Source organism: Albibacillus kandeliae, assembly GCF_003116585.1.
GTDB classification, from domain to species: Bacteria; Pseudomonadota; Alphaproteobacteria; order Rhodobacterales; family Rhodobacteraceae; genus Albibacillus; species Albibacillus kandeliae.
In genome coordinates this window covers 1-111083 of sequence record NZ_QEHM01000003.1, presented here as the reverse complement: position 1 = coordinate 111083, position 111083 = coordinate 1, and the positions used below count along the sequence as shown (strand labels likewise).

General features: G+C 65.8%; 113 protein-coding genes, 1 tRNA gene and 1 riboswitch (1 of these 115 running past the window's edge). Of the genes, 59 read left to right on the top strand and 55 right to left on the bottom strand.

Annotation, left to right across the window (positions count from 1 at the left end):
* Window positions 1-483, top strand: partial view of a glycerol kinase GlpK gene (gene glpK, locus DDT93_RS06505; protein WP_109465008.1) — the end only. Its footprint begins 1011 nt before the window's first position; the window shows 483 of its 1494 coding nt (coding positions 1012-1494); its start codon lies off the left edge, out of view; its stop codon occupies window positions 481-483.
* Window positions 484-498: 15 nt separating this feature from the next.
* On the opposite strand, the gene DDT93_RS06500 is transcribed toward glpK, so the two are convergent.
* The 7 genes from DDT93_RS06500 to DDT93_RS06470 all read right to left on the bottom strand — a co-directional run bounded on the left by DDT93_RS06500 (window position 499) and on the right by DDT93_RS06470 (window position 6889).
* Window positions 499-1311 (bottom strand): metallophosphoesterase family protein, encoded by an 813-nt coding sequence (locus DDT93_RS06500; protein WP_109465007.1) that lies wholly within the window; start codon window positions 1309-1311, stop codon window positions 499-501.
* Between the two features lies 1 nt (window position 1312).
* A complete protein-coding gene (locus tag DDT93_RS06495) occupies window positions 1313-2089 on the bottom strand; it encodes an ATP-binding cassette domain-containing protein (RefSeq protein WP_109465006.1) in 777 nt (258 codons plus the stop codon).
* The gene (locus DDT93_RS06490) at window positions 2086-3060 is read right to left on the bottom strand and encodes an ABC transporter ATP-binding protein (protein ID WP_109465005.1); all 975 of its coding nucleotides are present in this window, start codon (window positions 3058-3060) and stop codon (window positions 2086-2088) included. Before DDT93_RS06490 ends, DDT93_RS06495 begins: the two co-directional genes overlap by 4 nt.
* Window position 3061: 1 nt before the next feature.
* Entirely contained in the window at window positions 3062-3883 is an 822-nt protein-coding gene (locus DDT93_RS06485; protein ID WP_109465004.1) for an ABC transporter permease, read from the bottom strand.
* Window positions 3880-4824, bottom strand: a complete 945-nt coding sequence (locus DDT93_RS06480; protein WP_109465003.1) for an ABC transporter permease — start codon at window positions 4822-4824, stop codon at window positions 3880-3882. The genes DDT93_RS06485 and DDT93_RS06480 overlap by 4 nt, the downstream gene beginning before the upstream one ends.
* An 81-nt stretch (window positions 4825-4905) precedes the next feature.
* Entirely contained in the window at window positions 4906-6399 is a 1494-nt protein-coding gene (locus DDT93_RS06475) for an ABC transporter substrate-binding protein (protein WP_109465002.1), read from the bottom strand.
* 274 nt (window positions 6400-6673) lie between these two features.
* Window positions 6674-6889 carry a hypothetical protein gene (locus DDT93_RS06470; protein WP_109465001.1) on the bottom strand — a complete coding sequence of 72 codons (216 nt, stop codon included), beginning with the start codon at window positions 6887-6889 and terminating at the stop codon, window positions 6674-6676.
* Between the two features lie 381 nt (window positions 6890-7270).
* On the opposite strand from DDT93_RS06470, the gene DDT93_RS06465 reads away from it, so the two are divergent.
* Together DDT93_RS06465 and DDT93_RS06460 are read left to right on the top strand one after the other, a co-directional pair.
* Window positions 7271-7861: a polysaccharide biosynthesis/export family protein gene (locus tag DDT93_RS06465; protein WP_232825387.1), complete on the top strand. Its 591-nt coding sequence runs from the start codon at window positions 7271-7273 to the stop codon at window positions 7859-7861.
* A gap of 78 nt (window positions 7862-7939) precedes the next feature.
* Complete coding sequence (locus DDT93_RS06460; RefSeq protein ID WP_157960116.1) at window positions 7940-9295, top strand: hypothetical protein; 1356 nt, start codon at window positions 7940-7942, stop codon at window positions 9293-9295.
* A gap of 22 nt (window positions 9296-9317) precedes the next feature.
* On the opposite strand, the gene DDT93_RS06455 is transcribed toward DDT93_RS06460, so the two are convergent.
* Window positions 9318-9707: a DUF3307 domain-containing protein gene (locus DDT93_RS06455; RefSeq protein ID WP_109464998.1), complete on the bottom strand. Its 390-nt coding sequence runs from the start codon at window positions 9705-9707 to the stop codon at window positions 9318-9320.
* Between the two features lie 237 nt (window positions 9708-9944).
* On the opposite strand from DDT93_RS06455, the gene DDT93_RS06450 reads away from it, so the two are divergent.
* Entirely contained in the window at window positions 9945-12893 is a 2949-nt protein-coding gene (locus DDT93_RS06450; RefSeq protein WP_232825418.1) for an ABC transporter transmembrane domain-containing protein, read from the top strand.
* 3 nt (window positions 12894-12896) lie between these two features.
* On the opposite strand, the gene DDT93_RS06445 is transcribed toward DDT93_RS06450, so the two are convergent.
* The 12 genes from DDT93_RS06445 to miaB all read right to left on the bottom strand — a co-directional run bounded on the left by DDT93_RS06445 (window position 12897) and on the right by miaB (window position 24636).
* A complete protein-coding gene (locus DDT93_RS06445; protein WP_109464996.1) occupies window positions 12897-14345 on the bottom strand; it encodes an amidase in 1449 nt (482 codons plus the stop codon).
* Window positions 14345-14629, bottom strand: a complete 285-nt coding sequence (locus DDT93_RS06440; protein ID WP_109464995.1) for an ArsR/SmtB family transcription factor — start codon at window positions 14627-14629, stop codon at window positions 14345-14347. The genes DDT93_RS06445 and DDT93_RS06440 overlap by 1 nt, the downstream gene beginning before the upstream one ends.
* A 104-nt stretch (window positions 14630-14733) precedes the next feature.
* Window positions 14734-15966 carry a mandelate racemase/muconate lactonizing enzyme family protein gene (locus tag DDT93_RS06435; protein ID WP_109464994.1) on the bottom strand — a complete coding sequence of 411 codons (1233 nt, stop codon included), beginning with the start codon at window positions 15964-15966 and terminating at the stop codon, window positions 14734-14736.
* Between the two features lie 99 nt (window positions 15967-16065).
* The gene (locus DDT93_RS06430) at window positions 16066-16710 is read right to left on the bottom strand and encodes a COG3904 family protein (RefSeq protein ID WP_232825386.1); all 645 of its coding nucleotides are present in this window, start codon (window positions 16708-16710) and stop codon (window positions 16066-16068) included.
* A 60-nt stretch (window positions 16711-16770) separates the two neighbouring features.
* Window positions 16771-17952 (bottom strand): methionine adenosyltransferase, encoded by a 1182-nt coding sequence (gene metK / locus DDT93_RS06425; protein ID WP_109464993.1) that lies wholly within the window; start codon window positions 17950-17952, stop codon window positions 16771-16773.
* A gap of 5 nt (window positions 17953-17957) precedes the next feature.
* Window positions 17958-18007: riboswitch (SAM-SAH riboswitch) on the bottom strand.
* A gap of 31 nt (window positions 18008-18038) precedes the next feature.
* Complete coding sequence (gene lnt / locus DDT93_RS06420; protein ID WP_109464992.1) at window positions 18039-19541, bottom strand: apolipoprotein N-acyltransferase; 1503 nt, start codon at window positions 19539-19541, stop codon at window positions 18039-18041.
* Window positions 19538-20440, bottom strand: coding sequence for a hemolysin family protein (locus DDT93_RS06415; protein WP_109464991.1), 903 nt, complete (start codon window positions 20438-20440; stop codon window positions 19538-19540). The genes lnt and DDT93_RS06415 overlap by 4 nt, the downstream gene beginning before the upstream one ends.
* A gap of 23 nt (window positions 20441-20463) precedes the next feature.
* Window positions 20464-20976 (bottom strand): rRNA maturation RNase YbeY, encoded by a 513-nt coding sequence (ybeY, locus tag DDT93_RS06410; RefSeq protein WP_109464990.1) that lies wholly within the window; start codon window positions 20974-20976, stop codon window positions 20464-20466.
* Between the two features lie 24 nt (window positions 20977-21000).
* The gene (locus DDT93_RS06405; RefSeq protein ID WP_109464989.1) at window positions 21001-22008 is read right to left on the bottom strand and encodes a PhoH family protein; all 1008 of its coding nucleotides are present in this window, start codon (window positions 22006-22008) and stop codon (window positions 21001-21003) included.
* 158 nt (window positions 22009-22166) lie between these two features.
* Window positions 22167-22466 carry a hypothetical protein gene (locus DDT93_RS06400; RefSeq protein WP_109464988.1) on the bottom strand — a complete coding sequence of 100 codons (300 nt, stop codon included), beginning with the start codon at window positions 22464-22466 and terminating at the stop codon, window positions 22167-22169.
* Between the two features lie 10 nt (window positions 22467-22476).
* Window positions 22477-23043 (bottom strand): OmpA family protein, encoded by a 567-nt coding sequence (locus DDT93_RS06395; RefSeq protein ID WP_109465759.1) that lies wholly within the window; start codon window positions 23041-23043, stop codon window positions 22477-22479.
* Window positions 23044-23313: 270 nt separating this feature from the next.
* Window positions 23314-24636, bottom strand: a complete 1323-nt coding sequence (gene miaB / locus DDT93_RS06390) for a tRNA (N6-isopentenyl adenosine(37)-C2)-methylthiotransferase MiaB (RefSeq protein ID WP_109464987.1) — start codon at window positions 24634-24636, stop codon at window positions 23314-23316.
* 140 nt (window positions 24637-24776) lie between these two features.
* Here miaB and DDT93_RS06385 point away from each other — a divergent pair, with 140 nt between their 5' ends.
* Entirely contained in the window at window positions 24777-25652 is an 876-nt protein-coding gene (locus tag DDT93_RS06385; protein ID WP_109464986.1) for a hypothetical protein, read from the top strand.
* Window positions 25653-25670: 18 nt separating this feature from the next.
* Here DDT93_RS06385 and DDT93_RS06380 read toward each other — a convergent pair whose 3' ends face one another.
* The 3 genes from DDT93_RS06380 to irrA all read right to left on the bottom strand — a co-directional run bounded on the left by DDT93_RS06380 (window position 25671) and on the right by irrA (window position 27693).
* A complete protein-coding gene (locus tag DDT93_RS06380; RefSeq protein WP_109464985.1) occupies window positions 25671-26345 on the bottom strand; it encodes an FAD-binding oxidoreductase in 675 nt (224 codons plus the stop codon).
* Between the two features lie 69 nt (window positions 26346-26414).
* The gene (locus DDT93_RS06375) at window positions 26415-27212 is read right to left on the bottom strand and encodes a phytanoyl-CoA dioxygenase family protein (RefSeq protein ID WP_109464984.1); all 798 of its coding nucleotides are present in this window, start codon (window positions 27210-27212) and stop codon (window positions 26415-26417) included.
* 61 nt (window positions 27213-27273) lie between these two features.
* The gene (gene irrA, locus DDT93_RS06370; RefSeq protein WP_109464983.1) at window positions 27274-27693 is read right to left on the bottom strand and encodes an iron response transcriptional regulator IrrA; all 420 of its coding nucleotides are present in this window, start codon (window positions 27691-27693) and stop codon (window positions 27274-27276) included.
* 177 nt (window positions 27694-27870) lie between these two features.
* Between irrA and fabA the strand changes: the two genes are divergently transcribed.
* The 4 genes from fabA to DDT93_RS26440 all read left to right on the top strand — a co-directional run bounded on the left by fabA (window position 27871) and on the right by DDT93_RS26440 (window position 30707).
* Window positions 27871-28383: a bifunctional 3-hydroxydecanoyl-ACP dehydratase/trans-2-decenoyl-ACP isomerase gene (gene fabA, locus DDT93_RS06365; protein ID WP_109464982.1), complete on the top strand. Its 513-nt coding sequence runs from the start codon at window positions 27871-27873 to the stop codon at window positions 28381-28383.
* Between the two features lie 38 nt (window positions 28384-28421).
* A complete protein-coding gene (gene fabB, locus DDT93_RS06360) occupies window positions 28422-29651 on the top strand; it encodes a beta-ketoacyl-ACP synthase I (RefSeq protein WP_109464981.1) in 1230 nt (409 codons plus the stop codon).
* Between the two features lie 9 nt (window positions 29652-29660).
* Entirely contained in the window at window positions 29661-30452 is a 792-nt protein-coding gene (locus DDT93_RS06355; RefSeq protein ID WP_109464980.1) for an enoyl-ACP reductase FabI, read from the top strand.
* A 102-nt stretch (window positions 30453-30554) separates the two neighbouring features.
* On the top strand, window positions 30555-30707 hold the full coding sequence (locus DDT93_RS26440; RefSeq protein ID WP_157960115.1) for a hypothetical protein: 153 nt from the start codon (window positions 30555-30557) through the stop codon (window positions 30705-30707).
* 68 nt (window positions 30708-30775) lie between these two features.
* Here DDT93_RS26440 and DDT93_RS06350 read toward each other — a convergent pair whose 3' ends face one another.
* From DDT93_RS06350 to DDT93_RS06310, 9 genes are all read right to left on the bottom strand, one after another.
* Entirely contained in the window at window positions 30776-33181 is a 2406-nt protein-coding gene (locus DDT93_RS06350; RefSeq protein WP_109464979.1) for a heavy metal translocating P-type ATPase, read from the bottom strand.
* A gap of 204 nt (window positions 33182-33385) precedes the next feature.
* Complete coding sequence (recR, locus tag DDT93_RS06345; RefSeq protein ID WP_109464978.1) at window positions 33386-33979, bottom strand: recombination mediator RecR; 594 nt, start codon at window positions 33977-33979, stop codon at window positions 33386-33388.
* Between the two features lie 16 nt (window positions 33980-33995).
* The gene (locus DDT93_RS06340; protein WP_109464977.1) at window positions 33996-34340 is read right to left on the bottom strand and encodes a YbaB/EbfC family nucleoid-associated protein; all 345 of its coding nucleotides are present in this window, start codon (window positions 34338-34340) and stop codon (window positions 33996-33998) included.
* A gap of 30 nt (window positions 34341-34370) precedes the next feature.
* A complete protein-coding gene (locus tag DDT93_RS06335; RefSeq protein ID WP_109464976.1) occupies window positions 34371-34763 on the bottom strand; it encodes a RidA family protein in 393 nt (130 codons plus the stop codon).
* Entirely contained in the window at window positions 34763-35356 is a 594-nt protein-coding gene (locus tag DDT93_RS06330) for a glutathione S-transferase family protein (RefSeq protein ID WP_109464975.1), read from the bottom strand. The genes DDT93_RS06335 and DDT93_RS06330 overlap by 1 nt, the downstream gene beginning before the upstream one ends.
* Before the next feature lie 17 nt (window positions 35357-35373).
* Entirely contained in the window at window positions 35374-36402 is a 1029-nt protein-coding gene (gene holA, locus DDT93_RS06325) for a DNA polymerase III subunit delta (RefSeq protein ID WP_109464974.1), read from the bottom strand.
* Window positions 36399-36890 carry an LPS assembly lipoprotein LptE gene (gene lptE, locus DDT93_RS06320; protein WP_109464973.1) on the bottom strand — a complete coding sequence of 164 codons (492 nt, stop codon included), beginning with the start codon at window positions 36888-36890 and terminating at the stop codon, window positions 36399-36401. The genes holA and lptE overlap by 4 nt, the downstream gene beginning before the upstream one ends.
* Complete coding sequence (gene leuS / locus DDT93_RS06315) at window positions 36877-39495, bottom strand: leucine--tRNA ligase (protein WP_109464972.1); 2619 nt, start codon at window positions 39493-39495, stop codon at window positions 36877-36879. Before leuS ends, lptE begins: the two co-directional genes overlap by 14 nt.
* A 109-nt stretch (window positions 39496-39604) precedes the next feature.
* The gene (locus DDT93_RS06310; protein WP_109464971.1) at window positions 39605-40096 is read right to left on the bottom strand and encodes a DUF3576 domain-containing protein; all 492 of its coding nucleotides are present in this window, start codon (window positions 40094-40096) and stop codon (window positions 39605-39607) included.
* A gap of 339 nt (window positions 40097-40435) precedes the next feature.
* Between DDT93_RS06310 and DDT93_RS06305 the strand changes: the two genes are divergently transcribed.
* Together DDT93_RS06305 and DDT93_RS06300 are read left to right on the top strand one after the other, a co-directional pair.
* A complete protein-coding gene (locus DDT93_RS06305) occupies window positions 40436-41401 on the top strand; it encodes a porin (RefSeq protein WP_109464970.1) in 966 nt (321 codons plus the stop codon).
* Between the two features lie 109 nt (window positions 41402-41510).
* Entirely contained in the window at window positions 41511-42164 is a 654-nt protein-coding gene (locus DDT93_RS06300; protein ID WP_109464969.1) for a YggS family pyridoxal phosphate-dependent enzyme, read from the top strand.
* Here DDT93_RS06300 and DDT93_RS06295 read toward each other — a convergent pair.
* Window positions 42155-42655: a L,D-transpeptidase family protein gene (locus DDT93_RS06295; RefSeq protein ID WP_109464968.1), complete on the bottom strand. Its 501-nt coding sequence runs from the start codon at window positions 42653-42655 to the stop codon at window positions 42155-42157. The two genes, DDT93_RS06300 and DDT93_RS06295, sit on opposite strands and share 10 nt — an antisense overlap.
* Window positions 42652-43743 carry a GTP cyclohydrolase II gene (gene ribA / locus DDT93_RS06290; protein WP_109464967.1) on the bottom strand — a complete coding sequence of 364 codons (1092 nt, stop codon included), beginning with the start codon at window positions 43741-43743 and terminating at the stop codon, window positions 42652-42654. Before ribA ends, DDT93_RS06295 begins: the two co-directional genes overlap by 4 nt.
* Before the next feature lie 160 nt (window positions 43744-43903).
* Here ribA and DDT93_RS06285 point away from each other — a divergent pair, with 160 nt between their 5' ends.
* Window positions 43904-44590: a response regulator transcription factor gene (locus DDT93_RS06285; protein ID WP_109464966.1), complete on the top strand. Its 687-nt coding sequence runs from the start codon at window positions 43904-43906 to the stop codon at window positions 44588-44590.
* 173 nt (window positions 44591-44763) lie between these two features.
* Here DDT93_RS06285 and DDT93_RS06280 read toward each other — a convergent pair whose 3' ends face one another.
* Window positions 44764-45489 carry an alpha/beta fold hydrolase gene (locus DDT93_RS06280; RefSeq protein ID WP_109464965.1) on the bottom strand — a complete coding sequence of 242 codons (726 nt, stop codon included), beginning with the start codon at window positions 45487-45489 and terminating at the stop codon, window positions 44764-44766.
* Between the two features lie 62 nt (window positions 45490-45551).
* Here DDT93_RS06280 and DDT93_RS06275 point away from each other — a divergent pair, with 62 nt between their 5' ends.
* From DDT93_RS06275 to DDT93_RS06250, 6 genes are all read left to right on the top strand, one after another.
* Entirely contained in the window at window positions 45552-46547 is a 996-nt protein-coding gene (locus DDT93_RS06275) for an AraC-like ligand-binding domain-containing protein (protein WP_109464964.1), read from the top strand.
* A 52-nt stretch (window positions 46548-46599) separates the two neighbouring features.
* On the top strand, window positions 46600-47463 hold the full coding sequence (locus tag DDT93_RS06270) for a DMT family transporter (RefSeq protein WP_109464963.1): 864 nt from the start codon (window positions 46600-46602) through the stop codon (window positions 47461-47463).
* 68 nt (window positions 47464-47531) lie between these two features.
* The gene (locus tag DDT93_RS06265) at window positions 47532-48320 is read left to right on the top strand and encodes an exodeoxyribonuclease III (RefSeq protein WP_109464962.1); all 789 of its coding nucleotides are present in this window, start codon (window positions 47532-47534) and stop codon (window positions 48318-48320) included.
* A 69-nt stretch (window positions 48321-48389) separates the two neighbouring features.
* The gene (gene trxA / locus DDT93_RS06260) at window positions 48390-49304 is read left to right on the top strand and encodes a thioredoxin (RefSeq protein WP_109464961.1); all 915 of its coding nucleotides are present in this window, start codon (window positions 48390-48392) and stop codon (window positions 49302-49304) included.
* 27 nt (window positions 49305-49331) lie between these two features.
* Window positions 49332-49973 (top strand): LON peptidase substrate-binding domain-containing protein, encoded by a 642-nt coding sequence (locus DDT93_RS06255; RefSeq protein WP_109464960.1) that lies wholly within the window; start codon window positions 49332-49334, stop codon window positions 49971-49973.
* A complete protein-coding gene (locus DDT93_RS06250) occupies window positions 49970-50155 on the top strand; it encodes a Trm112 family protein (RefSeq protein ID WP_109464959.1) in 186 nt (61 codons plus the stop codon). Before DDT93_RS06255 ends, DDT93_RS06250 begins: the two co-directional genes overlap by 4 nt.
* 109 nt (window positions 50156-50264) lie before the next feature.
* On the opposite strand, the gene DDT93_RS06245 is transcribed toward DDT93_RS06250, so the two are convergent.
* Window positions 50265-51491 carry an FAD-dependent monooxygenase gene (locus DDT93_RS06245; protein ID WP_109464958.1) on the bottom strand — a complete coding sequence of 409 codons (1227 nt, stop codon included), beginning with the start codon at window positions 51489-51491 and terminating at the stop codon, window positions 50265-50267.
* 86 nt (window positions 51492-51577) lie between these two features.
* Between DDT93_RS06245 and DDT93_RS06240 the strand changes: the two genes are divergently transcribed.
* The 5 genes from DDT93_RS06240 to DDT93_RS06220 all read left to right on the top strand — a co-directional run bounded on the left by DDT93_RS06240 (window position 51578) and on the right by DDT93_RS06220 (window position 59240).
* A complete protein-coding gene (locus DDT93_RS06240) occupies window positions 51578-52906 on the top strand; it encodes an amidase (protein WP_109464957.1) in 1329 nt (442 codons plus the stop codon).
* 107 nt (window positions 52907-53013) lie between these two features.
* Entirely contained in the window at window positions 53014-54195 is a 1182-nt protein-coding gene (locus tag DDT93_RS06235) for an aminotransferase class I/II-fold pyridoxal phosphate-dependent enzyme (protein WP_109464956.1), read from the top strand.
* 16 nt (window positions 54196-54211) lie between these two features.
* Window positions 54212-57136, top strand: a complete 2925-nt coding sequence (locus tag DDT93_RS06230) for a DNA translocase FtsK (protein ID WP_109464955.1) — start codon at window positions 54212-54214, stop codon at window positions 57134-57136.
* A 110-nt stretch (window positions 57137-57246) separates the two neighbouring features.
* Window positions 57247-58536, top strand: coding sequence for a hypothetical protein (locus DDT93_RS06225; RefSeq protein WP_109464954.1), 1290 nt, complete (start codon window positions 57247-57249; stop codon window positions 58534-58536).
* 104 nt (window positions 58537-58640) lie between these two features.
* Entirely contained in the window at window positions 58641-59240 is a 600-nt protein-coding gene (locus tag DDT93_RS06220; protein WP_109465758.1) for a LolA family protein, read from the top strand.
* Here DDT93_RS06220 and DDT93_RS06215 read toward each other — a convergent pair whose 3' ends face one another.
* Window positions 59241-59825: a transglycosylase SLT domain-containing protein gene (locus DDT93_RS06215; protein WP_109464953.1), complete on the bottom strand. Its 585-nt coding sequence runs from the start codon at window positions 59823-59825 to the stop codon at window positions 59241-59243.
* A 206-nt stretch (window positions 59826-60031) separates the two neighbouring features.
* Between DDT93_RS06215 and hspQ the strand changes: the two genes are divergently transcribed.
* Window positions 60032-60358 carry a heat shock protein HspQ gene (gene hspQ, locus DDT93_RS06210; RefSeq protein ID WP_109464952.1) on the top strand — a complete coding sequence of 109 codons (327 nt, stop codon included), beginning with the start codon at window positions 60032-60034 and terminating at the stop codon, window positions 60356-60358.
* Window positions 60359-60404: 46 nt separating this feature from the next.
* On the opposite strand, the gene DDT93_RS06205 is transcribed toward hspQ, so the two are convergent.
* The 3 genes from DDT93_RS06205 to DDT93_RS06195 all read right to left on the bottom strand — a co-directional run bounded on the left by DDT93_RS06205 (window position 60405) and on the right by DDT93_RS06195 (window position 63082).
* The gene (locus DDT93_RS06205) at window positions 60405-61979 is read right to left on the bottom strand and encodes a gamma-glutamyltransferase family protein (protein ID WP_109464951.1); all 1575 of its coding nucleotides are present in this window, start codon (window positions 61977-61979) and stop codon (window positions 60405-60407) included.
* Between the two features lie 308 nt (window positions 61980-62287).
* Window positions 62288-62713, bottom strand: a complete 426-nt coding sequence (locus DDT93_RS06200; protein ID WP_109464950.1) for an ATP-binding protein — start codon at window positions 62711-62713, stop codon at window positions 62288-62290.
* A gap of 30 nt (window positions 62714-62743) precedes the next feature.
* Window positions 62744-63082: an STAS domain-containing protein gene (locus tag DDT93_RS06195; RefSeq protein ID WP_109464949.1), complete on the bottom strand. Its 339-nt coding sequence runs from the start codon at window positions 63080-63082 to the stop codon at window positions 62744-62746.
* Between the two features lie 91 nt (window positions 63083-63173).
* On the opposite strand from DDT93_RS06195, the gene DDT93_RS06190 reads away from it, so the two are divergent.
* The gene (locus tag DDT93_RS06190) at window positions 63174-64202 is read left to right on the top strand and encodes an alpha/beta hydrolase (protein ID WP_109464948.1); all 1029 of its coding nucleotides are present in this window, start codon (window positions 63174-63176) and stop codon (window positions 64200-64202) included.
* 77 nt (window positions 64203-64279) lie between these two features.
* Complete coding sequence (locus DDT93_RS06185; protein ID WP_109464947.1) at window positions 64280-64735, top strand: GAF domain-containing protein; 456 nt, start codon at window positions 64280-64282, stop codon at window positions 64733-64735.
* Between the two features lie 9 nt (window positions 64736-64744).
* Here DDT93_RS06185 and DDT93_RS06180 read toward each other — a convergent pair whose 3' ends face one another.
* Window positions 64745-64933 (bottom strand): hypothetical protein, encoded by a 189-nt coding sequence (locus tag DDT93_RS06180; RefSeq protein ID WP_109464946.1) that lies wholly within the window; start codon window positions 64931-64933, stop codon window positions 64745-64747.
* A 344-nt stretch (window positions 64934-65277) separates the two neighbouring features.
* Here DDT93_RS06180 and DDT93_RS06175 point away from each other — a divergent pair, with 344 nt between their 5' ends.
* Both DDT93_RS06175 and DDT93_RS06170 read left to right on the top strand, forming a co-directional pair.
* Window positions 65278-65901 (top strand): LysE family translocator, encoded by a 624-nt coding sequence (locus tag DDT93_RS06175; protein ID WP_109464945.1) that lies wholly within the window; start codon window positions 65278-65280, stop codon window positions 65899-65901.
* 2 nt (window positions 65902-65903) lie between these two features.
* Window positions 65904-66284, top strand: a complete 381-nt coding sequence (locus tag DDT93_RS06170) for a GFA family protein (RefSeq protein WP_198654797.1) — start codon at window positions 65904-65906, stop codon at window positions 66282-66284.
* A 90-nt stretch (window positions 66285-66374) separates the two neighbouring features.
* On the opposite strand, the gene DDT93_RS06165 is transcribed toward DDT93_RS06170, so the two are convergent.
* The gene (locus DDT93_RS06165; RefSeq protein ID WP_109464944.1) at window positions 66375-67604 is read right to left on the bottom strand and encodes an aminotransferase-like domain-containing protein; all 1230 of its coding nucleotides are present in this window, start codon (window positions 67602-67604) and stop codon (window positions 66375-66377) included.
* Window positions 67605-67703: 99 nt separating this feature from the next.
* Complete coding sequence (locus tag DDT93_RS06160) at window positions 67704-68114, bottom strand: nuclear transport factor 2 family protein (protein ID WP_109464943.1); 411 nt, start codon at window positions 68112-68114, stop codon at window positions 67704-67706.
* Between the two features lie 120 nt (window positions 68115-68234).
* On the opposite strand from DDT93_RS06160, the gene DDT93_RS06155 reads away from it, so the two are divergent.
* The gene (locus DDT93_RS06155; protein WP_109464942.1) at window positions 68235-68888 is read left to right on the top strand and encodes an RluA family pseudouridine synthase; all 654 of its coding nucleotides are present in this window, start codon (window positions 68235-68237) and stop codon (window positions 68886-68888) included.
* A gap of 197 nt (window positions 68889-69085) precedes the next feature.
* Window positions 69086-69538 (top strand): glyoxalase superfamily protein, encoded by a 453-nt coding sequence (locus tag DDT93_RS06150; RefSeq protein WP_109464941.1) that lies wholly within the window; start codon window positions 69086-69088, stop codon window positions 69536-69538.
* Between the two features lie 18 nt (window positions 69539-69556).
* Here the strand turns inward: DDT93_RS06150 and DDT93_RS06145 are convergent, their stop codons facing one another.
* From DDT93_RS06145 to DDT93_RS06135, 3 genes are all read right to left on the bottom strand, one after another.
* On the bottom strand, window positions 69557-71350 hold the full coding sequence (locus tag DDT93_RS06145; protein WP_109464940.1) for a patatin-like phospholipase family protein: 1794 nt from the start codon (window positions 71348-71350) through the stop codon (window positions 69557-69559).
* Window positions 71351-71684: 334 nt separating this feature from the next.
* Entirely contained in the window at window positions 71685-72095 is a 411-nt protein-coding gene (locus DDT93_RS06140) for a hypothetical protein (protein WP_109464939.1), read from the bottom strand.
* A 268-nt stretch (window positions 72096-72363) separates the two neighbouring features.
* A complete protein-coding gene (locus DDT93_RS06135) occupies window positions 72364-73803 on the bottom strand; it encodes an aldehyde dehydrogenase family protein (protein ID WP_109464938.1) in 1440 nt (479 codons plus the stop codon).
* A gap of 188 nt (window positions 73804-73991) precedes the next feature.
* Here DDT93_RS06135 and DDT93_RS06130 point away from each other — a divergent pair, with 188 nt between their 5' ends.
* Together DDT93_RS06130 and DDT93_RS06125 are read left to right on the top strand one after the other, a co-directional pair.
* Window positions 73992-74645, top strand: a complete 654-nt coding sequence (locus tag DDT93_RS06130) for a peroxiredoxin (protein ID WP_109464937.1) — start codon at window positions 73992-73994, stop codon at window positions 74643-74645.
* A 95-nt stretch (window positions 74646-74740) separates the two neighbouring features.
* On the top strand, window positions 74741-75472 hold the full coding sequence (locus DDT93_RS06125) for a hypothetical protein (RefSeq protein WP_232825385.1): 732 nt from the start codon (window positions 74741-74743) through the stop codon (window positions 75470-75472).
* 6 nt (window positions 75473-75478) lie between these two features.
* On the opposite strand, the gene DDT93_RS06120 is transcribed toward DDT93_RS06125, so the two are convergent.
* Entirely contained in the window at window positions 75479-76255 is a 777-nt protein-coding gene (locus DDT93_RS06120) for a glycosyltransferase family 25 protein (RefSeq protein WP_109464936.1), read from the bottom strand.
* An 89-nt stretch (window positions 76256-76344) separates the two neighbouring features.
* A complete protein-coding gene (pnp, locus tag DDT93_RS06115; protein ID WP_109465755.1) occupies window positions 76345-78477 on the bottom strand; it encodes a polyribonucleotide nucleotidyltransferase in 2133 nt (710 codons plus the stop codon).
* 337 nt (window positions 78478-78814) lie between these two features.
* Between pnp and DDT93_RS06110 the strand changes: the two genes are divergently transcribed.
* On the top strand, window positions 78815-79507 hold the full coding sequence (locus DDT93_RS06110) for an SGNH/GDSL hydrolase family protein (protein WP_232825384.1): 693 nt from the start codon (window positions 78815-78817) through the stop codon (window positions 79505-79507).
* Window positions 79508-79801: 294 nt separating this feature from the next.
* Here DDT93_RS06110 and dapB read toward each other — a convergent pair whose 3' ends face one another.
* Complete coding sequence (gene dapB, locus DDT93_RS06105) at window positions 79802-80611, bottom strand: 4-hydroxy-tetrahydrodipicolinate reductase (protein ID WP_109464935.1); 810 nt, start codon at window positions 80609-80611, stop codon at window positions 79802-79804.
* Window positions 80612-80696: 85 nt separating this feature from the next.
* Here dapB and rbfA point away from each other — a divergent pair, with 85 nt between their 5' ends.
* From rbfA to DDT93_RS06020, 17 genes are all read left to right on the top strand, one after another.
* Entirely contained in the window at window positions 80697-81092 is a 396-nt protein-coding gene (rbfA, locus tag DDT93_RS06100) for a 30S ribosome-binding factor RbfA (RefSeq protein ID WP_109464934.1), read from the top strand.
* Complete coding sequence (locus tag DDT93_RS06095; RefSeq protein ID WP_109464933.1) at window positions 81089-81826, top strand: phosphodiester glycosidase family protein; 738 nt, start codon at window positions 81089-81091, stop codon at window positions 81824-81826. Before rbfA ends, DDT93_RS06095 begins: the two co-directional genes overlap by 4 nt.
* A 78-nt stretch (window positions 81827-81904) precedes the next feature.
* Entirely contained in the window at window positions 81905-82918 is a 1014-nt protein-coding gene (locus tag DDT93_RS06090; RefSeq protein ID WP_109464932.1) for a Hint domain-containing protein, read from the top strand.
* A gap of 61 nt (window positions 82919-82979) precedes the next feature.
* Entirely contained in the window at window positions 82980-83879 is a 900-nt protein-coding gene (gene truB, locus DDT93_RS06085) for a tRNA pseudouridine(55) synthase TruB (RefSeq protein WP_109464931.1), read from the top strand.
* 4 nt (window positions 83880-83883) lie between these two features.
* Window positions 83884-84390, top strand: a complete 507-nt coding sequence (locus tag DDT93_RS06080) for a DUF1643 domain-containing protein (RefSeq protein ID WP_109464930.1) — start codon at window positions 83884-83886, stop codon at window positions 84388-84390.
* Between the two features lie 150 nt (window positions 84391-84540).
* The gene (rpsO, locus tag DDT93_RS06075) at window positions 84541-84810 is read left to right on the top strand and encodes a 30S ribosomal protein S15 (protein WP_109464929.1); all 270 of its coding nucleotides are present in this window, start codon (window positions 84541-84543) and stop codon (window positions 84808-84810) included.
* 84 nt (window positions 84811-84894) lie between these two features.
* The gene (locus tag DDT93_RS06070; protein ID WP_109464928.1) at window positions 84895-86019 is read left to right on the top strand and encodes a THUMP domain-containing class I SAM-dependent RNA methyltransferase; all 1125 of its coding nucleotides are present in this window, start codon (window positions 84895-84897) and stop codon (window positions 86017-86019) included.
* Between the two features lie 229 nt (window positions 86020-86248).
* Window positions 86249-88219, top strand: a complete 1971-nt coding sequence (locus tag DDT93_RS06065; protein WP_109464927.1) for an AMP-binding protein — start codon at window positions 86249-86251, stop codon at window positions 88217-88219.
* A gap of 43 nt (window positions 88220-88262) precedes the next feature.
* Window positions 88263-89081 carry an ABC transporter ATP-binding protein gene (locus DDT93_RS06060; RefSeq protein WP_109464926.1) on the top strand — a complete coding sequence of 273 codons (819 nt, stop codon included), beginning with the start codon at window positions 88263-88265 and terminating at the stop codon, window positions 89079-89081.
* A gap of 74 nt (window positions 89082-89155) precedes the next feature.
* Window positions 89156-90142, top strand: coding sequence for a branched-chain amino acid ABC transporter permease (locus DDT93_RS06055; protein WP_109464925.1), 987 nt, complete (start codon window positions 89156-89158; stop codon window positions 90140-90142).
* 3 nt (window positions 90143-90145) lie between these two features.
* Window positions 90146-90388: a hypothetical protein gene (locus DDT93_RS06050; protein ID WP_109464924.1), complete on the top strand. Its 243-nt coding sequence runs from the start codon at window positions 90146-90148 to the stop codon at window positions 90386-90388.
* Window positions 90389-90392: 4 nt separating this feature from the next.
* A complete protein-coding gene (locus DDT93_RS06045; RefSeq protein ID WP_109464923.1) occupies window positions 90393-91469 on the top strand; it encodes a branched-chain amino acid ABC transporter permease in 1077 nt (358 codons plus the stop codon).
* Window positions 91470-91592: 123 nt separating this feature from the next.
* A complete protein-coding gene (locus DDT93_RS06040) occupies window positions 91593-92876 on the top strand; it encodes an ABC transporter substrate-binding protein (RefSeq protein WP_109464922.1) in 1284 nt (427 codons plus the stop codon).
* 92 nt (window positions 92877-92968) lie between these two features.
* The gene (locus DDT93_RS06035; protein ID WP_109464921.1) at window positions 92969-93805 is read left to right on the top strand and encodes an ABC transporter ATP-binding protein; all 837 of its coding nucleotides are present in this window, start codon (window positions 92969-92971) and stop codon (window positions 93803-93805) included.
* A gap of 45 nt (window positions 93806-93850) precedes the next feature.
* Window positions 93851-95071 (top strand): phenylacetate--CoA ligase family protein, encoded by a 1221-nt coding sequence (locus tag DDT93_RS06030; protein WP_109464920.1) that lies wholly within the window; start codon window positions 93851-93853, stop codon window positions 95069-95071.
* A gap of 307 nt (window positions 95072-95378) precedes the next feature.
* A complete protein-coding gene (locus DDT93_RS06025) occupies window positions 95379-95681 on the top strand; it encodes a hypothetical protein (protein WP_109464919.1) in 303 nt (100 codons plus the stop codon).
* Between the two features lie 76 nt (window positions 95682-95757).
* On the top strand, window positions 95758-96366 hold the full coding sequence (locus DDT93_RS06020) for a hypothetical protein (RefSeq protein ID WP_109464918.1): 609 nt from the start codon (window positions 95758-95760) through the stop codon (window positions 96364-96366).
* Between the two features lie 9 nt (window positions 96367-96375).
* On the opposite strand, the gene DDT93_RS06015 is transcribed toward DDT93_RS06020, so the two are convergent.
* Window positions 96376-97236, bottom strand: a complete 861-nt coding sequence (locus DDT93_RS06015; protein WP_109464917.1) for an N-formylglutamate amidohydrolase — start codon at window positions 97234-97236, stop codon at window positions 96376-96378.
* Window positions 97237-97387: 151 nt separating this feature from the next.
* Between DDT93_RS06015 and DDT93_RS06010 the strand changes: the two genes are divergently transcribed.
* From DDT93_RS06010 to DDT93_RS05995, 4 genes are all read left to right on the top strand, one after another.
* Window positions 97388-97462: transfer RNA gene (locus tag DDT93_RS06010), tRNA-Val, on the top strand.
* A gap of 81 nt (window positions 97463-97543) precedes the next feature.
* Window positions 97544-97669: a type B 50S ribosomal protein L36 gene (gene ykgO / locus DDT93_RS06005; protein WP_109464916.1), complete on the top strand. Its 126-nt coding sequence runs from the start codon at window positions 97544-97546 to the stop codon at window positions 97667-97669.
* A 197-nt stretch (window positions 97670-97866) separates the two neighbouring features.
* Window positions 97867-98883, top strand: a complete 1017-nt coding sequence (locus tag DDT93_RS06000; protein WP_109464915.1) for a Fe(3+) ABC transporter substrate-binding protein — start codon at window positions 97867-97869, stop codon at window positions 98881-98883.
* A gap of 229 nt (window positions 98884-99112) precedes the next feature.
* Window positions 99113-100015, top strand: a complete 903-nt coding sequence (locus tag DDT93_RS05995) for an adenylate/guanylate cyclase domain-containing protein (protein ID WP_109464914.1) — start codon at window positions 99113-99115, stop codon at window positions 100013-100015.
* A gap of 79 nt (window positions 100016-100094) precedes the next feature.
* Here the strand turns inward: DDT93_RS05995 and DDT93_RS05990 are convergent, their stop codons facing one another.
* Together DDT93_RS05990 and DDT93_RS05985 are read right to left on the bottom strand one after the other, a co-directional pair.
* A complete protein-coding gene (locus tag DDT93_RS05990; RefSeq protein WP_198654796.1) occupies window positions 100095-101765 on the bottom strand; it encodes an ABC transporter permease in 1671 nt (556 codons plus the stop codon).
* A 91-nt stretch (window positions 101766-101856) separates the two neighbouring features.
* A complete protein-coding gene (locus tag DDT93_RS05985) occupies window positions 101857-103110 on the bottom strand; it encodes a DNA polymerase IV (protein ID WP_109464913.1) in 1254 nt (417 codons plus the stop codon).
* A 110-nt stretch (window positions 103111-103220) separates the two neighbouring features.
* Here DDT93_RS05985 and DDT93_RS05980 point away from each other — a divergent pair, with 110 nt between their 5' ends.
* Window positions 103221-103628 (top strand): NUDIX hydrolase, encoded by a 408-nt coding sequence (locus tag DDT93_RS05980; RefSeq protein ID WP_109464912.1) that lies wholly within the window; start codon window positions 103221-103223, stop codon window positions 103626-103628.
* A gap of 349 nt (window positions 103629-103977) precedes the next feature.
* Here DDT93_RS05980 and pyrF read toward each other — a convergent pair whose 3' ends face one another.
* Entirely contained in the window at window positions 103978-104688 is a 711-nt protein-coding gene (pyrF, locus tag DDT93_RS05975; protein WP_109464911.1) for an orotidine-5'-phosphate decarboxylase, read from the bottom strand.
* A gap of 237 nt (window positions 104689-104925) precedes the next feature.
* On the opposite strand from pyrF, the gene clpB reads away from it, so the two are divergent.
* On the top strand, window positions 104926-107544 hold the full coding sequence (gene clpB, locus DDT93_RS05970; RefSeq protein ID WP_109464910.1) for an ATP-dependent chaperone ClpB: 2619 nt from the start codon (window positions 104926-104928) through the stop codon (window positions 107542-107544).
* A gap of 76 nt (window positions 107545-107620) precedes the next feature.
* Here the strand turns inward: clpB and DDT93_RS05965 are convergent, their stop codons facing one another.
* Window positions 107621-107959, bottom strand: coding sequence for a hypothetical protein (locus DDT93_RS05965; protein WP_109464909.1), 339 nt, complete (start codon window positions 107957-107959; stop codon window positions 107621-107623).
* A gap of 31 nt (window positions 107960-107990) precedes the next feature.
* Window positions 107991-108437 carry an SRPBCC family protein gene (locus DDT93_RS05960; RefSeq protein ID WP_109464908.1) on the bottom strand — a complete coding sequence of 149 codons (447 nt, stop codon included), beginning with the start codon at window positions 108435-108437 and terminating at the stop codon, window positions 107991-107993.
* A 48-nt stretch (window positions 108438-108485) separates the two neighbouring features.
* On the opposite strand from DDT93_RS05960, the gene DDT93_RS05955 reads away from it, so the two are divergent.
* From DDT93_RS05955 to msrQ, 3 genes are all read left to right on the top strand, one after another.
* Window positions 108486-108848, top strand: coding sequence for an ArsR/SmtB family transcription factor (locus DDT93_RS05955; RefSeq protein ID WP_109464907.1), 363 nt, complete (start codon window positions 108486-108488; stop codon window positions 108846-108848).
* A 153-nt stretch (window positions 108849-109001) separates the two neighbouring features.
* On the top strand, window positions 109002-109898 hold the full coding sequence (gene msrP / locus DDT93_RS05950; RefSeq protein ID WP_109464906.1) for a protein-methionine-sulfoxide reductase catalytic subunit MsrP: 897 nt from the start codon (window positions 109002-109004) through the stop codon (window positions 109896-109898).
* Window positions 109898-110518: a protein-methionine-sulfoxide reductase heme-binding subunit MsrQ gene (msrQ, locus tag DDT93_RS05945; RefSeq protein ID WP_109464905.1), complete on the top strand. Its 621-nt coding sequence runs from the start codon at window positions 109898-109900 to the stop codon at window positions 110516-110518. The genes msrP and msrQ overlap by 1 nt, the downstream gene beginning before the upstream one ends.
* The last annotated feature ends 565 nt before the right edge of the window (window positions 110519-111083 follow it).

The window sequence follows — 111083 nt, the reverse complement described above, 5'->3', positions numbered from 1 at the left end:
AACGTGGTTCTGGTGCCCGCCTTCACCGGCCTCGGCGCACCTTACTGGAACTCGGACTGCCGTGGCGCCATCTTCGGCCTGACCCGCAACTCCGGGCCGGAGGAGTTCGCCCGTGCCGCGCTGGAAAGCGTGGGCTTCCAGACCCGCGACCTGCTGGAGGCAATGCAGGCCGACTGGCAGGGCGAGGGCGCGCGCCCGACGCTGCGGGTGGATGGCGGCATGACCGCCTCGGACTGGACCATGCAGTTCCTCGCCGACATCCTCGGCGCCCCGGTTGACCGGCCGAGGGTTCTGGAAACCACGGCGCTGGGCGCCGCATGGCTGGCCGGGCAGCGCGCGGGTGTCTACCCCGACATGGACACCTTTGCGCGCGACTGGGCGCTGGACCGCACCTTCGGGCCCGGGATGGACGAAACCACCCGCGCTACGAAATACGCCACCTGGAAGCAGGCCGTCGCGGCAACCCTCACGGTCGAAACCTGAGGGGCTGCGCGACGGTCAGAGCAGGCTGAGGGCGCGCAGGCGTTCCTGGTCGATCACGGTGATCACCCTGCGGTCGGGCGTCAGCGGCGCGAAGGAGACCGAGAGCCCCGAGGGGCGGTACTCGCAATAGGCAAAGCCGGTGCCCTCGATGATCTTGAGGTCTTTCCTCTCCAGCATGTCCACCGTCGAATGCTGCCCGTTCCCGATGATCACCGGGATGCCATACCAGTGGCTCACCCGGTTGATGTGGATATGGCCCGAGAGGATGCCCGCCACGTCGTAACCCTTGACCATCGCCGCCAGCCGCTCGGTGCTGGCGGTGTCGAGGCTGCCCCACGGCAGCCCCTCGGGGTCGACGCGCGGCGGGTGATGCAGCACCAGCAGCTTGGGCAGGTCGGAGTGGCGGTCCAGCGCGACCTGCAGATAGGCGAACTGCTCGCCGTCCAACGCACCGGCCACCTTGCCCGGCAGCGCAGTGTCCAGCGTGATGACATGCAGCCCGCCCTGCACCGTGTCGTGGTCGTAGGGCGTGTCCGACTCCTCGCCCAGAAAGACCTTGTTGAACCCTTCGCGCTTGTCGTGGTTGCCAAGCGCCAGCACGATCGGCACCGGGAGGTCGGCGATCGTGTCCTTGACCAGCTCATAGCTGGCCTCGTCGCCGTGGTTGGTCAGGTCGCCGCTCGCCACCACGAAATCGGGCAGCGGGTCCATCCGGGCGATGATCTCGACCATCCGCTTCAGGGTGCCGGCGGTGTCCGAATGCAGGTTCGCGTCGTTCATGTCGGGGTGCGACACGTGCAGGTCGGTAAGGTGAAGGAAACGGGTCATCTCAGGCTCCGGCGGCGATCAGAAGGGATTTGGTATAGTCTTGCGTCGGGGCGTTCAGCACTTCGGTGGCGCGCCCCTGTTCGATGGATTTGCCGTGCTGCATCACGAGGATCTGGTCACAGATCGAGGCGACGACGGCAAGGTCGTGGCTGATGAACAGCATGGCAAGACCCAGCTCGTCCTGCAGGTCCATCAGCAGGTTGAGGATCTGCGCCTGCACCGAGACGTCGAGCGCGGAAACCGCCTCGTCCGCCACGATCAGCTCGGGCCGGGTGACGATGGCGCGGGCAATGGCGATGCGCTGGCGCTGCCCGCCGGAGAATTCGTGCGGGTACTTCTCGGCATCTGCGGCGTGCAGATTCACCTGCTCCAGCGCCTCCGCCACGCGATGCGCGCGGTTCTCGGCCCCGATGGCGCGCAGCGGTTCGGCGATGGACCAGCCCACGCTGCGGCGCGGGTCGAGCGAGCCGAAGGGATCCTGAAACACCATCTGGAATCTCTGGCGTTGCCGCCGCAGGTCACCGGCGGAAAGCTGGCCAAGGTCCTGACCGTCAAACAGGATCTGGCCCGCGTCGGGCGTCTCGAAGGCCATCACCATGCGGGCGAGGGTCGATTTCCCGGATCCGGATTCGCCGACGATGCCCAGCGTCTCGCCCCGTTCGAGGATAAAGCTCGCCGAGTCGACCGCCGTCAGCACCGGCGGCGCCCGGAACAGCGACTCGCGCGGCATCCGATAGCGCCGCGTGACCGCACGCGCCTCCAGCAGCGGGGCGCTCATGCCGACACCTCCTGTTTCAGCGCATGGCAGTTGGCGAGCCGGGTCGCGCTGATCAGCGTGCTGCCGGGGCGGGTCCCGGCGCAGACGGGCAGTTCCACCGGGCAGCGGCCGGAAAACCGGCAGCCGGAGGGAAGATCCTGCAGGGTCGGCACGCTGCCGGGAATCGTCGGCAGGCGCGGCCGCTTGCCGTCTGCGCCGCGCGGCTCGGCCACGGGATTGGGACGCGCGCCAAGCAGGCCCTGGGTATAGGGATGGCGGGGCGTCGTCAGCACCTCGGCCGTCGGCCCGCGCTCGACGATGTCGCCGCCGTACATCACCACGATGTCACGGGTCGCGCGCGCCACGGCGGCAAGGTCGTGGCTGATGAACAGCAGCGCCATCTGCCTCTCTTCGGCGAGCCGCACCAGCAGGTCGATGATCCTGAGCGCGACATTGGCATCCAGCGCCGTGGTCGGTTCGTCCGCGATCAGCAGTTCGGGGTCGCAGGCCAGCGCCAGCGCGATCACCACCCGCTGCCGCTGCCCGCCCGAGAGCTCGTGCGGAAACTGCCGCAGCCGTTCAACGGGCGAGGGGATGCCGACCTCCTCGAACAGCGCCAGCGCGCGCGCGCGCGCCTCGGCTTTGCTCAGGCCAAGGTGCAGGCGCAGCGGATCCATCACAGTATCGCCCACCCGGCGCAGGGGGTTCAGCGCCGTCATAGGCTCCTGAAAGATCATCGCCACCTTGCGCGCGCGCAGCGCTTCCCAGCCCCGGTCGTCGGCGCCGGTCATGTCGCGACCGTCCAGCACGAGCTTGCCCGACAGGTCCGCCGCAGCGGGCGCCATGCCCATCAGGCTCATCGCCAGCATGGTCTTGCCGCTGCCGCTTTCGCCGACGATGCCGGTGCGGTCGCCGGGGCGGATGGCAAGACTGGCCTGCCGCAGCGCGGTTCCGCTCTTGAACGAGACCGAGAAGTCCTGAAGTTCGATCATCTCAGCGCTCCCTCGACAGGCGCGGGTCGGTGATGTCGCGCAGCCCGTCGCCCAGCAGGCCGAAGCCCAGAACCGCGGCAACGATGCAGAGCCCCGGGTAGATCGCGAGTTGCGGCGCGAGGTACATCAGTGTCTGCGCCTCAGACAGCATCCGCCCCCAGCTGGGTGCGGGCGGCTGGGCGCCGAGCCCGAGGTAGGACAACGCCGCCTCGGCAAGGATCGCCACAGCGAACTCGATGGTGGCCTGCACGATGATCGCCGCGCCGATGTTGGGCAGGATGTGATCCCACGAGATCACCGCGCGGTTCAGCCCGGCCGCCTGCGCCGCCGCGACGTACTCGCGCGTCCAGACCTGATTGGCCGAGGCGCGGGCCACGCGGGCGAAGACGGGGATATTGATGAACGAGATCGCCAGCACCGCGTTGGTCAGCGACGGCCCGAAGACGGCGGCCAGCATGATCGCGAACAGCAGGGCGGGAAAGGCAAAGCCGATGTCGGCGATGCGCATCACCAGATCCTCGACCCAGCCGCCGATGGCCGAGGCCAGCAGCCCCAGCGCGGTGCCGATGGAACCGCCGATCAGCACGGCGGCCAGCGCCACGGTCATCGAGTTGCGCGCGGCGGCCATCAGTTGCGAGACCACGTCGCGGCCCAGCTGGTCGGTGCCCAGCCAGTAGGTCGATGACGCTGGGCCGAACTTGGCCTTGATGTTCATCTGGGCAAAGTCATGCGGGGTCCAGACCAGCGACAGCGCGGCGGCGCCCAACACGAGCGCGACCAGCACGGCGCCGATCAGGAAGTTGACGGGCAGCCGGGTCTTCATGCGCGGGCCTTCAGTCTGGGGTCGATCACGACATAGAGCAGGTCGACGATGAAGTTCGCAGTCACCACGATGGCCGCAAAGAGCATCACCAGCGCCTGCACCGTCGGCAGGTCACGGTTCGAGATCGACTGGAAGATCAGCCGCCCGAGGCCGGGCAGGTAGAACACGTTCTCGATCACGATGGTGCCGGTCACCAGCGCGGCGAACTGCATTCCCACGATGGTCACGATGGGCACCAGCGCATTCGGCAGCACATGGCGCCACAGGATGCGGCGGCGCGAGAAACCGGTGGCGCGGGCGGTACGCACGAAATCCTGCCGCATGACCTCCAGCGCCGAGGACCGCGTGACGCGGGCCAGCACCGAGGATTGCACCAGCGCCAGCGCGACGGTGGGCAGGATCAGGCTGCGCATCGCCGCCACCGGGTCGTCCCAGCCCGCGAACCCGCCGGGCGGCAGCCAGCGCAGCTTCACGGCGAAGAGCAGCACCAGCAGCATCGAAAGCCAGAAGGCGGGAATGGCGATGCCAAGCTGGCTGATGAACATCATCCCCCAGTCGCCGGGCTTGCGGTGGTTGGCGGCTGCGCCGATGCCCATGACAAGGGCGAGGATGACGGTGAAGATCATGCCGGACACGGCGAGCGAGATGGTCATCGGAAGGCGCTCGCCGATCAGCCCGGCGACCGGAATGCCAAAGGAATGGCTGATGCCGAAATCGCCGTGCAGCGCGTTCCAGACCCAGTGAACGTAACGGGTCAGCAGCGGGTCGTTGAGGCCCAGCTGCTCGCGCAGGGCGGCAAGCGCGTCCTCGGTCGCATCCAGCCCGAGGATGGTCAGGGCCGGGTCGCCCGGCAGGACGTTCATCACCGCGAAAACGACGACGGAAACCGCGAACAGCGTCAGGACGAAGCCGAGCGTGCGGCGGAACAGGAAATAGCCCATGTCAGGAGAGTCTTCTCGGTGCCTTCGGTCCGGCGCGGAGCCGGGGACGGAGGGCGGGAATACCGCCCTCCGTCATGTCGGTCAGTTGACGGTCACGCCGGCCAGCGGCTGGTACAGCACCGGCGACGAGGTCCAGAAGCCGTCGATGTTGGCCTTGATCACGCTCAGGCGCGGCAGCTGGAACAGGAACCCGTGAACCGCCTGCTGGGCCAGTTCCTCCTGCCCCTGTTTCAGCAGCGCGTTGCGCTTCTCCGGATCGCTCTCGGTGCGGATGCTGTCCCAGAGCGCGGTGAACTCGGGGTTGTCGTAGCCGTAGAAGTAGTCCGGACCCTTGGCAAAGTTGCCCATGTCGTTCGGGCTGGTATGCGCGATGATGGTCATGTCGTAGTTCTTCTTCTTGTAGACCTCTTCCAGCCAGAAGCCCCACTCGACGTTCTCCACCTTGGCGTCGATGCCCGCGGCCGACAGTTCGGCCTGGATGATCTCGGCCGAGCGCATGGCATAGGGGAACGGCGGCACGCGCAGGGTCATCGTGGTGCCTTCGACCCCCGCTTCGGTGAACAGTTCCTTGGCCTTCGCGGTGTCATGCGGATAGGTCCCGGTCAGGTCTTCGTAGGCCGGGCCATGCGGCGGGTAGAAGCTGCCGATCGGAACAGCCATCCCATACATCGCGCCGTCGATGATCTCGTCGCGGTTGATCGCATAGCTCACCGCCTGACGGACCTTGAGGTCGTTGAACGGCGGCTTCGAGTTGTTCATGGCAAGGATCACCTCACCCTCGGTGCTGCCGATCTCGGTCTTGAAGCGCGGGTCGGCCTCGAACTGCGGCATCAGTTCCGGGGCGGGGAAGCCCGGGAATGCGTCGACTTCCTCGGCCATCATCGCGGCGCTGGCGGCAGCCGCATCGGCGATGAAGCGGAAGGTCACCTTGTCGAGCGACACGTCGGCCGCGTCGCGCCAGTCGGGGTTCTTGACCAGCACCAGCTTGTCGCCACGGGTCCAGCTGTCGAACTTGAAGGGGCCGGTGCCGATGGGCGTGGTGTTGTTGGCGTCCGCCGATTCCTCGGCGACGATGGCCGCATCGCCCTGCGCGAGGTTGAACAGGAAGAAGGCGTCCTTCTCGGTCAGCTTGATCTCGACGGTGGAGGGATCGACTGCGGTGACCGACGCGATGGGCTTGAAGATGCCCTTGGACGGGTTGGTGCTGCCCTCGGCCATGGCGCGGGTAAAGGCATAGACAACGTCGGCGGAGTCGAAGGTGGTGCCGTCGTGATAGGTCACGCCTTCTTCGAGCTTGAAGGTATAGGTCAGCCCGTCCTCGGAGATCTCCCAGCTTTTCGCCAGTGCGGGGAGGACCTCGCCGCTCTCGTCGACCGTGGTCAGCGACTCGTAGACGTTGGTCTCGAGCATCCCGTCGATGGAGGCGGTTGCGTCGGCGGTCGGGTCGAGCGAGGTCGGTTCCTGCTGGAGGCCGATGATGATGCTGGTCTCGGCCAGCGCGGGCGCGGCACCGAGCAGCGCACCCATGGCGAGGGATGCGGCTACACGCGCTGCGGAAAGGGACAGGTACGACATGTCAGGAATGCTCCTTGGATCCTGCGATATTTTCAGGGCGTCAAGGCGTAAGGAAACACCCCGTGCAAAGCATGCACGGGCCGTTCCTTCGCGGTCAATGCCTAGCGAGGCATCGTAACAACCAGATGACCGGATGTTGAAAGTTCACGCATTTACATGAAAAAGGCGCGGTCACCGCGCAGGCCGGCCCGGCGGATCAGGCTCCGGGCAAGTGGGATGCGAGGGCCCGAACGGGCCCATCGGGGGAATCAGCAGACGTCCGGAAAGCCCGGGATCAGGCGTTTGCCGTGCGGCGGGCCGGGGCGGCCTCGGTGCGGGCAAGGGCACGGACCTGATGCGCCATGGCCAGCATCAGCATCGCGGCGCTGCCTGCGGCGGCGTAGCTCATCAGGGCAAAGAGAAAGCCCATGCCCATGAACAGGGTGGTTGCGGCTGTGGTGGTTCCGGCAATCATGCCGATCAGGATCAGACCAAGTAACACGTCACTCATTCCCCGTTGGGTTTCAGGTGCTTGAGGTCACGCTCCCTGCAGATCTGGGCAAGAGTGTGGCGATTCCGGGATCAGGCCGGGGCAGGCGGTCGTTTCCATGCGTTTTCACGGATTTGTCTCTCGACATCCGGGGCCAGGGATCAAAATCCGGGCATCGGGGAGTCGGGCCCCCGACAAAAGGGTTAACTGTTTCCACGAATTAAGTTATTGCGGGGGCGAGCACGAGATTGTGTTGCGTTGGTGGCACGGGGGCGCTTCGAAAACGGGAGAAAACCGGTCTTTGCCAGTTCTTCCTTTGGGTTAGCGGCGATTTGGATTAGCGTCTGCGACGTGTTCCGCAGCGTAGACAGAGAAATCGACATGATGCGTATGATAAAGGTATTGAGTGCAGTTGTATTTGCACAGTTTCTGGCTGTCGCCGCCTCGGCGCAGGACAGCTACACGATCAAGCCGGGCGATGTGCTCCGCTTCGAGGTGCTCGAGGATTCCTCGCTGAACCGCGACGCCCTGGTCCTGCCCGATGGCCGCGTGACCGTGCCGATGGCAGGCACCGTCAAGGTAAGCGGCCTCAGCGTCGACCAGGTCCGGTCCGATGTGACCAGCCGCCTGGCACCGAACTTTGCCAGCCCGCCGACCGTTACCGTTTCGCTGGCGCAGCTCGGCCAGCCTGCGCCCGTGTCCGGCAGCGGCTACAGCACTCTCGAGGTCTTCTTCCTCGGTGAGGTCAACACGCCCGGCATGGTCGAAGTCCGCCGCGGCACCACGTTGCTGCAGGCCCTCGCACAGGCCGGTGGGTTCTCGCGCTTCGCGGCCACCAAGCGGGTCCAGCTTCGCCGCACCGACACTTCGGGCAAGCAGTCGGTCTACCTGTTCAACTACGACGACGTACTCGCAGGCAAGACGAGTATCGGAGCGACACAACTCGCAAAAGGGGACGTGATCGTCGTACCGGCACGGAAGCTGTTCGAATAAAATAAACAAATTGAGGCAGAGCAGTTGATAATCAGGGGGCTCAAGTCCGGAACTGCAATAGCAGCCATTCTAGCCATCGTGACCGCTCCGACGTTCGCACAGGACGATCAGGGCGGTCTTCGCATTCAGCTAGGGGTGCAGCAGGGTTTCGGCTATGGCGACAACCTCGCGCTCGGCGTTCCGGGCAGCGTAACTAATCCCGAGGAAGGCAGCAGCGCGCTGTCGACCTCCTCCTTCGCGCTTCAGCTCGAAAGCATCACCCGGACGCAGGAGTTCCGCCTGCAGACGGGTGGGTCGCTGCGCTATGGTCACCTGCCCGAGGGCAGCACCCAGAGCACGGGCTTCGTCGATCCCTTCGTCTCGCTTTACTACAAGCGTGAGGGGGCCGCGTCGCGTTTCACCTTCGATGCGCGTCTCTCCGAGACTTCGATCTCGCAGGCCGCGCCCCTGTGGGAGTTCTCCGACGAGGACGGCCTTATCGCGCCGCCCGCGGACCTCGGTCAGCTGACCGGGACCGGCACGCGGCAGGGCTACGCGGTGCGGACCGAGCTTGAAACCGGGATCGACTCGCCGATCGGGTTCCGCCTCGGGCTCCGGGCGGAAGGGGCGGACTACGAGGATGCGACCTCGACCAGCCTCACCCCCTACGACCGCTATACCGTGACCGGCAGCACCTACTTCCGGTTCAACGAAATCACCTCCGCCGTGCTCGACCTGCGCTATTCGCACTACAGCAACGATTCCGGCGATCCGGACCGCGAGACCAAGACCGCCGAGGTCGGCTTCGACCGCGACCTCGCCAGCGGCGGTACCCTATCGGCCCGCATCGGCTATACCCAGACCGACCAGGGCGACCTCTTGCTCGGCAGCGAGGCCGACGGTGTGACCGGGCGGCTCGGCTACAGCCAGCCCCTGCTGAACGGTTCGCTGGGGGCCACCTACGGGCGCACCCGCGACAGCGACGGCGAGATCGACAACGTGATGCTCAGCCGTCGGCTGGAGCTTCCGCTCGGCCGGGTCGACGTCCGGCTCGGCGCAACCAGCCTATATGGCGCGTCGCCGGAACTGGTCGGCGGCCTCGGCTACAACGGCAGCACCCGCACGGGCGGCTACTCGGTCCGACTGGACCGGACGGTCACCTCCGACTCCAACGACGAGAGCCGGTTCACCACGCTGTTCTCGGCGCAGTACAGTCAGGACCTGACCGCCTATTCCAGCTTCGTCGCCAGCCTGTCCTACTACCAGCTGGACGAGACCTCGCTGGAGAACGGGGTCGAACAGACCAACCTGCGCCTCGGCTACCAGTACGAGCTGACGCAGGACTGGTCGCTGAACTCGGGCATCAGCCTACGGTCGCGGGATGAAGACAACGTCGGCAAGGCGGATTCACAGGAAGTCTACCTGAACATCGCCCGCAAGTTCGATCTGAACTGAGCCAACGAAACAGCGAATGGGCCTAGGCGGCCCATTCCGCCCATACCCACGCCATCAGAACGTAGGTCAGGTGATGCAGCGCCTGGTCAAAGCCGTTCGCGCGCCAGTACCCGGCCTGCGTCGGGCCATAGCCCTTGGTCTCGGAATAACGCGCCTTGCCCCAGTCGATGTTGAAGTGCACGACCCATTCGGCGACCACCAGCACGAGGATCAGCCAGATCGGGGTGCCGACGATCATCAGGACAATCGCCGAGCCGATGGCATGCACGCCCGCGTGCTGCGCGCGCCCAAGGTGCCAGTACTCGCCGCGACCCGAGAGCATCCGGGGGGTCTGCAGGAAGTAGTCCGCAAACATGTGCTTGATCTGCAAGAGGCAGATCAGGATCAGAACCGAGCTCACGGTGGCGGTCAAACAACGTCTCCGGCATGGCTTTACGAGATCAGCTTAGGCAGTTCGTTCCCCCCACGCAATCTTTCCGCACCACCCCGGACCGCATTGGGGCGCAGACCTCTTGATACAATGTTGCGAAACAGTAGTCTGAGCCGAAAGACCGGGCATACACTCGGCTGACAAGACGGGGACACGGTCATAGAATCCAGCCTTTTCAAGTTCATCTGGAAATATTCCAAGCGAGACCAGCTTATCCTTCTGCTGGTGACGGCAACGCTGTTTCCGCTCCTCTACCTGACGCTGGAACTTCCCAAGCGGATCATCAACGACGCCATCGGTTCGCAGACCTCGGTGATCCAGTACTACGGGTTCCAGTTCTCGCAGGTCACGTTCCTCGCCATCCTCTGCGCCGCCTTCCTGTTCTCGGTGCTGCTGCACGGGCTGGTGAAGATGCGCATCAACACCATGAAGGGCATCCTCTCGGAACGGATGCTGCGCCGCTTTCGCTACCAGCTGATCGGCCGCGTGCTGCTCTTCCCGCAACCCTATTTCGAGCGGGTCAGCCAGGGCGAACTGGTGTCGATGGTCACTGCGGAGAGCGAGCCGATGGGCGGCCTGATGGGCGACGCGATCAGCCAGCCGGTGTTGCAGGCCGGGCAGATGGTGACGATCCTCGGCTTCCTCTTCGTCCAGAGCTTCTGGTTCGGTGTGGCGGCCTGCGCACTGATCCCGCTGCAGGCGTGGATCATTCCCCGCATGCAGCGGCAGATCAACCGGCTGAACAAGATCCGGATCCAGGAGGTGCGCATCCTCGCGGCCGACATCGGCGAAAGCGCGGCAGGGGTCGCCGCCATCCGGGCTCACGGCGGCTGGCGCTATCGCATGGCCAAGATCACGTCGCAGCTCGGACGCCTGTTCGAGATCCGCTTCGAGATCTACCAGAAGAAGTTCTTCATGAAGTTCATCAACAACTTCATTGGCCAGCTGACCCCCTTCTTCTTCTTCTCGATTGGCGGCTACCTCGTGCTGCAGGGCGCGGTCTCGCTCGGGGCGCTGGTCGCGGCGCTGGCGGCCTACAAGGACCTGTCCTCGCCGTGGAAGGAACTGCTCGACTACTACAACCAGACGCAGGACATGTCGGTCCGCTGGGAAGTGATCACCGAGCGCTTCGCTCCGGCAGGCATGATGGACGAGAGCCTGTTCATCGGCCAGCCCGACGAGATCCCGCGCCTGAACGGCGACATCCAGCTCGATCACGTCACCGTCCGCGACGCCGATGGCAACGCGGTGCTGGAGGACCTCAACACCGTCCTGCCCGGGGGCCGGGTGATCGCCATTTCCGCCTCCAGCTCGGAGGACCGCAAGGCGCTGGCAGAACTGCTGACCCGCGAAGTGCTTCCGGCCAGCGGCACCGTCCGCATCGAAGGGCTCGACCTCAAGGGCCTGCACCACGGTGTAATCGCGGCGCGGGTGGGGCATGCGGACGCCCGTCCGCTGCTGTTCCAGGGCACCTTCGGCGACAACGTGATGATGCCGATCCGCCGCCGCCCGCTGACCGAACCGGAAGACGCCGAGGCCCACGCCGAGGCAATGCGCGCGGGCAACAGCAGCGATCCGCTCGATGCCGACTGGCAGGATCCGGGCGCCGCCGGTTTCGACACGGTGCAGGAACTCTACGACTGGTGGCTGCACCTGATCGAGGGCATGGGCCCGGGCAACGCCCTGTTCCGGCGCGGGCTGGATCAGAGCTTTGACCCCGAGCGCCATCCCGAACTCGCCGCCCGGATCGTTGTGCTGCGCGATCGCCTCCGCTTTGCCGCCAGCGAGGCCGGCCTCGCGCGCTTTGTCCACGTGTTCGACCGCGACCGCTACAACCCGGCCCTGCCGGTGGCCGAGAACCTGCTGTTCGCCGTGCCGCGCCGCCCGATCACGCCCGAGCTGCTGGCCAGCCAGAGCGGGTTCCTGAACCAGCTGCGCGAACTGGGCCTCGACAAGCCATTGGTGGCTCTCACGCTCGACGTGATCGACATGCTGCGTCAGATTTTCGGCTTTGACGGCACCGATCATCCGCTGTTCCGCGACCTCGGCCTCGACCCGGAGATCTACGAAAGCGCGCTGACACTGGTCGAGCGCACCCGCGCCTCCGGCGCCGCCTCGCTCAGCACCGAAGAGCTTGGCCGCCTTCTGACCATTCCCTTCCGGCTCTCGGCGGAAAAGATCGGCCCGGCCTTCTCCGAAGACATGCAGGCGCGCATCCTCGAACTGCGGCACAGCCACTCCGAAACCATGCTGGCCCAGCTCGGCGATCTCTTCGCGCCGCTGGATCCGACGGAGTTCGCCCCGGGCCTTACGGTGCTGGAGAATGCCCTGTTCGGAAAGGTGTCGCAGGACATCGGCAGCCGGGCGGACGACCTTCGCAAGATGGTCGCCGCAGTGCTGATCGAATTCGGCGCGCAGGAGGGCGTGGTCCAGCTGATCTACGACCTGCCGATCTCGCTCTCGGGCTCGAACCTCTCGGCCATGTACGCCGAGCCGCTTGCGCTTTCGCGCGCCACGATCCGGCGTCCGGACGTGCTGATCATGGACCAGACCCTGGCCAGCTACAGCATGGAGACCCGCATCGCCGTGCACCGCAACCTTCGGCGTCAGCTTCCGGAGACAACCATGATATACTTGGATGACAAGTTCGAGGACGAGGGTGTCTTCGATCTCTACCTGGAACTGCAACAGGGGCGTCTGGTGACCGAGGGCAAGGGCGGGATAAGCGAGGACGACAGCGCCGCGAGCGCCGATCTGGGGCGCAAGGTCCGCGCGCTGGAGCAGACCAGCCTGTTCTCGACCCTCAGCCGCAAGCAGCTTCGCCTGCTGGCCTTCGGTGCCAAGTGGTTCGAGGCCAAGCAGGGCGAGACGGTCTTCCTCAAGAACGACCAGCCGACCGACGGGGCCTACCTGATCCTCGAGGGCGAAGCGGGCATGTACCTCCCGCGCGAGGATGGCCCCGACCAGCTGATCGTGGTCTCGAAGTCGGGGACGCTGGTGGGTGAACTCGGGCTGATCCGCAACGAACCGCGCGCGCTGTCGATGGTGGCCGAGACCGATCTCAAATGCCTGCGCATTGGCGCCAAGGAGTTCCTTGCCGTGGTCGAGAATGACGCCGCGACCGCCTTCAAGCTGTTGCAGGTGGTCGCGGGCTACGTCTCGAACTGAGGCTCAGTGCCGCCGGATCGGATCAATCGGCGCTGACGGCAGGGCCAGGGCCTCTTCGATGAAGAGGGCCGCCTGCAACAGCACCGCTTCGCCGCGCGGGGGGCCGATCAGCTGAACGCTCACCGGCAACCCGGCGTCGGTAAAGCCCGCAGGCATGGCCAGCGAGGGCAGCAGCGAGGCGACCGAGAGGAAGGAGAACCGCAGCCAGTTCTCGTAGGTGCCGATCTCCTTGCCGTTGACGAACCGGGGGAAGTCCTCCTCCACCGGCGCGGGTGCGATGCCGACCACCGGGATCGCCAGCACGTCGTAACCCTCGAGGAAGGTGCGCATGATGTCGTAGATCTGCGACCGGCGGGTCATGGCGGCGTAGATATCGTCCAGCGTCAGGCCCATGCCGTAATCCACGTTGGCCCGCAGCCGCTCGCCAAAGGTTTCCTTCACCGCCTGCGGCAGGCTGCCGACCACGGCGCCATAGTGCAGGCCGCGCAGGGCGAGGTAGGTCTCGTTCAGGTAGGGCAGGTCCGGGCAGGTCTCTTCCACCGTGGCCCCGGCGGCGGCGACGGTTTCCATCGCGCCCCGCAGCTTGGCGCGGATCTCGGTCTCGACCGCGGCAAAGCCGTTCTGATCCTCAGAGAAGGCAATGCGCGGCGCGCGCGGGGCCCGTGCAACCGCCTCCTGGAACGACTCGGCCGGCGCGTCGAGCGAGAGCGGCATCCGCGGATCCCAGCCGGTCATCGCGTCGAGGAACAGGGCGATGTCGCGCACGTCGCGGGCCATCGGGCCCGAGGTCGCCTCGGGCAGGAACTTGGCTGCGGCGGGGCCGCCGCCGCATCGGCCGGGCGAGGGGCGCAGCCCCAGCACGCCGCAATGCGCCGCGGGCGTGCGCAGCGAACCCATCAGGTCCGAGCCCTGGCTCAGCCAGACCTCACCCGTGGCCAGCGAAACCGCCGCCCCGCCCGACGAGCCGCCCGCGTTCATCCGGGTGTCCCACGGGTTGCGCGTCGCGCCCGCCACAGCGTTCTTCGAGTTGCCACCGGCACCAAACTCGGGCGTGTTGGTCTTGCCCATCACCAGCCCGCCACGCGACTCCAGCCGCTCGACCATCGGCTCGCTCTCCGGCGCGATGAAATCCTTCATCGCGAGGTTGCCGAAGGTGGTGCGCACGCCGGCGACGTTGTTCAGGTCCTTGATCCCGATCGGCAGCCCGGCGAGCCAGCCTGCCAGCAGCGCGTTGGCGGCGGCATGGTCCGGCAGGTCGGCGATCTGGGCCCGGGCGCGGTCCGCGCAGACGGTGACCATCGCGTTCACATCGTCTTCGACCTGCGAAATCCGCGTGGCCGAGGCCTCGACCAGGTCGGCCGGGTCGAGTGCGCCCTTCCTCAGGTCGGCGACGATCTCGCGGGCAGGGCGGGCACAGAGCTCTGGCCCGCTAAAGGTGGTATCAGGGCGCATTACTTGGCTCCGCAGAAAAACTTGTAGAGAAGACCGATCATTTGCTCGGCGCGATCATCGGCGAGAGAATAGAACACCGTCTTGCCCTCGCGGCGGGTGGCAACCAGCCCCTCGTCGCGCAGCCGGGCCAGCATCTGGCTCACGGCGGCCTGTCGCATGTCCAGCAGTTCCTCCAGGGCGCTGACCGATTTCTCGCCCTGGCAGAGATGGCACAGGATCATCAGCCGACCCTCGTGCGCAAGTGTCTTGAGCCATGTCGCCGCCTCGGCGGCGCTGGCTTGCATGTCAACTGGGCTTTCCGGGGGGAGTATCTTTACAGTCTCAATCGTCACGTTATCGGCGCCTCGGTATTCTTATCCGCGCATCATGACGAAGCGGTCCGGCCCTGTCACCCCTCTGTGACCGGCGCACCTCCCTGAAAGGCGTTCCCATGCGCATAATCGCAGGGATCGTCCTGCATCTGCAGGTGCAGGTGATCGCCGGAATAGGGATGCGCACGGGCAAACGCCTCGTCCACGTCGATACCAAGACCCGGCGCGTCGGAAAGCCGGACAAAGCCCTCCTCCACCCGGATCGAGCCCCGGATCAGCCGGTCGTGGAACGGTGTCTCGATGGTTTCCGCGATCAGCAGGTTGGGGATCGACGCGGCAAGGTGCAGGTTGGCTGCCCATTCCAACGGACCGGCGTAGAGGTGCGGCGCCATCTGGGCGTTGTAGGTCTCGGCCAGCGCAGCAACCTTCTTCATCTCCCAGATACCGCCGGCCCGGCCAAGGGCGGGCTGCAGGATGCTGGCCGCGCCCTGCCGCAGAACCTCGGCGAACTCGGCCTTGGTGGTCAGCCGCTCGCCGGTTGCTACGGGGATGCCGACACTGTTGGCGACCTGTGCCATCGCCGCGTAGTTGTCGGGCGGCACCGGCTCTTCGAACCAAAGCGGCTGATAGGGCTCCAGCGCACGGCCCATGCGGATCGCCCCGGCGGTAGTGAACTGCCCGTGGGTGCCGAACAGCAGGTCCGCCTTGTCGCCGACCGCCTCGCGCACCGCCTTGCAGAAGGCGACCGAGAGGGTGATGTCCGTCATCGCGGGCATGTGGCCGCCGCGCATGGTGTAGGGCCCGGCTGGATCGAACTTGAGCGCGGTATAGCCCTGCCGGACCATCTCCACTGCCGTTTCCGCCGCCATCTCGGGCGAGGTCCAGAAGGCACCGATCTCGTGATGGGGCAGGGGATAGAGGTAGGTGTAGGTGCGGATCGCGTGATTCATCATCCCGCCCAGCAGGGCATAGACGGGTCGGCCGCGATCCTTGCCTAGGATGTCCCAGCAGGCGATTTCCAGCCCCGAGAAGGCGCCCATCACCGTCAGATCGGGGCGCTGGGTGAAGCCCGAGGAATAGACCCGCCGGAACATCCACTCGATGTTCTCGGGGTTCTGGCCCAGCATGTGGCGTTCGAACACGTCGCGCAGCACGGCCGACATGGCATCCGGTCCGACACTGCTGGCATAGCATTCGCCCCAGCCGGTGATGCCGGTGTCGGTCGTGACCTTGACGAGGATCCAGTAGCGCCCGCCCCAGCCCGGGGCCGGCGGCGCGGTGACGATGATATCGAGGTCCTGGAGTTTCATGCGCGCCTTTCCTCTGCTGTCAGGCGCGAGTTGGGCATATCGGCGCCCCGGCTGCAACCGCGCCCTGCGACATCGGGTGTCGCAGGGTGACAAGTCAGCTTATTCCGTCAGGACCCCGGCCGCCTGCAGCTCCGAGCGATGCGGCCGCCACATCTCGGATTGCGGGTTCCGGATGCTCTCGATCGCGAACATAGGATCGACCCCGCGCGAGGTCAGGTACTTCAGGTGCGCATAGACCTCGTCCTGCGTGTCCCGGTACATCCACGAGGCAAAGTCGAAGGGCGACTGCCAGCCGCGCGACTCGCGTTCCTTCTCGTAGTAGCCCGCGATGTTCTCGGCAGGCCAGTACACCTGATGAAACCCGATCCGCGATCCGCGCGACATGGTCCGGTGCGCCCCCGCGAGAAAGACCAGCACGCAGGAACTGTCGCAGTCGCCGTGGATATGGGTGTCGAGCCCGAAGTCGAGCACGATGTCGCTCATCTGCGAGGCGGCGTAGAGTTCACCGCCAGATGAATTGAGCTGAAGCCGGGTGATCGCCTCGTTGCCGCGCAGCAGATCCAGCATGATCGCGACGTCTTCCAGCGCGATGCCCGAGGTTTCCCCGGGGCCGGGCGTTTCCGAGTCGTAGGTCAGTGTGTCGCCATCGACGGCGAACTTGGCCGTGCCGGAATCGGCCAAGGCGGGGCTGGTGACGAGGGCCGTCAGCACGGCAAGAACCGGAAATGTCGCGCGCAGTCCCATCACCCCGGCCTCCCTGATCTTCCGACCGGGGCCATTGGCCCCGGCCGTCGTGTCATGGTCTCAGACCGCCGCCTTCAGGGCGTCGACCAGATCGGTCTTTTCCCAGCTGAAGCCGCCGTCGGCATCGGGTTCGCGCCCGAAGTGGCCGTAGGCCGCAGTGCGCTGGTAGATCGGCTTGTTCAGCTTCAGGTGCTGACGAATGCCGCGCGGCGACAGGTCCATGACCTTGCCCACGGCCTTCTCGATCTGCTCGGCGGTCACTTCGCCGGTGCCGTGGGTCTCGGCATAGATCGACAGCGGCTGCGAGACGCCGATGGCATAGCTCAGCTGGATGGTGCACTTGTCGGCCATCCCGGCGGCGACCACGTTCTTGGCGAGGTAGCGCGCGGCATAGGCGGCCGAGCGGTCCACCTTGGTCGGATCCTTGCCCGAGAAGGCGCCGCCGCCATGCGGGGCCGCGCCGCCGTAGGTGTCCACGATGATCTTGCGGCCGGTCAGGCCGGCGTCACCGTCGGGGCCGCCGATCACGAACTTGCCGGTCGGGTTCACGTGCCAGATGGTGTCCTTGGTCAGCCAACCCTCGGGCAGCACTTCCTCGATGTAGGGCGCCACGATCGCGCGGATGTCGTCCGAGGTCAGGTCCGGGTCGAGGTGCTGGGTCGAGAGCACCAGCGAGTGCACGCCGACGGGCTTGCCGCCGCGGTAGATCACCGACAGCTGGCTCTTGGCGTCGGGCCCCAGCGCGGGCTCGGTGCCGTCCTTGCGCACTTCGGCAAGGCGGCGCAGGATCGCGTGGCTGAACTGGATCGGCGCGGGCATCAGCGCTTCGGTCTCGTTGGTCGCAAAGCCGAACATGATGCCCTGATCGCCGGCACCCTCGTCCTTGTTCTCGGCCGCGTTCACGCCCTGCGCGATGTGCGCGGACTGCTCGTGCAGCAGGTTGGTCACCTCCACGGTCTCGTGGTGGAACTTGTCCTGCTCGTAGCCGATGTCCTTGATGCAGGCCCGCGCGATATCGTCGATACGCGCCATGTAGTCGTGCAGCTTGTTCTGGTCGGAAAGCCCGATCTCGCCGCCGATGACCACGCGGTTGGTGGTGGCAAAGGTCTCGCAGGCGACACGCGCCTCCGCTTCCTCGGTCAGCAGGGCGTCGAGAACGGCGTCGGAAATGCGGTCGCAAACCTTATCCGGGTGACCCTCGGAGACGGACTCCGAAGTGAAGATGTAGTTATCGCGGGCCATGAAATCGCTCCATTGGTGTTTCTACCATCACGCCAGGAAGCCGTTGTGATGGGACCAGACCGGGTTAAAGGGGGGGCGGTGCCGGGTCAATCGTTCTTTGTCCGGCGGCTGTTTAATTTGTGGAATACCAGCCCCGCGAGCAACACAAGGCTCAGAAGGAAGGCCGGCCAGTCCCCGGTGCGCGCATAGAGACCCGGGGCACGGGGCAGGGGCAGTGTCACGTCCAGATAGCCCGGCTGACCAAGCGGCAGGCTGTCGACGACGCGGCCGAAGGGGTCGATGACGCCGGAGATCCCGGTATTGGCGGCCCGCACCATCGGAAGGCCCTGCTCAATCGCCCGCATCCGCGCCTGCGCAAGGTGCTGATAGGGGCCCGAGAAGGTGCCGAACCACGCATCGTTGGTGATCTGCAGCAGCAGGTTGGGGCGCGACGGCGCATTGTTCACGTCCTGCGGGAACACGGCCTCGTAGCAGATCAGCGGCAGGGCGCGCCCGATGCCCGGCAGATCGACCAGCCGTGGCCCCGGCCCGCTGGCCATGTCGCCCGGCACGACGCTCGCCAGCGCGCCAAGCCCGAGACGGGACAGCAGCGCGCTGTAGGGCAGGTACTCGCCGAAGGGCACGAGGTGGTGCTTGTCGTAGAGGTCCGAAACGCGCCCTTCCGGGTCGATCACGGCAAGGCTGTTGTAGTAGCCGGCCTCGTCCGGGCGCAGTACGCCAAGGGCCACCGGCGTTCCCTGCGCGGCGGCGACGATCTCGCCCAGCGGGTCATCGACGCCCTCGATGTAGTTCGGCGCCGCGACCTCGGGCCAGACCACCAGGTCGGGGCGGGGTTCGGCGGCGGTGTAGTCGAGCTGCCGCTGGAAAAAGATCGGCACATAGGCCGGATCCCACTTGAGCCTCTGCTCGGCATTGGGCTGGACCACGCGGACCGTCTTGGCCGGTGTGTCCGGCGCGGTCATCGGTCTCGGCGCGGCCAGCACGGTGGCAACCGCGACGGCCACGGCGGGCAACAGCGCCAGCAGTCGCCTCCGGCGCGCCACCACCAGCAGCGCAAGGGGCAGGGTGGCGGCAAAGGTCGCGAGGTTGAGACCGGCGGGGCCGACCCAGTAGAGCAGCTGTGCGACCGGCGTGTCGATCCAGACCTGCCCGGGTGCGGCCCAGGGAAAGCCGGTGAAGAGGTAGCCCCGCCCCAGTTCGGCCAGCGTCCATGTCACCGCCAGCGCGGTGACGCGCGTGGCAGGGCCCCGTGTCAGCCAGCAGGCGGCGAGGGTAGCCGCCCCCCAGAACAGGGCGAGCCCGCCATCCATGAAGAAGATCGCGAAGGGCGCCAGCCACCCATCCCGCGCCGGGTCGACCATGAAGGGTTCGACCAGCCAGATCAGACCGAAGGCGAAATAACCAAAGCCAAAGGCCCAGCCGGTCCAGAATCCGGCTCGCGCACGTTCGATGCCGGTCACCAGCCAGCCGAACCCGGCAAGCCCCAGCACCGTGGCGGGCCAGACCTCGAAAGGAGCCAGCCCGAGGGCCGCGACCACGCCAAGCAGCAGGGCCAGCGCAAGGCGCCGTCGCGGTGTCAGTCGGATCATTCCGCCTTGGCCGGCAGGCGCACCCGCAACCGCTTGATCCGGCGAGGATCGGCATCGACCACTTCGAACTCGGGACCGTCAGGATGCGCGACGACTTCGCCGCGCGCGGGCACCCGGCCGGAGAGCATGAAGACCAGCCCGCCCAGCGTGTCGATCTCTTCCTCGTCCACCTCGTCGTGATCGGTCAGCGATTGCCCGATCTCGGCCTCGAATTCCTCCAGCGGGGTCTTGGCCAGCGCGATGTACTGGCCCGGCTTTTCCTTGACCCAGGTCTGGTCCTCGTCGGTGTCGTGCTCGTCCTCGATCTCGCCCACCACCTGTTCGATCAGGTCCTCGATGGTCAGCAGCCCGTCGACCCCGCCGTACTCGTCGATCACCAGCGCCATGTGGCGGCGTTCGGTCTGCATCTTGGTCAGCAGCACGCCGATGGGCATGGAGGGCGGCACGAACAGCAGCGGCCGCAGCATCTTCGACAGGTCGAACTCGGTGGTGCCGCCGTTGAACCCGTGGATCAGCGCAAAGTCCTTGAGGTGGACGAACCCGATGGGGGTGTCCAGCGTACCCTCGTAAACCGGGATCCGGGTCATGCCGCTGTCGCGGAAGACCTTGACCAGATCGGCCTTCGAGATGGTGTTGGGAACCGCTACGATCTCGGCGGTTGGTATCGCCACGTCTTCCACGCGCATGCGATGAAGGTTCATCAGGCCGCGCGGCTGGGCGGCCACGTGCCCCAGCCCGTTGGCCTCGTCGACTTCATCGTCTTCGGTGGTAGAGAATGCTTCGAGGATACGACCGAAGAAACCCGGCCTCTCCTCTGGCGTGTCGTCCACCTGATCGGTGGCACCGTTCTGCGAAAGCGCGCTCTGCGCTGCGCTAGAACTGCCGTCTGTGTCGCCCATCTGTCCTTTTCCAAAAAGAGCCCTCAGGGCCCGTCCAAATCCTTATATGGGTCATCGAGCCCCAATTCGCCAAGTATAGTTGTCTCTAGCCCTTCCATCAACGTGGCATCGGCGTCACGCACGTGATCATAGCCCAACAGATGTAACAGACCATGAACGATCAGGTGGGTAACGTGATCCTCCATGCGTTTGCCCTGTTCGGCGGCCTCGCGTTCGCAGGTTTCCCATGCAATCGCGATGTCACCCAGCGTAATTTCGCCCATGATGTCGGGCTCGGGCGCGCCCGGCGTCTCCCCGGCGATCTCGGCAGCAAGGTCGGCCTCGGGCCAGCTCAGCACGTTGGTGGGCACGGGCTTGGCGCGGAAGTCGGCGTTCAGCACGGCGATGCGGTCGTCATCGCAGGCCAGCAGGCTGATCTCGCACTCGTCAAGGTCCAGCCCGAGGTGGTCGAGCGCGGCGGCGCAGGCCCTGTCGCACAGCGCCGAGAGGCCAAGGGCCTCCCAGCGGTCGTCTTCGATGGTGATGTCGATGCTCATGGCCGTCCCGGCGTGCGCCGGGGATCAGGCTGGTCCGGCATCGGCCTCATAAGCCTCGATGATCGCGGCCACAAGCGGGTGGCGTACCACATCCTTGCTGGTGAAGTAGTTGAAGCCGATCTTCGTGATGGGCTTGAGCAGGCGCTCGGCGTCGGCAAGGCCGGAGGTCACGCCGCGTGGCAGGTCGACCTGGCTGCGGTCCCCGGTGATCACCATGCGCGATCCCTCGCCAAGACGGGTCAGGAACATCTTCATCTGCATGGTGGTCGCGTTCTGCGCCTCGTCCAGCAGCACGAAGGCGTTGGACAGGGTGCGCCCGCGCATGAAGGCCAGTGGCGCGATCTCGACCCGCTTTTCCTCGAACATCTTCTGCAACTGCTTGCCCGGCATGAAGTCGTTCAGCGCGTCGTAGAGCGGCTGCATGTAGGGATCGACCTTGTCCTTCATGTCGCCGGGCAGATAGCCGAGCTTTTCGCCCGCCTCCACCGCCGGACGCGACAGGATGATCCGGTCGACGTGGCCCTGGATGAACATGGTGACCCCGACCGCGACGGCGAGGTAGGTCTTGCCGGTACCCGCCGGGCCGATGCCAAAGCACAGCTCGTGTTCGAACAGCGACTGGACATAGGCCTTCTGGGCCTCGGTGCGCGGTTCGACCGGCTTCTTGCGTGTCTTGATCTCGAACTTGCCGCCCCGGAACATCTCGAGCTGATCGCCCGCATCCGGTGCCTCATCTCCGCCCATGCGGAACTCGCGGTCGATGTCTCCGGCTTCGACGGCCTTGCCGGCCTCGAGGCGCGCGTAGAGTGCCTTCAGGACCTGTTCCGCGCGTTTGGCCGTGTCGGGCTCGCCGTGAATCGCCAGCAGGTTGCCGCGCCGCAGGATCTGGACGCTGAGCTTCTGTTCGATTTCCGTCAGGTTCCGATCGTATTCACCGCAGAGGTCGATGAGCAGGCGATTGTCAGGGAATTCGATCAGCACTTCGCCGAGTGCAGTCGGTGTTTGCGGTGGGGTCAGGGCGCCAATGGCCAATCCGCTCTCCTGTATTCTCGATCTGGTTTCAGATTGCCAAGGTCGTCCCGATGGCGCAAGCCGCTCCGTCCCGATTTCAGGAAATTGAAACAAAAAAGCGGCCGCCTGTCGAAAAGGCGGCCACTTGGTCCCTCTGGACGTCGGCAGAGTTTCGCCGGTCAGATGGTATCGGGAACGGTCGAGCCATCCTTGAACGGGCCGACGGCGGTGTTCGGCGGCGCGATGCCGGAGCAGACCGGGCGGCCATAGGAATCGAGCCGTGCGTCCATGTAGCCCTCGAGACCGTCGTCGATGATCCAGTGATCGCAGCCGTTGGGGTCGACCCAGATGCCGGCTTCGAGAATCCCGAGGCCCTTCGAGTCGATGCCGCGGTCGGCGGTCATGTCGCCCATGTTGGCGCCGCAGGCGGCAAGTGGGGCGAGGGCGGCGAGAACGGCGAGACGTTTGATGATGATCATGGCAGGGTCCTCACTGCAGGCAGATGATTTCGACACGGCGGTTCTGTGCCATGCCCGCAGCGGTATCGTTGCTGGCGCGCGGCTGACGCTCGCCATAGCCGCGCACGTCCTGCAGCCGGACACCGGCCCGCTTGGCCACCACGGCGACGGCGTTGGCGCGGCGCTGGCTCAGGGCCATGTTGTACTCGTCGGAGGCGCGGCTGTCGGTGTGACCGGTGATGATGAAGCCCGACGGCGCCTTGGCGCGCTGGAAGAAGTCGATCAGGCGGCGCTGGCCCTCGGCGCTGATGGCGGACTGGTTGGTGGCGAAGTACTGGTCGGTCGGCATGATGCCGCAGACCTTGCCACGGCGGCAGACCGGACGCCCGTCGCGGGTCAGGTGGGGGCTCATGTAGCCCTCGGCGCCATCGTCGAGCACCCAGTGCTCGCAGCCGTCGGGATCGACCCAGATCGAGGGGACATAACGCTCGCCCTTGATCGTCTCCTGCGCGGCGGAGGCACCGGGAACCAGGATGGTTGCAACACTCAGGACCATCGCCGCCACTGCGGCGCACGCACTCTTACTCAAGGCCAACATCCTGGCACATTCCTCGCCATGTTCGCGCAGGTCCATCCCCGGACTCCCCAGTGGCAGGGGCTGCGCTCTTCGAGGGATCTATACCAACTCGTGGCGAAATCTGGGCGAAATTGTGACGGCACGGCCAGATTCAGGCCGGTTAAGGCAACATTAAAGGTGAATCCTGGCGTATTGTTGCCCATTCGGGCGGCGATCCGGCGCCTTCGGCCATGTCATTGATGCGAATCGGTTTTTCGCGGGGCAGCGTCCGGGGCGCGCCGATCCCGGTGATCAGGCCACGCGCTCGCCACGCAGCGAATTGGGTCCGCTGTCGACGATCTTCACCTGTGCCAACTGGCCGACCTGCAGGCTCGGGTCCTGAACGTGAACCGCGTGGAGGTAGTCGGACTTGCCGACCATCTGCCCCTCGAACCGACCCGGCTTTTCGAACAGAACGCCGACCGTCCGGCCAACCATCCCGTCCTGCGCCGCGCGCTGCTGTCGGGTGATCAGGGCCTGCAGGCGATGCAGGCGATCATCCTTCACCGCCTCTTCCACCTGCGCCCGTTCCGCTGCCGGGGTGCCTGGGCGGGTCGAGTACTTGAAGGTGAAGGAATAGCCGAAGTTCACTTCCTCCACGAGGTCGAGCGTCGCCTGGAAATCCTCCTCGGTCTCTTCCGGGAAACCGACGATGAAGTCGCTCGACATCAGGATGTCGGGCCGCGCCGCGCGGATACGCTCGATCAGCTTGAGATAGCTCTCGACCGTATGGCTGCGGTTCATCCGCTTGAGGATCTTGTCGGACCCCGACTGCACCGGCAGGTGCAGGTAGGGCATCAGTTTCCTGCACTCGCCATGCGCCTCGATCAGGTCGTCGCTCATGTCGTTCGGGTGCGAGGTGGTAAAGCGGATGCGCTCCAGCCCGTCGATGTCGTTCAGCGCCCAGATCAGCCGCGCCAGCGACCAGTCGCCGCCCTCGCCCGCGCCGTGGTAGGCGTTGACGTTCTGGCCCAGCAGGGTGATCTCGCGCACCCCGCGCTCGACCAGATCGCGCGCCTCGGTCAGGATGCGGTCGGCCGGCCGGCTCACCTCGGCCCCACGGGTATAGGGCACCACGCAAAAGGCGCAGAACTTGTCGCAGCCTTCCTGCACGGTCAGAAAGGCCGTCGGCCCGCGCTGCGCCTTGGGGCGGCTCTTCAGCTTCTCGAACTTGTCTTCCTCGGGAAAATCGGTGTCGAGCGCCTTTTCCCCAAGCCGGGTCTTCGCCTCCATCTCGGGCAGGCGGTGATAGCTCTGCGGGCCGACCACGAGGTCGACCAGCGGCTGGCGGCGCATGATCTCCTCGCCCTCCGCCTGCGCGACACAGCCCGCCACGCCGATCTTCAGGTCGGGCTTGGCCTCCTTGAATTCGCGAAAACGGCCCAGTTCGGAATAGACCTTTTCCGCCGCCTTCTCGCGGATGTGGCAGGTGTTCAGCAGGATCATGTCCGCGTCATCGGGGCGGTCCGTCTCGACATATCCCTGACCACCCAGCGCCTCGGCCATGCGTTCGCTGTCGTAGACGTTCATCTGACAGCCATAGGTTTTGACGTAGAGCTTTTTCGGCGCGGTCATCGGGTCAACCTTCGGGTCTCGGGCGGGAAATTCGATCAGCCGCCTGCCTTAGCGGCTTAGGCGAAGTCTTGCAATGCAGGCGGACTTAACGGAGTTTGGGCAAAAATGCCAGCAGCAGGACCAGACCCGACGTGACCCCGATGGCAGGCCCATCCCATGCCTCGCTGGACGATGTCCTGCGCCAGCACACCGCTCTGCTCTCGCGCGGGCCCGTCGCCGTCGTCTTCGTGGAAGACGAGGTCGAGGTCGCCTCTACACTTGAACACAATCTCGCCCGCGGCTTCGCCACCGTCCTTGCCCTCATGCCTGCCGGTTTCGCGCTGCCAGCCGAACTGGAGCGGCGGGTGGTGCGGGTCGATTTCGACCCGACGGCATCGGGCGCCTGCGTGGGGGCGATGAACCGGCTTATCGCCGCCGCCCCCGGCACGTGGTTCTACTACTGCTACAATGCCGAATACCTGTTCTATCCCTTCTGCGAGAGCCGGACGATCGGCGAGATGCTGGCCTTTCACGGCGAAGAGCGCCGCGACGCGATGCTGACCTACGTCGTCGATCTCTACGCCGGCGATCTCGAGGCGTTTCCCGGCGCGGTCTCGCTGGATCACGCCTGCCTCGACAAGTCGGGATACTACGCCCTCTCGCGCACCGACCCGGCGACCGGGCAGCCGCGCGACCGTCAGCTCGATTTCTTCGGGGGGCTCCGTTGGCGGTACGAGGAACACATTCCCAAGGCCAGCCGCAGGATCGACCGGATCTCGCTGTTCCGCGCGGCCCCCGGCCTGCGCCTGTTGCCCGATCACACCTTCAGCGATCAGGAATACAACACCTACGCCTGCCCGTGGCATCACAACCTGACGGCGGCGGTCTGTTCCTTTCGCACGGCCAAGGCGCTGAAACGCAACCCCGGCTCGACCTTCGACATCGACACCTTCCGCTGGCACAATTCCACGCCCTTCGACTGGACGTCGCGACAGCTCATGGATCTGGGGTTGATGGAACCCGGCCAGTGGTTCTGACCGGGGGTCCGACCGGCCTCAGTCGAAATCCTCGGTGACGATCCGGTTCTCGGCAACGCCGATCTCCTTCAGCGCCTCGGCGATGTCGTCCAGCATCGCGTCGGGCCCGCAGACATAGCAGGTATCCGACCCCACGCTAACGACCTGCTTCAGCAGCCCGGCGCCGATCTTGTCGCCGGAGAACGGGCTCTCAGGCTGATCGGTCACGACATAGCGCGTCTTGAGGCCCGGCATCTTGTCGAACCATGTCCGCAGGATGATGTCGTCCTCGGTCTTGTTCGAGAAGACCAGCGTGTTGCCGTCGAGGGTGCCGGACGCCTGCAGCTTGGCCCGCAGGATGGCGATGAAGGGGGTAACCCCGGCCCCGCCCGCGATGAAGGTGCCGTCGCCCTCGTCCTTGATGGCGCCCCAGGGCTCTTCGATCAGGACGGTGTCGCCCGGCTTCATCCGCGCGATGCGCTTGGTGACGCCGTCATGGTCCGGGTAGGACTTGATGACGAACTCAATCGCCGCCTCGTCCGGCAGGGAGGTGAAGGTAAAGGGGCGCTTCTCGTCGCGCCATCCGTCACGATCCAGCGCGAGATCGACCGCCTGACCGGGCATGAAGTCGATCCCCTCCGGCCGGTCAAAGATCAGGTGATTCACGTCATGGGTGACGGGACGAATGTCCTGCAGAGTGAGCTTGGTGGTCATGAGAGCCTCCGTTTCTCCTGTCTTGACGGAGAAAACGAAGCCGGGGGCGCGGGGGTTCCCGCCGCCGGATCAGCGGCGCCAGATGACCGGGAACCAATCCTCGCGCAGGCGCTGTCCCTGGATCATGTCATGCCCCGGGAACGGGGGAGAGCAGGGGCCCGGCCTGTCGACGTAATAGGCGTCATCCCCGACCAGCCGCAGGGAGAAAGCGCGCCGGCGCTGCCCCGAGCTGTTGCCGCGCGCGCCGTGCAGGGTGCGGAAATCAAAGGCGACGGCATCGCCCGGCTCCATCTCGAACTCGACGATGCGCATGCCTTCCGCCTCGGGGTCCGGCACCGGCATGTAATCCTCGATGCCCGGAAAGAACGGCTGCTGCGCCGCCCAGCGGGTCGGCAGCACTTCCTTCTCCCAGCGGTGCGATCCCGCGACACAGCGCAGCGCGGCCTCGCGCACCGGGTCCAGCGGCACCCAGAAGCTGACGGTCTGGCGGCCTGCGACGAAGTAATAGGGGCTGTCCTGATGCCACGGCGTCGCCATCGAGGTACCGGGTTCCTTGACCAGCACGTGATCGTGGAACATCTGCACCGTGTCCGACTGCATCAGGTCCGCGGCCACCGCAGCCACGGGGGCCTCGCCGATGGCGGTCTCGAACTCGCGAATCCGGGTCCAGTTGCAGTAGTCGTCGAAGAACCGCCCGCTCTCGCCGTCGCGCTTGTTCTCGGAGGCATAGGGGCCGGGGGCGTCCATGTTGCGGGCAATGCCCTCGCGCAGCACGTCCACCTGATCGGCGAAAAGACCGCGCACGATGACGACGCCGTCCCGCTGGTAGGTTTCGACATCCTGCTCGGAAATCAGCGGGTGAACCATGTCGTTCTCTTGGAATCGTAGGGCTTTGACAGCAGGGCTTTAACAGGCGCGCGGGCGCGCCTCAGGACTTGCGGCGCAGGCGGATGACAACTTCGACCGAGGCGATCTCGGCCCCTTCCGGGGCTTCAGGCAGGCGCGTGATGACAAGCTGCTCCGAGGGTGCGTCGCTCAGCCGGGAATCGTCTTCCCAGTAGAAATGCGGGTGATCGTGGGTGTTGGTGTCGAAGTAGCTCTTCGAGCCATCCACCGTGACTTCCTGCAACAGGCCGGCATCGCAGAACGCACGCAGCGTGTTGTAGACCGTCGCGAGCGAAACGGAGTCGCCGTTGGATTTGGCCGCGTCGAACAGGCTTTCCGCCGTGACGTGCCGGTGCTGACCATCGCCCACCAGAAGCTCGGCCAGCGCGACACGCTGCCGCGTCGGGCGCAGGCCCGCCTTGTCGAGCCAATTGGTCGCGATTTCTGTCGGCTTCAGCGTCATTTCCGCTCTCATTTCTCCGGATATCAGGCAATATAAGGTGTACAGGGAAGGAATTTCAAATGAAAATCATTCTCAACCGGGCTCTGTAACGGGCATCGGGACGCCACGGCCCGCCTTGCGGGACCCGGCGGCCGGGTGCTAGAGGGGGCAGGATCAAGGAGCAGGAGAGGCCGGCGTATGGCGAATTATCCCACCAGCTTTGACAAAGAGGGCTTGCTGAAATGTGCCCGGGGCGAGTTGTTCGGACCCGGCAATGCGCAGTTGCCCTTGCCGCCGATGCTGATGATGGATCGCATCACCGAGATCAGCGCGGATGGCGGCAGCCACGGCAAGGGTCACGTGATTGCCGAATTCGACATCACCCCCGACCTGTGGTTCTTCGACTGCCACTTCCCCGGGAACCCGATCATGCCGGGTTGCCTCGGGCTGGACGGGCTCTGGCAGCTGACCGGCTTCAACCTCGGCTGGCGCGGCATGCTGGGCCAGGGCATGGCGCTGGGCGTCGGCGAGGTCAAGCTCACGGGCATGGTCAAGCCTGACCGCAAGATGCTGACCTACTACGTCGACCTGACCCGCGTCATCGACCGCAAGCTCAAGATCGGCGTGGCCGACGGACGGGTTGTCGCCGATGGCGAAGAGATTTATTCGGTGAAAGACATGAAGGTGGGTCTGGCTGCGGCCACGACCTGATTGCCCCGCGCGGGCGCCGGCAAACTAGGAGAAGACGGATGCGTCGCGTCGTCGTCACAGGTCTGGGTGTAGTCTCGTCGATCGGCAACAACGCCGCAGAGGTCCTGCAGTCGCTCAAGGCAGGGACCAGCGGAATTGTCGCCAGCCCCGAGATGGCCGAGCATGGCTTCCGGAGCCAGGTTGCGGGCACGCTCAAGCTCGACGTGGCCGAGCATGTCGACAAGCGCACCCTGCGTTTCATGGGGCCGGGCGCTGCCTATGCCTATATCGCCATGCAGGAGGCCATTGCCGACTCGGGCCTCGAGGAATCCGACATCGTGAACCCGCGCACCGGTCTGGTCGCGGGCTCGGGCGGGCCCAGCACCTCTTCGATGCTGGCGGCGCACCAGACCGTGCTCAGCACCGGCGCGACCAAGCGCATCGGGCCCTTCGCGGTGCCCAAGTGCATGTCCTCCACGATCTCGGCGAACCTCTCGACCGCCTACAAGATCAAGGGCATCAACTATTCCATCACTTCGGCCTGCTCCACCTCGCTGCATTGCATCGGCAACGCGGCCGAGCAGATCATGCTGGGCAAGCAGGACGTGATGTTCGCGGGCGGCGCGGAAGAACTCGACTGGACGCTGTCCTGCCTCTTCGACGCGATGGGCGCAATGTCGTCCAAGTACAACGACACCCCCGAGAAGGCCTCGCGCGCCTTCGACGCCAACCGTGACGGCTTTGTCATCACCGGCGGCGGCGGCATCGTGGTTCTGGAAGAACTCGAACACGCCCTCGCGCGCGGCGCCAAAATCTACGCCGAGGTCACCGGTTACGCCGCCACCAGCGACGGGCACGACATGGTCGCCCCCTCCGGTGAAGGCGGCGAGCGCGCCATGCGCCTCGCGCTCGCGACGCTGCCCGAAGGCCGCAAGGTCGGCTACATCAACGCCCACGGCACCTCGACCCCGGTCGGCGACATCGGCGAGGTTCAGGCCGTGCGCCGCGTGTTCGGCGAAGGCAGCACGCCGCCGATCAGCTCCACCAAGTCGATGACGGGCCACGCCCAGGGCGCGGCCGGTGCGCTCGAAGCGATCTTCTCTCTCCTTATGCTCGAGAACGATTTCATCACGCGCTCCATCAACGTCGAGACGCTCGACCCGGCGCTCAAGCCGGAAGAGATCGCCACCGCTCTAGTCGAGAACGCGGGTCTCGACAGCGTCATGACGAACTCCTTCGGGTTCGGGGGCACCAACGGGTCCATGATCCTTTCCAAATATCGCGGGTAAGTCTTAGTCATGTCGGATCAAATGAAGGGAATGCGGGGCCTGATCATGGGGGTCGCCAACGATCGTTCGATCGCTTGGGGAATCGCCAAGGCCATGCACGAAGCGGGTGCAGAACTCGCGTTCTCCTACCAGGGCGAAGCCTTCGGAAAGCGGCTTGAGCCGCTGGCGCAGAGCATCGGCTCGGACTTCATGGTCGACATGGACGTGACCGACGACGCCTCGCTCGAAGCCGGGTTCGAACAGCTCGCGCAGAAATGGCCGACCATCGACTTCGTCGTCCACGCCATCGCCTTCTCCGACAAGTCCGAACTGACCGGCCGGTTCCTCAACACCAGCCGCGCCAACTTCAAGCACTCGATGGACATCAGCGCCTACTCCTTCATCGACGTGGCCCGCCGGGCCTACCCGATGATGAAGGAGAACGGCGGCACCCTGCTGACCCTGACCTATCAGGGCTCGCAGCGGGTGGTTCCGAACTACAACGTGATGGGTGTCGCCAAGGCGGCGCTCGAGGCGGCCACGCGCTACCTCGCCAACGATCTCGGCCCCGACGGCATCCGCGTGAACGCGATCAGCCCCGGCCCGATGAAGACGCTGGCGGGGGCTGCCATCGGCGGGGCGCGCAAGACCTACAAGTTCACCGATCAGAACGCGCCCCTGCGCAGCAATGCGACGCTGGAAGCGGTCGGCGGAACGGCCGTCTACCTGGCCTCCGAAGCGGGCAAGTACACCACCGGCGAGATCATCCGCGTGGACGGTGGCTATCACGTTCTGGGAATGCCTCAGCCGGACTTCATCTGATCCTCGATACGGCAACACAGAACGCCGGCATCGTTAACAGTTGAGCCAATCTTTCCTCGCCCGTGCCTTTGCGCTGCCATAGTGTGATGGAATACGGCGGGCATGATAGATTTTGACGTAAATACCAAGGAAAGCACCCGGCAAATTCGGCGCCGCGCCCGTATTCGCTGGGGCATCAGAACGATTTTCGTTCTGGGCGTGGGTCTGATGATCTTCGCCATGATTACCAACGGCTCAGTCGCCAAGGGCGGCTGATCCACAGCCTGAGCTTTCTGAACCGGCGCTGTGCAGCGCCGATTCAGTTTCCCCTTCCGGACCCGCAGTTAGCGGCCCCGGAAGAACCCCAGCAGACGCATTGCATTCGCCGTGACCAGCACCGTCGCGCCGGTATCGGCCATGATGGCAAGCCACAGGCCCGAGAGCCCCGTCAGTGTGGTGACCAGAAACACCGCCTTCAGCCCCAGCGCGATCGTCACGTTCTGGCGGATGTTGCGCATGGTCGCCCGCGACAGGTCGATCATCCTCGGCACATCGTCCACCCGGTTGCGCATCAGCGCGGCGTCGGCGGCCTCCATCGCCACATCGGTGCCAGAGCCGACCGCCACGCCGACATGCGCCGCGGCAAGGGCAGGGGCGTCGTTCACCCCGTCGCCGACCATCACCACCGTCTCCTTCGCGGCGATCTGCGCGACCCGCCGGGCCTTGTCCTCGGGCAGCATCTCGGCCTCGACCTCGATCCCCAGCTGACGCCCGATGGCGGCACCCGTCCGCGCGTTGTCGCCCGTCATCATGACGGCAGCGATGCCGCGCTCGCGCAGGCCCTGCAGCGCCCCTTCGGCATCGTCCCTCGGGGTGTCGCGCAGCGCCACGAGGCCGACGGTGCGGTCTCCCGAGACCACGACGGTGACGGTCTTGCCGTCCTGCTCCAGCGTCTCGATCCGTAGTCTGGCCGCCTCGGGCAGCGGCGCGCGCTGGTCCGCGTGGCGCGGGGCCCCGACGAACAGGTTCTGGCCGTCGACTACACCCTCCATCCCCTTGCCCGGAATGGCGCGCACCTCGGTGGCGACAGGCAGGCTCTCGCCACGCGCCTTGGCATGGGCAAGGATCGCGGCGGCCAGCGGGTGCGAGCTCTGCGCCTCCACCGCCGCCGTCCGGGCCAGCAGCTCCGCCTCGTCGCCATCCAGCGCGATGACGTCGGTCACTTCCGGGGTGCCACGGGTCAGCGTGCCGGTCTTGTCGAACACCACGCGCGTGCTGTCGGCCAGCGACTCGAGCACCGCGCCGCCCTTGATCAGGATGCCCGCGCGCGCCCCGGCCGAGAGCCCGGAGGCCACGGCGGCCGGCACCGAGATCACCAGCGCACAGGGGCAGCCGATCAGCAGCAGGGCAAGGCCCCGGTAGATCCATGTCTCCCACAGGCCAAAACCGGCAAGCGGCGGCAGGATGGCCACCAGCGCCGCCAGCGCCACGATGGCCGGCATGTAGTAGCGCGAGAAGCGGTCGATGAAACGCTCGGTGGGAGCCTTTGACTCCTGCGCCTCTTCGACCAGCGCGATGATCCGCGCGATGGTGTTGTCCTCGGGCGAGCGGGCCACCCGGATCCTCAAGGTCGCCTCGTGGTTCACGGTGCCTGCGCGCACCGCGTCGCCCGGGGCGCGGGTCACGGGCAGGCTCTCGCCGGTCACCGCGGATTCGTCCACCGAGGAGGTGCCGGAGATCACCTCGCCATCCGCGGCGATGCGGTCACCGGGGCGGGCAAGGACGATTTGCCCGATCCTCAGCGTATCCGCCGCGACCGTGTGCAGCGTGCCATCGGCATCCTCGACCCGTGCCTCGCGCGGCAGCAGCTCGCCCAGGGCACGGATGCCAGAGCGGGCGCGGTCGGCGGCGACGCCCTCCAGCACTTCGCCCAGCAGGAACAGCAGCACGACAACGGCCGCCTCCTCGTATTCGCCGATGATCACAGCGCCCACGGCGGCCAGCGTCATCAGCATCTGGATGGTGAAGGGCGCGCCCAGCCGGGCCGCCGCCACCGCGCGCCGTGCGATCGGCCAGACCGCCAGCAGCGTGGCAAGCCCGAAGGCCCAGTGGTGCAGCGTGGGCACGGCGAGAGACACCGCGTAGGCCAGCGCGACGATCAGCGCCGACACCAGCAATTGCCGCAGCTTGGGCTGTTGCCACCATGCCGCCGCCGTCTTGTCGTCCTTCGCCGCGCCGGGGGCGCCGGGCGTATAGCCCAGCCGGGTGATCGTCGCGCGGATCTCCTCCTCGGTCGTGCTGCTTCCGGGGGCCAACGCAAGGCTGACCCGTTCACGCGGGACCGAGACGCGCACGTCCGATACCCCCGGCATGGTCTCCAGCGCGCTGCGGATCGACACCGCGCAGCTTGCGCAATCCATCCCGCCCACGCTCATGACCGTACGCCCATCCTCGTCGAGCTCTGACTCCGTACCGTGATCATGGCCCTCGTGGTCATGATCGTGGTCGTGCTCGGCGGGTTCAGACAACGCGCTGGCCGAATAACCGAGACTGGCGATCGCGCCTTCCACCCGTTCGCGCGAAGCCCCCTCCGGGGCGAGCCGAAGGCTCAGCCGCTCGCTCTGGACCGATATGTTCAGGTCCGAGACGCCGGGCATCCGCTCCAGTGCGGTGCGGATCGTCGCGGCGCAGCTGGCGCAGTCCATCCCGCCGATGCGATATTCGAGTGTCTGGTCCGAAGTGCGGGCCATGGGTCTTCTCCTGTTCGATTCGAGGCCACGCTAATTTCTCTAGTCGCTATAGGTTCAAGTGTTTTCTTGAATCCCTTCATCACAACGGCAAGCAATGCAGCGCCGGACGCCGGTCAGGGCCGCCCGGTTCCGCGCCAAAGTACCATGTTTTCAGTTGAAATCAGGCAATCCCGCCGCTGCCCCGCAGGGAGCCAGGACAGGCGATCACAATTCCTTGCGCGCGCGCATTGCGGCCGTGATGGTGCCGTCGTCGAGGTAATCCAGCTCGCCGCCAATGGGCACGCCCTGTGCCAGCGAGGTGATGCGGACCCGGTGGCCCAGTTGATCGGCGATGTAATGCGCCGTCGTCAGCCCGTCGACCGTGGCGTTCAGCGCGAGGATGACCTCGCTGATGCCCTCGGCCTCGATCCGGTCCATCAGGCGCGGGATGCGCAGCTCTTCCGGGCCCACCGCGTCCAGCGCCGACAGGGTGCCGCCCAGCACGTGGTAGCGGCCCTTGAACACGCCCGAGCGCTCCATCGCCCAGAGGTCCGCCACGTCCTCGACGACGCAGAGTTCGCCGGTCGCGCGCTTCTCGGACTCGCAGATATCGCAGATGTCAGCGGTGCCGACGTTGCCGCAGTTCAGGCACTCGCGCGCCGTGGCGGCAACGGTCTGCATGGTATCCGCGAGCGGGGTCAGCAAGAGCGCCCGCTTGCGGATGAGGTGCAGCACTGCACGACGGGCCGAGCGCGGGCCGAGGCCCGGCAGCTTGGCCATCAGGTCGATCAGGTTGTCGATCTCGCGCGTACTGCTCAATGGGGTCGCTTTCGCCTCAGAAGGGCAGGTCCATGTCCTTGGGCAGGCCCATGCTCTCGGTGATCTTGCCCATTTCTTCCTTGGCGCGTTCCGAGGCCTTGCCCTGCGCGTCCTTGATCGCGGCGAGGATCAGATCCTCGACGACTTCCTTGTCGTCCGAGTTGAAGATCGACGGGTCGATGTCCAGCGACTTCAGTTCGCCCTTGCAGGTGCAGACGGCCTTGACCAGTCCGGCACCGGACTCGCCGGTCACGGTCAGGTTGTGCATCTCCTCGTGGAGCTGCGCCATCTTGGTCTGCATCTCCTGCGCGGCCTTCATCATCTTGGCCATGTCGCCGAGGCCACCTAGTCCTTTGAGCATCTTGGTCTCCTTGCGTGGGTCGGAGGCGTTCTACACCTTTGGCAGACGCGCCACCACCTTCACTTCGATATAGTTGCCGGGGATGATGAACTCGGTCACCCCCACGGCGGTCCATGCCGGATATGGGCGTGAAACGCGCGCATTCCAGACCTTGCGGAATGCAGGCAGATGTTTCTGCAGGTCCATGTGGTAGGTCGTGACGTCAACCATGTCGGCCAGCGTCATGCCGCCCTCGGCAAGGATCAGCGCGATATTGTCGAACGCGGTCTCGTACTGTTCCTCGGGGCTGTCCGGGATCTCGCCGGTGATCTTTTGCCCGGTGATCCCGGTCAGAAAGACATGCCCGCCCGAGATCAGACCGGGCGAGAACCGCCAGTCCGCCTCGACCGCCGCCAGCGAGTCCGGGATCAGCGCCCTGGTCATCAGCTCATCTTCGCGTGGGCGCTGCGATAGGCGTCGCGGCTGGTCATGTCCTTGACGTAGGCGCGCATCTTGTCGCTCTCGAAGGGGAACTTGGCGATGGCGCCCCACTGCAGGCAGTGCGTCAACAGGATGTCGGCCAGCGTCATCTGCTCGCCCATCAGGAACGGGCCGTCGAAGGTCTCGGCGAACCGCGCGAGGTTGCGCCGGTATTCCCAGTGCAGCCCGTCCTTCACCTGCGGCGAGCGCAGCTCTTCCGGGATCAGGGCGCCGGTGCGGGCCGAGGTGTAGAGAACCTGGTCGAACTCGTCGATGATGGTCTGGGTAAAGCCGTCCTGCCGCGCCCGCTCCAGCGTACCGGCGGCAAAGGTCAGCTTGCCGTGCTTGTCGGCGAGGTAGGTCATGATGGCGGTGGAATCGACCAGCACCGCGTCACCGTCGACCACCAGCGCCGGGATCTTGCCCGCGGGGTTCAGGCGATAGACCTCGTCGGTGTGCTGCGAGGCGGGCACCTGTTCCCACTCGACGCCGAGTTCTTCCAGCATCCAGCCCACGCGGAAGGCGCGGCTCGCAAGTTTGCCAATCAGTGTATACATTGATTTCCCCTGAGGTTTCAGCGTGTTCCGGCAAGCATGGCAAGGCGGATCAAGGCCCGCTCGGCCACGGCCATGCCCGGCGCGGTCTGTCCGGCCGAGCGCAGTTGAAGGTCGGTGTCAGTCAGCACGGTCAGCGCCGTTTCAAGCTTGGGCGCACCCCAGTTCTGGGCCTGCCGCAGCATCCGGTCGCGGCGCGGGCCAAAGACCGGGGGCCGCAGCCGCGCGATGCCCTCGGCGGCCCCGCCCGGGTGGGCGGCGGCGGCGTAGAGCGTGCGGAAATGCCGGGTCGCCCCGATCACCAGCGACACCGCGTTGGTGCCCTGCGCCTCCAGGCGGCGCATCAGCGGACCCAGCTCGGTGCTGCGCGCCTCGGCGACGACGTTCAGCAGGTCGTCCAGCGCGGCCTCGGTCGAGCGGGGCGCCACGGCCTCGATATCCTCGTGCGAGACGGGCGAGTCGTCGCCGCGCTTGTAGAGCGCCAGCTTCTCCAGCGTCTGGGCAAAATCCCCGGGCCCCAGCTCGCGACCGAGGTCGGCGAGCGCGGTCATGCTCTCGCCGGAAATGTTCTGAACACCCGCATCCTTGAGCATCTGCTCGATCTCGGCCCGCCCCGGCGGATCGTCGTACAGGCCGACCGCATAGGCGTTGCGGTGGTTCTCGAAGGTCTTGCGCAGCTTCGACGTGGCCTTGAGCTGGCCCGCCGTCACGATGATTTGCGCATCGCCCGTGGCCCAGTCTTGCAACGCCGCCTCGATGGCCAGCCCGACGGTGTCGTTGGCCTCTTCCACGAACACGGCGCGCGGCCCGGGGAAGAACCCGACCGCCTTTACCGCATCCAGCAGCATCGCGGGGTCCTTGCGCAGGTCGCCTGCCGCCATGCGGGTCAGACGCATCTCTTCCTCGGCATTGTCGCCAAGGAGCGATTTCAGCGTCTGCTGGCGTTTCAGCGCCACGCGCATGGCATCCGCGCCATAGATCAGCAGGCCCGTCTTGTCGGCGTCGGGCCGCGCGAAATAGCCATTCGCCTCCCGCGCCGAAAGCTTCATCCGGAAAGGTCCGCCGTGGAATAGATCCGTGCGGTGATCTGGTCGGCGAGGATCACCATGAGCCGGTCGCGGGCGTCATCTTGCGAGGCGAGAGTCTCGACCGTGGTGCCGGTGGCGGAATAGCCGGTGAAATTCTCGACCGTGCCCGAGGCGACGATGCTCTCGTCACTGACCCTGCGCAGCACGTAGCTGGCGCGTCCCACGAGGCTGAACCGGGTGATGTCGCCGCTCTTGGTCACGGCCTGCCCCTCGCTGGTGACGCTGGGCTTGACCGAGAGGTGATAGCTGCCCACCTGCGTCCGGCCGAGACGTTCCTCGAGGTTGCGGGTCAGCAGGTAGCCGTCCCGCGTGTCCGGGATATCGAACTCGACCTGTCCGCGTAGCGCGGCACCGGTCCCGCCGGGCGCATAGACCGGCTCGAACCCGCAGGCCGCGACAAGCACGGCCAGCGGAAGGGCAAGGAGGAAACGGCGCTTAGATGACGACATTCACGATCCGGCCGGGGACGACGATGACCTTCTTGGGCGCCGCCCCGTCCAGCGCCTTGATCACAGCTTCGACCTCGAGCGCGGCTTTTTCAACCTCGGCTTTCGGCATTTCGACCGGCACGCTGATCTCCGCGCGGCGCTTGCCGTTGATCTGGATCGGCAGCGTCACGGTATTGTCCTGGATCATCGCCGAATCCGGCGTCGGCCAGGGTGCCCGTGCGACCAGCCCCTCGCCGCCGAGGATCGTCCAGATTTCCTCGGCAAGGTGCGGGGTCATCGGCGACATCAGCTGTGCCAGCGTGCGCATCGCGCCCCACTTGGTCTTGGCCGAGGCCTGGCTCTTCTGGATCGCGTTCACGAAGGTGTAGATGCGCGCGATGGCCGCGTTGAAGCCAAAGCTCTCGACACCCTTGGTCACCTCGTCGATGGCCTTGTGGGTGGTGCGCAGCAGCTCGTCATCCAGCGGGTTCTGGCCCAGCTGAAGCTCGTCCATCAGATCCTGCAGCGACTTGTCGATCTCGCCCACGCCCGCGTCACGCTGATCCGCGAGGTCGCGGGCCATGCGCCACACGCGCGACAGGAACTTGTGCGCCGCCTCGGCACCCGCCGCGGTCCACTCCACGTCGCGCTCCGGCGGGCTGTCGGACAGCACGAACCAGCGCGCGGTGTCGGCGCCGAACTGGCTGATGATGTTGACCGGGTCGACAACGTTCTTCTTCGACTTCGACATCTTTGCCGAGGGGATGATCTCGACCGTCGTGCCGTCCGCCAGCTTGCCGTCGGTCACGTCCTCCGGCAGGTGGTAGACGGGTCGACCCTTCTCGTCGCGGGTCTGGTAGATCTCGTGCGTCACCATGCCCTGCGTGAACAGCGCGTCGAACGGCTCGCGGCTCTTCGTCGGCAGGTGGCCGGTCACGTTCATCGCGCGGGCAAAGAAGCGCGAGTAGAGCAGGTGCAGGATCGCGTGCTCGATGCCGCCGATGTACTGGTCGACGTTCATCCAGTAATCGGCATCCTCCGCCACGGTCGGCGTCGTCGCGCGCGGCGCGGTGAAGCGGGCAAAGTACCACGACGAATCGACGAAGGTGTCCATCGTGTCCGTCTCGCGCTTGGCGGGCTTGCCGCAGGCGGGGCAGGCACAGTCGCGCCAGGTCGGGTGACGGTCCAGCGGGTTGCCGGGGATCGAGAAGTCGATCGGCTTGCCGTCGCCCTCGTCATAGGGAAGCTGGACGGGCAGGTTTTCCTTCTTCTCGGGCACCACGCCGCAGTCGGCGCAATGCACCACCGGGATCGGGCAGCCCCAGTAGCGCTGACGGGACAGGCCCCAGTCGCGCAGGCGGAACTTGGTCACGCCCTCGCCCCATCCCTCGGCCTCGGCCTTGTCGATGGTGACGTCGATGGCTTCCTGCCCGGTGGCCTCGTCGAGCCCGGCGAAGTGGTTGACCCACTTCACCTTTTCGTCCTTGGCAGGCACGAAAGCCTCGTTCTCGACCGGCTTCGGATCCTTCAGCGACAGGAAGGTGTCGACCACCGGCAGGCCGTACTTGCGGCAGAAATCGAGGTCGCGCTGGTCATGTGCCGGGCAGCCGAAAATCGCGCCGGTGCCATAATCCATCAGGATGAAGTTCGCGATCCAGACCGGCAGCTTCCAGTTCGGATCCAGCGGATGGTCGACCGTCAGGCCGGTGTCGTAACCCAGCTTCTCGCCGGTCTCGACCGCCTCTTCGGTGGTACCACCGCGCCGGGCCTCGGCGTTGAAGGCCGCGACCTTCGGGTCGTGCGCTTCCAGAGCCTTGGCCAGCGGGTGGTTCGGCGAGATGCCGACAAAGCTCGCGCCCATCAGCGTGTCGGGGCGCGTGGTGTAGACTTCGATCTTGTCAAAGCCGTCCTGGGCTTCGGTCAGGTCAAAGGCCATCTGAAGCCCGCGCGACCGGCCAATCCAGTTCTCCTGCATCAGCCGCACCTTGGCGGGCCAGTTGTCGAGCCCGTCGAGCGCGTCGAGCAGTTCGCCGGCCATCGAGGAAATCTTGAAGAACCACTGGGTCAGCTCGCGCCGCTCCACCTCGGCGCCCGAGCGCCAGCCCTTGCCGTCGATCACCTGCTCGTTGGCCAGCACGGTCATGTCGACCGGGTCCCAGTTCACCACGGCGTTCTTGCGGTCCACGAGGCCCGCCTCGAGCATGTCGAGGAACAGCGCTTGCTGCTGGCCGTAGTACTCCGGATCGCAGGTGGCGAATTCGCGGGACCAGTCGATCGACAAGCCCAGCGGCTTCATCTGGCCGCGCATCTCGGCGATGTTGGCGTAGGTCCAGTCCTTGGGGTGGCCGCCCGTCGCCATCGCGGCGTTCTCGGCAGGCATCCCGAAGGCGTCCCAGCCCATCGGGTGCAGGACGTTGTGCCCGGTGGAGGACTTGTAGCGCGCGATCACGTCGCCCATCGTGTAGTTCCGCACGTGGCCCATGTGGATGCGCCCGGACGGGTAGGGGAACATCTCCAGCACGTAGTACTTCGGCCGGCTCTCATCGCGTTCGGCCTTGAATATGCCGGAGTCGTTCCAGGCCTTCTGCCACTTTTCTTCGATTTCCGCGGCGGAGTAACGCGACATGCGGTGTAGTCCCTCAAGTGAAAACGCCGGGCCAGGGCCCGGCGATGTGATAGTGTTTATCCGTTCAGGTTGCCAGCCTTGATGCCGTTCTCGGCCCCTCTGGCGCGGATCAGTACTTGCGGTCGCGGATCCGCAGTTCGCGGGCGCGGGTCAGAATGGCGTCTTCCACCGCACGGGTGGTGGCGGCGCTGACCGGGCCGCTCGACGTCTGCAGCGAGAGGTTCAGCGAGCGCGCGTCAAGTGCGGGGTCGTTGACGTGGACCGTCGCCCGGTAGGAGCGGCCGCCGCCCGGCGGCGTGCCATACCCGGTGACGATGACGCCGGTGAAAGGGTCAACCGACTGAACGGGAAGGAAATTCAGAACATCCAGCGAGGCCGACCAGATGTAACGGTTCACGTTGACCGTCTTTTCCGTGGTGCTCGAGCCGAAGACATCCCAGATGGTTGCGCCGTCGGCATCGTTGATCAGTTCCGGCGAGTTCGTCTTGGCCGCAGTCTGGGTCGTTTCGGCGCCACCACCCACGCTGATGGCCCCGCAGGAGGCCAGGCCAAGAACGATTGCCGCCGTAAGCGGGGCGAGACACCAGCGCGATCGCGTCATACTACACCTTCTGCACGTTTGATTTCGCTATAGAGCAAGCCGGGGGATCAGAACAAGGCCGTTTCCTACAGAATCGGTTTTGGGACGGGGGTGCAAGCGCCCTGCCCGGAAGGGGCGGAACCGCGCCCGCGCCAGCCTGGCGGGCCCCGGGCCCTGCTGATGCGGCAGCGGTTTAAGGCCTACGACGGAACTGTGGCAAAGGTGCACCATCCGCCACGACTTTGCCACATTGGAATAGGGCGAGACTTGCCAAAACGGCGGGTTAGGAGCGAAACCACTGTCCATACCCACGCCGGATTCTCTGGCTTGGGCTTTATGACTGAAACCGAGGGATACCAAATGAAAAAGATTCTCTTCGCAACGACTGCCCTGGTAGCCACCGCCGGCGCAGCGTCTGCTGATGTGAAACTGAGCGGTTACGGCCGCTTCGGTCTGCAGTACAACGAAGATGCTGTGAACGAAACCACCATCACCAGCCGTTTCCGTCTGCAAATCGACGCAACCGCTGAGTCCGATGGCGGCGTCGTCTTCGGTGCCCGCGTTCGTATGCAGCAAGACAACGACGACGGCATCGACATCAATGATGTGGGTGCGCAGTCCAGCGCACCGAGCGGCAACTTCCGCTCCGACCGCGTCGGCACCGGCATGAACGGCGTTCGCTTCTTCGTGAAAGCTGGCGGCCTGGAAGTCGGCGTTGGCAACATCTACGGCGCCCTGGAATGGATGGCTGGCCAGTACCCGATCGACCTCGGTCTGACCGGTCTGGGCTATGAGTACACTGCATACCAGTTCGGTGGCGCAGCTTACGACTCCGACGAAGGCGGTTCCGCTGGCTTCAACGGTGTTGAAGCAATCTACACCGTCGGTGGCCTGAACATCCACGCATCGTACGACGAATTCGACTTCGACGGCGCTGTTGCTGGTGCTGACGGCAGCCGTACCGCTCTGGCCGTTGCCTACACCTTCGGTGACTGGACCGTTGCTGTCGCAGCTCAAGACTCCGACAACGCAACCGACACCGAGTGGACTGCAACCGTTGGTGGTTCGCTGGGCCCGGTCGCTCTGACCCTGGCCTACGCCGACAACGGCGACAATGGCGACTACTACGTCCTGGCAGGTCTGATCGACGTTGGCGCAGCAACCAGCATCGAAGCATACGTTGCTGACGGCGACACCCTGGACGACACCTCCTACGGTCTGGGTGCAAACTACGACCTGGGCGGCGGCACCTCGCTGCAGGGCGGTTTCGCCTCGCTGGGTAGCGGTCAGACGATCGCCGACCTCGGTGTTCGCTTCAACTTCTGATAAGTTGAACGGACCACTGGTCTGAATTTGGGCGGGTCTTCGGACCCGCCCTTTTCTTTTGCGCCGCGCTGGTGTTTGTCTCGGACCAGACCAATGCAGGAGGCGCGCCATGTCACTTGAAGAAATCCGCAGCCGTATCGCCGCCGCCGAGGAAAAGGCAGGCCGCGCAGCAGGCGCGACCAAGCTCATCGCCGTCTCGAAGGTCCAGCCGAACGAAAGGGTTCGCGCCGTCCTTGAAGAGGGGCACCGGATCTTCGGCGAGAACAAGGTGCAGGAAGCGGCCGGCAAATGGCCCGCCTTCCGTGAGGAGTTCGACGGGATCGAGCTGCACCTGATCGGCCCCCTGCAGACCAACAAGGCGCGTCAGGCGATGGAACTGGCTCAGGCGATCCATTCGCTCGACCGGCCCAAGCTGGCCAGCACCATTGCCCGGATCGCGCAGGAGATCGGTTCCTGTCCCGATCTCTTCGTGCAGGTGAACACCGGCGAGGAGGAACAGAAGGCGGGGATCCTGCCCGCCGATGCCGATGCCTTCGTCGCCGAATGCCGCGGTCTCGACCTGCCTGTAAAGGGCCTCATGTGCATCCCGCCCGTCGACGAGGAACCGTCGCTCCACTTTGCGCTGCTGGGCAAGATCGCCGCGCGCAATGGCCTCGCGGGCCTGTCGATGGGGATGAGCAGCGATTTCGAATCCGCCATCGCCCTCGGCGCGACCCACGTTCGGGTCGGCTCCGCCATCTTCGGCGAACGCGACTACGGCTGAGGAACGATCAACCGGCTTTCCAGCGTCAGGCGCGCCGCGATCCAGCGCAGGTGATCGCGCCGGAAGGCCACGCAGCCCTCGGTCGGGTATCCCGGTCGCCGCCACTGGTGAACAAAGATCGCCGAGCCGCAGCCCGGTTCGGCATCCGGCCAGTTCCAGTCCGTCACCAGCACCAGATCGTAAAGCGGATCGGCCCGCCGCAGCCTCTCGTGGCTGGGCGCGTAGGGCGCGCGCACCATGTGGTTGTACTCCGCATCGCGCACATCGTCCGACCACAGGTCCCCGGGGCCGATGGGCACCGCCCAGGGCACGGGGCATGTCATCCGGTCGGGCCGGTAGAGCACCCCCACGATCCTGTGCACCCCGGCAGGGGTCGCCCCGTCGCCCTCACGCTTGGCCGCGCTGATGCCGCCCCGCCCGATGGAGCAGGGAAACCGGCGGCCAAGGAACCGCACTCCCTGACGGGTAAGGACCAGATCGGAAGGGGTCACAACAGGTGCCCCGATTTCGCGGCCTTGGTCGCGAGGTAGTTCCGGTTGAACCGGTTCTCGCCCACCTTCAACGGCACCCGCTCGGTCACCGCGATGCCGGTCTTCTCCATCATCGCGATCTTGTTGGGGTTGTTGGTGAGCAGCCGCACCGAAGCAAACCCGAGCTCCTTCAGCAGGTCGGATCCCAGCCGGAAGTCGCGCTCGTCATCCTCGAACCCCAGCCGGTGGTTGGCCTCGACCGTATCAAAGCCCTGATCCTGCAGGGAATAGGCGCGCATCTTGTTGGCAAGGCCAATACCGCGCCCTTCCTGGTTGAGGTAGAGCAGCACCCCGGCGCCCTCCGTCCCCATCTGGGACAGCGCAGCGCGCAGCTGCGGGCCGCAATCGCATTTGAGGCTGCCCATCAGATCGCCGGTGAAACAGGCCGAGTGGAGCCGGGCCAGCACCGGCTTGGACCGGTCCGGCCGCCCGATCTCGATGGCGTAGTGCTCCTCGCCGCCGTCCTGCGGGCGGAAGACGTGCAGTCGCCCGGTCTCCGAGACCTCCATCGGCAAGCTCGCACTGACCACTGCATGCAGGGGGCTGCGCTCGACAAGGTGCGGCCCGGCGCTGGCCGCGAGGATGCGGGTAAGGTCGTTCCGCGCGGCAAAGGCGGCGGCATCTTCCAGCGGCAGGATCACCGCGGCGGGCAGCAGCCGCGCCGACTTGGCGATGATGATGGCAAGGCGGTGCAGGTCGGCGGGCCCGGCCCGCTCCGAGATCAGCGGCCCCTTCATCGGCGAGATCAGGTCGTCGGCCGGGTCAGCGATGGAGGCGATCCAGCCGAGGTCCGCGTCCGAGGGCAGCAGCACGCGGGCGAGGTCGCCGTCATAGGCACGCGCCTTGAGCGTTTCGGCCCGGCGCGCGGTGATCGCCACGACCGGCGTTCCGCCAAGCGCCCGCATGTCCGCCAACCGCTCGGCCGAGAGCGTCTCGGCCGAGGCCGCCAGCACCGAATGCGACTCGCCCTGCAGGACCACGGGAAGGCCCATGCGCAGGTCGGCACGGGCGCGTGCCAGCAATTCGGTGATATCCGGCATGAAGCTCATGGGAGGGCGTCCTGATCAATTCGCGCATTTATCTATGCGCTCTTTGAGGGAATGTGAAACATTTCGCCGAATTCGGACACGACAGCGTGAATTCCTGCAGCATATCTTGTCGCGGAAGCGTTACCGCCACATCTGGTGCAGCAAGTCAGGAGGCCCCAAAATGTCGCAACTCAAGAAACTTCTGCTCGTGGACGATGACGAGGACCTGCGTGAGGCGCTCAGCGAACAGCTGGTCATCACCGAGGACTTCGACGTTTTCGAGGCCGGTGACGGGGCCGGCGCGATGGAGCGCGTGAAGGAAGCGCTCTATGACCTGATCATTCTCGATGTCGGCCTTCCCGACACCGACGGTCGCGAGCTGTGCAAGCTGATGCGCAAGCAGGGTGTGAAGTCGCCGATCATCATGCTGACCGGCCACGACAGCGACGCCGATACCATTCTCGGGTTGGACGCGGGCGCCAATGACTACGTGACCAAGCCGTTCAAGTTCCCGGTTCTGCTGGCCCGCATCCGGGCTCAGCTGCGCCAGCACGAACAGTCGGAAGACGCGGTGTTCCAGCTCGGGCCGTATACCTTCCGCCCGGCGATGAAGATGCTGGTGACCGAGGACGACAAGAAGATTCGCCTCACCGAGAAGGAAACCAATATCCTCAAGTTCCTCTATCGCTCGACCGAGGGCGTGGTGGCGCGCGATGTGCTTCTGCACGAGGTCTGGGGCTACAATGCGGGCGTCACGACGCACACGCTCGAGACCCATATTTACCGTCTTCGGCAAAAGATCGAACCCGATCCGTCGAATGCGCGGTTGCTGGTTACGGAATCCGGCGGATATCGGCTTGTCGCCTGATTTCATCTACTTGAAATTGCAATCAATGTGACCCATTTCACAGAAAGCGGGTTATAATACCTGCTAGATTGACCCCATCCCGCGCACGTCCGGGTTATGATGTGCACCTCCCTGTTGGACTGACCGGGCCATTGTGCCCGGTCTTTTTTTGTCTTCACGACAGTCTGCGCCCCTCAGTCCCGGCCCGCGGCGAGGATGGCCTGCGCCAGCGCCGCAGGGTCGGAAAAGCACAGTTCATGACTGCCGGGAATCTGCACCAGCCGGAACAGGCCCAGCTTTTCGGACAGGCGCGGGTGCCAGCCAAGGCTCTGGGGCAGGGCGGTGTCCTCGGTGCAATTGATGAAGGATTTGGGCAGGTCCATTTCCGCCGGGTTGCGACTCAATCTGATCGCTTCGGTGAAGGTGGCGTAGGGATGCGCGTTCAGCTTGTCGAACGCCGCCTGTGCCAGCTCGCCCGGGGCGTCGTTGATGAAGGCCTCGCGCCAGATCGGGTAGGGCAGCATCACGCTGTTGTCCGGGCTTGCGGCGCTGACCCCGTCGAACAGAGCAACGTAGTGGGGCGGCACCATATCGTTCAGCGCCTCGCCATCGTTCGGCACGAAGGCATTCCAGTAGATCAGCCGCCGGATGCGCTCGGGGCAGCGGTCGGCGGTGCCGGTGATGACCATGCCGCCATAGCTGTGCCCCAGCAGGATCACGTCGTCGAGGTCGTTGTCCTCGAGGTAGGAGACGATGGAGGCGATGGCCGCGTCGAGCCCCGTCGTGCGCGGATCGCCGGGCGCGTTGCCCGCGATGGTCGGACAGTGAACCTCGTGCCCGGCCTCCCGGATCGGGCGGGCGACATCCTCGAACAGTTCTCCGGTGTGCCAGGCGCCGTGAACCAGAACATAGGTAGACATGCGAATACTCCCTCTCTTAGGTTTGGCGGGGGAGACTATGTCGTGGAGGGGGATGTCAGGGAATGAACGGGCTTCACCAATCCTGTTCCGGGCCTCACATCCGCCCGGACGCCCGGGTCTGGGACACGGCCGACGTGGCCGACACCGATGCATTTCAATACTACCGCGAAGGTATCTGCGCCGCCTTCATGCCGCTGCGGCCCGAGGTCGACAGGGCCCGCCGGACCAGTTTCCACGCAAGGCTGATGTCCTTGCCGGTAGGGGAGGGGGTTCTGAATCTCGTCGCCTCCAAGAGTCACGAGGTGCATCGCGGCCGGGCCGAGATCGCCGCTACCCCGCAGGACTGCTACTATCTCAACCTGCAACTGAGCGGCGAATGCCGCATCTCGCAGGGTGGCGAGTCCATCGTGCTGAAGACGGGGGAGATCGGCCTGTTCGACGGCAGCCAAGCCTTCGATATCGATCACTCCGCCTGCCGGGATTTCTCGGTCGCCTCCCTGATGCTGCCAAAGCAGGCCGGGCGGGATGGCCTGCCGCAGGGCGCCCCCCTCAAGTTCTGCCAGGGCGGGGATTATGGCCGCCTGCTGGCCGAAACCGCCCGAACCCTCGCGCGGCGCGCGGCGCGAAACAGCGGGGACGACTTCGACCGACTTTACACCGTCATCCTGTCGCTTGCCGCGCTCGCTGCGGGCGATCGCCAACCCACAGGGCTGGGGGCCGACCGGCCGGTCGCGCATGTGCTGCGGCTGCGCGGGATCCTTGCCCGGCGTTGCGCCGATCCCGATTTCACCATCGGCGATCTCGCCGCCGAGGCCGGGCTCTCGCCCGGCTACATCCGCAACCTCTGTACCCGGAACGGCGAAGCCTTCGGTGACATGCTCCGCGCCGAACGCCTCGCCCTTGCCGCGCGCCTGCTGGGCGAGCAGAGGCACGCCCACCTGCCTGTCGCGTCGGTGGGCTACATGGCCGGCTTCCGCGATGCCTCGCATTTCGGCCGCAGCTTCCGCGAGGTCTATGGCATGTCACCGGGCAACTGGCGCAGGCAGGGCCTTGTCTGACCTCATGCACTTTCCCCGCCCCGCCAACGGATCGCCGGAACGGACCTGATCGTTGGACTTCGGACTTTTCCTGATCTCGTTCCTGTCGGCGCTGTTCTTCGCGGCGGGCATCGTCGCGACCCAGTTCGGGCTGCGCCACCTGCCGGGCCTCGTCGGAGCCTCGATCAGCGTGCCGACCAGCGCGGTCTTCTTCCTGCTGCTCGCGCCCGCCACCGTTGGCTGGAGCGACTGGAACCCGAGCAGCGCGGCGATCTTCGCGGTCTCGGGCCTTGTCTATCCTGCCGCGGTCACGCTGCTGAACTTTGCCGCCAACAAGCGGCTGGGCGGGGACCTGACCGCCGCGCTCGGCAACCTGACGCCGCTCTTCGCCATCGGTCTGGCGGTGATGTTCCTCGGCGAGGTGCCCCACCTCGGGCAGGTCGCCGGCATCGCCGTCCTCTTTGCCGGGCTCGGGCTGATCACGCTGGCGCGGGTGCGCTCGCATTCCCGCGCCGGTCTCTGGCTGCTGCTGATCCCGGTGGCAGGCGCGGCGCTGAGGGGCGCGGCGCAGCCGCTGGTCAAGACCGGGCTGGCGGGCTGGCCCGACGCCTTTGCCGCCGCCACCATCGCCTATCTCGTCTCGGCCTCGACGATCTGGACCGTCCGCCTTTCGGTGGGGCCCCGCCGCTATGCCATCCCGCGCGCGGGGCTGCTCTGGTTCATCGGCATCGGGTTGGCGAACGGCATGGCGCTGCTGACGCTCTACGCCGCGCTGAACCTTGGCCCGGTGACCTCGGTGGCGCCGCTCGTCGCGACCTATCCGCTGATAACCTACGCGATGAACCGGATCGTGCTGCGCCAGCGCAGCGTGTCGCCCCTCGGCCTCGCCGGGATCGGCCTGTCGGTCGTGGGGGTCATCCTGCTCCTCGTGCTTTGAGCAGGTTCCGGGGTTTACCCCGCGCGCCACATCCCTAGGATCGCGCAGGCTGACTCGGAGACCTGCACATGCCCTTCACCCTTGCCACCTGGAACATCAACTCGGTCCGCCTGCGCGAACCCATCGTCCTGAAGCTGATGCAGGAGGAGATGCCCGACGTTCTCTGCCTCCAGGAGTGCAAGTCCCCGGTCGAGAAGATCCCGCTCGAAGGGTTCCGTGCCCTCGGCTACACCCACATGATCGGGCGCGGGCAGAAGGGTTACAATGGCGTCGCCATCCTGTCCAAGCTGCCCATCGAGGAGGTCGGCTCGGTCGACTACGCAAGCCTCGGCCATGCCCGCCACATCGCCGGGCGACTGGAAAACGGGGTGACGATCCACAATTTCTACGTTCCCGCAGGAGGGGACGAGCCCGACCGCGAGAAGAACGAGAAGTTCGGTCAGAAACTCGACTACCTGACCGAGATGCGCGACGCCTTCCATGCGGACAACCCGCAGAAGTCCATCCTCGTCGGCGACCTCAACATCGCCCCGCGTGAAGACGATGTCTGGGATCACAAGAAGCTGCTGAAGATTGTCAGCCACACGCCCATCGAGGTCGAACACCTCGGCGCCGCGCAGGACGCGGGCAAGTGGGTCGACGTCACCCGGCAGGACATTCCCTCGGGCCTGCTCTACTCGTGGTGGTCCTACCGGGCCAAGGACTGGTCGGGCGCCGACAAGGGCCGCAGGCTCGACCACGTCTGGGCCACGCCCGACATCTCGAACGCCGCGCATTCCAGCCGGGTGCTGCGCGACGCGCGCGGATGGCAGCAGCCTTCGGACCACGCCCCCGTCTTCGCGACCTTCGATCTATAAGGCTTTGACAACAGGCAAGTGGCCTCACATATGAGAGGCAACACTTGTCATTCAAAACGGGAGTTCAGAATGGAACTCGACTTCACCTCCGCCGCGCCGGGCGCGGACCTGATCAAGGACTCGTCCGAGGCCACCTTCATGCAGGACGTGGTCCAGGCCAGTCAGGACCTGCCGATCATCGTCGACTTCTGGGCGCCGTGGTGCGGCCCCTGCAAGACCCTCGGGCCGCAACTGGAAGAGGCCGTGAAGGCTGCCAAGGGTGCGGTGAAGATGGTCAAGGTCAACGTCGACGAGGCGCAGATGCTGGCGGGCCAGCTTCAGATCCAGTCGATCCCGACGGTCTATGCCTTCTACAAGGGGCAGCCGGTCGACGGGTTTCAGGGCGCGCTGCCCGGCTCGGAGATCAAGAAGTTCATCGACCGCGTGGTGACCATGGCCGGGGGCGAAGCCCCGGGCGACCAGTTGGCCGAGGCGATTGCCGCCGCCGAAGAGATGCTGGCCGAGGGCGCGGCCACCGACGCCGCCCAGACCTTTGCCGCGATCCTTGGCGAAGATCCGAAGAACGCAGCGGCCTATGGCGGGCTGATCCGCGCGCACATCGCGATGGGGGACCTCGAACAGGCCGAAGCGATCCTGAACGGCGCCCCGGCCGAGATTTCGTCCTCCGCCGAACTGGAAGCGGCCCACGCCCAGATCGAGCTGGCGCGGCAGGCCGCCGATGCCGGCCCGGTGGCCGAGCTTCAGGCAGCGGTCGAGGCCGATCCGTCGAACCTGCAGGCCCGCTTCGACCTCGCTCAGGCGCTCTATGCCACGGGCAAGTCCGCCGAGGCGGTCGATCAGCTGCTGGATCTGTTCCGGCGTGACCGGGAGTGGAACGAGGGCGCGGCCAAGACCCAGCTCTTTACCATTTTCGACGCGCTCAAGCCCAATGATCCGGTTGTGCTGAACGGGCGGCGAAAATTGTCGTCGATGATATTTGCCTGAGGCGCGGCGAGGACTAGCTTCCTTAGCATGATCAAAGCTGCCGATCTGCCGGATCTTATTCCGGTGTTTCCCTTGCCCGGGGCACTGTTGTTGCCCCGGTCCAGATTGCCGCTGAACATCTTCGAGCCGCGTTACCTCCAGATGCTGGAAGACACGCTCAAGACACCGCACCGGCTGATCGGCATGGTCCAGCCCAACCCGCGCCCGGGCGGCAGCGACGGGCTTCACAGCATCGGCTGCGCCGGGCGGGTCACGCAGTTCTCGGAAACCGAGGACGGGCGCTACATGATCACCCTTGCCGGGATATCGCGCTTCCGCATCTCGCAGGAGGTGTCGGGGTTCACCCCCTACCGGCGCTGCGAGGTGTCGTGGACTGGGTTCGAGAGAGACCTCGCCCGCAGCGAGAGCGATCCCGACTTCGACCGCACGGCCTTTCTCGAACTGCTGCAACGGCTGTTCGACCGGCGCCACATGGCGACCGACTGGAAAACGCTGAAGCGGGCCGAGGACGAGCTGCTGATCAACTCGCTGTCGATGCTTCTGGACTTTGCCCCCGAGGACAAGCAGGCCCTTCTGGAGGCCCCCTCGCTGAGCACCCGGCGCGAGACGCTGGTCACCCTGATCGAATTCGCCCTGAGGGGCGGGAATGGAGACGAGACATGGCAATGAGCGATACCCAGCCGGCGTTCGACCGGCGGATGCTGGAGGCGCTGGTCTGCCCCCAGACCCATGCCAACCTGGAATACGACGCCGAGGCGCAGGAGCTGATCTCGAAGCCCGCCGGGCTAGCCTTTCCGATCCGCAACGGCATCCCGATCATGCTGGTGGACGAGGCGCGGCGCCTCGACTGAGGCACCTACGCTTGGTTGACAGGTGGTTAACCGGCCAAGGAAATCAGGCGGTTGCGCGAAAAATGTTTCGCGCGCGAAACGGCAAACAAAACCTTAACGCGACAGCGGTCTAGACCCGCTTGCCCTGCATCAGCCGGGGCAGGTCCCCGGTCAGCCCGGCGGCCTCGCGGATGAAGGTCCGGCGCAGGGCAGGGGCGGCATTGACCAGCCCCATGCCGATGTCACGGCCAAGGCGCAGCAGCGGGTTGTCATTCGAGAACAGGCGGTTGAACGCATCCGTCGCCAACGCCAGCGTCGCAGTGTCAAAGCGCCGCCACTGCTGGTAACGCTCCAGCACCTGCCGCCCGCCCATGTCCTCTCCGCGGCGTGAGGCGTCCGCCAGCACCTCGGCCAGCGCCGCCACGTCCCGCAGCCCGGCATTCAGACCCTGCCCCGCGATGGGGTGGACGCCATGCGCGGCGTCGCCGACCAGTGCCAGCCGCTCGCCGATGAAGCTGTTGGCGAGCGAGAGGCCAAGCGGGTAGGTAAAGCGCGCCCCGGCAAGGCCGATCTCGCCAAGGAAATCGCCGAAGCGGGGCCGCAGCATCTCGAGGTATCCCGCATCGTCCAATGCGTTGATCCGCAGCGCCTCGGCGGTGCGCTCGCTCCAGACGATCGAGCTGCGGTTGCCGGTCAGCGGCAGGATCGCGAGCGGCCCCGGGGGCATGAAGAACTGGTGGGCGATCCCCTCGTGCGGCATCTCGTGCGAGATGGCGCAGACCAGCGCGGTCTGGCCGTAGTCCCAGCCGGTGCGCCGGATCCCGGCGCGCGACGCGGTGCCGCTCAACCGTCCGTCGCAGCCGACCAGCAGCGCGCCATCGAGACGGTCGCCGTTGTCGAGGTCGACCGAAACGCCGCCGGGGGTGCCGTGCTGCCCGACCACGCGGCTGCCGTTCACCTGCGTGATCAGCGGGCTGGCGTCCATCGCGTCAAGAAAGGCGCGGCGCAGGTGGCGGTCTTCGACCATGTAGCCCATCGGGCCTTCCTCGATCTCGCCGTGATCGAAATGCAGGAAGAAGGGCGAGGGGCCTTCGCCCGCGCGCCCGTCGCTGACCTTGATCTCCAGCATCGGCTGGGCCTCGTCAGCCACGGCCTCCCAGACCCCGATGGCCGACAGCAGCCGCTGTGAGGCGAGAGCCAGCGCATAGGCGCGCCCGTCAAACCCGGCGTCCTTGCGGGTATCCTCCGCCAGGGCGTCGATCACCGTCACGGGGAACCCGGCCTGGGCCAGGGCGAGCGCCAGCGCGGGGCCGTTCAGCCCGCCGCCGACGACGAGAATGTCAGTGCTTCGGTTCATGCCGCTCAATATGTGCGCCGATCCGGGATTGTCCATGCGGATTGCTGTCGCTACCGTCCGCCCAACCACTGGGAAAGGATGGCGGAATGCAGGACTGGCTGAAAATGACCGCGGCTGATCTGGGTCGCGGGATCGGAGCGGGCAAGATCGACCCGGTGGCCCTTGCCGAAGCGCATTTCGACGCCATCGAGGCGCACCAGTTCCGTGACCGCATCTATGCCCGCCTGACCCGCGACCGCGCGCTGAGCGAGGCGGGAGCCGCCCATGACCGTGCCAAGGCGGGCCGCCGGCTGTCGCCGCTGGACGGCGTGCCGATCTCGTGGAAGGACCTGTTCGATACGGCGGACGTGGCGACCGAGGCGGGTTCGGCCCTGCTGAAGGACCGGGTGCCAGAGCATGATGCGCCGGTGCTGGTCAACGCGACGCGGGCCGGGCTGGTCTGTCTCGGCAAGACGCATATGAGCGAACTGGCCTTCTCGGGTCTCGGCTACAACCCGGTGACCGCGACCTCGCCCTGCGTGAACGATTACGAGGCCGTGTCGGGCGGGTCGTCCTCCGGCGCCGCCGCCTCGGTGGCCTTCGGCCTCGCTGCGGCTGGGATCGGATCGGACACGGGCGGTTCGGTGCGGGTGCCCTCGGCCTGGAACGACCTCGTGGGGCTCAAGACCACCTCGGGGCGACTGAGCCTCGACGGCGTGGTGCCGCTGATCAAGAGCTTCGACACCGTCGGCCCGCTGACCCGCAGCGTGGAGGACGCGGCGCTGCTGCTTGCCGCGATGGAGCAGGGGAGGGCGGCGGACCTGCGGGGCGCTTCGCTGGCAGGCCGCCGGTTCGCGATCCTCAAGACCGTCGCGATGGAAGATGTGACCGAGGCGCCCGGTGCGGCCTTCGAGGGCGCCGTGCGCAAGCTGCGGGACGCGGGCGCCGTCATCGAAGAGATCGAGTTCGCCGCCATCCGCGACGCGATGGACGTGAGCGCGGTGCTCTACAGCGGCGAGGCCTACGGCCAGTGGGGCGCTGTCATCGAGGCCAACCCCGAGCTGATGTTCCACGAGATCCGCCAGCGGTTCGAGCTGGGTAAAACCTTTACCGCGGCGCAGTTCGCGGCGGCGTGGGAACGGCTGCAGGACATCCGCAAAGCCTATTTCGCGCTGACGGCGGGCTATGACGCGGTGCTGTTGCCCAGTTCGCCGATCCTGCCTGCCAACCTGCACCGGCTGGAGACCGACCACGACTACTACGTATGGGTTAACCTCTTTGCGCTGCGCAACACGCGGATCGGCAACCTGATGGGAACCTGCGGCCTGACCCTGCCCACGGGCACGCCAAGCTGCGGCCTGATGATGATGTGTGCGCCCGACACCGAGGAAGCCATGCTGCGACTCGGAGCAGCCGCCGAAGCGGTGTTGGCCTGAAAGACACAAATTCCCTGTCAAGCACCGGGTTTGGCTGGACGCGAAGGGGGCACGCCGGTAACTTGCTGACAAACGGGGCGTAAATGATCCCGACTGAGGCAGTATCGATGGACTTTCCCGAACGGTTTTCGAACCTTCCGGCCTATGCGTTCCCGCGCCTGCGGGCGCTTTTGGATTCTCACGCGCCGGGCGGCGACGTGGTTCACATGACCATTGGCGAGCCGAAGCATGCGTTTCCGGCCTGGGTCAAGGACGTGATCACGGACAACGCTGCCCTGTTCAACAGCTATCCCCAGAACGAGGGTACCGACGAACTGCGCGGCTCGATCGCCGACTGGTTCCAGCGCCGCTATGGCGTCGCGCTTGATCCGGCCAGCCAAATCCTTGCGCTGAACGGCACCCGCGAAGGGCTCTACAACGCTGCAATGGCGCTGTGTCCCGAGCTCAAGAACCGCTCGACGCCCATCGTTCTGACGCCGAACCCCTTCTACCAGGTCTACATGATCGCGGCGATTTCGGTCGGGGCGGAGCCCTTGTTCGTGCCCGCGACGGCGGCGACCGGCCACCTGCCGGACTATCGCGGGCTTGCGCCCGAGATCCTGAACCGCACGGCGATTGCCTATATCTGTTCGCCTGCCAACCCGCAGGGCGCGGTGGCGTCGCGCGATTATTGGGCTGACCTGATCACGCTGGCCGAGGAATACGATTTCCGCATCTTCGCCGACGAATGCTACTGCGAGATCTACCGCGACACGCCGCCTCCGGGCGCCATGCAAGTTGCGCGCGAGATGGGGGCGGACCCCGAGCGGGTGACCGTGTTCCATTCGCTGTCCAAGCGGTCGAACCTGCCGGGTCTGCGCTCGGGGTTTGTTGCGGGCGGGCCCAAGTCCATCGCCGCGATGAAGCAGTTGCGGGCCTATTCCGGGGCGCCGCTGCCGGGGCCGCTGCAGGCGGCTGCCGCAGCCGTCTGGGCGGACGAGGCGCACGTGACAGAAAATCGCCGTCTTTATCAGGAAAAATACGCTATCGCCGACGAGGTCTTTGCCGGTGTGCAGGGCTATCAGCCCCCCGAGGCCGGGTTCTTCTTGTGGCTTCCGGTGGATGACGGCGAGGCGGCGGCCCTGAAACTCTGGCAGGAGACCGGGGTGCGGGTGTTGCCGGGCGCCTATCTGGCGCAGGGCAAGTCGGGGCAGAACCCCGGCGAGGGATTCATTCGCGTCGCCCTGGTGGCGCCCCAGGACGAGACGCGGCGCGCGCTGACGATGTTGCGCGATTGTTTGTACGGATAAGTAAATCGAGGCAGGTATGGCATCCTATCATATTCGCAACCGCGATCCGCTGCTCGACAGCAACATGCAGGCGGCGATCGAGAAACGCGGCAAGGAACTGATCGGGATTTTCCTGTTCTGTCTCGGCTGTGCGGCTGCGGCGATGATCGGATCCTATACGCCCGAGGACCCGAACTGGCTGGTCTCGACCGATGCACCGGTGCAGAACTGGATGGGGTCGCTTGGCGCCTCCATCGCCGCACCGCTGTTCATGATCATCGGCTGGGGCAGCTGGGGTATCGCGCTCTGCCTGATGGTCTGGGGCGCGCGGTTCGCGTTCCACCGCGGAGAGGAGCGCGCCGTTTCGCGCGTGGTCTTCGCGCCGATCGCCATCGCGCTGGGCTCGGTCTATGCCTCGACGCTGGTGCCCGATGCGGCATGGAAGGCGACGCACAGCTTCGGCCTTGGTGGGATGTTCGGCGATACGGTGACCGGTGCGCTGCTGACGGCGCTGCCCTTCGGGTCGCACCTGATGATCAAGCTCACCTCGCTGGTGATGGCGGCGGCGATGCTGGCGCTTGGCGGTTACGTGCTGGGTGTCACGAAATACGAGGCGAGCCGGGGCACCCGGTTCGTTCTGATCGGCTTGATCATGGCCTACAGCGCGCTGCTGACCCTGCTTGGGCGCAGTGCAGCCGGTACCGCCAAGATGGTACGTCAGCAGGGCGTCCGCGTGGCGGAGCGGCATCAGGAATTCCGTATCGCGCGCGCGGAACGGGCGGCGCAGCGTGACGATTGGGAAGAGGACGATTACGAGTTCGAGCCCATCGAGATCGTGTCGCGCCCGGAGCCGGCCGAACCGCGCGGCGGTTTCCTGTCGCGTATGCCGAGCCTGATCCGGCGCCCCGAGCCGGAACCGGAACCCGAACTGGACGAAGCCCAGCTTTACCGGGATGAAGACGCCACGGGTGGCGAGCGCATCCGCTCGAAGATTGCCGACATCGTGCGTGCCCGCCGTCAGGCCGGGCTGCCGGTCGAGCCCGAGGACGACCCGACCAAACCGCTGACCAAGGGACGTGGCCGCCGGCCCGAACCGCTGCTGGTCGCGCCGCGGCCCTCGACGGGCCTGAGGGCCGAGCCGCCGCTGACCAGCGCGCAGGCCGCCGCCCGTCCGGCGCCGGTGGCAGAGCGTTTTGTCGAGGACGAGTACGACGACCGTTATGATGACCGCTACGACGACAATATGTTCGACGACGAGCCCTACTACGAGGCCGAGCCGGAGATGATGGAGTCCGAGCCGATGCCGGTGAGCCAGCCGGCCGTCGCGCGCAAGGTTCCGGTTCCCGAGCCGCGCAAGGTGGTCGAGAACCCGGCCCGCAAGGCGCCGGTCCAGTCCCGCCGCGCACAGGCCGAGGCGCAGCCGCGCCTCGCGCTGGAGGACGAGAACAGCGACTTCGAACTGCCGCCCCTCAGCCTGCTGTCCGATCCCAAGGCGATCCAGCGGCACCACCTCTCGGACGAGGCGCTGGAAGAGAATGCGCGGATGCTCGAGAACGTTCTGGACGACTATGGCGTCAAGGGCGAGATCGTCAGCGTCCGTCCGGGCCCCGTGGTTACCATGTACGAACTGGAACCGGCCCCGGGCCTCAAGGCCAGCCGCGTGATCGGCCTTGCCGACGATATCGCGCGTTCGATGATGGCGCTGTCGGCCCGCGTTTCGACCGTGCCGGGCCGCTCGGTGATCGGGATCGAACTGCCGAACGACAACCGCGAAAAGGTGGTCCTGCGCGAGATCCTCGCCAGCCGCGACTTTGGCGATGGCAACCAGGCGCTGCCGCTGGCGCTGGGCAAGGACATCGGGGGCGACCCGATCGTCGCCAACCTCGCCAAGATGCCTCACCTGCTGATCGCCGGGACCACGGGTTCCGGTAAGTCGGTCGCGATCAACACCATGATCCTGTCGCTGCTCTATCGTCTGACCCCGGACGAGTGCCGCCTGATCATGATCGACCCCAAGATGCTGGAACTCTCCGTCTATGACGGCATCCCGCACCTCCTCTCCCCTGTTGTGACCGACCCCAAGAAGGCCGTGGTCGCGCTCAAGTGGGTGGTGGGCGAGATGGAGGACCGCTATCGCAAGATGTCCAAGATGGGCGTGCGCAACATCGACGGCTACAACGGCCGGGTCAAGGATGCGCTGGCCAAGGGCGAGATGTTCTCGCGCACCGTGCAGACGGGCTTTGACGACGAGACCGGCGAACCGGTGTTCGAGACCGAGGAATTCGCGCCCGAGAAAATGCCCTACATCGTCGTGATCGTCGACGAGATGGCCGACCTCATGATGGTCGCGGGCAAGGAGATCGAGGCCTGCATCCAACGCCTTGCGCAGATGGCGCGTGCCTCGGGCATCCACATCATCATGGCCACGCAGCGTCCCTCGGTCGACGTGATCACCGGTACGGTCAAGGCGAACTTCCCCACCCGGATCTCGTTCCAGGTGACGTCCAAGATCGACAGCCGCACCATCCTTGGTGAAATGGGCGCCGAGCAGCTGCTGGGCATGGGCGACATGCTCTACATGGCCGGCGGCGCCAAGATCACCCGCTGCCACGGCCCGTTCGTCTCGGACGAGGAAGTCGAGGAGGTGGTCAACCACCTCAAGCAGTTCGGCCCGCCGTCCTACGTCAACACCGTTCTGGAAGGCCCGGACGAGGACAAGTCGAACGACATCGACATGGTACTTGGCCTCGGTGGCAACACGGACAGCGAGGATGCGCTCTACGACACCGCGGTGCAGATCGTGATCAAGGACCGCAAGTGTTCGACCTCTTACATCCAGCGCAAGCTGGCCATCGGCTACAACAAGGCCGCGCGCCTGGTCGAGCAGATGGAGGAAGAAGGCGTCGTCTCGGCTGCCAACCACGTGGGCAAACGCGAGATCCTCGTCCCCGAACAGCAGTAGGCGCCCAACTGGTGCCACATTGAAGCGTAAAACCATGCCGGGCCCCTTGCCCGGCATGTTTGTTTGGTCACCATGGTTCGGTGTGGTGCGTTTTCCAGGAAAGTTGTTTCATGACAGTTGTTTCCGATTACACGGCGATTCTCGCCTATCTCGATTACGCGGCTCAGCGCTGGAACGCGGGTGAGTCGCTCGGCTCCCCGGTTTTCGTCAGCTATCATTTCATGACTCCGGACGAGCTCCCCTCTGCGTGGGAAGTCGCCTATGCGGTCGATACGGTCACCGTCCTGAATCCGGCGGTCGAGGACGCCGTTCGTGCGGCCATGGACGCCATCGAGGCGGTGACGGGGATCACCTTTGTCGAGAAGGCCGACGGCGAGGCGATGATCAACCTGCACGGGGTGACCGGCTCGGACTGGGGCGGCTGGGCCAATTACCCTTGGGTGAACAACGGCGCGGTTTCGACCGGGTCCTTCGTCCTCGACGTGTCCTCGCTGGACCTGTCTTCGGGCTATTCGGCCGAAGTGATCCTGCACGAGCTCGGCCACGCGGTCGGCCTGTCGCATACCCACGAGGGCGGGCTGACGCTGAGCTCGGTCTTCGACAGCCACCGCTACACGCTGATGTCCTACAACTACACGAACTATCCGGTGGGAGAGCTGGGCGTGCTGGATGAGCAGGCGCTGCGCCACATCTACGGCGAAAGCGGCGCGGCGGACGACTGGTCCTACGGGTTCCGCGACGACGGCGTGTTCCGCGTCGTGGCAGGGGCCGAGGATGACCGGGTGATCGGCGTCGGGTCCGAGAACCTGCTGAAGGGCGGCGGCGGCAATGACCGGCTGATCGGGGGCGGTGCAGACGACCGCATTATCGGCGGGGCAGGGCGCGACGTGATCGTGGGAAAGAACGGCTCCGACGTGCTGCTGGGGGGCGGCGGCAACGACAAGATCTACGCGAGCTTCGCGGGAGATGTCTATTACACGGCCGACAGCAACCGGCTGGTCGGCGGCAAGGGCAACGACCGCCTGTTCGGGGACGGCGGCGCGGATGACCTGATCGGGGGCGATGGGGACGACGTGATCTCGGGCGGATACGGCGACGACCGGATCGTCGGGGGCAAGGGACTCGACCGGCTGAACGGGGGAGGGGGGCGCGATGTCTTCGTCTTCAATCCGAAGCAGGACGGCGCGCGCGATATCGTGCAGGACTTCAACATCTACTCGGATTCGCTCGACTTCGGTCGCCTGACCCTGACGATGGAGGACGTGAAGCTGCGCGAGATCAACGACGGTGCCGATCTGGTGCTGAAGATCGACCTTGGCGACGACGCCTACAGCATGCTGTTCCGCGACATGTCGGCCTGGTCGATGGAGTATCACCTGACCAGCTACGCGGGTTTCTGAGGTGTTCGGCCGGGTTCGGGATGGGCGGCGCTCTGCCGCAGGATGATCACTGCCGCGCGAGGGATGCTGGATTTCCGCGCGGCGGGGTTTATCTAGGCGTCATGATCAAGTCTCTGACCCTTGCCGCCCTCCTGACGGGCGCCCTGGCTTCCAACGCGCTCGCCGCGGAGGAGCTTTCGCTGTCCGCCATCTCGGACTACCTGAACGGCTTCAGCACCGCCGAGAGCGACTTTGTCCAGTACAACGAGGATGGGTCGAAATCGACCGGTACGCTGTATGTGAAGCGGCCGGGCAAGATGCGGTTCGAGTACAATCCGCCCAACAAGGGCTACGTGATTGCCAGCGCCGGGTCCGTGATGGTGCGGGATTCGAAATCGAACGTGCCGCCGGAAACCTACCCGCTGAAGCGGACTCCGCTTTCGATCATCCTTGAGAAGAAGGTTGATCTTGGGCGCGCGAACATGGTCGTCGGGCATGATTTCGACGGCACCTACACGGTTGTCCGCGCCCAGGATCCCGAGCATCCCGAGTACGGGTTCATCGACCTGAAGTTCAGCGATGCGCCGGTGGCCCTGCGCCAGTGGACCATCACCAACGAACAGGGCAGCCGGACGGCGGTGGTCCTTGACGGGCTCGAGACCGGGATGACGATCCAGGATTCGCTGTTCTATCCCGACATCACGCGGCGCGCGAACAACCGCTGATCAGTAGCGGCCGCAGCTTGCCAGCTGCGACTGGTACAGCACGGCGCGCGCCTCGACGTCGCCCGCGACCCGCAGCAGCCAGCTCTTGCTGTTGTGACTGCCACGCGCGAAACCGGAATGACCCTCGTGGTAGGCGAGGTACTGGTTGCGCGCGTCGGTCAGTTCGATCCCGACCTTGTAGTGGCTGCGGCTCATGTACCAGCCGATGAAGTCGGCCGAGTCCCGGATGTTGTCGCGCTTGGCGCCGCGTCGGCCGGTCGACTTGCGGTAGTCGTCCCAGGTCGAGTCGAGCGCCTGGGAATAGCCGTAAGCGCTGGACTGGCGCCCCATCGGGATCACGCCAAGGGTATAGCGGAACGGGGTGCGCGCATCGCTGCGAAAGCGGCTTTCCTGATAGACGGTCGCCATCTGCACCGCGACGGGCACGCCCCAGCGGCGTTCGGATGCCTTGAAGGCACGAACGTACTTGGGTTTTTCCCGCACGATGGCGCAGGCGTTGTCCAGGTTGCTGGGAGGCGAAGAGAATCCGCCACCGCACGACGCCAGCATCAGCGTGAGGATCATCACGCAAAGGGATCTGCTCATTGCCTCTTGCCTTTTTTGACGGGATTTTACAGCAAGAGGCGCTCGCTGCAAATCGGTTTCCGTTGACGAAACCGTCAGAACGCGGGCGAATTCGGGCTAAGTCACTGTAAAACTGGGTGGCACAGACTGTTTCTGCGAAATCCCGGTCCCGGGATTGGACATTTTGGGGTGGAAAAGGGTATTGGTTGATGCCAGGGGCTGAAGATATGTTGACGAAACGTGCCAAATATAACCTGGGCCAGGTCGTGCGCCACCGGAAGCATCCCTTCCGGGGGGTGGTTTTCGACGTCGATCCGGAGTTCGCCAACACCGAGGAATGGTACGAGGCGATCCCCGAGGAAAGCCGTCCGGCCAAGGCACAGCCATTCTATCACCTGCTCGCCGAGAACGATCAGAGCTACTACGTGGCCTATGTCTCGGAGCAGAACCTGGTGGCAGATTATTCCGGCGAGCCGGTGGATCACCCCGATATCCCCGAGATGTTCGGACCGTTCCAGGACGGGTCTTACCCGCTGCACGTTCACCTGAACTGACGCAGCGGGCTGGCGGTGGCCGCAGAAGCGGCCAGCGCCTTATCGCTCAGTAGCCGATGGCGCAGCCGTCCTTGCGGGGATCGCTGGCGCCTTCCAGCACGCCATCCTCGCGAATCCGGATGGCCTGGGACCCGCCGAGCGGATCGCTTGGCACGGCGACCTTGTGGCCCATGTCGGCCAGTTCCTGCCGCACGGCGTCGGAGTAGCCCTTTTCGACGTTCATGGTGCCGTTGTCGGAGAAGCTGCGCGGCGCGTCCATCGCCGACTGCATGTCCATGCCGAAGTCGGTCAGGTTGGTGACAAAGCGCGCGTGGCCGTTCGGCTGGTAGGCGCCGCCCATGACGCCGAATGGCGTTGTCACACGGCCGTTCTCGCGCAGCATGCCCGGGATGATCGTGTGCATCGGCCGCTTGCCGCCCTTCATCTCGTTCGGATGGCCTTCGGCCAGCGTGAAGCCGGCGCCGCGGTTCTGGAACAGGATGCCGAACTTGTCCGAGGCGATGCCCGAGCCGAAGCCGTGGAAGATCGAGTAGATCAGCGACACGGCCATGCGGTCGCGGTCGACCACGGTGATGTAGATGGTGTCGCGGTGGATCGCCTCGGTCAGCGGCGCGGCGGCGGCCATTGCCTTCTTTGGGTCAATCAGCGCGGCGAGGCGGGCTGCTGTTTCGGGGGCCAGCATGTATTCGAGCTTCGACGTATGGTGCGCGTCCGCGATGAAACGGTTGCGCGCGTCATAGGCCAGCTTGGCGGCCTCGGCCTCGATATGCGCGCGCAGGGCGCCGAAGGGCTCCATCGCGGCGATGTCGAAGTGCTTGAGGATGTTCAGCAGCAGGATCGCCGTGGCGCCCTGGCCGTTGGGCGGATGCTCCACCAGGTCGACGTCGGCGTAGGAGCCGCTGACCGGCGCGGTTTCCTCGCATTCGGTCGCGGCGAAGTCGTCAAGCGTGTGGACACCGCCGAGAGCCCGCAGCGAGGCGACCATGTCCTCGGCGATTTCGCCGGTGTAGAAGGCGTCGCGCCCGTTCTTGGCGATGCGGCGCAGCACCTCGGCCTGTCCGGGGGCGCTGAAGGTCTGGCCCACGGTCGGGGCCTTGCCGTTCAGCAGGAATGCCTCGCGCGCCTTGCCCTGCAGGACGGCGGCGTCGTCTGCCCAGTCGAAGGCGACGCGCGGGGCGACCGGCACACCGGTTTCGGCGTAGTGGATCGCGGGGGCGAGGACGGCGTCGAGGCCGATCTTGCCCACGGTTCCGGCGAGATGGCAAAAGGCGTCGATGGCGCCGGGCACAGTCACCGCGTAGGGGCTGTGAAGCGGCACCGCGGTTTCGCCCTTGGCGCGCAGGTCTGCGGCGTTGGCGGCGGCGGGCGCGCGGCCCGACCCGTTCAGGGCGCGGATGTCCTTGCCGGGTTCGGACCACAGCACGAAGCAGTCACCGCCGATGCCGGTCATCTGGGGTTCGCAGATCCCGAGCAGCACGGCCCCGGCAATGGCGGCATCCATCGCGTTGCCGCCCCGTTTGAGAATGTCGAGGGCGGCCTGTGCGGCCAGAGGGTGTGACGTGGCGCACATGCCTTCTGACGAGAGGACGGGGGAACGGCCGGGATAGTGAAAGTCGCGCATTTGGGGTCTCCTGAATTGCGGCGAGCCTAGAGCGCAATCCGGGAAAGGAAAACCGAATTTCGGACCCTTGTTCAGGGCGTTCGGTCGCGATGTGGGGAAAGAAAGTCCTCGGTGCCGCGTACTGGGTGGGGGCTAATGAAACGCGGCACCGAGGGAAGCCATATGCAGCTACAGGTTCTGTATGGGAGTTGTTTCAGGCATCAGTTTGATGGGATTAAGGCGCTTTTGCGGCAGCGAAAATTGTAGGTGCTTCAGGAATCGATCCGTTCGGTTTGGTGGCACTGTTTCTGTGCGAATGGTTCAAAGGTTCAGGAAACGTCGAAACGCAGGCGCAGGCGGTTGAATCCATTGCGGCGGACGTAGGACAGGTCGCTGGTCAGCCGGCGGATCAGGAGCCATCCGAAACCGCCCTCTGGCAGCTGGTGGCGGGGCAGGGCAAGGTCCACCGCGTGGCCCGCAGGCAGGCTGTTTGCCGTGAAGGGTGCGCCCCTGTCGCGCACCGTCAGGATCAGACCCGAGGCGCCGAACACGTAGGCGACGCTGACGAGTCCGGGTTCCCGGCCGCGATAGGCGTGTTCGACGATGTTGTTAACGACTTCGGCGAGGACGAGTTCAACGTCGGCGAGGGGCGTTCCGCCCAGCCCGTGCTGCCGCAGGGCGTTCACCACTTGCTCGATCCCGTCGCGGGCGGCTTCGGTGCTGGCCGCGAAACGGTGGAGGCCGCGCGGCGTCATGCGTATTCCCGGGCGGGCGGGTGCACGCCCCTAGCCCTGTTCGGGGGCCAGCGCAGCGGAGAGCGAGGGGAAGAGCCGGAACACCGTATCCATCCGGGTCAGCCGGAAGACTTTGTCCACGGCGGGCGTCAGCCCCGCGAGATCGAGACGGCGCAGGGCACTGAGCTGTTTCATCGAGGCGACGATGGCGCCGAGCCCGCTGGAATCGATGAACTGCACCGCGGCAAGGTCGAGCACCACCCGGGGCGGGCCCCCGGCGGTGGCGTTGCGCATGTCTTCCTTGAACTGGATCGCGACCGCGGCGTCGATCCTGTCGGCGGTCACGGTGACGATCATCACCTCGTCCTCGATCCGGCTGCTGAGGCACATGGCCAAATCCTTGCAAGTGGCAGAGGATCGCAAGGCTAGACTGGAAAGCTTACCATTCGGTATGCAGGCTTAGTCGGATTTGGGAGGCGGGATGAAGCTGTTTCGTATCATGTGGGGGCTGGTGAAGATCGGTCTGCCCGAGCCGCTGGTCAGCGCGATCTACCGGGGGCGGCTGGCCGAGGTCGACGGGCGTGCGATCGACCCCAAGGCGCAGGCGCTGAGCGATCTGGTGGCGCTGGTGCGCGACCCGGCGGTGCAGATGACGGTCGAGCAGAGCCGCAAGCAGCTGGCCGGGTTCGTCGCGCGATTCGATCTGCCGGGGCCGGACGTGCGGCGGACCGACATCAAGCTGCCCGGGGCCGAGGGTCCCCGCGCGGCGCGGCTCTACCAGCCCGAGTCGGGGGGCAAGGCGGGCACGCTGCTTTACCTGCACGGCGGCGGCTGGATCCAGGGAAGCATCGACAGCCATGACGCGCTTTGCGCCAAGCTGGCGGCGGGCGCGGACGTGCGGGTGATCTCCTACGATTACCGCCTCGCGCCCGAGCACAAGTACCCCTCGGCCTCGGACGACATCCTTGCCGCCTACCTGGGGCTCATCGGGGGCGCCGGAAAGGTGAAGGCGGACCCGGGCAAGCTGGTCGTCGGCGGAGACAGTGCGGGCGGCAACCTGACCGCCGCGCTGATGCACGATCTTGCCGAGGGCGGCCATCCCCTGCCCGCGGGGCAGATGCTGATCTATCCGGCGGTCGACGGCACGCTGAGTTCGCAGTCGATGGCGGCGCTGGCGGACAGCCCGCTGCTGCCGCGGGACCGGATCGACTGGTATCTCGATCTCTATCTGCCCGAGGGGCAGGACATGACCGCGCCGCGCTTTTCGCCGCTCTACTCGTCACGGCTGGCCGGGCAGCCCCCCGCCTTCGTGCTCGCGGCGGGACATGACCCGCTTTGGGACGACGGTCATGCCTATGCGGGCGCGTTGCAGGCGGCCGGAGTCCCGGTCGAGATGGCGGCCTATCCGGGGCAGGTGCACGGGTTCCTGAACCTGACCCGGATCCTGCCGCAGGGCACCGAGGCGGTCGAGCGGGCGGTGACGTGGCTGCGAGGTGTCCTGAAGGGGTGAGAGGGATCTTGCCCCGGGGCACAGATCGGGACAAAAGCCCGCCAACACTGGAGGCCACGGCCCCGAAAGGATCGAGAATGCAGGTAGACTACGACGCACTGGACAAGACCATCGCGGCCCTGACCGAGGGCGAAACGGATGCCGTCGCGCTGATGGCGACGGTGGTCTGCGAGGTGCACCATGCCGACAGCCGGTTCGACTGGACCGGTTTCTATCGGGTGACCGAACCGGGGCTGCTGAAGATCGGGCCCTACCAGGGCGGGCACGGCTGCCTTCAGATCCCGTTTTCGCGCGGGGTCTGCGGAGCGGCGGCGCGCACGGGCGAGATCCAGCTGGTTCCCGACGTCGATGCCTTTCCGGGCCATATCGCCTGTGCCAGCTCGACCCGCTCGGAGATCGTCCTGCCGGTCTGTGACGGGGACGGGCGGCTGATCGCGGTCTTCGATATCGACAGCGATCAGCCTGATGCCTTTACCGAGAGCGATGCCGCGCGGCTGGGTGGCCTGCTCGATGCGGTCTTTGCCCGGATCTGACGCGCGGTCTCAGTTCGGCTGGGCGAACATCGCGGTGCGGTCGATCCTGGGTGCGGAGGTGCACCAGCGGTCGCCACGCTCTTCCCAGACCGCGTCGCGGACGGTTGCGTGAACGGTGATGCGACCGCTCTCGGTCTGGATGATGTCCGGGTTCAAAAGGTTGAGGAACAGGGCCAGCATTTCGGCGGACAGACACATGTGGGTTGCTACCTTTTCTCGTTTCAGGTGACACCGCCGTCCTCCAGCGAGGGTGTGTGCGACGAGGATAGACCCGGGCGGGACCGGTGATTGTTCACTTTTGCTGCGACGCAGCATTTCGGTCGGCGGCGAGAGGCCGTCGCCCGGTTTGCGGGCGTTCTCGCGGTGTTCGCCTGGTAATTGAGCGAAATCGAGTCGATTTGTACCTTCGCGGGGGCTCCCGGCCCTGCTCGGGTGGCTTTCCCGGCACAGGGCGGCAAGGTCGCTTGCATGTGCCTTTGCGCGGGTGTTAGCGGCGGTCCGGCGCCTCGATCCGCGGGGCCGGACAACCTGAGAGGCCCGAGATGAGTTTCCACGCCTGGACCGTGTTCGCCTTGTTCTGGGTGGTCTTCGTGACGACGCCGGGGCCGAACGCGGTGAACTGCATCGCCAACGGCATGACGCTGGGCTTTCCCCGGGCGATGGTCGGGGTGCTGGCGATCCTGACGCAGGCGACGGCCTTCCTGCTGCTGTCGGCCGTCGGGGTGACCGCGCTGATCGCGGCCTCGCCCACCGGGTTCTTCGTGGCAAAGCTGGCGGGTGCGGGGTTCCTGATCTTTCAGGGGGTGCGCGGCTGGATCAACGCGAGGAAGCCGGTGACCGCCGACCTGCGCCCGGCCCGGCATGTCTACCTGCACGCGCTGGCGGTGGCGACGATCAACCCCAAGAGCGTCGCCGGTTACCTTGCCGCCTTTTCGCAGTTCGTGCAGCCGGACCGGCCAATCATGGAGCAGATGGTGGTGATCATGCCCACCGCGCTGGTGCTGACCACGCTGAGCTACACCACCTACACCGCGCTGGGCGCGGGACTGGGCAAGGCGGCGCTGGGAGCCGTGTTCAACACATGGTTCCGGCGGTTTACCTCGGCCTGTTTCATCCTCTACGGTGTGCTTCTGGGGACATCCTCGACACCACAGCTGAGGGGCTGATCATGCGCAAGGGAAGCTGCAACTGCGGCGGCGTCACGTTCACGGTCGCGGGGGATCTGCCGCCGCCGTCGCTTTGCCACTGCGGCCAGTGCCGCAGGCAGTCGGGACACGCCTGGGCCTCGACCCGCACGGCGGAGGAGGCGGTGAGCTTCGAGACGAACGCGACCCTGACATGGTATGCCTCCAGCGAGGTCGCGAAGCGCGGCTTCTGCTCGGTCTGCGGGGCCTTCCTGTTCTGGAAGCACCTGGAGGAGCCCGAGATCTCCATCGCCATGGGATCGCTCGAGATGCCGACGGGGCTGAGCCTCGGCAAGCATATCTTCGTGGCGGACAAGGGCGATTATTACGAGATCGCCGACGGGCTGCCACAGCGGGACGGCTGAACCGAGGCGCGAGCGGAGACGGCAGGAGCGAGGGGCTCTGCCCCTCGCGCTCCCCGGGATATTCTCAACCCAAAGAAGGCCGGGCCGATGTCAGGCGGCGGCGAGCGGCGCGACGGCGTCGGCGATGGCGAGACCGAGCCGGCGGATGCCTTCCTCGATCGTCGCCTCGTCGCAGAGCGAGAAGCTGAGCCGGAGGTTGTTGCCGGCCGAGCCGTCGGCATAGAAGGCGCGGCCCGGAACGAAGGCGACCTTCTGCGTCCGCAGGGCCTGGGCCAGCAGGTCTGCCGCGTCGATCTGTTCGGGCACCGTCACCCAGATGAACATGCCGCCCTCGGGTTCGGTCCAGGAGACGCCCTCGGGCATATGGGCGGAAAGGGCGCGCAGCATGGCGTCGCGGCGGCCGCTGTAGGCCTTGCGCAGCCTGGTCACATGGGTGTCGAAGATGCGGGTGGCGACCTCGTGGATCACGATCTGGTTCAGGCTGGCCGAGTGCAGGTCGGCGGCCTGCTTCATCAGCACCAGCTGGCGGATCACCGGTTTCGCGGCGCAGACCCAGCCGACGCGCAGGCCGGGCGCCAGCGTCTTGGAGAAGCTGCCGCAGTAGATGGTGCGGGTGTTCTCGATGCTGCCCTTGCGGGCGATGTCGAGGGCGAGCACCGGCGGGATGGCCTCGCCGTCGAAGCGGAGCATCTGGTAGGCCGCGTCCTCGATGATGGCGATGTCGAGATCTTCGGCGAGGTCGAGCATGCGCTCGCGCTCGGCGCGGGTCAGGGTGCGGCCGGTGGGGTTGGCGAAATCGACCGACATGTAGGCGAACTTGACCCGGCCCCCGGCCTCGGCGGCGGCCTCGGTATATTGCGCGGCGGTGCGGTTGGTTTCGGACGGGAGGCGGTCGTAGGCGGGTTCGTAGGCGTTGAAGGCCCCGAGCGCGCCCATGTAGGTGGGCCAGCCGACCAGCGCAGTGTCGTTCGGCGAGAGCAGCAGCTTGCCGAGGTAGTCGAGCGCCTGCTGCGAGCCGGAGGTGATCAGGATGTTGTCGGCGTCGCAGGGCACGCCGAGCTTGCCCATCTCGGCGGCGATCCAGTCGCGCAGCGGGCGGTAGCCCTCGCTGACCGAGTATTGCAGGGCGGCGTTGGCGGTGCCGTCACGGAAGATGCCGGCGAAGGCGGCCTCGAACTCGTCGGTGGGGAACATCGCCGGGTCGGGAATGCCGCCGGCGAAGGAAATGATGTCGGGCTGATCCAGGAGCTTGAGCAGTTCACGGATCTCCGACGCCTTCATCCGTTCGGCACGGCTGGCAAAGACCTGATCCCATTGCATGGCTTTCGACTCCTTTTCGGTTCAGCCCGTCTGCAAGACCTCATCCGCAAGAATATGTCAATAAAGCTGACCTTGGTGACATAAAATGTTACCGTGGCCTCAGGCGAGGGCCTTGCGGAACTCGAGGAAGCGCGCGTCGGTCGCGACCCGGGCATTCATCGCGTCGCGCAGCGCGCCGACGGATTTGTGCGGGCGCATCACCACTTCGAAGGTTTCGATCATGCCCTCGTCGTCCAGCGTGATCAGGTCGACGCCGACGGCGTCGAACTCCCCGATCCTGCACTGGAATTCCAGCGCCCAGTCCTTGCCGTCGCCCATCACGCGGCGATAGCGGAAGTCGGAAAACACCTGCCCCACGTGGCCGAGCACAGCGGCGACGGGCGCACGCCCGGTCCAGGTAGCCCAGTAGGTGGGCGGCATGAATTTGACCTGTTCCGCGAGGATGGTCGCGATCTTCTCGTCCTCGCCGCTGGCGACGATATCCATCATCCGTTCGATCGTGGGGTGCATCTGGTCTCTCCTCTCTCAGATGGCGCGACTGTCGCGACTCGCCCCCGGCCGGGCAAGCGCGACGTTGCGGCGGGTGGCACCGCCCTTGTCGGCGCCGCGCGGCTGGCTTAATCAGCCGCGATGGCCGTCCGCACCGAATATGACCCGCCCACGGGAGACCTCGACATCCTGCATGTGGATGCCGACATCCTCGTGGTGAACAAGCCGGCGGGCCTGCTCTCGGTGCCGGGCAAGGGCGAGCACCTGGCAGATTGCCTGATCGCCCGGCTGCTGGCGCTTTATGCCGATACGCTGCTGGTGCACCGGCTGGACCGCGATACCTCGGGCGTGATGGTCTTTGCGCGGACCGCCCATGCGCAGCGCCACCTCGGGCTGCAGTTCGAGAAGCGGCAGTCGAAGAAGACCTATGTCGCGCGTCTGGCCGGGCGGCTGAGCCCGCGGTCGGGCACCGTGGATCTGCCGCTTATCGTCGACTGGGAGAACCGGCCGCGCCAGATGGTCGACCACGAGAACGGGCGCGCGGCGGTGACCGACTGGCACGTGATGCGCTATGACGACGAAACCACGCGGGTGCGGCTGTTTCCGAAGACCGGGCGCAGCCACCAGCTGCGGGTTCACATGCTGTCGCTCGGGCATCCGATCCTTGGCGATCCGCTCTACGCGGCGGAGACCGCGCTGGAGTATCCCCGGATGATGCTGCACTCGGAAGAGCTGCGCATCCGGCACCCCGAAGGCGGAGCGCCGCTTAAGTTCCGCGCGCAGCCGGATTTCTGAGGCCACAGCGCGCGGATCTTGACGGACCAGTCCCAAGCTCCTATCTGCGGGCTCAGGTTCGGGTCCCCTGCCGCTCGCTGGCGCACGCCATGGTGAAACCCGCACGGCACATCTGACGCCCTTTCGATGGCATGTGTTCAGGTCGGTAACGCGAGCACCCGCCAAATCGATGCATGCCCGTATTGCGAGGCACGACGATGACCAAGACCGATACCAATGACCGTATCGAAGAGCTGAAAGCCGAGGCGCGGCGTCTGCGCGCCACCCTGGCCGAGGCCGGAACCAAGATCAGCCACTCCGACGCGCTGGAGCGTATCGCCCGCCAGCATGGCGCGCGCGACTGGAACACGTTGCGGGCGCAGGCGGTGACGCGCACCCACAACCGCCGTCCGCTTGCCGTGGGCGACCGGGTGACGGGGCGCTACCTGGGCCAGCCGTTCACCGGCTACGTCTATGGCATGACCCATGCCGAGCAGTCGCCCTACTCGCGGATCACGCTGCAGTTCGACGAGCCCGTGGACGTGGTGACCTTTGACAGCTTTTCGGCCTTCCGCAGCCGGGTCAGCGGTGTGATCGACGACCGGGGGCAATCGCTCTACCGCACGTCGAACGGCGAGCCGCAGATCGTGGTGGAGCATGTGGCGCTGTAGGAACGGCCGCCGCCCGGGTCAGGGCGGCGACGGGCTCTCCGCCCCGAGGCGGAGGGCCTCCAGCAGGTCCGGCCGGTGGGCGGTGAGGTCGCGCAGCATCATCCGGGCGTAGTCCTCCGCCGGGCCGGTCAGGCCGAAGGCGGCTTTCCAGTTCATGAAGCTCATCTCGTCGGGCAGCGGCGGGGTCAGCAGCCAGTCCTGTGGCCAGAGGTCGCGGGCGTGGTCCGTGCGGCCCGCCAGCATGCTGCGCATGATGGTGTCGGCGATGCCGGGGGCGGGCGGTTCGCGCCAGAGGCCGGGGCGCAGCAGCCCCAGCAGCACGCCTGCTCGGCCCGGGATGCGGGCGTAGTTGTAGTGGGCCTCGGGCGCGCGCGCGCGTTCGAGCGAGACCAGCACATTGGGCCCGGCCTTGATCGTCCGCATGGCGCGGTAGGGCAGGTTGTCGAGCAGGCCGCCGTCGACCATCAGGTCGCCATCGCCCCGGATGAAGGGCGGCAGGATGCCGGGCAGCGCGCTGGAGGCGCGGATCGCCTCCCACAGGGGGCCGGTGCGCAGGGTGCGGCTGCGGTTGGTGGTGAGGTCGGTGGTCACCGCGTAGAAGGGCAGCCACATGTCCGCGATGTCGGTGCTGCCGAAGTGCTCGGCCAGCTTGGCGTCGAAGCGGCGATGGTCGAGCAGGGCGTAGCGGGGCAGGGTCACGCGGCGCAGAGAGCCGCTGCGCAGGAAGATGTCGCCGGTGCGCCGGGTCACGTCATGCGGGGCGAGCCCGAGGGCAAAGGCCGCCGCCATTGCGGCGCCGACGCTGGTGCCGCCGTAGACGTCAAAGCGCAGCCCGGCGCGGTAGAGCCCGGTATGGACACCGACATGGGCCATGCCATAGGCCCCGCCCCCCGACAGGACCAGCCCGACGGCGCTGCCGGCGAGGAAACGCGCGAGCCGGGCCACGTCGGCGGTGTCGCGCAGCGTTACGTGGTGGTGCATCGAGGCGGGGCGCGATCGCAGCCAGTCGCGGGTTCCGGCGACCAGCGGGCGGCGGCGGCGATGCAGGAGCACCAGCCGCCGCTGGTCGGGCGAGGTCTGGGTCAGCGCGAAACGCTCGCCGGGAGAGAGCGGCAGGGGCGCGCCGGGCGGGGCGACCAGCAGGACCTGATCGGACTGGCGCACGCAGGCCTGCTGCCAGTCGTCGCCGCCCTCGGCGAGGTAGAGGGTCAGCCCGGCGCGGCGCTCGGTCCGACTGAACCAGTCGGTCGCGGCGGCGCTGTCGGGGGGCAGGTTGCCCGAGGAAGAGCGGAAGATGTCGAGCGTGATCAGCCGCGCGTCGGCCAGCGGTGCGAGGGCGGTCATCAGCATGTCGGTGAAGCGCTCGGGAACCGGTGCGCCGCCCGCCGCCATCAGGCAGAGCGTTCGCGGCCGGGTGTTGCTGGCGGTGCGCGTGTCGGCGCCCCGGTAGCGGTCGGCAAGGCGGGAGGCGAGTTCGGCGATGATCGCCTCGCGCAGGTCGGGCAGGCGGGCGCAGTGGCTCTCGTAGGCCTCCCGCGTCAGCCGCAGGGCGAGGGAATCCCGGTAGGCGATCACGCTGGCGGTGCGGGTGGCCCCGGTGAAAAAGCCGATCTCGCCCACCACGCTGCCCGCCTCGATGTGGCCGACGGTCTCGCCATTGCGCTCGACCCGGAACCGTCCAGCCAGCACGAAGTAGACGGCGTGCGACTCCGCGCCCTGGGTGATCAGAGTCTCGCCCCGGCGGATGTGCAGGCTGCCGAGGTCGTCGAGCGACATGCCGGTCGACAGCAATATGTCCAGTAGCCGCGCCATGACCCTTCCCTGTCCGGGCGCGCAAGGGTGGCCAATCCGGCCCTCCTCCCGCACCGAATCCCCAAAGGCAAGTGTAAGCGATTGCGAGAAGAATCCACCCTCTTCTCGACGCGTCTCGCTGCACCGGGCAGGAAAAGAAAAACCCCGCCAGAGGCGGGGCTATGTCGAAAGTGCAACCGGGTCCCAGTTTTCATTTGACAGCAATGCCATCAAATCCGGTATCTCTTCGGTCCTTGGACCTACTTTACCGTCTTGCGACGGTGTGTGAGGCGGGTGTTCTCACCTTACACTTTCAAGAACTTGCGAATGGAGATAGTAGCCGCCCCTTGGTGTGTCAAGGCTTGGGCCTTGGTTTGACTATCTTCAGAATTCCCTTGTGCCGCTTCTTGTCGAGTTCTGACTGAGTGATGAAGTAACTAGAGCAGACATGATAGAAGCCATCCGCCTCATTCTTCTGAATGGTGAGCGCGATCAAGGCTGCACCGCCAACACCCGGAATTCGGCCAACGATTTCGATTTTTTCTGCATTTCTGTGGTCATCGCCGAGGTAGGTGGGGCATGAGATGATCTGAGACAAGTGTGGAACGATGCGCGGTACATCATTGGGGTGACGCTTAAATGCATGCTTCTGGGCCGCCGCCGAGAACTTGACCTCACCGGGTTCAAGCTCAATTCCTAGAGTCCGGTATATGTCTTCGTCGGGCATCGGGCCTGGGAAGATGTCAAAAGGCCTGTGCTTAGCCATTTTCCCTCATCTTCAGCCGGTGAAATGAAAAGACAATTCTATGTTCTGGGTCACTCCAGAAGCCATGAGGCTCGCGACAGGCCCGAGGCTTCGAAACGTTTGGGGAAATTCACGGGTATTCAGGTGGTTCTTCTTAAATTGCGATGGTTTTCTAAATTGGTCGTTAATGCTGAAAGAAAAACCCTGCCGCAAAAGATGCGGCAGGGTTTGATTTGATCGTCAGCGTCGCAGATTGGCGAAGCCGGTCCGTTGCGATGAGGGCCGGAGGTTACTCGGCGGCCCAGCCACCGACGGCCTTGACCTCGAGGAAGTCCTCGATGCCCCAGACGCCGCCTTCGCGGCCCTTGCCGGACTGCTTCATGCCGCCGAAGGGCGCGCCCGGGCTGCGGGACTGGCCGTTCATCTCGACCATGCCCGAGCGCAGCTTGCGTGCCATGCGGTTGGCGCGCTCGCCGTCCTGGGTCTGGACGTAGTTGGTCAGGCCGTAGGGCGTGTCGTTGGCAATCTCGACCGCTTCCTCTTCGGTGTCGAAGGGGATCATGGTCAGAACGGGGCCAAAGATTTCCTCGCGGGCGATGGTCATCTCGTTGTTCACGTCGGCAAAGACCGTCGGCTTGACGTAGAAGCCGCGGTTCATGCCGTCGGGGCGACCGGTGCCACCGGCGATCAGGCGGGCGCCTTCGTCGATGCCCTTCTGGATCAGGTCCTGGATCTTGTTGAACTGCACCTCGTTCACCACGGGGCCGATGTGGCGGCCCTCGTCATGGGCGTTGCCCACGGTGATGCTGTTGGCCACCTCTGCCGCGGTCTCGACCGCCTGGTCGTAGATCGGGCGCTGGACCAGCATGCGCGAGGGCGCGTTGCAGGACTGGCCGGTGTTGTTCATCATGTGCAGCACGCCGCGCTTCACCGCCTTTTCGTCGGCGTCGGCGAAGATCACGTTGGCACCCTTGCCACCGAGTTCAAGGTGAACCTTCTTCAGCGTGTTGGCCGCGTTCTGCGAGATCGCGATGCCTGCGCGGGTCGAGCCGGTGAAGGACACCATGTCGACGTCCGGGTGGCCGGAGAGCTGGGTGCCCACGCCCGGTCCGTCGCCGTTGACGAGGTTGAAGACGCCCTTGGGGAAGCCGGCCTCGTGCATCAGCTGGGCAAAGACCATCGCGTTCAGCGGGCTCTGCTCGGAGGGCTTGAGGACCATGGTGCAGCCCGCGATGGCGGCGGCGCCGACCTTGAGCGTCACCTGGTTCATCGGCCAGTTCCACGGGGTGATCAGGGCCGCGACGCCGACCGCTTCCATGATGATCCGGTCGTTCTGGAACCGGTCGCTGAGCGGCTTGTCGAACGGCACTTCCTTGGCCGCGCGGATGAAGTTCTTGAGGTGGTAGGAGCCGGAGCCGACCTGCTGGGTGCGCGACATGTCGATCGGGGCGCCCATCTCGGCGCTCATCGCCTGCGCCAGTTCCTCGCCGCGGGTGTCGTAGATCGCGAGCAGCTTCTCGACGTAGGCGATCCGCTCTTCGGCAGGCAGGTACATCCAGCCCGGCAGCGCGTCCTTGGCGGCCGCGACGGCGGCGTCGGTGTCGGCCTTGGAGCCGAGCGAGATGATCGCGCAGGCTTCCTCGGTCGAGGGATCAATCACCTCGAAGTCATTCGGAACGGCCGGGTCGACCCACTCGCCGTTGATGTAGAATTGGCGCTTCTCGATCATTTTGTCTCTCCCATCATCTCGATTCCCGACCGGGCGGTCAGGGGATTCGGCGTCACTGTGTCACCGGGTCAGGGCCGGGGCAAGGGAGCCTGCGCAAGAATGGCGCGGCGCGGGGGGATGAAACGTGCGGGGGAAGCGACTAGGTTTCCGGGGACCGAGTCGCACACGCAGCAAGAGGGGGAGACCACATGGGCCTGCGCATCAACGATACCGTACCGGATTTCACGGCGGAGACCGATCAGGGCAGCATCAGCTTCCACGACTGGATCGGCGACAGCTGGGCGATCCTGTTCTCTCATCCGAAGGACTTTACCCCGGTCTGCACGACCGAGTTCGGCGCCGTTGCGCAGCTGGCCGACGAGTGGGCCAAGCGCAAAACCAAGGTGATCGGCGTATCGGTCGACGGCGTCGAGGAACACAAGCGCTGGAAGTCGGATATCGAGACTGCCGGGGGCGCGACGCCTTCGTTCCCGATCATCGCCGACAGTGACCTTGCGGTGTCCAAGGCTTTCGACATGCTCCCGGCCGAGGCCTACCTGCCCGACGGGCGGACCCCTGCCGATACCGCGACGGTGCGGTCGGTGTTCATCATCTCGCCCGAGAAGAAGCTGCAGCTGACCATGACCTACCCAATGTCGGTCGGGCGCAACTTTGCCGAGGTGCTGCGCGCGCTGGACGGGCTGCAGAAGACCTATGGCGTGCCGCTGGCCACCCCGGCGAACTGGACCGCGGGGCAGGACGTGATCGTCGCGCTGTCGCTGGACGATGCGGCGGCCGAGGCGAAGTACGGCACGCTGAACAAGGCGCTGCCCTACCTGCGCTTTGCCAAGGACCCGGCCTGAGGGCCGCGGGGGCGGGCGGTTGCCTGCCCCCATCGTCGCCTTGACGCGGCGCGCGAAAGCCGGTTCGTGACCGGACAGCCAGAGAGGTCGGGACCATGGTGAAACGCGACAAGGCGCGCTGGGAGAAGTTCTTTTCCCTGAAACGGCACCGCCGCCGGGCGGGGGCTGCGCTGCCCGAGATCGACGGGCAGTACGAGGCGCTGAAATCCACGCTGATCGAGGCGGGTGAGGCGCGCCAGACTCGCGGGTCGAGCGATGACCTGCAGAGCCATCTCGACGCGCTGCGAAGCGAGTTTTCGGGGCAGCCCGAACTGGTGTTCGAACATGCGAAGCTGATCGTGCTGATGCGGCGGGATTTCAAGGCCGACGAGGCCTTTGCCGCGTTCCGCCGGATGTGGGAGGCCGAGGCGGAGTTCCTGCTGGAGCATCTGAACCTGCGCTGGGTCGTGGCCGCGACCGACAGCTTTGCCGACCATGACCCGGACCGGGCCAACCGGGCGATGGCGCTGTCCGTCTCGATGATGGTCAACACCATGAAGACCTACGAGTCCGAGCGCTACATCACCGATGTCAGCGCGCCGCCGGTGAATGAGGAGAAGGTTGCCCACCTGCAGGAGTATCTTGTGCCGATCTTCAGCGGGCTTTCGATGCTGACGGTGGGCACGGACGATACGCTGCGCAACCTGCGCTGGCGGATCGACCGTCAGGCGAAGGACAGCGCGCTGGGGCGGATCGTGCAGCACGTGTTCTTGCGGCTGCAGGACGAGGATACCGCGTTTGCGCGGATGCGCCGGTTGCATCACCGCGGGCGCACCGCGTGGTGGTAGGCGCTTTCAGATGAACATGGCCCGGTCGACCGGCACGTGAAGGCGCTGGGCTCCGCCCAGCATCTTGCCGAACCGCGCGCCGGACCGCGCCTGAGCGGCGACTCGGCGCATGAGCTGGCCGCCGGTCTTGCGGGCCTTCCTGCCGCGCGGACGCACGAGGCTGGAACTGGTGTCGATCGGGGCGGGAATGCCGTAGACGGCGCAGCGGTCGGCCTGCAACGCGAGGGCGGGCACGGCCTGATAGCTCAGCAGATCGGGGCAGGAACAGATCACGCCATCGGCGAGATGGGGGCGGCCCTCGCTGTGGGCGAGCAGGCGGCGGGCCCCGGCGGGCCAGAGCACGTAGCCGGCCGCGCCTGAACGGTCGAGCCAGAGCCGGTGCATGGCGATGCCGCCGCTGGTAAAGGCGGGCTCGGCCGCGATGAGCTTCTTGCGGCGTCGCACCTCGAAGGTGAGGTGTTCGATGTCCGTCCGCTGTTCGAGGTCCGACAGGACGTCGGGCAGCGCGCCCGCCAGCACGATATCGTCTTCGAGGACAAGGACAGGATCGGTGCCCTCGGCCACGGTGGACCAGACGGTCCGGTGGCTGGCGAGGCAGGCCATTTCCGCGAGGGTGACCGTGCGTTCCCAGCGGGTGCGGTCGATGGCCTGATAATAGGGGGGCAGGGTTTCGGGGGTGATGGCCTCGAAGCGCTCGAAGCTCAGTCGGAGATGCCCGAGCTGGCGCTGCTGAAAGGCCAGGCGGCGGGTCTGGTCGGCCATGTTGATCAGGACGATGCGCATGGAGTTCCCGACACTCGCGTGCCGCTTGTTTGCTGGTTCCGCCGAAAAGGAAACGGCCCGCACCGTGGTGCGGGCCGCTGGCGCCGAGATTACTCGGCTGCGTCTTCTTTCTGGGCTTCTTCGCCGGTCTCCTGGTCGACGACTTTCATCGACAGGCGCACCTTGCCGCGATCGTCGAAGCCGAGCAGCTTGACCCAGACTTCCTGGCCTTCCTTGAGCACATCCGACGGATGGTTCAGGCGGCGGTTCTCGATCTGGCTGACGTGCACGAGGCCGTCACGCTTGCCGAAGAAGTTCACGAAGGCGCCGAAGTCGACGATCTTCACGACCTTGCCCTTGTAGACCCCGCCTTCTTCCGGCTCGGCCACGATCGCGTAGATCATGTCGTGGGCCTTCTGGATGGCTTCGGCGTTCGGCGAGGCGATCTTGATCACGCCGTCGTCGTTGATGTCGACCTTGGCGCCCGACACTTCCACGATCTCGCGGATGACCTTGCCGCCCGAGCCGATCACTTCGCGGATCTTGTCGGTGGGAACGGTCATCGTTTCGATGCGCGGTGCGTGGATCGAGAATTCGCCGACGCCGGACAGCGCCTTGTTCATCTCGCCCAGGATGTGCAGGCGGCCGGCCTTGGCCTGAGCCAGTGCCTTTTCCATGATCTCGGGGGTGATGCCCGCGACCTTGATGTCCATCTGCAGCGAGGTGATGCCGTTCTCGGTGCCAGCGACCTTGAAGTCCATGTCGCCGAGGTGGTCTTCGTCACCCAGGATGTCCGACAGGACCGCGTAGGAACCGTCGTCTTCCAGCACGAGGCCCATTGCCACACCGGCAACCGGTGCTTTCAGCGGAACGCCTGCGTCCATCATCGAGAGCGAGCCGCCGCAGACGGAGGCCATCGAGGAGGAGCCGTTCGACTCGGTGATCTCCGACACCACGCGAATGGTGTAGGGGAAGTCGGTCGGCGCGGGCAGAACGGCCTGCAGGGCGCGCCATGCGAGCTTGCCGTGGCCGATTTCACGGCGGCCGGGCGAGCCCACGCGGCCAACTTCACCGACCGAGTACGGCGGGAAGTTGTAGTGCAGCAGGAAGTTCGATTTGAAGTTGCCGTGCAGGGCGTCGATGAACTGCTCGTCGTCGCCGGTGCCGAGGGTGGTGACAACCAGACCCTGGGTTTCGCCACGGGTGAACAGCGCCGAGCCGTGGGTCCGCGGCAGCAGGCCGGTTTCCGCGACGATCGGACGGATCTGGTCGAGGGCACGACCGTCGATCCGCTTGCCTTCCTTGACGACCGAGCCGCGCAGGACGACCGATTCCAGCTTCTTGAGCGCGGAACCGAGGTTCGCGTCTTCCAGTTGCTCTTCGGTCAGGCCCGACTTGATCTCTTCCTTGACGGCGGCAACAGCGGCAACGCGCTCCTGCTTGTCGGTGATCGCGTAGGCGGCGCGCATCTTGTCTTCGCCAGCGGCCTTAACGACGTCGTAGAGCGCGGAGTAGTCCGGCGCGTGGAAGTCGAAGGGCTCCTTGGCGGCGTCTTCGGCCAGGTCGATGATCAGGTCGATCACCGGCTGGATCTGCTCGTGCGCGAAGGTCACGGCGCCCAGCATCTCGGCTTCGGTCAGCTCGTAGGCTTCCGATTCCACCATCATCACGGCGTCCTTGGTGCCGGCGACGACGAGGTCGAGACGCTGCTCCGGGTTCAGGCGGAGGTCCTGCATGTCGTCGACGGTCGGGTTCAGGATGTACTCGCCATCCTCGAAGCCGACGCGGCAGCCGGCGATCGGGCCGCGGAAGGGCACGCCGGAGATGGTCAGGGCGGCCGAGGCCGCGATCATCGCGACGACGTCGGGATCGTTGACGAGGTCGTGGCTCAGCACGGTGCACATCACCAGAACTTCATGCTTGAAGCCGGGGACGAACAGCGGGCGGATCGGACGGTCAATCAGACGCGCGGTCAGGGTTTCTTTCTCGGTGGGGCGTGCTTCGCGCTTGAAGAAGCCACCCGGGATTTTACCGGCCGCGTAATATTTCTCTTGATAATGAACGGTCAGGGGAAAGAAATCCTGGCCGGGTTTCGGTTCCTTGGCGAAGGTCACGTTCGCCATCACGCTGGTCTCACCCAGGGTAGCGATCACGGTGCCGTCTGCCTGACGGGCAACCTTGCCCGTCTCCAGGGTGAGGGTTTCCTCGCCCCATTGCATGCTCTTCTTCGTTACGTTGAACATCATCGTATCCATATGTGGGCCTGGCTCGGCGTTCCGAGTGCCCGTTTGCATGGCGGCCCCATTGCCGCCGACCCCATTCATCATTCACTTCACGGCGCGGGGGTCTGCGTGCCACGTTTCAGATTCTGCGCCCATACACGTATTTGGCCATTTTGGAAACACGTGTTCTCGGATTTTCAAATCTCGGCAGCTTGGCGCGCAGAGGGGAGGAGCCCCGGGAGGTCCGGTTTTTCCACGCGCGGAACATATTGATGCCGTCTTCGCGGGGTCAGACTGTGGCGCGGCACAGGGGGTGCCGCTTGACAGGTTCAACTGATTTTCAGGGACGGGGCACCAGGTGACACGGGTCTTTCTTTGTCTTTTCGCGGCGTTGTTCGCATTGGCCGGATGCGGCGAAACCATCAGCTCGGGCGGCGGTGACGCGCGGATCCTCGCGATGGGGGATTCGATGCTGGCCTGGCATTCCTCCAGCAACCGCTCGATCTCGGACGAAATCGAGCGCGACCTGGGCGAGCCGGTGGTCGACCGCTCGGTGGTGGGCGCGCGGATGATCTACGAACTCCCGGTGTCGGGCGCGATGGGGATGAACATCTCGAAGCAGTACAAGCCCGGCGCATGGGACTGGGTCATCGTGAACGGCGGCGGCAACGATCTCTGGCTGGGCTGCAACTGCAGCCGCTGCGATCACAAGATGGACAAGATGATTTCCAAGGACGGGGCCTCGGGCGAGATCCCGGCGCTGGTGCGCAAGGTCCGCGCGACGGGCGCGCGGGTCGTATACCTCGGGTACCTGCGCAGCCCCGGCATGGGCTCTCCAATCGAACATTGCCGCGACGAGGGGGACGAACTCGACCGCCGCCTGACGGCGATGGCGCGCAGGGACGAGGGCGTGACCTTCGTGTCGCTGGCCAAGCTGGTGCCCTATGGCGACCATTCCTACCATGCGCTCGACATGGTTCACCCCTCGATGAAGGCCAGCGCCAAGATCGGCGCGATGGTGGCGCAGATCATTCAGAACAAGCCGTTGTGAGGCGGTGAGGGCGTCGGGAGACGGCGCCATGCTCCGGTTTGGTCTCGTGCGGGGGTTTTGGGGTGTTGTGAGGGGGTGTTGCGAGTTTGGATCGGGGCCCCGGCGCGAGGCCGGGGCGGTGGGAAACGTGTTCCGCCGTGGGCCCCGCGCCCGGGCCGATGGGGAGATATGTTCCGCCCCGGCCCCTGCGCCGGGGCCCCGGGGGTAGATGCTGAGGGGGTTGAGTTTGGCTCGAGGTCCCGGCTCTTCGGCCGGGACGTGGGGAGATGTGCTGCGCGGGAGCGCGGCGGGGTCTCAGAAGCCCAGGACGTCTGCCATGTCGTACTGACCCGGCGCCTTGCCCTGGCCCCAGAGGGCGGCCTTGAGCGCGCCGCGGGCGAAGATGCCCCGGTCGGTTGCCACGTGGCGCAGGATGATCCGCTCTCCTGCGCCGAGGAACATCACGTCGTGTTCGCCCACCACGTCGCCGCCGCGGATTGCCGAGAAACCGATGTGACCCCTGCTGCGCGCGCCGGTAATACCGTCGCGGCCGCGGTCCGACATGTCCTTGAGCGACACGCCGCGGCCCTCGGCGGCGGCCTCGCCCAGCATCAGCGCGGTGCCCGAGGGGGCATCGACCTTGTGATGGTGGTGGGACTCGATCACCTCGATGTCGAAATCCTCGTCCAGCGCCGCGGCGACCTTTCTGGTCAGCTGCGTCAGCAGGTTCACCCCGAGGCTCATGTTGCCCGCTCGGATGATCACCGCGTGGCGCGAGGCGGGTTCCAGCTTGGCGATCTGCTCTTCGGTCATGCCGGTGGTGCCGATGACGTGTACGGCCCGGGCCTGCGCGGCGAGCGCGGCGAATTCCAGCGTCGCCTCGGGCGCGGTGAAGTCGATGACGGCCTGCGCGCGGGCAAAGGCCTCGAGCGGGTCGTCGGTGACCAGAACGCCCAGTTCCGCCCCGCCCATCATGGTGCCGATGTCCTTGCCGACCCAACCGTGTCCCTTGCGCTCCACCACGCCGACCAGCTTGGCGCGGTCGCTTTCGGTGATGGTGCGGATCAGCATCTGGCCCATGCGGCCCGAGCCGCCGGTGACGACGATTCCGGGAAGGTTGGTCATTGTCGGTCTTCCTTTTCCTGCTTGCCGCCAGATACCCGTTCCGGCCCCGCTTGGCAAAGCCTCGCTGAGGGCTTAGATCCGGGACATGGCAAAGAACCGATTTCATGACGGTCCCGGACCGTCCCAGCGCCAGCTTCGCGTCGGCGAACTGATCCGCCGCACCCTCTCGGAGGTGCTGGCGCGCGGAGATATTCACGACCCCGAACTGAACCGCCTGTCGATCACCGTCGGCGAAGTGCGGACCTCGCCCGACCTCAAGGTCGCGATGGTCTACGTGCTGCCGCTGGGCGGGCGCGGGCAGGACGAGGTGCTGGACCTGCTGAAACGCAACCGGAGCGAGCTGCGCCGAGTCGTCGGCAAGAAGTTGCAGCTGAAGTTCGCGCCGGAGCTGCGGTTCCAGCTGGACGAGACCTTCGACAGGATGGACGACACGCGCCGCCTGTTCGATCAGGAGGCGGTCCGCCGGGACCTGGACCAGTGATCCGCGCTCTGGCGGTTGCATGCGCCCTGCTGGGCGCGGCTTCGCAGGCGCAGGCGGTGGATTGCAAGAACATCGCCTTTGAACAGAACCGCTACACGGTCTGCGAGGCCGACGCGGGTTCGGAAGACCTGCGCCTGTTCCTCTATGGCCCGCAGAACAACGTCCTTGGCCAGTTCGGCGCGATCGACGGGGTTCTGGGCGAGAACGGCGAGCAGCTGATCTTTGCGATGAACGCGGGGATGTACCATTCGGACCGGTCGCCCGTGGGGCTTTACGTCGAGAACGGGGTGGAGCTGAAGGGGGCGGTGGCGGACCCGGGGCCCGGGAACTTCGGGATGGTGCCCAACGGGGTCTTCTGCATCCGCGAGGGGCGCGCCGACGTGTTCGAGACGCTTACGTACCTCGCGCAGAAGCCTGCCTGCCGGTTCGCGACGCAATCGGGGCCGATGCTGGTGATCAAGGGCGAACTGCACCCCCGGTTCCTGCCTGACAGTACCTCGCGCTACGTGCGCAACGGCGTCGGGACCGGGCCGGAGGGCAAGCGGGTGGTCTTTGCCATTTCGCGCAACGCGGTGACCTTTCACGAGTTCGGTCGGCTGTTCCGCGACGGGCTGGGCATCGACAGTGCGCTCTATTTCGACGGCAACATCTCGCGCCTTTATGCGCCGGAGCTGGGGCGGAGCGACGGGGGTTTCGCGCTGGGGCCCGTGGTGGGGATTGTCACCCCCAGGTAGGTGAGGGCCGAAATCGGCCGGTAACCCTATCTCAACGGCTTTGCGCCACTCTGCGGCCCGTCCGCAGGAGAGCTGGCCTTGCCCGTCTACAGCCTGAACGTCTTTGACCTCGACCATATCTCGACCTCGGCCACCGGGTTCGACGACAATGGCGGCTACCATTTCGCCCTGGGCGTCGACACGGTGACCATCGCGCCCGACGCGACCTCGCAGGCGGTTTCGGTGCTGGATACAGCTGACAGCAGCTTTGATGATGATGCCTCGACCGGGCAGACGCTGGCGGGCGATTACACCATCGGGGGCGGGTTCTTTCCCACCGGAACCATCATCGAATCCGAATACCACCTGCTGGTGGAGGATTCGCTGGGCAACTCCTACACGCTGCAGGTCGTGACGCTGAACGAGGATGCCTTTACCGCCTATGGGTTCGTGGTGCAGGGGGCGATGCCGCCGTGGAATGAGCCGCTGACGGTGGTGGCCGCCTACGACTACGGGCAAGGGGTGAATGCCTATGCCACCTCGACCCCGGCCTGTTTCGAGGCGCGCACGCGGATCCTGACCGACAGGGGCGAGGTGGAGGCCGCGCGGCTGCGGCCCGGGGACAGTCTGGTGCAGGCGCTGGGCGGGGTGGCGGCGGTGGGGCTGGTGATCGCCAGCCGGGTGACGCCGACCGACCGGCCGGGCCTCGCGCCGGTGCGGATTTCGGCGGGTGCGCTGGGCGAGGGGCGGCCGGCGCGCGACCTGACCGTGTCGCGGCAGCACCGGATCTATCTGCCGCTGGCGGGGGTGCTGGTTCCGGCCCACGCCCTGCTTGACCTTGCGGGGGTCGCGGTGGTCGAGGGGTTGGGCCATGTCGACTACGTTCACCTCGTGACGGCGCGCCACACGGTGATCCTGGCCGAGATGCTGCCGTGCGAGACGTTCTGGCCGGGGCAGGTGGCGATGTCGGGGCTGACCGCGGAGGCGCTGGATTCGGTGCGCGCGATCATGGGGCGCGCACCGGTGCCTGCTGCTCCGCTGGTGAATGCGGGCTATTACCGTCGCGTCGTCGCAAAAGCGCCGGTCGCGAGAGAGCTGCTCGCCCCCGGTTGACCCAGCCGCGCCGGGCCGTATAACGCGCCACCTGCAGAACAGACGGTGGTATAAGGGCGACATGGCACGCAAAGGGCGCAACATTTCCGGGTGGCTGGTGATCGACAAACCGGCCGGGCCGACCTCTACCGCGGTGGTGAACAAGGTCCGCTGGGCGCTTGGCGCGAAGAAGGCGGGCCATGCGGGTACGCTCGACCCCGAGGCGACGGGCGTTCTGGCCGTCGCGCTGGGCGAGGCGACCAAGACGGTGCCTTATGTGACCGACGCGCTGAAGGCCTATGCCTTTACCGTGCGTCTGGGGCAGGCGACCAATACCGACGACGCCGAGGGCGAGGTGATCGCCGAGAGCGACCTGCGCCCCTCGGATGACGAGATCAAGGCCGCGCTCGGCCAGTTCATCGGCGACATCATGCAGGTTCCGCCGCAGTTCTCGGCGGTCAAGATCGACGGCGAACGTGCCTACAAGCGCGCCCGTGATGGCGAGGAGATGGAGCTCGCGGCCCGCCCGCTCTGGGTCGAGGAGCTGCTGCTGACCGACCGCCCCGACGCCGACCATGTGACGCTGGAGATGACCTGCGGCAAGGGCGGGTATGTCCGTTCGATCGCCCGCGACCTCGGCGCGGCGCTGGGCTGCCACGCGCATGTCGTCCGGCTGCGCCGGATCTGGTCCGGGCCGTTCGAGGCCGAGAACGGCCTGACGATGGAGCAGGTGGAGCAGATGGCGCACAGCCCCGAGCTGGACGAGCACCTGCTGCCGCTGGAGCTGGGCCTTGCCGACCTGCCGGAGGTGAAATGCACCCCCGAGGGCGCGGCGCGCCTGCGCAACGGCAACCCGGGCATGGTGATCGCGCACGACGTTGAATACGGCGAGGAATGCTGGGCCTCTTACGAGGGCCGCGCGGTCGCCGTGGGTATCTTCAAGGCGGGCGAATTGCATCCCAGCCGGGTGTTCAACCTCTGAAAACGTGATCACGCGCTCGCATATCAAGGGCGATGCGCCCTCGGTGGCCGTCTACTCGGACTGCGAGTGCTATCGCTACAGCCTGACGCGCACCTGGGACCCGGAGGGACAGAGGGTGATGTTCGTGATGCTGAACCCGTCGAAGGCGACCGAGGTTCAGAACGACCCCACCGTCGAGCGGTGCGAGCGGCGGGCGCGGGCGCTGGGTTTTGGCGCGTTCCGGGTCACCAATATCTTTGCCTGGCGCGAAACCGACCCGATGACCATGCGGCGCGCGGCGGAGCCCATCGGCGGCGAGAACGACGCCTTTCTGCTGGAGGGGGCGGCCTGGGCCGACCGGGTGGTCGCGGGCTGGGGCACTCACGGGGCGCACATGGGCCGTGGGCCGGCGGTGGCCGACATGCTGCGGGGCGCGGGCGTGCCGCTGTTTCACCTCGGGCTATCGAAGGAGGGGCATCCGCGCCACCCGCTCTACATCGCCTACCGGCACCAGCCGGAGCCCTGGGCCTAGCCGCGCGCGAATCCCTTTGCGTTTCACGTTCTTTCCGCCTATACGCCCCCGATCCGCGCGGGAATCATTCCGTCCGGACATTCTCCACGGGCCTGTGCTGGACGACATCCCGGCCTGCGCCATCCACTCTAACCTGTAAAGGAGACCCCGATGTCGATTACGGCTGAAGAAAAGAACCGCCTGATGAAGGAATACGCGACCAAGGACGGCGACACCGGTTCGCCGGAAGTCCAGGTTGCAATCCTGTCCTCGCGGATCGCCACCCTGACCGAGCACTTCAAAGTGCACAAGAAGGACAACCACGGCCGCCGTGGCCTGCTGAAGCTCGTCGCTCAGCGCCGCAAGCTGCTGGACTACGTCAAAGCCAAGGACGAATCGCGCTATCAGGACCTGATCGGCCGCCTGGGCCTGCGCCGCTAAGACGCGCCCGGATTCGAGTTCAAGCCGCCTCCGGTTCTGCCGGGGGCGGTTTCTTTTTATCTCCCCTTCCGACAGGCTGTGGTCATGTCCGACAACGAAACCGATTTCGAGATCTTCCTGATCGTGGTGCCCGGGCTGGAGCAGTTCCTGGCCGCCGAAGCGCGCGAGGCGGGTTTTGTCGTGACCAAGGTGGACCGCAGCGGCGTGACCCTGCGCGGCGGATGGGATGAGGTGTGGCGCGCCAACCTGACGCTGCGCGGCGCGACCCGCGTTCTGGTCCGGCTGGCGTCCTTCCGGGCCATGCACCTTGCGCAGCTCGACAAGCGGGCCTCGCGCCTGCCCTGGGCCGAATGGCTGCGCCCGGATGTGCCGGTGCGGGTCGAGGCGACCTGTCGCAAGTCGCGGATCTACCATGACGGCGCGGCGATCCAGCGGGTCGACAACGCGCTGGTGGCCGCCGGGATGACGGTGCATCACGAGGCGGCGATGGTGATCAAGGTGCGGATCGAGGACGATCTCTGCACCGTGAGCCTCGATACCTCGGGAGAGAGCCTGCACAAGCGCGGCCTCAAGCAGCAGGTCAACAAGGCGCCGATGCGCGAGACGCTGGCGGCGCTGTTCCTGCGCGCCTGCGGCTATGACGGGAGCCAGCGGGTCTATGACCCCATGTGCGGCTCTGGCACTTTCGTGATCGAGGCGGCCGAGATCGCCGCCGGGCTGCTGCCGGGGCGGGCGCGCAGTTTTGCCTTCGAGCAGCTGGCCTCGTTCGATGCCGAGCGCTGGCAGGCGATGCGCGACGCGGCGCCGGCGGCTCTGTCGGGAGAGCCGCGCTTCTTCGGGTCCGACCGCGATGCCGGTGCGGTGCGCATGAGCGAGGCGAACGCCGAGCGTGCGGGCGTCGCGGCGATGACACGGTTCGCGCTGGCGCCCATCGGCGAGGCCGCGGCGCCGGACGGTGAGCCGGGCATCGTCATCGTAAACCCGCCCTATGGCGGCAGGATCGGCAACCGCAAGCTGCTGTTCGGACTTTACGCTGCCTTTGGCGAGCGGATGAAGACCGCGTTCCGGGGCTGGCGGGTCGGGATGATCACCACCGACGGCGGGTTGGCAAAGGCGACCGGCCTTGCCTGGAGCGATATCGGCGGAACGGTGGATCACGGCGGGCAGAAAGTGCGCCTCTACCAGTTCGATCCGGCCCGGAACGCCTGATCTGCCGTAACAGTCAGTGTGGGGGCGAAGTTTCTGCTCTGGCTTGCTCTGGCCTATCTGTCTGAAATTGAAAGATTTTCATGACGTATCTTTCGCGTTAGAATTCGTAAGGTTTCCGAAATTCTAGAGAAAGACTTGGTCTTCACCGTCAACCCCGGTTCTGAGGAGGACAGATTCGAGAATTGGCGGATGCCGGCGCCGTTTCCAGCCGGCAAGGGAGGACTACAACGTGTCTCAGTCGCAAGACGGCACCGGCGGACTGGTGTCCGTGCCGGCGTTGCTGCATCGCAACGCCAAGGAATTCGGCGGGGCTCCGGCCTATCGCGAAAAGGAATTCGGAATCTGGCAATGCTGGAACTGGGCTGAGGCCGAGCGAGAGATCGAGTCGCTTGCGCTCGGGCTTCTGAACCTCGGGGTCAACGAAGGCGACTTCATCGCGATTATCGGGCGCAACCGGCCGCATCTGTACTGGTCGATGGTGGCGGCGCAGATGGTCGGCGCGGTGCCGGTCCCGCTGTATCAGGACGCGGTGGCCGAGGAGATGGCCTATGTGCTGGGCCACTGCGGCGCGCGCGTTGCGATCGTGGGCGACCAGGAGCAGGTCGACAAGGTGATCGAGGTCAAGGACCAGCTGACCGAGTTCGAGCACCTGATCTACCTCGACCCGCGCGGCCTGCGCAAATACGACCACACCCACCTGCACCGCTACAGCCATATTCAGGAGCAGGGCCATGCCGCCCGCGACGAGCTGACGCCGGAGCTGCGGGCCCGCGAGGCCAAGCTGAACTTCGACAGCCGCTGCGTGATGCTCTACACCTCGGGCACCACCGGCAAGCCCAAGGGCGTGGTGCTGTCGAACCGCAACGTGATCGAGAGCGCGCGCTATTCCAGCGCCTTCGACAAGCTGGGCCGGGGCGAGGACGTGCTGGCCTATCTGCCGATGGCCTGGGTGGGCGATTTCATCTTCTCGATCGGCCAGAGCTTCTGGACCGGGTTCTGCGTGAACTGCCCCGAGAACGCCGAGACCATGATGCAGGATCTGCGCGAGATCGGGCCGACCTATTTCTTCGCGCCGCCGCGTGTGTTCGAGAACCTGCTGACCACGGTGATGATCCGCATGGAGGACGCCGGGTCGCTCAAGAAACGCATGTTCGACCGCTACATGGCGGTGGCGCGCCGGGTGGGTCCGAAGATCCTCGACGGCAAGCCGGTCGGCTTTGGCGACCGCCTGCAATACTGGATCGGCAACCTGCTGGTGTATGGACCGCTCAAGAACACCATGGGCTTCAGCCGGGTGCGCGTGGGCTACACCGCGGGCGAGGCCATCGGGCCGGAGATCTTCGAGTTCTACCGTTCGCTGGGCATCAACCTGAAACAGCTCTACGGCCAGACTGAGGCGACTGTGTTCATCACCGCCCATCCGGACGGCGAAGTGCGCGCCGACACCGTTGGCGTGCCGAGCCCCGGCGTCGAGTTGAAGATCGGCGAAAACGGCGAGGTCTTCTACCGCTCGCCCGGCGTTTTCGTGGAGTACTACAAGAACCCCGAGAGCACGGCTTCGACCAAGGATGCCGAGGGCTGGGTCGCGACCGGCGACGCGGGCTTCATCGAGGAGGACACCGGCCACCTGCGGATCATCGACCGTGCCAAGGACGTGGGCAAGATGGCCGACGGCAGCCTGTTCGCGCCGAAGTACGTCGAGAACAAGCTGAAGTTCTATCCCAACATCCTCGAGGCCGTGGTCTTCGGCAACGGGCGCGACGAGTGCACCGCCTTCATCAACATCGACCTGTCGGCGGTGGGCAACTGGGCCGAGCGCAACAACATCGGTTATGCCTCCTACCAGGAACTGGCGCGCCATCCGAAGGTGATGGAAATGATCCAGGGCCATGTGGAGGAGGTGAACCGCTCGGTCGCCGAGGATCCGATGCTGGCCGGTTGCCAGGTGCACCGCTTTGTCGTGCTGCACAAGGAACTGGACGCCGACGATGGCGAGATGACCCGCACCCGCAAGGTGCGCCGCCGTATCGTCGAGGAGAAGTACCACGACATCATCACGGCGCTTTACGACGGGTCCAAGGAGGTCTCGACGGTGACCGAGGTGACCTACGAGGACGGCCGCAAGGGCTCCATCCGGGCGACGCTGGAGATCCGCGATGCCAAGGTGATGCCGGTGCAGCACGCGATGGCGGCGGAATGATGGGCGTCGCGAGTATTTCCAGAAAGCAGGGGGACCGGGTGGCATGAAGGACATGAGCGAAGGCTATGTCACCGAGGACGGCCGCAAGATCGGCGGCGTGGTCATGGAGATGAAGAACATCACCCTGCGGTTCGGCGGCGTGGTGGCGATCCAGGATATCTCCTTCGATATCCGCGAGGGTGAGATCCGGGCGATCATCGGGCCGAACGGAGCCGGGAAATCGTCGATGCTGAACGTGATCTCGGGCTTTTACGTGCCGTCCGAGGGCGAGGTCTGGTACAAGGGCGAGAAGCGCCCGCCGATGCGACCCTATCAGGTCGCGCAGCAGGGGATCGCGCGGACCTTCCAGAACATCGCCCTGTTCGAGGGCATGAGCGTGCTCGACAACGTGATGACCGGGCGGCTGACGCAGATGAAGTCGTCGATCTTTTCGCAGGCCCTGTGGAAGGGGCGGGCAGAGGCCGAGGAGGTTGCCAACCGCGAAGTCGCGGAGAAGGTCATCGACTTTCTCGAGATCCAGCACATCCGCAAGACCCCGGTGGGGCGGCTGCCTTACGGCCTGAAGAAGCGGGTCGAGCTGGCCCGCGCACTGGCGGCGGAGCCGACGATCCTGCTGCTTGACGAGCCGATGGCGGGGATGAACGTGGAGGAGAAAGAGGACATGTGCCGCTTTATCCTCGACGTGAACGACGAGTTCGGCACCACCATCGCGCTGATCGAACACGACATGGGCGTTGTGATGGACCTCTCGGACCGGGTGGTCGTGATGGATTACGGCAAGAAGATCGGAGACGGCTCGCCCGACGAGGTGCGCAACAACAAGGAGGTCATCGATGCCTACCTGGGGGTGGCGCATGACTGAGCGGGGCGCGGTAGCAAGAGTTTTCGAAAACTCTTGGAAAATTTCTTCGAAGAAATTTGCGGGGGAGAGGGCCGATGCCTGACCAGCTTTTGTTTGCGATGGAGGTCACGCTGAACGGCCTCATGGCCGGGGTGCTCTATGCGCTGGTGGCGCTGGGCTTCGTGCTGATCTTCAAGGCGAGCGGCATCTTCAACTATGCCCAGGGCGTCATGGCGCTGTTCGCGGCGGCGACTCTCGTGGGGATCATGGAAGGGCAGGTGCCGTTCTCGCACCTGATCAACGCCATTTTCGGCGGCGAGGTCACCCACTTCGGTTGGCACGTACCGGCGCTGGCGGCGATCGTGCTGACCGTGCTTGTCATGGTCCTGCTGGCATGGCTGGTGCAGAAGCTGGTGATGCAGCACCTGGTGAACCAGGAGCCGATCATCCTGTTCATGGCGACCATCGGGCTGGCCTATTTCCTCGAAGGCGTCAGCGACCTGATGTGGGGGTCGGAGATTAAGACCCTGAACGTGGGTCTGCCGCAGGGCCTGAACGAGACCATCGACCAGATCACCTACGACGCCTTCGGCTACGGGTTCTTCATCGACAACCTCGACATCGTGGCGACGGTGATTGCCGGTCTGCTGGTCGTCGCGCTGATGCTGTTCAGCCAGTACACCAAGCAGGGCCGCGCGCTGCGCGCGGTGGCCGACGACCACCAGGCGGCGCTGTCGGTCGGCATTTCGCTCAACTTCATCTGGGTGCTGGTCTGGTCGCTGGCCGGGTTCGTCGCGCTGGTCGCGGGGATCATGTGGGGCGCCAAGTCGGGCGTTCAGTTCTCGCTCTCGCTGATCGCGCTCAAGGCGCTGCCGGTGCTGATGCTGGGCGGCTTCACCTCGATCCCCGGCGCCATCGTCGGCGGTCTGATCATCGGGGTGGGCGAGAAGCTGTTCGAATTCCTGCTGGGCCCGGCGCTGGGCGGGGCGACCGAGAACTGGTTCGCCTACGTGCTGGCGCTGTTGTTCCTCGTGTTCCGGCCGCAGGGCCTGTTCGGCGAGAAGATCATCGAGAGGGTCTGAGGCATGGGCAAGACGATCGCGACGCTGAATGTCATCGCATGGGCCTGGTTCTGGTGCTTCGGCTACCTCGCCCTGACGGACACGCAGGGCAACACGGCACTGGCGGCGATGCTTGCCGCCATCGGCGGGGCCGCCGGGATGGCGGCCTGGCTATGGCTGGTGCGCCGGGAGGCGGAGAACGGCGGGGCCGCGGCCCCCAATGCGGGCCGGATGGAACTGGTGCGCGTCAAGGCAAGGGGAGAGTGAGAGGATGATCTATCGCGAGGCGGGGGATTTCCATACCTCCTACAGGGAAGACAACCAGACCTTCCCGATCCGGTTCGACCGCTACCGCTATTACGCGGTGCTGGCGATTGCCTTCGTGGTGATCCCGTTCTTCATCAACGACTACTGGGCCAACGCCCTCCTGCTGCCGTTCCTGATCTATTCGATCGCGGCCATCGGGCTGAACATCCTGACCGGCTATTGCGGGCAGGTGAGCCTTGGTACCGGGGGTTTCATGGCGGTGGGGGCCTATGCCTGCTACAAGCTGATGACGGCCTTTCCCGAGGTCAGCATGTTCATCCACGTGATCCTCGCCGGGGGTATCACGGCCGGGGTGGGGATGCTGTTCGGCCTGCCCTCTCTCCGGATCAAGGGGTTCTACCTTGCGGTGGCGACGCTGGCGGCGCAGTTCTTCCTCGTGTGGCTCTTCAACCGGGTGCCGTGGTTCTACAACTACTCGGCCTCGGGCCAGATCAGCGCGCCCGAGCGCACCGTGTTCGGGATTGCCGTGACCGGCCCCAATACCGAGAGCTGGGCGACCTACCTGTTCTGCCTGATCTTCCTGGTCGCGAGCGCGCTGATCGCGCGCAACCTGACCCGGGGCACGCTGGGCCGGACATGGATGGCGATCCGCGACATGGACATCGCGGCCGAGATCATCGGGGTGAACCCGCTGCGCGCCAAGCTGACCGCCTTTGGCATCTCGTCCTTCTTCGTCGGGGTTTCGGGCGCACTGTTCTTCGCGGTCTACCTCGGCGCGGTCGAGGTGGGCGAGGCCTTCGGCATCCAGAAATCGTTCCTGATCCTCTTCATGGTGATCATTGGCGGGCTGGGTTCGATCTTCGGCTCGTTCGCCGGGGCGGCCTTTCTGGTGCTGCTGCCGGTGCTGCTGAAGGTGGTGGGGGCCGACATGCTGGGCTGGCCCACCGATATCGTCGCGCATTTCCAGCTGATCATCGTCGGCGCGATGATCGTGCTGTTCCTCGTGCTGGAACCGCACGGGCTGGCGCAGCTGTGGCGCGTCGCCAAGGAAAAACTGAGACTTTGGCCCTTCCCGCACTGACGCGGGGCGGGCCCGGGGCGGGAGGGCCCCGGAGCTGGCGGCCCCTAGCGGGGCGGCTCAACGACAACCGGGGGTGAAACCCCGTTTCACCATCGGACCGATATCTAGGGAGGAAAACACCCGATGAAACTGAAACTGACGACACTGGCGCTGGGCGCCCTGATGGCCGCAGGGCCGGCGATGGCGGACCTCGTGTTCCCCTCGCTGAGCTACCGCACCGGCCCCTATGCCGCGAACGGTATCCCCTTCGCGGACGGCTATGCCGACTACTTCACCCTGCTGAACGAGCGGGACGGCGGTATCGGCGGGGTCAAGGCAAAGGTCATCGAATGCGAGACCGGCTACAACACCGAGAAGGGCGTCGAGTGCTACGAGTCGACCAAGGGCGAAGGCTCGCTGCTGTACCAGCCGCTGTCGACCGGCATCACCTATCAGCTGATCCCCAAGGTCACCGCTGACGGCATCCCGATGCACTCGATGGGCTACGGCCGGACCTCGGCCAAGAACGGCTCGGTCTTCAACTACATCTTCAACTACCCGGCCAACTACTGGGACGGCGCCTCGGTCGCGATCAAGTACCTGCTGAGCGAGAATGGCGACAGCCTCGAAGGCAAGAAGATCGCGCTGGTCTACCACAACTCGGCCTACGGCAAGGAGCCGATCCGCACGCTGGAGGAACTGGCGAAGAAGCACGGCTACGAACTGATCCTGCTGCCGGTTGACCATCCGGGCCAGGAGCAGAAGTCGCAGTGGCTTCAGGTGCGCCGTGACCGCCCGGACTACGTGATCATGTGGGGCTGGGGCGTGATGAACTCGGTCGCGATCCAGGAAGCCGTGAACATCCGTTTCCCGATGGACCACTTCATCGGCATCTGGTGGTCGGGTTCCGAGAATGACGTGATCCCGGCAGGCGAAGGCGCAGACGGCTACAAGGCGCTGACCTTCCACAACGTCGGCAGCGACTATCCCCTGTTCGGCGACCTGAAGACCTACGTGCTTGACGCCGGCAAGGCGGCTGGTGCGGGCGATCAGGTCGGCACCGCGCTCTACAACCGCGGTCTCTACGCGGCGATGCTGGCAGCCGAGGCGGCGAAGACCGCGCAGGAGCTGAGCGGCACCAAGGACATCACGCCGGCGCAGATGCGCGACGGGATGGAAGCGCTGGAAATCACCGAGGCCAAGATGGCCGAACTGGGGCTGCCGAACTTCGGCCCCGAGTTCAAGGTGAGCTGCGAGAACCACGGCGGCGACGGCCTGGGTGCCATCGTCCAGTGGGATGCGAAAGCCAAGCAGTGGAACATGATCACGGACTACATCTCGCCCGACGAGGACGTGCTGCAGCCGCTGATCGCCGAGGACTCCGAGGCCTACGCCAAGGAGAACAACATCACCCCGGGCTGCAACTGATCCCGGTAACATGACAACCGGCGCGGCGGGACAGCCGCCGCGCCGAACAGGCAAGGCCCCGGAAGCCGGGGCAGGTGTGAGGAAGGTTCGCGATGCTGGACGCTGCCAATACGGTCGACGCCACGCAGGAGACACTGCTGGAGGTCAACAACATCGAGGTGATCTACAACCACGTGATCCTCGTGCTGAAGGGTGTCAGCCTGAAGGTGCCCAAGGGTGGGATCATCGCCCTGCTGGGCGGCAACGGCGCGGGCAAGACGACGACGCTGAAGGCGATCTCGGGGCTGCTGGCCTCGGAGCGGGGCGAAGTCACCAAGGGGTCGATCCGCTATCGCGGCGATTCCGTCCAGCACGAAGACCCGGCGCAGATCGTGCGCAAGGGCGTGATCCAGGTGATGGAGGGCCGCCACTGCTTCGAGCACCTGACGGTCGAGGAAAACCTGCTGACGGGGTATTACACCCGGACCACCGGCAAGGCCGAGATGGCCGAGATGCTGGAGAAGGTTTACGCCTACTTTCCGCGCCTCAAGGAGCGCCGGAAGAGCCAGGCGGGCTATACCTCGGGTGGCGAGCAACAGATGTGCGCCATCGGGCGCGCGATGATGGCCAAGCCCGAGACCATCCTGCTGGACGAGCCGAGCATGGGGCTGGCGCCGCAGCTGGTGGAAGAGATTTTCGGGATCGTGAAGGACCTGAACGAGCAGGAAGGCGTTAGCTTCCTGCTGGCCGAGCAGAACACCAACGTGGCACTGCGTTTCGCCCATTACGGATACATTCTGGAATCGGGGCGCGTGGTCATGGATGGACCGGCACAGGACCTGCGCGAGAACCCCGACGTTAAGGAATTTTACCTCGGCATGTCCGACGAAGGCCGCAAGTCCTTTCGGGATGTGCGTTCCTACCGCCGCCGCAAGCGCTGGCTCAGCTGACGCGCGTGCGCTGACGACGGAAGGATGACCTCAAGGAATTTGGCCATGACCCGCTTTTACGATGACCTCGAAACCCGCTCCGACGACGAGCGCGCCGCCGATATCGCGCGGTTGCTGCCGGAGCAGATTGCCCGTGCCAAGGCCCTGCCGGGCTATGCCAAGTCGCTTGCCGACGTCGACCCGGCCAAGATCACTTCGGTTGCGGATCTCGCTGCGCTGCCGGTGCTGCGCAAGTCGGAACTGGGCAAGGCGCAGGCGGCCAACCCGCCGTTTGGCGGCTTCACGGTGCGGCCGGCCTCGGGGTTCGCGCATATCTTCCAGTCGCCGGGCCCGATCTACGAGCCGGGTGGCATCGACCGCGACTGGTGGCGGTTCGGGCGGGTGCTGCACGCGGCGGGCATCGGCAAGGGCGATATCGTCCAGAACTGCTTTGGCTATCACCTGACCCCGGCGGGGATGCTGTTCGAGAATGGCGCCCGCGCGGTGGGGGCGGCCGTGCTTCCGGCGGGAACGGGCCAGACCGAGTTGCAGGTGACGGCGGCGCGCGACGTGGGCACGACCGCCTATGCGGGGACCCCGGATTACCTGAAGGTCATCCTCGACAAGGCCGATACCATGGGCGTGACACTGGGGATCACCAAGGCCACGGTCGGGGGTGGCGCGCTGTTCCCGAGCCTGCGGGCGGAGTACGCGGATCGCGGTATCTTCTGCCTGCAGTCCTATGCCACGGCGGATATCGGGAACATTGCCTACGAGACCGACGCGCTGGAGGGGATGATCGCCGACGAGCATGTGATCGTCGAGATCGTGACCCCGGGCACCGGCGATCCGGTCGCGCCCGGCGAGGTGGGCGAAGTGGTGGTGACGACCCTGAACCCGGACTACCCGCTGATCCGCTTTGCCACCGGCGACCTGAGCGCGGTGATGGATGGCAAGAGCCCCTGCGGACGGACCAACATGCGGATCCGCGGCTGGATGGGGCGGGCGGACCAGACCACCAAAATCAAGGGCATGTTCATCCGCCCCGAACAGGTGGCCGCGCTGGTCAGCAAGCACGAGGAGATCCTCAAGGCGCGCGTGGTGGCGCGGCGCGAGGGCGAGATGGATACCATGACCGTCCAGCTTGAAACCTCGGGCGGGGAGCGGCCCGAGTATGCCCGGACCATCGCGGATATCCTGAAGCTGAAGGGCAAGATCGAGATCATGGCCCCGGGCAGCCTGCCGCGGGACGGCCTGGTGATCGAGGATCAGCGCAGCTACGAGTAGAGGTTGGCCGCCGGGCAGGTGACGCAGCGAAAATCGGCCTCTCTGCGGGTCGGCAGCCTTGATTAACGTGAAAATAACCTAGATGACAGATATATGAAACGAATAAGCCCCGGCACCTGACTTGTACCGGGGCGAAATATATCTGAAATAAAGGGCTGGGCTGCCACTCACGAATTTTTACAGCGTCGCCCGGGTTCGCAGGATAGCACGGAGTCAGATGATGTCTAGGAATTTGTCAGAAAGACAATTTTCACCATTCTGATCTCCGTCGCCGTCCTCGGGTACATGAGCCAGCTGGAAGGACCGGATGGACAAACTGAAATCGATCGTCGAGCTGACGGAAATGTTGCGCCAGATGGAGCGCGACGTCGGTCTCGATAACCTGACCCAAGCGGAGCGCGACGTATTTCTTGCCGCGCATCGGCTGACAGAACGCCCCGGCGACATCGTGCAGTCCGACCAGATTCGCAGGCATGACCTGGTCTGTTCGATTGCGCAGGCCAGTTATCACCGCGCCCTGCGCAGCCTTCTGGCGCTCGGGTTGCTGGAGCGGGCGGGCGGTGCGCGGACAAAGCTCTACGTGGTGCGCAGCGACCGAATCGGGCGCTGATCATGGCGGGGGACAAGATCATTCCCTCTCCCAGGCCGAACGCCTTTCCTTCGCCGGGCGGGGATGCCCGTCACGAATGAATTCTGTCCGGACCCTTCTTTCGGAGCTTCAGAGCTTTTTCATCATCTTCTTCGTCTATGTCCTGTGCCACGGGGTGACCGCGTTGCTGGTGACACCGGTGCAGCAGATGTTCCTGTCGGAAGTCACCGCCTTTGCGAGCCTTGTCTACCTGCCGCACGGGGTTCGGGTGCTGTCGACATGGCTGGTCGGGTGGCGGGCGCTGTTTCCGCTGGCCGCCGGGGCCATGATCTCGGAACTGGCGTTTACCTCGGCCGATCTGCGCGAGGTGATGCAGCCCGTAATCTTGCTGTCCATCGCGGTGGGCGCGGTCTCGGCGTGGCTGGCCTTTCTGCTGATCGACCTGTTTCGCCGGGGTGGGGTGAACGCGGATCAGCGGATCAACTGGAAATGGCTGATCGTGGTGGGCGCCATCGCCTCGGTGATCAACTCGGTGGGGCAGTCGCTTGTGTTTTCCGGGCTGATCCTGCCCGATCACCTGCTGGCGGTGCTGGTCACCTATGCGATCGGCGACCTGATCGGCCTTGTCGTCTGCATGGTCGCGGCGATGCTGATCTTTCGCTGGGTCCGGCTCTACGTGGCGACGAATGGCGGCGGCCCGCGCTAGGGGCGGGGCCTATTCGGCGGCGAGGGGCTGCTCGATCTGACCGATGGCGACGATCTCGGCGATGACCTGGCGCATCTGCTGGCAGAACTCGTCGAATCGCGCGTTGGGCTCCACCTTCTTCTCGTCGAGATAGAGCGAGCGGTCGATCTCGATCTGGATGGCGTGCTGATTGCGCGAGGGGCGCCCGTAGGCCTGAGTCACGTAGGCCCCGGCAAAGGGGGCGTTGCGGGTCACGGTCAGGTCGGCGGCAGCAAAGGCGGCTTCGATCCGGTCAACGACGGCGGCCCCGGCGGCAGCGCCGAAGCGGTCGCCGAGCACGATTTCGGGTGCCTTGCGCAGGCCGCGCGACACGCCGTCCATCGCTTCGTGCGGCATCGAGTGGCAGTCGATCAGGATGGCTTCGCCGAACTGGGCCAGCGAGGTGTCGAGCAGCGATTGCAGCGTCTGGTGGTAGGGGTGCCAGTAGTGCTGGATCCGGCGCTGCGCCTCGGCCATCGGGAGCTTGCCGCTGTAGATCGCGCGCCCGTTGGCCACCACGCGGGGAATCACGCCAAGACCGCTGGCCACGCGCGGGTTGTGGCCATGACGCCGGGCGCCTTCGATCAGGGCCGGATCAAGCTCATCCACGTTGCGGTTTAGGTCCAGGTAGGCGCGCGGAACCCCTGCCAGCAGCAGCGGCGCACCGAGTTCGGGCGCGGCGCCGAAGATCATGTCGACGTAGGCGTCTTCGGAGGAGCGAATCGCCCGACCGTCGAGTTGGGTGGCGGCGAGGAACTCTTGCGGGTAGGCCCGGCAGGAATGTGGGGACGAAAAAACGACGCCTGAGGTCCTTTGGCGCGGCTCGAACAAATGAAAAGCGGGCTGGTCCATTCCGTCTCCTTGCAGAAAACAGCATAGACCGGAAAATAGGTTGCCCAAAAGCCCTTGATCACCCCGACGACTCCTTTTATAGACCCCGCTTACCGGCGCGGGACTTCCGCGCCCCATTTGTTCATGGGGCGAAGTGCCAGTCGGTATTCATGGGCGATTAGCTCAGTGGTAGAGCACTTCGTTGACATCGAAGGGGTCACAAGTTCGAACCTTGTATCGCCCACCATGAATTCACTGTCGGTCACCTCGGTTTCCGGCACCCGTCGTAACAAGGCGCTGGCCCGCGCCGCAGAACAGGAGAGAGGCCATGAAGGTCAAAAATTCGCTCCGCTCGCTCAAGAACCGGCACCGTGACTGCCGGGTTGTGCGTCGCAAAGGCCGCGTCTACGTGATCAACAAGACGCAGCGCCGCTACAAAGCCCGTCAGGGCTGAGGCGCAGAACACTGGTTCTGGAAAGGCCGCCCCTCGGGGCGGTCTTTTTGTTTTGTGATTCGCCATCTGGCGCGGACCCGGGCCGGGGCGACAATGTGTCAGTCTCATAACCTAGATTTTATTTGGACAGCCGGTTCCGAGAGTTTACCGATCAAAATACTCGGAAATTAGAAATCATCAAAAGGACCAGCTCGAACATGTTGCACCGCACCAGCGCAATTGTTGCTGCCGCCCTTGTCTCGGTCGCCGCCAGTGCCGTCATGGCGCAGGACGTGAACATCTACTCCTCGCGCCACTACGATACCGACGACCGGCTCTACTCGGACTTCGAGGAGCAGACGGGAATCACCGTCAACCGGATCGAGGGCAACGCCGACGAACTGATCGCGCGCATGCAGGCCGAAGGGGCGAATTCCCCGGCTGACGTGCTGATCACCGTCGATACCTCGCGGCTGTACCGGGCCAAGCAGGCCGGTGTGCTGCAGCCGGTCGACAGCGCGGTCCTGGAGCATCGCGTGCCCTCTTACCTGCAGGATGCCGACAACACCTGGTTCGGCTTTTCGCAGCGCTCGCGGATCATCTTCTACAACAAGGAAGCCATCGCCGAGCCGCCGAAGTCCTACGAGGCTCTGGCCGATCCGAAGTACAAGGGGATGATCTGCATCCGCTCGTCGAACAACACCTACAACCAGACCCTGCTGGCGGCGATCATCACGCATGATGGCGAGGATGCCGCGCGCGACTGGGCCAAGGGTATCGTGGCCAACATGGCGCGTGATCCGCAGGGCGGTGACACCGACCAGCTGCGCGGTCTGGTGTCGGGCGAGTGCGATATCGCGGTCTCGAACACCTACTACTTCGCCCGTTCGATCCGGACCGAGGTGGAAGGCATCAGCGAGTCGCGCGACAAGATCGGCTGGATCTTTCCCGACCAGGACACCTACGGCGCCCACATGAACCTGTCGGGCGGCGGCGTGGCGGCCCATGCGCCGAACCGCGAGAACGCCATCAAGTTCCTCGAGTACCTGACGAGCGACTCGGCGCAGAAATACTTCTCGTCCGGCAACGACGAATACCCCGCCGTGCCCGGTGTGGGCCTGTCGCCCTCGGTCGCCGAGCTCGGGTTCTTCCGTCCCGATTCGGTGAACCTCTCGGTCGTGGCCGAGAACATCCCCGCCGCGCAGAAGATCTTTGACGAGGTGGGCTGGCGCTAAGCCCGCAGGGGCTCGCACGGCCCGGGAAACCGGGCCGAAAGCGCTCGCCGGGCGGGCAGGGTAGGGAATACCTGCCCCCGCCCGGCATCGAATTTCTTTTACCCCAAAAGGTATTTCCGGCTAGAATGCGCCATCCCGGATTATTGCCGGATGTTCCTGGCCCCTTTTCGCCACAGTCGTACGCGACACTGAAACCGCAACCCGGACGAAGTCAGAAAGACCTGAAACGATGCCTCTCGCCTGCGTCTTGATCTCGGACATCACCGGATCCACGCAGATCTACGAGCGGGAAAGCAACGAGAAGGCGCTGGAATACATCGCGCCCGTGCTGGAACGGATGCGCGAGATCATCGCCGAGGCCGGCGGGATCTGCGTGAAGTCGAAGGGCGACGACACCATCTCCTTCTTTCCCACTCCGGATAGCGCCTTCGAAGCGGCCTGGACCATGATCTGCGAGGACTGGCACCTTGGCATGTCGGTCCACGCCGGGATCTATTTTGGCGAGGTGCTGCAGCAGGAAGCGGGGCTTTACGGCAGCGCCGTGAACACCGCCGCGCGGCTGGCCTCGCTGGCCAAGCCCCGCGAGGTGCTGGTAGGGGCGAACTGCTACGACACGCTATCGGAAGAGAACAAGGAGCGGCTGATCCTGATCGGCGAGCTGCACCTCAAGGGCAAGGAAGGCCCGACGCGGGTCTATGCCGGGTCGATGTCCGGCATGGCGGCGACGACCGTGGTCTTTGCGCGGCGGCAGGCGGAACGGGCCAGCCGGATCGAAGGGGTCGAGCTGGTGTGCAACGGCCAGACATGGCGCATCAGCGAAGGCGAGACCCTGACCATCGGGCGCGCGCGGGACTGCGATATCGTGCTGGATCACGCCTGGGTCTCGCGCCGCCACGGCGAGCTGGCGATCCATCAGTGGCAATTGGAGTACACCGACCACAGTTCCGCCGGGAGCATCCTGCGGCTGTCGGACGGCAGCGAGCTTTCGGTGCACCGGCGGGCCACCATGCTGAACGGCACCGGCACCATCTACCTCGGGCCGAACTCGTCGCGCGACGAGACCAGCGCGGTGCGGTTCGAGACGCAGGAGCTGAGCGTGATCGCGGTTTCGCTGGACGAGGACGGCGGCTGAACACCGCCGCGGGGGCGCTGCCCCCGTCGCCTCCCGGCGACTCCCCCGGGATATTTCCGACCCAAAGAAGCGCGGCGGCTCAGCGCCGGCGGCCCACCTGGCGGCAGATCAATATGACGGGCAGCAGGCCCACGGCGGCGATGACCAGCGAGGGCACCGCGGCGCCCTCGAGCCTCTCGTCGGAGGCGAGGCGATAGGCCTGCACGGCGAGGGTGTCGTAGTTGAAGGGCCGCATGATCAGGGTGGCAGGGAGCTCCTTCATCACGTCGACGAAGACGATCAGCAGGGCGGTCAGCAGGCTTGGCGTGAGGATCGGCAGGTGGATCCGGCGCAGCGTGCCGATCGGCGACTGGCCGAGCGAGCGGGCCGCCGCGTCCATGTTGGCGTGGATGGTGCTCTGCCCGCCCTCGTAGGCACCGAGGGCGGCGGCAAGGAAGCGGACCATGTAGGCGGCGACGAGCAGCCAGATAGAGCCGGTGATCAGCAGGCCGGTGCGGATGCCGAAGGTGGCCTGCATCCAGGCGTCGAGCGCATTGTCGAAGGCCGCGAAGGGGACCATCAGGCCCACGGCGATGACCCCGCCGGGCACTGCGTAGCCGAGGCGGGCGAGGTAGCCTGCCGCCGCCGAGCCGCGGCCCGGGCGCAGGCGCTGGAAGAAGCCGACGGCGACGGCGGCGGCTACGGTGACGGCGGCGGCCGTGCTGGCCAGGGTCAGCGAGTTGCCGAGGAAGCGCAGGTAGCGGGTCGAGAGCAGGTTCTGCTCGGACCCGAAGCCCATCGTCAGCAGGGCGATGGCGGGCACGAGGAAGCCGAAGAGCACGGGCAGGGCGCAGGCGGTGAGGGCCAGCCAAGCGCGCCAGCCGTGGAGCGGTTCGGGCGGCATCGAGATATGGGCGCGGCCCGCGTGATGGTAGCGCGCCTTGCCGCGCTGCAGCCGTTCGGTGACCGCGAGGACCAGCGCGAAGAGCAGGAGGCAGAGCGCGAGCTGCGCCGCCCCGGCACGGTCGCCGAGGGAGAACCAGCTTGTATAGATGCCGGTGGCGAAGGTCTGGACGCTGAAATAGGCGACGGTGCCGTAGTCGGCGATGGTCTCCATCACGGTCAGCAGCACGCCGCCTGCGATGGCCGGGCGGGCCATCGGCAGGCTCACCCGCCAGAAGGCAGACCAGCCGGACTGGCCAAGGGTGCGCGCGGCGAGGAAGGCGGCGGAGCTCTGCTGCAGGAAGGCGGCGCGGGCCAGTAGGTAGACATAGGGGTAGAGGACGAGGATCAGCATGGCGGCGGCGCCGCCGAGCGAGCGGATCTCGGGGAACCAGTAGTCGCGCGGGCCCCAGCCGGTCATGTCGCGCAGGGTGCTCTGGACGATGCCGGGGTGGTCCAGCAGGTAGGTGTAGGCGTAGGCCAGCACGTAGGCTGGCATCGCCAGCGGCAGGACCAGCGCGATCTCGAGCAGGCGCACGCCGGGGAAGCGGGTCATGCTGACCAGCCAGGCCGAGCCGGTGCCGACGACGAAGGTGCCGGTGGCGACCATGGCGATCAGGGCGAGGGTGGTCAGGGCGTAGCGGCCCAGCACGGTCTCGATCAGGTGGGAGACGGTATCGGTGCCGCCGGTGACGGCGGCGAGGGCGACGGCGACCATCGGCAGCAGGCAGGCGCAGGCCACGGCCCAGGCCAGCAGGCCGAGCAGGCGCGACCCGTGCGCGCGGGCGCGGCGGCTGCCGTGACTGGCGTAGAGGCGGGTCTCGCTCAAGGGCTCGGGCTCCTCGTGGACATCGTTGCCCTTATCCCGGGGAAAGGCCGCGAGTTCCAGCGCAAATCCCAGGGCGGGCCGGGGAGAGGGCTCAGCGCAGGGCGCGCCCCTTCATGATCGCGTCGCTGCCGAACCGTTCGCGGATGCGGTCGGTGGCGCGCTCGGCCTCGCTGCGGCGGGTCGCGCCGGGGTCGAGCAGGTCGCCGGATTTGTCTGCATCGCTGGCGGGGCAGAGATCGCTGATGCCGCAGCCGATCAGGCGGAACGGACCCTGGTCGGCAACCTGGTCGAAGAGGTTGCGCGCGGTGCGGTAGATGGTGTCGGCCATCTGGGTGGGCTCGCGCAGCGACAGGCGGCGGGTGACGATGGCGTGGTTGGCGCGCTTGGCCTTGAGCACCACCACCCGGCCCGCGAGGTCGCGCGCCTTTGCGCGGTCGGCGACCTTGACCGCCATGCGCCAGATATGGCCGTCGAGGATGTCGGTACTGGAGGTGTCCTCGTTGAAGGTGGTCTCGTTCGAGATCGACTTGACCGGCTCGTGGGCCGAGACCCGGCGGTGATCCTCGCCGCGCGCGAGATGCCAGAGGCGGTCGCCCATGCTGCCGAAGCGCTGGGTCAGCGCGGCCTTGTCCCAGCGCAGCAGGTCCGCGAAGGTGCGGATGCCGGCGCGGTCGAGCGATTCCTGCGCCGAGGGGCCGATGCCCCAGATCAGGCGCACGGGCTTGTCGTTGAGGAAGGCGGCGGTATCGGCGCGACCGATCACTGAGAAGCCGCGCGGCTTGTCGAGGTCGGAGGCCACCTTGGCGAGGAACTTGTTGTGGCTGAGCCCGATGGAGCCGGTCAGGCCCAGTTCGCTCTTCATACGGCGGGTCAGCCGGGCGAGCATTACTGCGGGCGGCGCGCCGTGCAGGCGCTCGGTGCCGGAGAGGTCGAGGAAGGCCTCGTCGAGCGAGAGCGGCTGGATCGCCGGGGTGAGCTCGTCCATCATGGCGCGGATCTGGCGCGAGGCCTCGGCATAGACCGACATCCGGGGTTTCAGCACCACCGCGTCGGGGCAGAGTTTCAGGGCCTGAAACATCGGCATGGCCGAACGCACGCCGCGGATGCGGGCGACGTAGCAGGCGGTCGATACGACGCCGCGGCGCCCGCCGCCGATGATCACCGGCTTGTCGGCGAGCTCGGGATTGTCGCGTTTCTCGACGCTGGCATAGAAGGCGTCGCAGTCCATATGGGCGATCGAGAGCTCGAAGAGTTCGGGGTGGGTCACCAGCCTGCGGCTGCCGCAGGAAGGACAGCGGCGCGTGTCTTCGGTGCGGGCCAGGCAGTCGCGGCAGAGGGCGGGCATGACGAGAGCTTTCGAAGGAAGCTTTTGGCGCGGGCGGTACGACTGTATACGTCAGCTCAGGCGCGCCCGCCATACCGTGGGTGACGGACAAGAGGCGGGAACAGAGGCAAATGAGTTTTATCGGGGCCAAGCTGGCGCTGTTCATCGGCGCGGACCTGCTGACCATTCTGCGGGACGACCGGCCGGATATTCCCTTTCCCGGGCACTGGGATTTCCCGGGCGGCGGGCGCGAGGGCGGCGAGAGCCCGGAGGCCTGCGCCCTGAGGGAGACGGCGGAGGAGGTCGGGCTGGTGCTGGCTGTATCGGACCTGGTCTGGTCGAACCGGCACGTGCGCGAACAGGGCGTGTCGTGGTTCTTTGCCGCGCATCTGCCGGGCGGTTCCGAAGCCCGCGTGCGGTTGGGGGACGAAGGGCAGGGCTGGGCGCTGATGTCGCCCGAAGACTACTGCGATCATCCGCTCGCCATCGCCCATTTCGTCGAGCAGCTGCGCCAGTACCAGTCTGAAGGCGGGTTCTGACGAACGCGAGAGCGTGCTGGTCCGGAGGCGGTTCGGGGCGGGACGTTGAGAAAAACGGCCCCCCTTAACCGAAAGGCCCCCCGCTGCTGGGCGGGGGGAGGTAACGAACCACAGGAAGAAAGGTTCGTTGGGGGAGTGTCTCGAGATCTATACTCGCCTAATACGGGCGAAACGCAAAGCGTGGACTTTACCTAGGGGCAAACCTGCGCCGATGTTGTGCCTTTCGTGGCACAGACACGGGGATATTGGGTGCGCCCGCGATTTCGCTGTCGACGGGCGCAGTCCGATCTGCCTGACGCAAGCTGCTGATTTGCTGTCTTAAACGGGGCCGGTGCCCGAATTTAGGGCATCAGCGCGGAAGTTCATCGAGAATGGCGCGGACGGCGGCGCGCGGGGCGGGCGCTTTCCAGACCGGGCGGCCCACGACGATGTGGTCGGCCCCTGCCGCGATGGCGCTGCCGGGCGTTGCGACGCGCTTCTGGTCGCCGAGTGCGGCACCGGCGGGGCGGACGCCCGGGGTCACGATCAGGCGGCCCGCCGATTCCGGCAGCGCGCGGATGGAGGCGGCCTCTTGCGGGGAGGCAATGATACCGTCGGCCCCGGCTTCGAAGGCGAGGGCGGCGCGTTCGACCACCAGCTCGGGCACCGTGCCGTCCTTCATCAGACCGGCGTCGAGATCGGCGCGGTCGAGCGACGTGAGGATGGTGACGCCGAGGATCTTGAGGTTGCTGCCTGCGGCCCCTTCCTTGGCTGCCCGGATCACGTGGGGGTCGCCGTGGACGGTCAGGAAGTCGAGGTCGAACTGGGCCAGCCCGCGCACCGCGTTCTCGATGGTCGCCGAGATATCGAAGAGCTTCATGTCGAGGAAGATGCGCTTGCCGTGTTCCTGGATCAGTTCGTTGGCGAGCGCGAGACCGCCGGTGGTCAGCATCCCGAGGCCGATCTTGTAGAAGCTGACCGAGTCGCCAAGCTGTTCGACAAGCGACAGGCCCTGGATCGCGTTGGGGACATCGAGCGCCACGATCAGGCGGTCGTCGGACAGAGTCTGGGCGTCGGTCATGGCGTGTCTCCGGGGGTGTCTGGGGGTATTGCGTCGCGCATACTCAAGATGGGCGGGTTTTTCCAGTGCCTTTGCGGATTGCCGGTGGGGCAGGGGGACGTAAGCTCGGGTCCTGATTGATCCCGATCAAGGTCTTGAAGCGCGGGACGGATTACCCATTTTGAAGACGAGGCCCGAGAGCCGGACGTGCTGCGAATGCGGGCGCCGGGAAAAGGGGCGCTTACAAAGGAGAGTAGTATGGACTTGAACAAGTTCACCGAGCGGGCACGGGGTTTCGTGCAGGCCGCTCAGACGATCGCGATGCGCGAAGGTCACCAGGGTCTGGTGCCCGAGCATCTTCTCAAGGCACTGATGGATGACGAGCAGGGGCTTGCGAGCAACCTGATCAGCCGTGCGGGCGGTCAGCCCAAGCGCGTGGTCGAGGTGCTGGACGCCTCGATGGCGAAGCTGCCCAAGGTCAGCGGCGGCTCGGGGCAGGTGTTCCTGGATTCCACAACCGGCCGCGTACTGGACGAGGCCGAGAAGCTGGCCAAGAAGGCGGGCGACAGTTTTGTCCCCGTTGAGCGGGTGCTGATGGCGCTGTGCATGGTCAAATCCAAGGCCAAGGATGCGCTCGACGCTGGCAAGGTCAGTGCTCAGAGCCTGAACGAGGCGATCAACGACATTCGCAAGGGCCGCACGGCCGACTCGGCCACCGCCGAGGAGGGCTATGACGCCCTCAAGAAATATGCGCGCGACCTGACCGAGGCCGCCGAGCAGGGCAAGATCGACCCGATCATCGGCCGCGACGAGGAAATCCGCCGCGCGATGCAGGTGCTGTCGCGCCGGACCAAGAACAACCCGGTGCTGATCGGGGAACCCGGCGTGGGTAAGACCGCGATTGCCGAGGGTCTTGCGCTGCGCATCATCAACGGCGACGTGCCGGAATCCCTGCGCAACAAGAAGCTGCTGGCGCTCGACATGGGATCGCTGATCGCCGGGGCGAAGTATCGCGGTGAGTTCGAGGAGCGGCTGAAGGCCGTGCTGACCGAGGTGACCGAGGCTGCCGGGCAGATCGTCCTGTTCATCGACGAGATGCATACGCTGGTGGGCGCGGGCAAGTCGGACGGCGCGATGGACGCTGCCAACCTGATCAAGCCTGCGCTGGCGCGGGGTGAGCTGCACTGCATCGGTGCGACCACGCTCGACGAGTACCGCAAGTACGTAGAGAAGGACGCGGCGCTTGCCCGCCGGTTCCAGCCGGTGATGGTCAGCGAGCCGACGGTCGAGGACACCATCTCGATCCTGCGGGGTATCAAGGAGAAGTACGAGCTGCACCACGGCGTGCGGATCTCGGACAGCGCCCTGGTGGCCGCGGCGACCATGTCGAACCGCTATATCACTGACCGGTTCCTGCCGGACAAGGCGATCGACCTTGTCGACGAGGCGGCCAGCCGTCTGCGGATGGAGGTGGATTCGAAGCCCGAGGAGCTGGACCAGCTCGACCGGCAGATCCTGCAACTCCAGATCGAGGAAGAGGCCCTGAAGCTGGAAGACGATGCCGCGTCGAAAGACCGGCTCGCCAAGCTGGAGAAGGACCTGGCCGAGCTGCAGGAGAAGAGTGCCGAGATGACAGCGAAATGGCAGGCCGAGCGTGACAAGCTCGCCGATGCCCGCGATCTGAAGGAGCAGCTCGACAAGGCGCGTGCCGATCTCGAGATCGCCAAGCGCGAGGGCAATCTCGCCAAGGCGGGCGAGCTGTCCTACGGCGTGATCCCGCAGCTGGAGAAACAGCTGGCCGAGGCCGAGAAGGCCGAGGAAGACGGGGTCATGGTCGAAGAGGCGGTGCGCCCCGAGCAGATCGCTGCCGTGGTCGAGCGCTGGACCGGTATCCCGATGTCCAAAATGCTGGAAGGCGAGCGCGAGAAGCTGCTGCGCATGGAAGACGACCTGCACCGCCGCGTGGTGGGTCAGGATACCGCCGTCCGTGCCGTGGCCAACGCGGTGCGCCGCGCCCGGGCGGGCCTGAACGACGAGAACCGGCCGCTGGGCTCGTTCCTCTTCCTCGGGCCGACCGGCGTGGGCAAGACCGAACTGACCAAGGCCGTGGCCGAGTTCCTGTTCGATGACGACACCGCGATGGTGCGGATCGACATGAGCGAGTTCATGGAAAAGCACTCCGTCGCCCGACTGATCGGCGCGCCTCCGGGCTACGTCGGTTACGACGAGGGCGGCGTGCTGACCGAGGCGGTGCGGCGCCGGCCCTACCAGGTCGTGCTGTTCGACGAGGTCGAGAAGGCGCACCCGGACGTGTTCAACGTGCTGCTGCAGGTGCTCGACGACGGGATGCTGACCGATGGTCAGGGTCACCACGTCGACTTCAAGCAGACGCTCATTGTGCTGACCTCGAACCTCGGGGCGCAGGCGCTGAGCCAGCTGCCGGAAGGTGCCGATGCCAGCGCGGCCAAGCGTGACGTGATGGACGCGGTGCGGGCGCACTTCCGCCCCGAGTTCCTGAACCGGCTCGACGAGACGATCATCTTTGACCGTCTCCAGCGCAAGGACATGGACGCCATCGTCGACATCCAGCTGCGCCGCCTGGCCAAGCGCCTTGCGGGTCGCAAGATCACGCTGGAGCTGGACGAGGCCGCCAAGACCTGGCTCGCCGACGAGGGCTACGATCCGGTGTTCGGGGCGCGCCCGCTGAAGCGGGTAATCCAGAATGCGCTGCAGAACCCTCTGGCCGAGATGCTGCTGGCCGGGGATGTGCTGGACGGCGCGGTGGTGCCTGTGAGCGCGGGGCCGGACGGTCTCATCATCGGGGACCGCATCTCTGCCTCGAACCGGCCGCGTCCGGACGATGCCGTCGTTCACTGATCTCTTTTGACGACAAAGGAAGGGCCCGCCAATTGGCGGGCCCTTTGCCGAAGATGGCGCCACCTGAGTTAAGGTCTCACGCCATCTGCTCCTTGCGCAGCAGGATGACCGTTCCGGCAGGGTCCGACGTCCAGTGCCCGACCACGTCGGTCAGCGGCTCCAACCCGTCACGGTTCGGGCTGCCGAGATGCGACAGGGCGGCGGCAGGGTCGTCGTCGAACAACTCGATCCACACATCCACCTGGCTCTGATGCGGGACGCGGTCGATCCAGAGGGTCAGGCTGCCGAACTCGAACCCGGTGCTGTCTTTCAATTCCCGGGCGACCGGCAACCCCACCTTTTCACGATAGAAGGCCACGGTGTCGTCCCAGCGGTGCGAAGGCACCTTGATGGCGATGTTCTTTCCGGCTTCCATGTCTTGTCACTCCAATACTGCAACCCCCGGGCTACTTGTAGAGCCCGTCCCGCAGGTTGATCCCATGCTCCAGCCAGACCTTCATGGCGCAGAGCATCCCCGTCCAACCCTCGCAGTTGCCGAGGCATGAGGTCAGGCCGGCCTCTGTCTCCGGCCAGCCGAATTCACTGATCCGCACGAGGGTCCGCCCATCGTCCAGAGGGCTGAACTCCATAGTGACAGTCGTCCAGGTGGCGGTCTTCGCGTGTGCCTCCCATTGCAGCACGATCTTTCGGTTGGGCACGACCTCCTGCACGAGAACGGGGAAGGCGCCGGGAAAGTCATGAAAGTCCCAGGTCACCTCGGCCCCGGGTTCCAGCCGGCCCCGTGCCCCGCCCGTGGTAAAGAACTTGGACAGGCGGTCAGGGGCGACAACCGCCTCGAAGATCTCCTCGACAGGTTTGGCAATGCGCCCGGCGACAGTGAACTTCAGTTCCATGGTCCGAATCCTCCTTGCATTCCGTCAATCATGTTATAAAATTATAACATGTCAATCGAAGACAAATTTGATGCCCTGTTCAAGGCGCTCGGGCATCGGGCGCGCAGGCAGATTCTCGACCTGATCAAGGACGGCCCGAAGACCACGGGTTCCCTTTGCGATGCGCTGCCGGATCTCGACCGCTGCACGGTGATGCAGCACCTCTCGGTATTGGAGAGCGCCGGACTGGTGGTGGCAGAGCGGCGCGGCCGGGAACGGTGGAACCATCTCGACGCGCTCCCCATCCACGACGTCCAGAAGCGTTGGATCGGGCCTTATGCCGCGCACGCCGTCGCAGTGCTCGACGGTCTGCAGGCGTTGGCCGCGCCAGAGGCGCCAGCACTGGAGGCTGCCGACAAGAGCGATGACTGAGACAGCGCGGCGGCTCTGCCCTGTCCTCCGGAGGCCCAAGCCTGTCTGAAGGGCAAACGTTTCAATGCCGTCGCCGAATCGTGAGTCGAATTGGTTTTGATCTGGCGGGGCGCGTGGGTACGTAATTGCAGGGAGTGCGTGAGAGGAGAGATCATGGCCCACCGCTGGAAGAACGATCTGACCGATGCCGATGTGACCCCGATGGGCGCCTACCTGAGCCGGCGCGAGGTCATGGCGGGGGTCGCCGGGCTGGGGCTCGCCTCGATGGCCGCGCCGGTGCGGGCGGCGGGCCTTAGCCCGAACAGCTGGGAAGAGATCACCAGCTACAACAACTACTACGAATTCGGCACCGGCAAGGAAGATCCGGCGCGCAACGCCGGGAGCCTGACCACCAAGCCCTGGACGGTGAAGATCGACGGCATGGTCGACAAGCCCGGCGACTACAGCTTTGATCAGATCATGCAGGCGATGACGGTGGAGAAGCGCATCTATCGTTTCCGCTGTGTCGAGGCGTGGTCGATGGTGATCCCGTGGAACGGGTTCGAACTGGCCGACCTGCTGAAGATGGCCGGCGTGCAGTCCGGCGCCAAGTATGTCGCCTTCGAGACCCTCTACCGTCCCGAAGAGATGCCGGGCCTGCGCTATCCGGTGCTGGACTGGCCCTATGTCGAGGGCCTGCGGCTCGACGAGGCGATGCACCCGCTGACCATCATGGCGACGGGCCTCTACGGCAAGCCGCTGCCCAACCAGAACGGCGCGCCCCTGCGCCTCGTGGTGCCGTGGAAGTACGGGTTCAAGTCGATCAAGTCGATCGTGCGGATCAGCCTGACCTCCAAGCAGCCGCCCACCAGCTGGAACAAGGCGAACGGGCGCGAGTATGGCTTCTATAGTAACGTGAACCCCAAGGTGGACCATCCGCGCTGGAGCCAGGCCTCCGAGCGGGCCATCGGTGGCGGGCTCTTCGCCAAGCGCCAGGACACCCTGATGTTCAACGGCTATGACGAGGTCGCGGGCCTCTATGCCGGCATGGACCTGTCGAAGTTCTATTGATGCTCGTCGATCGCCTGAACGCCGCGCTGCGCCGTGTCCCGGTCTGGGCCGTCTACCTGGTCGGGGCACTGCCGCCCTTCTGGTACCTCTACCTTGGGCTGACCGGGGGCCTCGGGGTCGATCCGGTCAAGTCGATGGAGCACGAGTTGGGGGAGCTGGCGCTGAAGCTGGTGATCGTCGGGCTGGCGGTGACGCCGCTCCGCCGCTTCGCCGGGGTGAACCTGATGAAGTTCCGCCGCTCGATCGGTCTGGTCACCTTCTATCTCGTCGTCTGTCACCTGCTGGTCTGGCTGGTTCTGGACGTCCAGATCCTCAGCCAGATCTGGGCCGACATCATAAAGCGTCCCTACATCACCATCGGCATGGTCGCCTTCGTACTGATGATCCCGCTGGCGGTGACCTCCAACAATCTCTCCGTGCGCAGGCTCGGGCCGGCATGGCGTCAGTTGCACAAGCTGGTCTACCCGGCGGCCATCCTCGGGGCGATTCACTTCATCCTGCTGCGCAAGGGCTTCCAGATCGAACCGCTGGTGTACCTCGCGATCATCGCGGTGCTGCTCGGCCTCCGTCTGATCCCCCGCGCCCGCAAGGGGGCAGGGCGGCGGGCGCAGCAAGCCTGACCCGGCGGGGAAGGGGGGGGCCGCGTAAAAGCGCCTGATTCCGGCGGATGACCGGATTTGTCCCTGAGACGCGAGTCGCTCTCCGGTGACTCGCCCGATTCAGGGGGCCAGTCGGGGGCGGTTCACCCGGCGAGTCGCCGCGAGTCACGTATCACTCTGGATGCTTTTGGGGGTAACCCTGTGGATAGCCCAAAATGTGGTGTCCGGTGTCCCGAAAAGCTCACGCGGCTCTTGGGGCCAAATCAGGCGCATCGCTGGCATGGTGAAAAATCCGCCGAATAACATATAGCAAAATCAGTGCGTTGCGGGGTTTGCGAAGAAAATGTGATGCTTTCTGCAAAAAGCCTCTTGCGGGTGCTGGGTGTGAACCGTAAATAGCCCTTCACCGGCGGCGCTGAGGCGCGGGACGGGGCGCCAGACGGGCGGTACGGACGGGAACGGACGGATCGTTACGAGACGCAAGGAAGAAAATCTGAGGTAATGCAGGCGGGGCGCGCCGAGAAGTTAGGGCGCATCTCGTGAGTTTTGTCTCTACGCTCTTTGACATTGATGACAAACTGAAGAG

Bases quoted from the DNA above. Each gene is read 5' to 3' on its own strand.
- DDT93_RS06500 (WP_109465007.1), bottom strand. From the start codon at position 1,311: ATGACCCGTTTCCTTCACCTTACCGACCTGCACGTGTCGCACCCCGAC.
- DDT93_RS06495 (WP_109465006.1), bottom strand. From the start codon at position 2,089: ATGAGCGCCCCGCTGCTGGAGGCGCGTGCGGTCACGCGGCGCTATCGG.
- DDT93_RS06490 (WP_109465005.1), bottom strand. From the start codon at position 3,060: ATGATCGAACTTCAGGACTTCTCGGTCTCGTTCAAGAGCGGAACCGCG.
- DDT93_RS06485 (WP_109465004.1), bottom strand. From the start codon at position 3,883: ATGAAGACCCGGCTGCCCGTCAACTTCCTGATCGGCGCCGTGCTGGTC.
- DDT93_RS06480 (WP_109465003.1), bottom strand. From the start codon at position 4,824: ATGGGCTATTTCCTGTTCCGCCGCACGCTCGGCTTCGTCCTGACGCTG.
- DDT93_RS06475 (WP_109465002.1), bottom strand. From the start codon at position 6,399: ATGTCGTACCTGTCCCTTTCCGCAGCGCGTGTAGCCGCATCCCTCGCC.
- DDT93_RS06470 (WP_109465001.1), bottom strand. From the start codon at position 6,889: ATGAGTGACGTGTTACTTGGTCTGATCCTGATCGGCATGATTGCCGGA.
- DDT93_RS06445 (WP_109464996.1), bottom strand. From the start codon at position 14,345: ATGCGCCCTGATACCACCTTTAGCGGGCCAGAGCTCTGTGCCCGCCCT.
- DDT93_RS06440 (WP_109464995.1), bottom strand. From the start codon at position 14,629: ATGCAAGCCAGCGCCGCCGAGGCGGCGACATGGCTCAAGACACTTGCG.
- DDT93_RS06435 (WP_109464994.1), bottom strand. From the start codon at position 15,966: ATGAAACTCCAGGACCTCGATATCATCGTCACCGCGCCGCCGGCCCCG.
- DDT93_RS06430 (WP_232825386.1), bottom strand. From the start codon at position 16,710: ATGGGACTGCGCGCGACATTTCCGGTTCTTGCCGTGCTGACGGCCCTC.
- metK (WP_109464993.1), bottom strand. From the start codon at position 17,952: ATGGCCCGCGATAACTACATCTTCACTTCGGAGTCCGTCTCCGAGGGT.
- lnt (WP_109464992.1), bottom strand. From the start codon at position 19,541: ATGATCCGACTGACACCGCGACGGCGCCTTGCGCTGGCCCTGCTGCTT.
- DDT93_RS06415 (WP_109464991.1), bottom strand. From the start codon at position 20,440: ATGGGCGACACAGACGGCAGTTCTAGCGCAGCGCAGAGCGCGCTTTCG.
- ybeY (WP_109464990.1), bottom strand. From the start codon at position 20,976: ATGAGCATCGACATCACCATCGAAGACGACCGCTGGGAGGCCCTTGGC.
- DDT93_RS06400 (WP_109464988.1), bottom strand. From the start codon at position 22,466: ATGATCATCATCAAACGTCTCGCCGTTCTCGCCGCCCTCGCCCCACTT.
- DDT93_RS06395 (WP_109465759.1), bottom strand. From the start codon at position 23,043: ATGTTGGCCTTGAGTAAGAGTGCGTGCGCCGCAGTGGCGGCGATGGTC.
- miaB (WP_109464987.1), bottom strand. From the start codon at position 24,636: ATGACCGCGCCGAAAAAGCTCTACGTCAAAACCTATGGCTGTCAGATG.
- DDT93_RS06385 (WP_109464986.1), top strand. From the start codon at position 24,777: ATGGCAGGCCCATCCCATGCCTCGCTGGACGATGTCCTGCGCCAGCAC.
- DDT93_RS06380 (WP_109464985.1), bottom strand. From the start codon at position 26,345: ATGACCACCAAGCTCACTCTGCAGGACATTCGTCCCGTCACCCATGAC.
- DDT93_RS06375 (WP_109464984.1), bottom strand. From the start codon at position 27,212: ATGGTTCACCCGCTGATTTCCGAGCAGGATGTCGAAACCTACCAGCGG.
- irrA (WP_109464983.1), bottom strand. From the start codon at position 27,693: ATGACGCTGAAGCCGACAGAAATCGCGACCAATTGGCTCGACAAGGCG.
- fabA (WP_109464982.1), top strand. From the start codon at position 27,871: ATGGCGAATTATCCCACCAGCTTTGACAAAGAGGGCTTGCTGAAATGT.
- fabB (WP_109464981.1), top strand. From the start codon at position 28,422: ATGCGTCGCGTCGTCGTCACAGGTCTGGGTGTAGTCTCGTCGATCGGC.
- DDT93_RS06355 (WP_109464980.1), top strand. From the start codon at position 29,661: ATGTCGGATCAAATGAAGGGAATGCGGGGCCTGATCATGGGGGTCGCC.
- DDT93_RS26440 (WP_157960115.1), top strand. From the start codon at position 30,555: ATGATAGATTTTGACGTAAATACCAAGGAAAGCACCCGGCAAATTCGG.
- DDT93_RS06350 (WP_109464979.1), bottom strand. From the start codon at position 33,181: ATGGCCCGCACTTCGGACCAGACACTCGAATATCGCATCGGCGGGATG.
- DDT93_RS06340 (WP_109464977.1), bottom strand. From the start codon at position 34,340: ATGCTCAAAGGACTAGGTGGCCTCGGCGACATGGCCAAGATGATGAAG.
- DDT93_RS06335 (WP_109464976.1), bottom strand. From the start codon at position 34,763: ATGACCAGGGCGCTGATCCCGGACTCGCTGGCGGCGGTCGAGGCGGAC.
- DDT93_RS06330 (WP_109464975.1), bottom strand. From the start codon at position 35,356: ATGTATACACTGATTGGCAAACTTGCGAGCCGCGCCTTCCGCGTGGGC.
- holA (WP_109464974.1), bottom strand. From the start codon at position 36,402: ATGAAGCTTTCGGCGCGGGAGGCGAATGGCTATTTCGCGCGGCCCGAC.
- lptE (WP_109464973.1), bottom strand. From the start codon at position 36,890: ATGTCGTCATCTAAGCGCCGTTTCCTCCTTGCCCTTCCGCTGGCCGTG.
- leuS (WP_109464972.1), bottom strand. From the start codon at position 39,495: ATGTCGCGTTACTCCGCCGCGGAAATCGAAGAAAAGTGGCAGAAGGCC.
- DDT93_RS06310 (WP_109464971.1), bottom strand. From the start codon at position 40,096: ATGACGCGATCGCGCTGGTGTCTCGCCCCGCTTACGGCGGCAATCGTT.
- DDT93_RS06305 (WP_109464970.1), top strand. From the start codon at position 40,436: ATGAAAAAGATTCTCTTCGCAACGACTGCCCTGGTAGCCACCGCCGGC.
- DDT93_RS06300 (WP_109464969.1), top strand. From the start codon at position 41,511: ATGTCACTTGAAGAAATCCGCAGCCGTATCGCCGCCGCCGAGGAAAAG.
- ribA (WP_109464967.1), bottom strand. From the start codon at position 43,743: ATGAGCTTCATGCCGGATATCACCGAATTGCTGGCACGCGCCCGTGCC.
- DDT93_RS06285 (WP_109464966.1), top strand. From the start codon at position 43,904: ATGTCGCAACTCAAGAAACTTCTGCTCGTGGACGATGACGAGGACCTG.
- DDT93_RS06280 (WP_109464965.1), bottom strand. From the start codon at position 45,489: ATGTCTACCTATGTTCTGGTTCACGGCGCCTGGCACACCGGAGAACTG.
- DDT93_RS06275 (WP_109464964.1), top strand. From the start codon at position 45,552: ATGAACGGGCTTCACCAATCCTGTTCCGGGCCTCACATCCGCCCGGAC.
- DDT93_RS06265 (WP_109464962.1), top strand. From the start codon at position 47,532: ATGCCCTTCACCCTTGCCACCTGGAACATCAACTCGGTCCGCCTGCGC.
- trxA (WP_109464961.1), top strand. From the start codon at position 48,390: ATGGAACTCGACTTCACCTCCGCCGCGCCGGGCGCGGACCTGATCAAG.
- DDT93_RS06255 (WP_109464960.1), top strand. From the start codon at position 49,332: ATGATCAAAGCTGCCGATCTGCCGGATCTTATTCCGGTGTTTCCCTTG.
- DDT93_RS06250 (WP_109464959.1), top strand. From the start codon at position 49,970: ATGAGCGATACCCAGCCGGCGTTCGACCGGCGGATGCTGGAGGCGCTG.
- DDT93_RS06245 (WP_109464958.1), bottom strand. From the start codon at position 51,491: ATGAACCGAAGCACTGACATTCTCGTCGTCGGCGGCGGGCTGAACGGC.
- DDT93_RS06240 (WP_109464957.1), top strand. From the start codon at position 51,578: ATGCAGGACTGGCTGAAAATGACCGCGGCTGATCTGGGTCGCGGGATC.
- DDT93_RS06235 (WP_109464956.1), top strand. From the start codon at position 53,014: ATGGACTTTCCCGAACGGTTTTCGAACCTTCCGGCCTATGCGTTCCCG.
- DDT93_RS06230 (WP_109464955.1), top strand. From the start codon at position 54,212: ATGGCATCCTATCATATTCGCAACCGCGATCCGCTGCTCGACAGCAAC.
- DDT93_RS06225 (WP_109464954.1), top strand. From the start codon at position 57,247: ATGACAGTTGTTTCCGATTACACGGCGATTCTCGCCTATCTCGATTAC.
- DDT93_RS06215 (WP_109464953.1), bottom strand. From the start codon at position 59,825: ATGAGCAGATCCCTTTGCGTGATGATCCTCACGCTGATGCTGGCGTCG.
- hspQ (WP_109464952.1), top strand. From the start codon at position 60,032: ATGTTGACGAAACGTGCCAAATATAACCTGGGCCAGGTCGTGCGCCAC.
- DDT93_RS06205 (WP_109464951.1), bottom strand. From the start codon at position 61,979: ATGCGCGACTTTCACTATCCCGGCCGTTCCCCCGTCCTCTCGTCAGAA.
- DDT93_RS06200 (WP_109464950.1), bottom strand. From the start codon at position 62,713: ATGACGCCGCGCGGCCTCCACCGTTTCGCGGCCAGCACCGAAGCCGCC.
- DDT93_RS06195 (WP_109464949.1), bottom strand. From the start codon at position 63,082: ATGTGCCTCAGCAGCCGGATCGAGGACGAGGTGATGATCGTCACCGTG.
- DDT93_RS06190 (WP_109464948.1), top strand. From the start codon at position 63,174: ATGAAGCTGTTTCGTATCATGTGGGGGCTGGTGAAGATCGGTCTGCCC.
- DDT93_RS06185 (WP_109464947.1), top strand. From the start codon at position 64,280: ATGCAGGTAGACTACGACGCACTGGACAAGACCATCGCGGCCCTGACC.
- DDT93_RS06180 (WP_109464946.1), bottom strand. From the start codon at position 64,933: ATGTGTCTGTCCGCCGAAATGCTGGCCCTGTTCCTCAACCTTTTGAAC.
- DDT93_RS06175 (WP_109464945.1), top strand. From the start codon at position 65,278: ATGAGTTTCCACGCCTGGACCGTGTTCGCCTTGTTCTGGGTGGTCTTC.
- DDT93_RS06170 (WP_198654797.1), top strand. From the start codon at position 65,904: ATGCGCAAGGGAAGCTGCAACTGCGGCGGCGTCACGTTCACGGTCGCG.
- DDT93_RS06165 (WP_109464944.1), bottom strand. From the start codon at position 67,604: ATGCAATGGGATCAGGTCTTTGCCAGCCGTGCCGAACGGATGAAGGCG.
- DDT93_RS06160 (WP_109464943.1), bottom strand. From the start codon at position 68,114: ATGCACCCCACGATCGAACGGATGATGGATATCGTCGCCAGCGGCGAG.
- DDT93_RS06155 (WP_109464942.1), top strand. From the start codon at position 68,235: ATGGCCGTCCGCACCGAATATGACCCGCCCACGGGAGACCTCGACATC.
- DDT93_RS06150 (WP_109464941.1), top strand. From the start codon at position 69,086: ATGACCAAGACCGATACCAATGACCGTATCGAAGAGCTGAAAGCCGAG.
- DDT93_RS06145 (WP_109464940.1), bottom strand. From the start codon at position 71,350: ATGGCGCGGCTACTGGACATATTGCTGTCGACCGGCATGTCGCTCGAC.
- DDT93_RS06140 (WP_109464939.1), bottom strand. From the start codon at position 72,095: ATGGCTAAGCACAGGCCTTTTGACATCTTCCCAGGCCCGATGCCCGAC.
- DDT93_RS06135 (WP_109464938.1), bottom strand. From the start codon at position 73,803: ATGATCGAGAAGCGCCAATTCTACATCAACGGCGAGTGGGTCGACCCG.
- DDT93_RS06130 (WP_109464937.1), top strand. From the start codon at position 73,992: ATGGGCCTGCGCATCAACGATACCGTACCGGATTTCACGGCGGAGACC.
- DDT93_RS06125 (WP_232825385.1), top strand. From the start codon at position 74,741: ATGGTGAAACGCGACAAGGCGCGCTGGGAGAAGTTCTTTTCCCTGAAA.
- DDT93_RS06120 (WP_109464936.1), bottom strand. From the start codon at position 76,255: ATGCGCATCGTCCTGATCAACATGGCCGACCAGACCCGCCGCCTGGCC.
- pnp (WP_109465755.1), bottom strand. From the start codon at position 78,477: ATGTTCAACGTAACGAAGAAGAGCATGCAATGGGGCGAGGAAACCCTC.
- dapB (WP_109464935.1), bottom strand. From the start codon at position 80,611: ATGACCAACCTTCCCGGAATCGTCGTCACCGGCGGCTCGGGCCGCATG.
- rbfA (WP_109464934.1), top strand. From the start codon at position 80,697: ATGGCAAAGAACCGATTTCATGACGGTCCCGGACCGTCCCAGCGCCAG.
- truB (WP_109464931.1), top strand. From the start codon at position 82,980: ATGGCACGCAAAGGGCGCAACATTTCCGGGTGGCTGGTGATCGACAAA.
- rpsO (WP_109464929.1), top strand. From the start codon at position 84,541: ATGTCGATTACGGCTGAAGAAAAGAACCGCCTGATGAAGGAATACGCG.
- DDT93_RS06070 (WP_109464928.1), top strand. From the start codon at position 84,895: ATGTCCGACAACGAAACCGATTTCGAGATCTTCCTGATCGTGGTGCCC.
- DDT93_RS06060 (WP_109464926.1), top strand. From the start codon at position 88,263: ATGAAGGACATGAGCGAAGGCTATGTCACCGAGGACGGCCGCAAGATC.
- DDT93_RS06055 (WP_109464925.1), top strand. From the start codon at position 89,156: ATGCCTGACCAGCTTTTGTTTGCGATGGAGGTCACGCTGAACGGCCTC.
- DDT93_RS06050 (WP_109464924.1), top strand. From the start codon at position 90,146: ATGGGCAAGACGATCGCGACGCTGAATGTCATCGCATGGGCCTGGTTC.
- DDT93_RS06045 (WP_109464923.1), top strand. From the start codon at position 90,393: ATGATCTATCGCGAGGCGGGGGATTTCCATACCTCCTACAGGGAAGAC.
- DDT93_RS06040 (WP_109464922.1), top strand. From the start codon at position 91,593: ATGAAACTGAAACTGACGACACTGGCGCTGGGCGCCCTGATGGCCGCA.
- DDT93_RS06035 (WP_109464921.1), top strand. From the start codon at position 92,969: ATGCTGGACGCTGCCAATACGGTCGACGCCACGCAGGAGACACTGCTG.
- DDT93_RS06030 (WP_109464920.1), top strand. From the start codon at position 93,851: ATGACCCGCTTTTACGATGACCTCGAAACCCGCTCCGACGACGAGCGC.
- DDT93_RS06025 (WP_109464919.1), top strand. From the start codon at position 95,379: ATGGACAAACTGAAATCGATCGTCGAGCTGACGGAAATGTTGCGCCAG.
- DDT93_RS06020 (WP_109464918.1), top strand. From the start codon at position 95,758: ATGAATTCTGTCCGGACCCTTCTTTCGGAGCTTCAGAGCTTTTTCATC.
- DDT93_RS06015 (WP_109464917.1), bottom strand. From the start codon at position 97,236: ATGGACCAGCCCGCTTTTCATTTGTTCGAGCCGCGCCAAAGGACCTCA.
- ykgO (WP_109464916.1), top strand. From the start codon at position 97,544: ATGAAGGTCAAAAATTCGCTCCGCTCGCTCAAGAACCGGCACCGTGAC.
- DDT93_RS06000 (WP_109464915.1), top strand. From the start codon at position 97,867: ATGTTGCACCGCACCAGCGCAATTGTTGCTGCCGCCCTTGTCTCGGTC.
- DDT93_RS05995 (WP_109464914.1), top strand. From the start codon at position 99,113: ATGCCTCTCGCCTGCGTCTTGATCTCGGACATCACCGGATCCACGCAG.
- DDT93_RS05985 (WP_109464913.1), bottom strand. From the start codon at position 103,110: ATGCCCGCCCTCTGCCGCGACTGCCTGGCCCGCACCGAAGACACGCGC.
- DDT93_RS05980 (WP_109464912.1), top strand. From the start codon at position 103,221: ATGAGTTTTATCGGGGCCAAGCTGGCGCTGTTCATCGGCGCGGACCTG.
- pyrF (WP_109464911.1), bottom strand. From the start codon at position 104,688: ATGACCGACGCCCAGACTCTGTCCGACGACCGCCTGATCGTGGCGCTC.
- clpB (WP_109464910.1), top strand. From the start codon at position 104,926: ATGGACTTGAACAAGTTCACCGAGCGGGCACGGGGTTTCGTGCAGGCC.
- DDT93_RS05965 (WP_109464909.1), bottom strand. From the start codon at position 107,959: ATGGAAGCCGGAAAGAACATCGCCATCAAGGTGCCTTCGCACCGCTGG.
- DDT93_RS05960 (WP_109464908.1), bottom strand. From the start codon at position 108,437: ATGGAACTGAAGTTCACTGTCGCCGGGCGCATTGCCAAACCTGTCGAG.
- DDT93_RS05955 (WP_109464907.1), top strand. From the start codon at position 108,486: ATGTCAATCGAAGACAAATTTGATGCCCTGTTCAAGGCGCTCGGGCAT.
- msrP (WP_109464906.1), top strand. From the start codon at position 109,002: ATGGCCCACCGCTGGAAGAACGATCTGACCGATGCCGATGTGACCCCG.
- msrQ (WP_109464905.1), top strand. From the start codon at position 109,898: ATGCTCGTCGATCGCCTGAACGCCGCGCTGCGCCGTGTCCCGGTCTGG.